This window comes from Micromonospora sp. WMMC250 (assembly GCF_027460215.1).
GTDB classification, from domain to species: Bacteria; Actinomycetota; Actinomycetes; order Mycobacteriales; family Micromonosporaceae; genus Micromonospora; species Micromonospora taraxaci.
In genome coordinates this window covers 3,723,462-3,835,510 of sequence record NZ_JAPZBJ010000002.1, presented here as the reverse complement: position 1 = coordinate 3,835,510, position 112,049 = coordinate 3,723,462, and the positions used below count along the sequence as shown (strand labels likewise).

Sequence of the window (112,049 nt, the reverse complement as noted above, 5' to 3'; positions counted from 1 at the left end):
TACCGACCACGCCGACGCTCAGGGCCCGGCGGTCCCGCTTCGCCGCGAGGACCCGGTCGACCGCGTCGTCCAGGGAGTCGGCGACCTCGTCGAGGTAGCGGTCGTGCACCCGGCGGTCGAGCCGGGTGCGGTCCACGTCCACGATCAGGCAGACGCCGTCGTTCATGGTGACCGCGAGGGGCTGCGCGCCGCCCATCCCGCCACAGCCGGCGGTCAACGTCAACGTGCCGGCGAGGGTGCCGGCGAACCTCTTGGCGGCCACCGCGGCAAACGTCTCGTAGGTGCCCTGGAGGATGCCCTGCGTGCCGATGTAGATCCACGAACCGGCGGTCATCTGCCCGTACATGGTCAGGCCGAGCTGCTCCAGGCGGCGGAACTCCGGCCAGGTCGCCCAGTCGCCGACCAGGTTGGAGTTGGCCAGCAGCACCCGGGGCGCCCACTCGTGGGTGCGCATCACCCCGACCGGGCGGCCCGACTGCACCAGCATCGTCTCGTCCTCGCGCAGGTCGGTGAGCGTGCGGACCAACGCGTGGTACGACGGCCAGTCCCGTGCCGCCTTCCCGGTGCCGCCGTAGACCACCAGGTCGTCGGGGCGTTCCGCCACCTCGGGATCGAGGTTGTTCATCAACATCCGCAGGGCGGCCTCCTGCTGCCACCCGCGGGTGGTGAGCTGGCTGCCTCGTGCGGCACGGATGGGCTTGGTCATCTCTGGCTCTCCTCCGGTCATCCGAGGAACAACTGTCGGCGGGCCGCGGAGGCTTCGAACGCCTCCAGTCGGCGCTGGGTGTCGGCCGGCGCGGCGTCGCAGATCGCCTGCAACAGCACCATGGCCAGGGTCATCGGTGCGGTGTGCAGGTCGAACACGAGCTGCGCGCCGACCGCGGCGGGCAGCACCACGTGGGCATGCTCGGTGGCCGGGCTGACCGGTGAGTCGGTGATCGCCACCACCGTCAGCCCGGCGGCGCGCGCGTCGCGCAGCGCGTCCAGGGTCTCCCGGGGATAGCGGGGGAGGACGAAGGCGAGCACTGCGGACGCTCCGGCCTCGGCCGCCTGCTCCAGCCGATCGGTGAGCAGGCTGCCGCCGTCGTCGAGCACCCGTACGTCCGGGTGCACCTTGGCGGCGAAGTAGGCGAAGTACGCGGCCAGCGGCGCGGCGGCGCGCAGACCGAGCACCGGCAGCGGGCGGCTCTCGGCGAGCAGCCGCCCGGTCTCGGCGATCCGGTCCCGGTCGGCGAGCTGACCGGCCAGCCGGTCGAGGTTGCCGATCTCCGCGCGTACCGCCTGCTGGAGTTCGTTGCCGGCGTCCGCCGACCCGCCCGTCGTGCCGGCGGTGAGGTCGCGCAGCCGGCGGCGCAGCGCCGGATAACCGTCGTGCCCGAGCGCGACGGCGAACCGGGTGACCGACGGCTGACTGACACCGGCGAGGTCGGCGACCTCGGCGGCGGACAGGTACGCCACGGCGGGTGCGTGCTGCACGAGGCAGTGCGCGATGCGGCGCTGGGTGGGCGTCAGCCGTACGCCGTCGAACAGCCTTAGCAGCTCGGTGCCCTCTGCACCACCTTCATTCACAGCTAGACTCTATGCATAGAAACTTTCACAGACAAGGCGGCTGCGAAGTCGCCGTTCGCTGGTGAGGGCGGTCTTTTGCCCAGCTGATGCGCCCCGCATTTGGCCATGGACCCCGCACCACGTTCGTTGATGGCACGGCTTTGCGTGAGGACCTCAGGCGCAGTCTGCGCTCATCAATTGGCTGGTGCCCGCTGTGCGATACTGCCGGTCCGCCGCGGGGGATCATCGGAGGCAGTGTCGTGACAAGCGTGGAACAGGGCCAGCACCGGGCGACCATCCACCACACATCGGTTCTGGAGTCGCCTGCCGAACTCGGCTCCTCGCAGCGACCTCCGCGGAGCGGCTGGCGGAGCGGGCTGACCTGGCAACGGTGGTTAGCGGACAACGTCTTTCCTAGCACTGTCACATCGGCGCCGATTGGCCGCAGGACCGTTTTCGGATACCTCGCGGCCTTCCTGCTCGCGGTGACCTACCTGTTGGTGATTCCGCAGGGCCGAACTCACCTGACCCATGTCTGGGCAGAGGACGGTCGGATATTCCTCGGCGGCGCGGCGACCAAGAATTTTCCGCTGGTGGTCATCGAGCCGTACGCCGGCTACCTGCACGTGCTTCCTAGACTCTTCGCCGACTTGGCCGTCCAGCTGCCGATCGGCTGGTGGGCTGCGGGGGTGGCGATTGCGGCAGCGGCGGTACGTGCGGCGGTTGCCCTGCTGGTCTTCACCGCGGCCGCCGGGCACCTTCCGTCCCGCAAACTGCGAGCGGTGCTGGCCGCTGCGATCATCCTGCTGCCGTCCGGCAATAGCGAGGCCCTGAACAACCTTGCCAATCTCCACTGGTTCGTCATTTTCGGCGCCTTCTGGGCTCTGCTCTGGCGGCCGGCAACGCGCTGGCAGAATTGCCTGAGTGCCGCTGCGCTCCTGCTCGCTGTGACGACGAGCCCCCTGGGGATGCTGCTTGTTCCGTTGGCCGGCGCACGACTTGCCCTGCCTCGGCGACGTGATCGAGTGCCGGCGCTCGCCTTCATTGTCGGCTTGGCGATGCAGATCGTGCCGCTGCTGTCGTCGACCTCGACGCGAGAGCGTGACCCGTTCGACGTAACGCAGGGACTTGCCGCTGCCGCAGCCCGCGTACCACTGGTGATGTTCACCGGGTCAGAGTTGGCCGCAGGCCTGTATCCAGATGCACTGGAGCTGAACTCGCGCTTCTATGCCTGGCCGGCGGTGCTCGCCGCTGTCGTCGCTCTGGCTGTCGCCGGTTATGGACTCCGCTACGGCACGCCGGCTCGGCGGTTCCTGGGGATCGCGAGCTTGTGCCTAGCCGCCGCGTTTATCGGCGTGCAGCTCTACATGAACTGGTCCGATCTGCTTCGCATCGACCAGCCCTACGCCGTCATCCTCGGTCAGCGGTACAGCGCAGCGCCATCGCTGTTCCTGTTCACGGCAGTTCTCGTGGGCCTGGCACGGGCTCCAAGACCGCAGTTGCGGCATGTGCTGACTGTCGTACGCGTCGGGGTGGCAGCGATAATTCTGTGCGGCATTGTCTATCAATGGAGTTCTACACTTGGCTTGGTTCGACTCGAGGGTCCAACATGGCAGCAGAATCTCTGGGTTGCCGAGCAGGAGTGTGCTACTGGCAAGACGGAGACCCCTATCGATACCATTCCCTCTCCCTGGCAGCTGGACCTTCCCTGCGAGTACCTGACTCGGGGAAGGTAGAGCAGGGCCGCATCGACAAGATCCAGTAAGTCCCACGGGTAGGTGGCGATAGGTTCGAGCAGACCAGACCTCCCGCGGACATGTCGGTCGGCTGACCGGCGGGACGCCGACTTGGCGCCAGCTCTGTAGGATCCGCACGGCGGTTGAGCAGAGGAGTGGAATGCAGCCGGAAAGCCCCTACAGGTACACGCATTTGTTGGGCGCGTGCCAGGTTGGTAAGGCCTGGGCGGCAGTGGACGGGCAAGGTCAGTTCGCCACAGTGGCCGTGTTGGACGGTGTCGCCGCTTCCGACCAGCGGTGGCGTGAGGCCTTCGGCGCCGCGGTGGGAGCGTTGGCGCAGGCCAGCGGCGGTCACCAGTACACGGCCGCCGGCCTGTCGGCCGCTCACCCCTGGGTGGCCTACGGTGCCGAGCAGGGGAACGCGCCGCAGCGGCTTTTTCAAAGCCTCGGAGTGGACTACCAGCCGGTTCCGGACCTGCCGGTTTCCGGGCCGCCCATGTCGGTGCCGCCTGCGTCAGAGCTGCCGGTGTCCGGCGTGCCGGGGCAGGTCAGTGGCCCGCCAAAGGCGGTTTCCGGGGTGCCCGAGTTGGTGGGCCACATGCCGCAGCTACCGTGGGCGATGCACACGGCGCCGGTCTCCGGGCAGCCTGGGTCAGTGCCGGCGCAGCCGGTCTCGGCCGCGCCGTCCTCACCCGCGTCCGGAACGCCATCGACCCAGCCGGTCTCCGCTGCCCCGCAGTCACCGTCCTACGCCACCAGTGCCGCACAGGTCACCCCATTCGATCCGTTCCCCACATCCGGGGGCCGACGGATCGCGCCGGTGGCTCCGAAGCCGAAGCGGCCCAACTGGTTGCTGATCACGGGTGCGCTGGTGTTGGCCCTGGTCGCCGGGACCGCTGGTTTCTTCGTGGGTCGCAGTGGCGACGACGGTTCGGCGCCGTCGGCCGAAGCCAGCCTGTCGCCCTATGAGGCGACTCTGTTATCCATCAACAAGACCAAGTTCGAGGGCGAGTTGGCACCGTTGGCCGAGCCCTGGCTGGCGCGGGTTGGCGGCTGCGCGACCTACGGCGAGTTGGGCGCCCCGGCGGTGATGGCCGACGAGAAGCAGCACGTCTACTGCCAATTTTCCGGCGCATTCCTGCACTTTGTGCTCTATCCGGGCAAGACTGAGAAGGACGCGCAGCGGGCGTACCGCTTGCAGCTCAACCTTGCTTCCGGCACGTTGGCGCCGGGGGTGCGGCAAGCGACCCGTACGAGTGGCAACAAGACCGGGGCCCAGGGCAGCTACGTCGAGTACGCATTCAACCTGCAGGATGGTCGGACGATGTGTGGCCTCTGGTGGGACCGGGACGACACCAACGGTGTCACCTACATCGAGACGCTCTGCAAGGACGGCATCGCGGGCAACTGGGACGCATTGCGGGATCTGTGGCGTCGCGGTAGCTGAGCAAGAAGCATGTCCCGTCGACTACGCGGCAGCTGAACCACGAGTGTCTTCACTGCACTTTCACACATTGTCATCGCTCGCTGATGACCACGACCGGCTCGATGCCGCCGGTCGCCTGTTCGACGCGGAAGTCAGCGAGCACCGACCGCCATGCTTCGGCCTCCTCGAGGCTGATGAATGATCGAATCAGCCAGATGCGTGCGCCACCGCGCTGTGCGGCCAACTTGAGTGCTTGATCAACGCCGAGCCGGATGCCCTCAGCATCCGTCCCGGGGGTTATGACGACGTCCGACCGAGAGGGCATCTCGACCCACCAGCCGACGGTGTTGCCGTACGGCTCGACCAGTTTGATCGCGTCACGCTTCGAGTAGAACGCGAAGCCGTACCACGCCGCATCGTTCAGGATGACAACGTCGTTGCGTGAGCGGTTTTCGTTCACGAATTCTGTCGCCGATCGCACATCCATCATGGTGATCGGGCTGCGCTCCAAACCCGGCTCATCTCCATCAAAGCGGTACCAGGCGGCGTTGTGGATGGTGAACGTGACGAGGAGGACCGCGCAGACCATCGCTGTCACGACGGTGGGCCGAGTGCGGTGCAGCATGCGGCTGACGAGCCCGGCCACCAGATTCGCCGTGCCGACAAGGCCGACGCCCGCCACCGCCGCCGCCGCGACGAGCAGGAAGTGTGAGGTGCGTGCATCCAGGAGTGGATAAACGTCCGCCACTCCCAGCACCAGTACCGTTACCGGCAGCAGTATCACCGCGACAGCGGTGGCAGGACGACCTGACTTCATGAGGGTGGCGGCGCCCGCGACGACAAGACCTGCAACAACCAGTACGGGAACGCCGAGGAGGGGCGTCAAGTCGTGGGCCCGCTCCGCGAGGTAACCGGCGAGCTCGTGTGGCTGTGGGAAGTAGGCTGTCCAGAAATCCCGCATCTCGTCAGATCGGGCCCGCGCCGAGAATACGGCGTAGATGGCTCCCGCCAGCGAGGCTGCGGCGAACCCGGCCACGATCACCTGAGGGAGTCGCGCCCACTGGCGCCGAATCATCGCGGCCACCAGCAATCCGCCGAACACGCCAGGAGAAACGATGGCGGTGACGTGGCTGAGCAGCATTCCAACGCCGACCGCGGCCACGACCACCCACAGCCGTCTGGGTGACCATTTCTGCTCAACCCACGCGGTCAGTGCCAGCATGGCCACCGCAACGGCGGCATCAGCGGAGTACTGCTTGAGATCGTGGCGGACCTGTTGGGCCGGGAGGAGCAGGACCACGGCTCCAGAGACCATGCCCGCCACGATCCCCAGTCGACGGGTCTTCCACTGCGGCAGACGACCGAGCGCGTATGCCACACCGACCGAGAGGCAGTGAAACGCGAGCGGAACCACCCGAAGGTAATCGGAGTCCGGGACCAACCGCAGAAGGAAGCTCCACCCAATCGGAGTTGACGACGTCGCCACCGGCAGCTCCGCGAGAGGCATCCGTACCGAGAGCGCCACCCATGCCTCGTCGAGCCAGTACGGCGCAGTGAGCATCGTTTTGATGTCGTGCACGACCGGGACGGCGGCTAGCAGGACGGCGACGGCGATCCAGTCCGTGCGCCGCAGACGGCGGCCCACAGAAGCCGGCAGCACGGCGTGATTGCTCACGTTCGTATGCGTGAGCTGTGCAACCACGCTGCTTCCATTCTCAGAGTACGAACCATTGGAGAATCATCAGTGGACCCCGAGGGCGGCGACCTGTCCACTGACAGGGTCTCAGGAACTCCGCCGCCTCCCGGTGCTGCCGGCACATCGGGTTTGCTTGCGTCGACGACTGCCCGAGCTACCTGGCCACCGTCGAGCTGGACGGCGAGGGCTTCGGTTCGCCCGGAACCCTCTGCGTTGGCACCGACGAGCCGATCAGGCGTGCCGCCTGCCGGTTGCGCCGCGAGGCGAGCGGCAGCCCGACGAGGAACTCGGGAAACATGCCGAAGAAGGTTCGGGCGCTCTGCAGTTCCAGCGTGTGCGCCCGAGACCACTGGAACGAATTCGTCGCGCGTGCCCAGTGGTGCGTCCACCGGACGTCGCCGGTCAGGGCGACAGGCATGCCCTGCCGCCACGCCCGCAGCCCGAGCTCGTGGTCCTCGTAGTAGAGGAAGAACTGCTCGTTCCACCCGCCCATCGCGAGGAAGTCGGCGGTGCGGGCGGCGACTGCGGCACCCATGGCCCAGGCGACGTAGACCGTCTCGCCGGGCTTGGCCATCACCCGGTAGGTCGCATGCATCCGGGACAGGGGCCAGATCTTCCGGTTGCCCAGCTTGGCGGTGGCGTAGGGGAATCCCCGGCCGTTGGGCTGGGGAGTCCCGTCGGTGCCGATCAGCTGAGGAGCCACCAGGCCGCCGTGGGTGTCGAGGTGCTGCTTGAGCACGCTCATACCGTCCGGGTCGATCTCCAGGTCGGGATTGGCGAACACGACGTATTCACCTGCGGCCTGGCGCACCCCGACGTTGTTGGCCTTGGAGAAACCCACGTTCTCCGGTAGCCGGATGACCCGGGCACCCAACTCCTCGGCCACGACGACCGAGTCGTCGGACGAGGCGTTGTCGACGACGATCCACTCGTAGGGTTTGGCCCCTCGCCAGCACCGGCGGAGCGTGTCCGCCGAGTTGTAGGTGACCGTTATGACAGTCCACTGGTGTGCTGGCATCATGCTCTCCGAGTTGTCAGGTAGCTGTAGAGGGCCGCGAAGCCGAACCGCTCGCCGTTCCATTGCCGCCTGGCGGTCGCGCTCTCCATCAGTCCTCGCGCGATGCCGCGAAGGAACGGCCGGAGCAGGCCTTGACGGATGCGCCGGGCGGCGAGCGCGAGGTGCGCCAGGGCCAGTACCGGCATCGCGATGAGCATCAGCGGCCAGGTGAATACCCGGGCCGCAACCAGGAGCCGGTTTCGGGCCAGCAGGAAGGCTCGGAAGCCTTGGAGCTTGTTGTCACCTTCGACGCTGTGCCCACCCGCGTGCGGGAGGACGACGTCGAGTGCGCGAGTCCGCCTACCTGATGCGTAGAGCCGGTAGGCCAGATCGGCGTCCTCGCCCCAGGCGAAGAGGTGTTCGTAGAAGCCGCCGAACTGATGGAACAGTTCGGTCGGGAAGACAGCTGCGCCACCCGACGGGCCCAACGGTCCCCGCGTCACGGTGGCTGTCCGGTCGATGAAGAGCGAGATCGGATTGACGTCGATGCCGACGTACTCGCCGCCGTGCATGGCCAGACCGACCGCGATCGGCGTGCCAGGGTCCTCCGCGATGGCGGCGCACACCCGTGCGAGTGCGTCGTCGGGCAGCCACACGTCAGGGTTGAGCAGCAGGACGTGGCTCGTCCTCGCGGCGGCCACGGCGCGGTTGCAGCCTGCCGCGAAACCGGGATTCGACGAGTCGGGAAGGTACTCGTACCGCCCGTCGTCAAGCCAACCGGCGATGACCTTCTCGCAGCCGTCCTCGGGCCAGTTGTCCGCGAAGATGAACCGCACCGGGAGCCCTTCGGCGCTGCGAACCCAGGTGGGCAGCGTCTGGGTCAACATGTCGTTCGAACGGTAGAGAACGGTGACGACTGTCAGCGCTTCATCCACTCCGGGATCCACCTCATCGGTTTGCTGAGTAGGTACAGGGCAACAAGGCCAGGAGCGAGGGCCAGCCAGAACGGTTGGACCACCGGATAGAGCTCGTAGACGCCGAAGGTCGCGAAGTAGATGACGAACGCCCGGGTCAGGTGATGCGCTGGGCTCCAGGCGGACGCGAGCCGACGGTCGATGACGCCCACGCTGAGGCCCAGAAGACCGAGGAAGATCACGGCGCCGATCGGCCCGTAGTCCAGCAGGGGTATGGCGACGAACGTCGCGGTGTTCATGTAGAACGGCTTGCTCAGACCGGCGGTGATGGCGTACAGGTCCGCCGGCCCGAACAGCCGCTCTCCCACCGAGCCGGTGAAGGTGATGGTGTACCGCCCCCAGGTGGGCGGATGCTGCTCGCGCACTTCCCACAGCCGCCCGAACGTCTCGACGGAGCTGCTGAGCGACAGGTCCAGCGACCCGACGCTGGCGTAGAGCGGGCTGGCGCCGTACTGCGCCCGGAACTGGTCCTCGAACTGCCCCGTGCCGGCGAGCGTCCGTTGGCCGCCGAGGAAGACTGCCGCGCCTACCGCGACCGCTCCGATCACGAGCACCACGAGCGACACCCGCAGCCGGTTCTTCGGGCTGATGGTCGCCGAACGGCGCACCGAGAGCGCAGCTACCAGCGGTGGCACGATACCCAGCAGAACGGAGTTCTTGCTCGCGCCCAGAGCCGCGCCGAAGGCGAAGATGACGACGAAGACGACGTACGCCCACCGTCCCTCCGCCTTGCCGGTGAGCGCCCGGAGCAGCGAGACCGCCAGCCCGATCCCCCAGAACTCCGAGAACAGCCCGGTGATCAGGTTGGATCGAAGTCTGACCGCCTCCCGTGCGGCGTCCGGGTTGTCGGCGAACAGCGGCGGCACGTCACCACGGAACTTCAACGCCGCGCCGATGACGGCGAGCAGGAGCAGGAAGAGCACGAAGACCCGGAGTCGGCTCTCGGCGGGCCAACGCAGTTCGGCACGTTCGGATTCGAGGCCGGTACGGCCCGCAGCCGGGCGCGTCGTCACGGCCGGCATGACGACCGTCTTCGCGGTCGGCGTCGACTCGACCGTCTTCGCGGTCGGCGTCGGCTCGACCGTCTCCGCGGTCGGCGTCGGCTCCTCGGAACGACCCCTGGCTGCTGCGAGTCGACGGCCGAGATACCAGGCGCCGAGGAAGCAGGCGGCGTAGAAGCCCAGAACCGGCACAGCGGCGGGGCCGGCCGGGGAGTCGTACGGCCCGGGAATGGTGAGGACGGCGAGGAAGACGAAACCCCAGGCGGCCGTGCAGATGGCGAGCCACATGTGATGACGGAAGAGGAGGGCCGCCATCGCGAGGAATGCTGCCGCGACACCGAACTCGACGTCCCACAGGAAGACCGCCGCGACGGCGACGACCGCTACCACCCACGGCACGAGCGCCCGGAAGCGGTTGGGTGTGACGGTGCTGGTCGTGGGGGTCACAGGAGGGACCTGTACAAGCTCTGCCATCGCTCCACACACCTGTCGAAGGCGTACTCCTGGGCGTACCACTCGGCCACGCGCTGCGCCTCGTCGGCCGCGCGGCGACCGACGGCCTGCTGAATGGCGCCGGCGAGCGCGGCGGGCACGAGGTCCGCCTGGAAGGCCAGCGTCCCCGTCGCGTGCCGGGTGACCTCGGCGAGGCCGCCGGCCCCGGTGTGCACCACGGGTACGCCGAGGGACAGCGCCTCCAGCGCGCTGAGCCCGAAGGACTCGACCCGGGACGGCACCACGAGGCAGTCGATCTCCTGGAGGAAGTCCGCAGCCGTGACCCGGCCGACGAGTTCGAGGTTCGGCCGGGGGGCGATCGCCACAGTGCCGGCACCGGCGACCTTGAAGTCCAACTCCGGGAGGAGACCGGCGATGTCGGACAGGAGGTCGACGCCTTTCTCCTTCTCCAGTCGGCCGAGATAGCCGACCACCGGCCGGCGACCCGGCTCCGGTGTGTGTGCGGGCTTCGGGCTGGGCCAGGTGGCGGGTAGCGGGTTCGGGATCAGGTGGATGTTCTTGACCCCGCCACGGTCGCGCAGCTCGGCAGCCTCGAACTCGGACACCGCGACCGTCGCGTGTGGACGGGCGCGACGCATGGCCAGGTCCAGCGTGATGTTGGACTGGATGAGCGCCTTCTGCTGGAACGACCCGGCGGTGTCCCGGTACTGCCAGAGGCTGTTGTGCAGGGTGACGACGAGGGGGGTGCGCCTGCGCTCCATGCTCAGCGCGGCGCGGCAGTGCATCGCCGCGGACAGCAGGTGGGCGCAGACCACGTCCGGCTGCACCTCGTTGACGAGGCGGCGGATCTCCCGGGCGTAGGCGAGGTCGACCCGACTGGTCGCGCTGAGCCCGATCCACGGCACCCCGGCCGCACGCAGCGCGTAGCCCACCTCGTCGTCGGACGTCGCGGCGATGACCTCGACGCCGGTACGGGCGTGCGCCGGGATGATCTCCGTCAGGATGCGTTCCGCACCGCCGAGCTGCCGCCTGCCGGAGCCGCCCGTCGTGCAGACGAACAACACCTTCATCAGGGACGCAGCCCTTCGACGGCACCGCGTGCGATGGCGCGGCGAACCGGGTTCCCGCCCACCGCCGCGCGCAGCAGGACGCCACCCACGTACGCCGTCGTGGCGATGCGGCCACGCCGCCCGCCCATGGTCCGGCTCGCCCGGATGAACTCCCGGGTGCGACGCTCCGAAATCTCCTCCTCGGACCAACGCCGCTTCGCTGTCGCGTCGTCCTCGTGCATGATCACGGCCTCCGGCACGTACGCCAGTCGCAGGCCCTGCTGTCGCACGGCCCAGCAGAGGCGCATGTCCTCGGAGTAAAAGAACGAGGTCTCGTCGACTCCGCCGATGGCGTCGAAGGTGCTGCGGCGCATGGCGACGAAGGGCCCGGTCAGCCAGTCCGCCTTCTCCGGCGGCGCGACGATCCGCAGGTTCGGCAGCACCATGCTCAGCCCGGTGGCGTGGGCGAAACCGACACCCAGGCCCAGGAACCGTCCGCCCTCGGTCTGCGACACACCGTCCGGCGTCACCACCCCCGGGAAGGCCGCGCCCACCTCCGGGTCCTCCAGGGCGGTCAGCAGTCGGGCCACGGCATCGGCGTGCACGACGATGTCGTTGTTGGAGAGGATCACGTTTGCCCGGCTCGTGTGCCGCACACCGAGGTTCATGCCCCGCGCGTACCCGAGGTTCGAGCCGGACTGGACGTACCGGACCCCCTGCTGGGCGCAGAACTCGCTCAACGACTCCTGGATGGGCAGGGAGCTGCCGTTGTCGACGACAACGATCTCTGCCTCCGCCGGCAGCGACAGGACACAGGCGCGGGTGCGCTCAAAGTCCTCCCAGGCGAGGACAACAATCGAGACATCCATGTCATACCGTCCCATGATTCGGCGACTGCGCTCGTCGCAGGCTTGCTCGGGAAGCGAAAGCGTGCACGGCGTAGGCGAGTGTCGAGGCGATGGCGGCCCCGACCACACCCGCCCACGGGATGATCGCAAAGTAGGCCGGAATCGCGAACGCCAGGGTGATCATGGCGACCACGGTCGTCGCCCGCTCACCCCGCCTCTTGAGCAGCAGTGCGCTCCAGCTCTTGCCGGCAGCGGTCGCCAGCGAGCCGGGCAGGAGGACGAGGCCGAGGATCCAGGCGTGCCGGTACTCGGGCTGGAGGTAACCCAGCACGCCGAGCCCGAGGACCGCGGCCAGGGCGACCGGTAGAGCCGCGGTGACCACGGCCCTGGTCGGGTCGGGCCCGTCGGTGCCGTCCCGGCTGGCCAGGATCCGCTGCGCCCGAACGACGGCGCCGGCCTGCGCGAACTCCAGGGCGGCGACCGCCAGGGCGTACACGCCGAGAGGACCGGCCCCGACGAACCGGGCCACCAGGATCTGGTTGAACCGGAGCGTCATCATCTGGGCGAAGATCCCGAGGTGGAGATTACCCACGGCGGCCAGGTCGGCGCGGTAGTCCAGCGTGGTCGCCTCCGCCCGGGGCGCCCGCCCGATCCGGCGCAGCATGCCCAGCACCAGGCCGCAGACGGCTAGCGCGCTGACCCACTGGACGACGAGCCACACCATGCTCCACAGGCCGCCGTCGAGGTAGCCGGCGAAGTACAGGGCGACGTAACCACCGACCAGGACCGCCCCGCTCGCCGCGCGCAGCGAGTAGACGGCCATGAAGCTCTTCTGGCGTAGCGCGATCGACGAGACCGTGTTGAAGATCGTCAGGCCCGCCGCGGACCCCACCCCGACCAGGTAACTGCCGATCCCGGCCACCGCCGTGAGAACGGCCGCGGCGACGACGGAGAGCAGCACCGAGGCCGCCAGCATCGCGAGGACCCAGGGACGGCCCCGGGAGAAGACCCAGCCACCCGGACGGGACAGGAGGAACGTGTCCAGGGACAGACCACCGACGGCCGCGCCCAGAGTCGCGCTCACCATGTTCGCCGAGAGTTCACCGCGCTCCGCGGGAGGCAGAGCCACCGACAGGACCGCCGCCAGGCCGGTCAGGCCGAGCGCGCCCATGTAGAGGCGCTCGGGGGCGATGAGCCGCCGCAGCAGCCCCACGATGCGGGGTTTCGGGGGTGGGTTGGTGCCTGGACCCGGCGATGGCCGAGCAGCATTGACCAGCGACACGCTGTTCTCGCCCCCGTTTTTTCGACACACTGCAGTACGACGAGTCACACGCCGCTGGCACTTTCTACCCGAACGAGATGACGCCTGCAATCGCCCGGGCGGCTCTAACCGAGGGTGCCAAAACATCTGCCGTTCTTGACGAACGGCCGGCGTAGACTTCCCGACCCGTGAGGATCCTCGTCACCGGCGGAGCCGGATTCATCGGGTCGGAGTACGTTCGCCTGTTGCTGGGCAAGCCCCTCGGCAGTGCCGACGGCGTGCCGCCACTGGAGCCGACGGTCGTGACCGTGCTCGACAAACTGACCTACTCGGGCAACCTGGCCAACCTCGACCCCGTCCGCGACGACCCGCGACTGCGGTTCGTGCAAGGCGACATCTGCGACCCCACCGTGGTCGACGAGGTCGTCGCCGACCACGACGTGATCGTGCACTTCGCCGCCGAATCACACGTCGACCGCTCCATCGCCGGCGCCGCGCCGTTCGTCACCACCAACGTGCTGGGCACCCAGACACTGCTCGACGCCGCCCTGCGCCACCACACCAGCCGGTTCGTGCACGTCTCCACCGACGAGGTCTACGGCTCCATCGACGAGGGCTCCTGGACCGAAACCTGGCCGCTGGCCCCGAACTCGCCGTACTCGGCGTCGAAGGCCGGCTCCGACCTGCTCGCCCTGGCCTACCACCGCACCCACGGCATGGACGTCGTCGTCACCCGCTGCTCCAACAACTACGGCCCGTACCAGTACCCCGAGAAGGTCATCCCGCTGTTCGTCAGCAACCTCCTCGACGGCGCCACCGTCCCCCTCTACGGCGACGGCGGCAACATCCGCGACTGGCTACACGTGCACGACCACTGCCGCGGCATCGCCCTGGTCCAGCAGAAAGGCCGCCCCGGCGAGGTCTACAACATCGGCGGCGGCACCGAACTGACCAACAAGGAACTCACCGGCCTGCTCCTGGACGCCTGCGGCGCCGGCTGGGACCGCGTCGTCCCCGTCACCGACCGCAAGGGCCACGACCGCCGCTACTCCCTCGACATCACCAAAATCCACGAGGAACTCGGCTACACCCCCAGCATCACCCTCGACCAGGGCCTCGCCGACACCGTCGCCTGGTACCGCGACAACCGCGCCTGGTGGGAGCCGTTGAAGGCGGCACCCACCGCATGATCTGACAGCGCCGGGGGTGGTGCCGACGGGTTACGAACCGTCGGTGCCACCCCCGGACTGTCTCGGTCTGCTCAGCGACCGCCGGCGCGGAAGACCTCCGAGACCGTGCGGAGCACCACCTTGACGTCCAACCACAGCGACCAGTTCTCGATGTAGTAGTTGTCGAACCGGGCCCGGTCGGAGATCGGAGTGTCGCCGCGCAGGCCGCTGACCTGCGCGAGCCCGGTTAGCCCGACAGGAACCCGGTGACGTGACGCGTAGTTCGGGTATTCGGCCGAGAACTTCTCCACGAAGTACGGCCGCTCCGGCCGTGGCCCGACGACGCTCATGTCACCGCGCAGGATGTTCCACAGCTGGGGCAGCTCGTCCAGCGACGTCCGGCGCATGAACCGGCCGATCGGGCCGACCCGCCGGTCGTTCGCGATGGACCAGTTGGTCTGGGACTCCTGCTCGTTCACGGGACGCATCGAACGGAACTTGATGACCTTGAACGGCTTGCCGTACCGGCCGATCCGCTCCTGGTAGAAGAAGATGCCGCGGCCACCGTCGATGAACGTGGCGATGGTGCAGAGCAGCAGCACGGGGCTCAACAGGATGAGAGCGATCGCCGCGAACAGGATGTCGGACGCCCGCTTGATGGCCCAGCGCGGACCGGACAGCGTGATGTCGCCGATCTTGACGATCGGGAACGCACCGATGTGGTCGGGGTAGCCGCTGTGCGAGCGCGAGCCCCACAGGCGGGGCACGGCCCAGAGGTCACAGCGCGAGCTGCGAGGCTGGAGCAGGGTCTCCATCAGGGTCAACTCGTGGCAGTCCGGGTCGGCGATGATCAGGACCTCGCACTCCGACAGCCGGACCAGGTGTTCGAGGTCGGTCAACGTCCCGCTCAACTGGAGCACCCCGTTGTCCTGGCGTGACGGAGCGTCGACACAACCCACGAACCGCAGGCCGTATTGCGGGTAGCGGCGCAGCAACCGGGCGAGTTCGATACCGATCGGCCCGCCGCCGACGATGATCGCGTTGTGTTCCGCCCACCGACGCTTACGGGACAGGACGGTGAACGCCCTGCTGGCCGCCCGCCCGAGGACCACCAGCAACGCCGACAGCGCGACGCCCCGCATGAATCCACCCACGTACGCCACCGAGGCGTGCCGCTCGGCCGCGATGATGGCCACCACCGAGGCGGCGGCCAGCAGTCGCCCACTGAGACTCGGCAACTCGTCGAGAATGCTCACGTGCCGACGCGGCCGGTAGAGACCGCCGACGGCGAAGAGGAACACCGTCAGCACGGCGTTCGCGATGGTCCCGCGCCAGTAGCTCTGACTCAGCAGCAGCGGAGCGAGCAGCGCCACGACGTCCACCGGAGCGACCATCATCCACGCCCGCAGCCACCGCGTCCGCGACGACGTGCGGGACCTGGCGTACGGCAGGACAGCGGTGGTGCCGAGGCCGGGCACCTCTCGCTCGGCCTCTGGTTCTCGGGCCTGCGGAACGGGTGGGGCGCCACCACCGTAGAGGCGAGCCCCGTCACCCGGCATGTCGAGTTGTCCGCCGCCGTACGGGGGCGTGGACGGATGGCTGGTCGCCGACTGGCCTGACACTTGTGGACCTCCCCGTGAAAGCCCTCGGTCACGTGTCCCGACCAGAAGGGCGACCGAACTCTACGATCGGCCGAGGCGCGCCACCATGGCCGGCAAGACAGATCCCGCTCCTACTTTGCGGCGGACAGGATCTCCGGAACGTTGTCGTTGCGGACCGCTTCGAAGACCTGGGCGGCCTTCTCCTTGTCGACCAGGACCACGCTCTCGCTGCCCATCTGGCCGGTCCCCTTGGTGGGGCAGGTGAGGAAGGTCAGGTTGCCGCTGCGCAGGTCGCGCATCTCGGACGCGAGGTCGAGCAGGTTGAGCTTGTTGTCCACGGCGACCGCGTCGGCCGTGGCCTTGACGAACGAGTTGAGTTTGGCCGGGTTGGCCAGGGTGCCGCCGGATGCCGCCTTGTCCAGGATCGCCTTGATGACCTGCTGCTGGTGCCGGATCCGGGCGAAGTCGCCGTCGGCGAAGGCGTGACGTTCGCGGGCGTAGTCGAGCGCGGCCGCCCCGTCCATCTTCTGCTTGCCGGCGTTGAACGTCCGGCTGCCGTTCAGCGCGTAGAGGGTGGTGAATCCCTTCTCCACCTCGATGTTGATGCCGCCCAGCGCGTCCACGATCTCCTTGAAGCCACCGAAGTCGACGATCGTCACGTGGTCGATGCGCACACCGGTGAACTTCTCCACCGTCTGCACCATCAACGGAACGCCACCCCACGCGAACGACGCGTTGATCTTCGCGTCGCGACCGCCCCGGCCGGTGGACGACTTCGGCACACTGACCCAGCTGTCCCGGGGGATCGAGATGAGCTGCGCGCTGGAGCGGTCCTTCGGGAGGTGGGCCAGGATGATCGTGTCGGTGCGGGAGCCGGACTCGCTCTCCGGGTCGCGGGAGTCGCTGCCCAGGATCATGATGTTCATCGCGCCCTTGGCCTCGGCCTGCACCTGCGGCCGGTCGGCCTCCGGTACGCCGTCGAAGGCGTCGACACGTTCGATGCCGGAGTTGATGGATCGGAAGTACAGCCCTCCGCCGATCATGCCGATGCCGCCGAGCATCGCGATCACCACGAACGTGATCAGGGCGACCTTCTGCCAACGCGGGCGCTTCTTGCGCGCCTTCCTGGTCGGTTCCGATGGCTCCTGCGCCGCGATGAACTGGGTTTCGGGTTCCGCGTACTCCTGGCGATACTGCATGCCGCGATGCTACTGATTGCGGGTTACGCTCACGTGCCCCCGCCTGGGCCGTACGGTTTCACATCCTGACCAAAAAAACTTTTCGCTCAGACATTCGCCCGAAGCTGGTATGAAGCAGCGGTGGACGCTACGCAGCTGCGCCGAGCCATCGCCCGTACCCCACTCGCACCCGTCGCCGCGTTCCCCAAGCGGCTCGCCCGGGTCGCCCGCCATGACGCCAAGGTGCTGCGCATCTCGGCCCAGTGGCTGGTCACCTCCCGGGAGCATCACAACTACACGTACGAACTGACGAAACTGAGCCGTCACCACCTGGCCTGGTTCGTCAGCGTGGTCTGCGACCGCCCGGTCCAGCAGGTCCGGGGCTGGCTCGACGAGATCGAGTCCGACCAGGCGCTGCGCCACCACATCGAACAGACCACGGCCGGCGCGGCCCGCCGCGGTCTCGCCGACAAGAAGGTCCACTACGCCCGTCGCGTCGGCTGGTACGCGATCGTCCGGGCCACCCGCCCCGCGCACATCGTGGAGACCGGCGTCGACAAGGGGTTGGGCACCTGCGTCCTGGCCTCCGCGCTGCTGCGCAACGCACAGGAGGGGCACCCGGGTCGGGTCACCTCGCTGGACATCAACCCCGAGGCCGGCTACCTCGCCGCCAGCGAGCCCTGGTCGGAGGTCGTCGACCTGGTGATCGGCGACTCGATTGCCTCGATCGGCGCACTGGACCGCCCGGTCGACCTGTTCCTGCACGACAGCGACCACAGCCGCGCCCACGAGAAGCGCGAGTTCGACGCCGTGGAGCCGAAGCTCGCCCCCGGTGCGCTCCTGCTCACCGACAACGTCACCAGCACCAACGTGCTCGCCGAGCACGCCGAGCGCACCGGCCGCCGGTTCCTCGCCTACCGGGAGAGCCCCGCCAACCACTGGTATCCGGGCGACGGCATCGGCGTGGCATGGTGACCGGGTGCGGCTGACAGCGATCCACACGTACCCCGTCAAGGGTTGTCACCGGCTCGACCACGACGGCGCGTTCGTGCAGCCGTGGGGCCTGGCCGGCGACCGGCGGTGGATGGTCGTGGACGCCGACGGCGTCGGCGTCACCCAACGCGACACCACAAGGCTGGTCGGCCTGCGCGCCGCAGTGCGGGCCGGCGGTCTGACGCTGCGCGCCGACGGGCAGCCCGACCTCGACGTGCCCGAACCGGCCGGCGGTGAACCGGTTCCGGTGCGGACCTTCCGCAGCCGCACGTTCCCGGTCCCGGCCCTGCCGGCCGGCCCGGTGGCCGACGACTGGCTCGGCGCGCTGCTCGGCCGACCGGTCCGGCTGGTCTGGCTGGCCCAACCGACCCGCCACCTGGCCGCCGGGACCCGCGAACACGACACCGGAGACCAGGTCACCTTCGCCGACGCCTACCCGCTGCTGCTGACGAACACCGCTTCTCTCGACGCCCTGAACGACTGGCTGACCGAGGCGGCCCAGGAGCCCGTGCCGATGACCCGGTTCCGGCCCAACCTGGTGGTGGACGGGGCTCCGGCCTGGGCCGAGGACGACTGGGTGGGGCGGTCGCTGCGCATCGGCGACCTGCGCTTTCGTGCCGCCGGGCCGTGCGACAGGTGCGTGGTGACCACTACCGACCAGGAAACCGGGGTACGCACGAAGGAGCCGCTGCGCACACTCGGACGACACCGCAACGTCAAGCAGAAGCTCCTCTTCGGACTCAACCTGGTGCCTGTCGACACTGGACAGCTGACAGTGGGAGACGCCGTCGTCATCGCACCCTGACCGAACCCGCTATCGAAACGCGCCGATCACCGTCCGTCGATGCTGTCTTAGCTTTGGCTTAGCCGGCTTGTCCCTCCGCGCCCGGGTCCGGCAGCATCGCCGTCGTGACGGACGTCAGCGCGGTCGACATCGACATCGACCTGGATCACGCTCCCCGGGAGCAGCAGACGTCGTCGTCCCGCCCGATGCCCTGGCTGGTCGCCACCGGCGTCACAGTCGTCGCGGCGGCACTCGGACTCACCCTGACCCTGCGGTCCGGGGCCGCCCCGGCCTGCGCCGCCGGCCCGGCGCTCATCGCCGCGCCACCCACCGGCACCGCCACCCACAACGGCAAGGCGACCTTCTACGACTCGAAGGGCGCCGGCGGCAACTGCTCGAACCCGGCGGCCCCCGCCAATCGGCTCTACGTGGCCCTCGGCCCGACCGAATACGCCGCCGGCGCCGCCTGCGGCGGATTCCTCGACGTGACCGGCCCGAAGGGCACCGTCCGCGTGCTGATCATGGATCAGTGTCCGGAGTGCGCGCCGGGGCACCTCGACCTGTCCCGCGAGGCGTTCGCCCGGATCGCCGACCCCGTCCAGGGACTCGTCCCGGTCACCTACCGCGCGGTGGTCAACCCGCCACTGCCCGGACCGCTCACCTTCCGGATGAAGGAAGGCTCGTCGCAGTGGTGGTTCGCCGTCCGCGTGGGAAACCACGGCAACCCGTTGCGGTCCGTCGAGGTCCGGCAGGGTGACAGCGGCGCGTGGCGGTCGGCCGCCCGGCAGGACTACAACTACTGGCTGATCGCCTCCGGTGCCGGGCCCGGTCCGTTCACGATCCGCGTCAGCGACGTGTACGGCAACCGGGTCACCGTCGGCGGCATCCGGATGGCACCGGGTCAGGTGCAGAACAGCACGGTCCGGATGTACGGGCGCGGCGCCGTCGCGGCCACGCCGCGCGCATCCGCGTCGCCCCGCCCACCCGGCAAGCGGTCCACCGTCACGCCGACACCGGCCCGCCAGCCGGTCGAGGTGGCGAAGGCGAGCGCCTCGGCCACCGGTACGCCGACCGCCCAGCCCGCTGCGGCGAACGCCCGCTGGTGCGGCTGACCGAACCCGACGCCCGCGCGCCGCGTGGGCGCGGCCAAGATCCGCGCAACTTCCCTGATGTTGCTGCTTCCGGACGGCGGGAGACAGCAACATCCCTGATGTTGCGCGGATCTTGGTGACGGGCGCGGCGCGGCGCGGGCGGCGCGGGCGGGCGGCCGCGCCTGGCGGTTGCCGGTGCCCCGGGTGCTACTGCGGTTGCGGCGCCAGGTCCAGCCACATCAGGATCTCGTCCCGGTCGTCGTCGGGTGCCACCCGCAACGCGCCCGGCAGGCGGCCGATCTCCCGGTAGCCGAGACGATCGTAGAACTTGTCCAACCCCAGCCCGTCGCGCACCGTGACGTGCAACGCCTCGTGGCCGAACTCCCGGCCCAACCGGGCCGCCTCCGTCATCAGCGCCGAGCCGTAGCCGGTGCCCTGGGTGTCCGGGTGGACCATCACCCGCTTCAGGACACACCAGTGCGCCTTGAGCGGGAAGCGGTTGTCACCGAAGACCAGCATCGCCACGAGTCGGTCGCCCGAATACGCCACCAGCAGCCGGTCCGGCCCGTCGGCGATTCCGGCGAAGGTCGGATCGGCGAGGACGCGGACGTCAGCCGTCGTGACCGGCGGCACGAAGCCGACAGCGCCGCCGGCGTTGCTGACGTCCGCCCAGAGGTCGACGATCTCGGCGCGCAGTCGTGAGGTCAGGTCGGGGTCGAGGACGAAGCGCAAACTCACGCCCGCCATCCTGACCCGACGACCAGGCCCGCGACCCACGACAGTGACGCGCCCGACAGTTGTCGCCTGTCGGGCTGCGCCACTGTGCCGGGCCAGTATCGAGGTAGGGCCGACGGGATTCGAACCCGCACTGGTGCGGACCTAAACCGCATGCCTCCTGCCGTTGGGCTACGGCCCCTTGCCGCTGAACTCCACCAGCGTCCACGGCCACTCCTGCCGAGGCAGTCGCCTGCCTATCGGGAAGCCGCTCGGAGTGGCCGCATCAGGATCGTAGACCACATCCGGTTCGATGCGAGCAGGCCGCCGTTGACCAGCGAAGGTCGCGGTCTGGCTGTGACAGTTTGGGCAAAGCACCCGGAGGTTCGGTGGCCGGTTGTCGAGGAAGTCCCCGTTGATGTGATCGACGTGCAGGACGAGGGCCGCACCTCGCCACGTCGGCCCTGTTCCGCATCCTTCGCACTCGTCGGGCACGCCGAGGGTGCTCAGCGCCCACTTCAACCGAAAGCCGGGTGTCCGACGCGAGCCGTCCGGCAGCACGACCAGTAGCTGAGCGGCTGTGGTGCGCCGTTTGCCCCGCAGTCCTTTGGTGTGGGCACTGCCAGTGAAATGCGAGGTGTCGATGCCGAACCTTTTGAGTTGTCGGCTGATGTGTGCGTGGGAACCACCGCTGACGCGCACACCGAGCAGGCGCATCACCTCGGTGACGTTGCGCGCGGCGGCGGCAGCGGCGGCGAGCGCCTCAGGCGTGTATTTGTAGCGAACCACTAACCGAAAATAATGGTCGGATGTGACAACTCAGTCCAGGCCGAGGTCGCGGCGGAGCTTGGCGACGTGACCGGTGGCCTTGACGTTGTAGAGCGCGCGCTCGATCTTGCCGTCGGCGTCGATCACGAACGTGGAGCGGATCACGCCGGTGACGGTCTTGCCGTACGACTGCTTCTCTCCGTACGCGCCGTAGGCGGTCAGCACCGACCGGTCCTGGTCCGACACGAGCGGGAAGGTGATCGCGTCGCGCTCGCGGAACTTCGCCAGCTTCTCCGGCTTGTCCGGGGAGATGCCGACGACCTCGTAGCCGGCGGCCTGGAGCGAGGCGAGCGAGTCACGGAAGTCGCAGGCCTGCTTGGTGCAGCCGGGGGTCATCGCGGCCGGGTAGGCGTACAGGACGACCTTGCGGCCTCGCAGGTCGGCGAGGGAGAGCTGGTCGCCGGTGTCGGTGGCGAGGGTGAACTCGGGTGCGGGGTCGCCGGGGGAGAGGCGGTCGGGCGCTGTCATTTCCCGACCATACCGCCGAGGTGGGACGTGTTGCCGCCGCCGGTGCGCCTGAGCTGCGCGTCCGTCACCTGCCGTAAAGGTGATCATCACCTCGCGTTGTTGCCAGACTATGGCAACAGCGAGGCCTGGGAAATAGGCTGACCCACGCCGGCCCGCTCGGGCTTGCTGACGCGTGGGGAGGTCGCGTGGAGACACTGGCGATGCACATCTCGAACGGGATCATCGACGGTCCCGTCGCAGCGATCTTCGCTGCGCTCGCACTGGCCGGGCTGACCGCCTGCGTTCTGCGCGGCCGGCGTGACCTGGACGACCGGCTGGCCCCGATGGCCGGCCTCGTGGCGGCATTCATCTTCGCCGTCCAGATGCTCAACTTCCCGATCTTCACGGCCGGCGTGAGTGGCCACCTGCTCGGTGGCGCGCTCGCCGCCATGCTCGTCGGCCCGTGGGTCGGCGCGCTCTGCGTGTCAGTGGTGCTGATCGTGCAGGCGCTGGTCTTCGGTGACGGCGGCGTGGCGATGCTCGGTCTCAACATCACCAACATGGCGCTGCTCGGCACCGCTGCGGCGTACCTGCTGATCGCCCTGCTCCTGCGGGTGTTGCCCCGGACCCGCGTCGGTCTGGCGGTGACCGCGTTCGTCGCCGCGATGCTCAGCGTGGTGGTCGCCTCCCAGGGCTTCGTCGTGCAGTACTGGTTGGGCGGCACCACCGACCTGGGCGGCAACCTGGCCGGCCTGGCCGGCACGATGGCCGGAACCCACCTGCTCATCGGCATCGGCGAGGGCCTGATCACCGCGACCACGGTGCTCACCGTCGCGAAGGTGCGACCCGACCTGGTGTACGCGCTGCGCTCCCTGCGTACCCCCGTCACCCCCGCCGTCCCGGTCTCCGGAGGTGTCCGATGAAGAACCGTTCCTGGGCCTTCCTGGCCGGCGGCCTGCTGGTCGCCCTGCTGCTCGCCGGTGTGGTCAGCAACTACGCCTCGTCCCACCCGGACGGGTTGGACTCCTCGCTGCTCAAGGGCTGCACCGTCGACGCCGACGACACCATCGTCGGCGGCAGCTGCCCGGCCCAGCAGGCGAAGGACCACGAGCTGGGGGACAGCCCGCTCGCCGACTACGGGGTGCGCGGCATCGAGAACAGCTTCGTCTCCACCGGCCTGTCCGGGGTGCTCGGTGTGCTGGTCACCTTCGCGGTCGGCGTCGGCGGCTTCTGGCTGCTGCGTCGCCGGGGCGGCACGCCGACCGACCCGGACGAGACGACGACCGCCGGGGGCGAGCCCACGACCTCCGACGACGACACCCGACGCCGCGCCGACGCGGCCAGCTGAACGAAGGAGTACGCGGAGATGGGTGCCGGTCACGGGCATGTGCTGTACCGCGAGTCCGGCTCGCCGGTGCACCGGCTCCCGCCCGAGGTCAAGATCGCGGCGATGGTGGTCTTCACCATCGCCGTGGTGGCCACCCCACGCGAGGCGTTCTGGGCCTTCGGCGCGTACGCGGTGCTCGTGGCGGTCGTGGCGGCGCTGGCCCGGGTCGGGCCGCGGTGGTTGCTCAGCCGCGCGCTGATCGAGGTGCCGTTCGTGCTTTTCGCCATCGCGCTGCCGTTCCTCGGCAGCGGTGACCGGGTCGAGGTGCTGGGTCTGCGGCTGTCCGAGGACGGGCTGCACGGGGCGTGGAACATCCTGGCCAAGGGCACCCTGGGCGTGCTCGCCTCACTGCTGCTCGCGGCGACCACCACCACCCGGGACCTGATCGTGGGACTCGACCGGCTGCACTGCCCGCAGGTCCTCACCCAGATCGCCACGTTCATGCTGCGCTACCTGGACGTGCTGGTCGGCGAGGCGCGGCGGATGCGGGTGGCCCGGATGTCCCGGGGTGACGACCCGCGTTTCATCTGGCAGTTGCGCGGCTTCGCCGCCGGGATCGGGGCGTTGTTCCTGCGCGCCTTCGAGCGCGGCGAGCGGGTCTATCTGGCGATGCTGTCCCGGGGTTACAACGGGCGGATGCCTGTCGTGTGGCAGGGCGAGGGCGCGGCGAGCGTCGGCCAGTGGCTGGTGGCGGCGACAGTGCCGGTGCTGGCGGCCTCCATCGCCGCCACCGCCGTCGTGCTGTCATGATCGGTGTCGTGCAGACCGCTGTCTCGCTGGACGTTCGTGGCGTCCGGTACGCGTACCCGGACGGGCACGTCGCCCTGCACGGGGTGGACCTGACCGTGCCGCGCGGGGATCGAGTGGCGCTGCTCGGGCCCAACGGTGCCGGCAAGACCACGTTGGTGCTGCACCTCAACGGCATCCTCGCTCCGGCCGAGGGCAGCGTGAGCGTCGGCGGGCTGACCGTCACGCCGGATCGGGCCACACTGGCCGAGGTGCGTCGCCGGGTGGGCATCGTCTTCCAGGACCCGGACGACCAGTTGTTCCTGCCCACCGTGGCGGAGGACGTGGCGTTCGGTCCGGCGAACCTGGGCCTGCGCGGGGCGGAGTTGACCGCCCGGGTCGACGAGGCGCTCGCCGCCGTGGGGATGGGCGAGCACCGGGACCGGTCGCCGCAGCACCTCTCGTTCGGGCAGCGCCGCCGGGTGGCGGTGGCCACCGTGCTCGCCATGCACCCGGAGATCCTGGTGCTCGACGAACCGTCCTCGAACCTGGACCCGGCGGCCCGTCGTGAGCTGGCCGAGATCCTGCGCGACCTGCCGGTAACCCTGTTGATGGTCACGCACGACCTGCCGTACGCGGCGGAGCTGTGCGAACGGTCGGTGATCCTCGACGGCGGTCGGATCGTCGCCGACGCACCGACCCTGGACCTGCTGACCGACCCGGCCCTGCTGGCCCGTCACCGCCTCGAACTTCCCTACGGCTTCACCCCGCGGCCGTAGCGCCCCGACCGGGAGCGCCCCGACCGGGAGCGCCCCGATCAGTAGCGCCCCGATCGGCAGCGCCCCGATCGGCAGCGCCCCGATCGGCAGCGCCCCGATCAGTAGCACCCCGATCGCCGGCGTCCTCGACGCGCGGCGTACGGGCGGCGGCCCGCGAGGCGGCGTGCAGGCGCAGGACACCGGCGGCTGTCGCTCCGGCACCGGTGATCAGCACCGTCGCCACCATGACGCGGGCGATCTCGGGCGACCACGGCACCGGCGCGATGGACCGGGCGAACACGGCGGCGTTCGACGCACCGGCGAAGAGCGCCAGGCAGGCCCCGGCCAGCGCCACCGGGAAGTCGGCGGCCGTGCGGCGGGCCAACGCGTACCACCCGGCGGCGATCGCGCCGAGCCCGGTGAGCAGCGACCAGATCTGCCCGGACAGCAGCCCGAGCACCACCCCGCCGACACCCTGGGCGCCGGCGTCCAACTCCCGTCCCACCGGGTACACCACGGCGACCGCGCCGCCGACGACCAGCAGCGCACCCAGCGCGGACAGCGCTCGACCGCCGGTCGCCGAGGCGGCGGCGACCAGCCCGAGCGCCCCCACCGCGAGGAGGCCCACGATGGTCACCGTCCACCAGGTGTAGGCGTCCGGCGGCGGCACCCAGTCGAGCGTGCCGCCGATCACCACTGGGTCCGCGCCGTCGCGCAGCGGGACCGTCCAGTCCCGCACCCGGTGTTCCCGGTCGGGCGCGGCGCGTACCGCCGCCGGGGGGCCCGACTCCTGCCACAGCGCCCGTTGGTCGTGCCAGCGCACTGTGGGCCCGTCGGCGACCCGCCGCCAGGACGGCGGTGCGGCCGGGTCGGCCTCCGCCGGCAGTGCGGTGTCTCCGGCCAGGGTGCGGTTCAGGTAGGTGGCGGGGGAGCGGCTGTTCTCGAACACCCCGTCCGGGCCGACCCGCAGGTACGGCTCGCCGGAGTAGCCGATCACCTCGACGGCGCGGCCGGTGCGGTTGGTCAGCTCGAGTCGGGCGCCCGCCTCGACGACGCGTACCTCCAGCCCGGGCCGCGCCGGCGCGACCCCGGTGGTCGTGGTCCGGTAGTCGGTGCCGTCCGGGGCGTCCGCGCCGTGTGCGGCGGCCGGCGCCGCCGTGAGCACCGTGGCCGCGCCGGCCGCGGCGACGACCACCGCGGCGCGGGTCAGCAGGGTACGAATCACTTGCCGGCCGCCGCCACGGCAGCGCTGAGGCCCTGCGGGCTGCGGTCTTCGAGCGGCTGGCCGTTGACCAGGATGGTCGGCGTGCTGGTGACGTTGCTCCGGCTGGCCTCGTCGGTGACGTGCTCGGTCCACGTCCGGTACGTGCCGTCCTTGACGCAGCCGGCGAACGAGCCCCGGTCGAGTCCCACCCCGACGCCGATGTCGATCAGCTCGTCGTTGTCGAGACCGGCGCTGCCCTCCGGCGGCTGCTTGGCGAAGAGCGCCGACGCGTACTCCCGGAACTTGCCGCCGGCCGCCGCGCAGCCGGAGGCGGCCGAGGAGCGGCTGGAGTATTCGGTGGTGGAGAACCGGTTGAGGTACGCCACCGGGTGGTAGACGACAGTGGCCTTGTTCTCGGACGCCAACTGGGTGAGCGTCGCGCCGCTGGTCTGCTCGAACTGGTTGCAGGCCGGGCAGAGGAAGTCCTCGTAGACGTCGACGGTGACCGGGCCGCCGCCGGTGACGATGCCGGTGCCGTCGGCGTTCGCACCGGGCGGGGTGGTGAAGGTGTCCGAGCGCTGGCTGGACCAGATGGCCCATCCGGCGACTCCGGCGATGACCAGGACGACGACGGCGGCGGCGGAGACCCAGATCGTGCGCCGACGGCGCCGCTCGCGGGCGAGCTGCTCGCGGACCACCCGGGCGGCGTCCCGCTGCCCCTTGCGACTACTCATCCTCGTCCTCCACAACGGGCTCGCCGGCCAACCACCCGTCCACCGACACCGGCGTACGCGGCCAGATCAGCAGAAATCCGGCCAATACCAAGAATCCCAGGTCCCGGAGGATCTCCGGGAGATAACTGGGGGCCTGTCCCTCGGCCAACTGCCCGCCGCTGCCGAAGCAGCCGCAGTCGATGGCCAGCCCGCGCGCCCAGGCCGAGGCGATCCCCGCGATGAAGACCACCAGCAGCGCGGCGGAAACCCCGGCGACGAGCCGGGTGGCCAGCCCCACCAGCAGCAGCACGCCCAGCGCCAGTTCGACGAAGGGCAGGGCCGCGCCGATGACCGTCGCCACGTCGTACGGCATCACCTGGTACGCGTTGACAGCCCGCCCGGACGCGGCCAGGTCACCGACCTTCGACGCGCCGGCGACGAGCCAGACGGCGGCGAGGCCGAGCCGGGCCGCAGTGGCGAGCCAGGGCCGGAGCGCAGGCCAACGGCCGGGAGGTGCAGTCACGCTCATTTGTCGTTCCGTCTCCGCCGGAAGTTCCGGGATCAGCCGGCCAGGGCGTCGCCGACCGCCTCGACCAGCTCGTCACGGGCCCGGGCCACCCGGGACCGGATGGTGCCCACCGGCACCCCCTCGACGGCTGCCGCCTCGGCGTACGACAGGCCGAGCAGTTGGGTGAGCACGAACGCGGAGCGTCGCTCGGCGCTGAGTCGGCGGACCAGGTCGGTGGCGCCGAGCTGCCCGGACGGGTCCGGGTGCGGGCGGTCGGTGTGCGCGTTCGCCGTGAGGCGCTCGTCGAGCCGACGGCGACGGATCACCGCGCGCAGGTGGTCGGCGCAGGCCCGACGCGCGATGCCGAGCAGCCAGGTGCGGGCACTGGAGCGGCCCTCGAACGCGGGCAGTGCCCGGAAAGCGCGCAGGTACGTCTCCTGGGTCAGGTCGTCGGCGGTGTCCGGGCCGATCAGGGCGGCAGCGAAACGCCAGACCTCGGCCTGGGTCAGCCGGACGAACGCGGCCTGGGCGGTCGGATCGCCGTGTCGCGCGGTCAACGCCCACTCGGTGGCCTGGTCCCGGGCGACGTCGTCGGCCGGCTGGGCCGGCTCGGCCGGACCGGCGGAACCGGTGTCACGCGGGACAGGGATCACGACAAACCAGGTTACGCGGCGTCCGGCGGGGCGTCACGGTCCTTCGGCTCGTGGATGGTCTGCGCCACGTCGGGAACTTTTCCCCTCCGCGGGCCGACTACCTCCTCATGACACGCGATCCCTCACGCGCGGCGCTGGCGGCTGAGCAGAGTTGAGCCCTTTGCCCGACTCGGGTCGCCGAGATCCACACCTTTCGGCGACCATGGCTGGCATGACTGTCGCCCCCCGCCGCTGGCTCGCCCGGCTGGCTGTCGCCGCCGGCCTGCTGGTCACCGTCGGCGCTCTGCTGATCGCGCCGGCCACCTCCGCGAGCGCCCACGCGGTGCTGCAGAGCAGCAGCCCGGCTGCCTCCTCGGTAGTGCCGAGCGGGCCGTCCGAGGTGGTCCTCACCTTCAGCGAGTCGGTCCGGAAGGTGCCCGGCAAGATCAGGATCATCGCTCCGGACGGCTCCCGCGCCGACCGGGGTGAGCCGGCCTTCGACAACACCGTCGTGACGATCCCGGTGTCCCCGGATGCCGGCCGTGGCACCTATCTGGTCAGCTTCCGGGTGATCTCCGCCGACAGCCACCCGGTGTCCGGCGCGTTCACCTACTCGGTGGGTGCGTCGTCGACGCCTCCGGCCGACTCCGGCGGGGACGACAGCCGCGCCGACCCGGTGGTGAGCAACGCCGTGAAGGTGGCCCGGTTCCTCGGCTACGCGGGCCTGGTGCTGCTGGTCGGGCCGGTGCTGGTGCTCGCCGCGCTGTGGCCGCAGCGGCTGTCCCGGCGCGGACCGACCCGGCTGGCCTGGACCGGCCTCGGCCTGGTGACCGTCGCCACCCTCGCCGACCTGTGGTTGCAGGTGCCGTACACGGGCGGCGGCGGTCTCTTCGAGGTGTCCGGCGAGGGGTTCGGCACCGTCTTCGGCAGCCCGTTCGGTGCCGCCCACCTGGTCCGGCTCGGTCTGCTGGCGGCCTCTGTCTTCCTACTCCGGCCACTGCTGGCCCGGCCGGCCGGGCGCACCGACACGATCATCCTGGCGGTGCTCGGCGTCGCCGCGCTGCTGACCTGGCCGCTGGCCGGGCACCCGGCGGCCTCCCCGGCGCCGGCGGTCTCCGTCGTGGTCGACGCGGTCCACCTCGGCAGCATGGCGGTCTGGCTGGGCGGCCTGCTCATGCTCGCCGTGTTCCTGCTGCGTCAGGCCGACGAGCGGGAGTTGAGCGCGATCCTGCCGATCTGGTCCCGCTGGGCGGCGCTCGCCGTCTCGGCCCTGCTGCTCGGCGGCACCGTCCAGGCGCTGATCGAGGTGGCCACCCCGCAGGCGCTGGTCAGCACCACCTATGGCCAGCTGCTACTGGCCAAGATCGCTCTGTTCGCTGTGGTGATCGGCGTGGCCGCGTACTCCCGGCAGCTGGTGCGCAGCCGGGTCGCGGCGCAGCGCCCCGTCCCGGTCCGCCGGGCGGTCTGGGTGGAGTTGGCGGTCACGGCGGTGGTGTTGGGCCTGTCCGCGACGCTGGTGCAGACGCCGCCCGCCCGGACCGCCTCCGCCGAGTCGTCCGAGGTCTCGGCCGGCCTGTTCAGCACCTCACTGACCAGCACGCTCTACACGATGCAGGTCGAGCTGAGCCCGGCCGAGCGGGGCAACAACTCGATCCACCTGTACGCGTACAGCAAGGACAACCTGCCGCTGCCGGTCAAGGAGTGGCGGGCGACAGTGGCGCTGCCCTCGGCCGGGATCGAGCCGATCGAGGTCCCGTTGCTGCCGTTGACCGACAACCACGCCTACGGCGACATCAGCCTGCCGGCCGCCGGCGAGTGGCAACTGAAGATCACCGCCCGTACGACCGACATCGACCAGGCAACGGTGACCGCCACCGTGCCCATCCGTTAGAGAGGTCCGCGTAACCCATGACCCGATTCCGGCGTACCGCAACCGCCGCTGCCGCCCTGGCGATCACCGCCGCCGCCACCGCTGTGCTGGGCTTCGCCGGACCGGCGTCCGCTCACGTCACAGTGAACCCGAAGGAGGCGACCCAGGGCGGCTACGCGCGGGTGGCGTTCCGGGTGCCCAACGAGAGCGACACGGCCTCGACCAACAAGCTGGAGGTGGTGCTGCCGGAGAACGCCCCGGTCGGCTCGGTGTCGACGATGCCGGTGCCCGGCTGGACGGTGGCCACCGAGAAGCGCAAGGTGGACCCGCCGATCGAGGTGCACGGCAGCCAGCTCACCGAGGCGGTCTCCAAGATCACCTGGACGGCCACCGGCGACGCGGCGGTGAAGCCGGGGCAGTTCCAGGAGTTCCCCGTCTCGATGGGGCCGCTGCCGAAGGTCGACACGATGGTCTTCAAGGTCCTGCAGACCTACTCGGACGGCAACATCTCGCGGTGGATCGACGACCCGGCGCCGGGCGGCGAGGAGCCGGAGAACCCCGCGCCGGTGCTCACTCTGGCCGCCGCCGCGCCGGAGGGTGCGGCCACGCCGACCGCTGCTGCCGTCGCGGCCCCCGACGACGACGATGACGACGAGGGCAACGGCCTCGCTGTCGGCCTCGGCGTGGCGGGCCTCGTCGCCGGCCTGGCCGGCCTGGTGCTGGGCGGTCTGGCGTTCACGCGGACCCGCCGGGAGCCGGTCGCCAAGGCCTGACCCCGCCGCATCCGCTGGCCCGCCCGGACACCACCGGGCGGGCCGGCGCGTTTTCGGGACCTTGGTTGCTGTGCCCCGACGGGCGGGTGGCCCTCCGCGCTGCCGACGCGGGGGGCCACCTTCACCGGGGGAGCGGTGCTACCCGAGCGACGCTTGAGGTAGATGAGGCCAGATTAGCGCTGCTCGTGGCTAGTGGACAGACTTGTCCATTTGGCGCGATTTTTCGCGGCGTGTCCCCATGGCCTGCACCGAGCGGACCGGGAGGGCCGCCAACAGCAGCAGGCTGAGCAGCACGTAGCTGTTCTGGAGGACGAAGTCCATCGGATCATGGGTGCGTACCGGGGCCACCCCCCATTTCTGGAACGTCACCACGCCGTAGACGATCACGGCGGTGGTGCCCACCGCGACGGCCGACAACCACCAACGCCGACGCGCCTCGTCCGGTCGGTCGGCACTCAACGCCGCGTCCGCGAGCAGCACCACCGCCGGCACGAACCAGTAGATGTGGTGGGTCCAGGTGATCGGGCTCGCCAGCGAACCGACCAGCCCGGTCAGCGTCAGCCCCGTCAACGCGTCACCGGCCCGGGCGGCGCGGGTGGCCCGCCAGAGCCCGTAGACGGCGACCACGGCGACCACCAGCAGCCAGAGCAGCCGGTCCGGCTTCTCCGGTGCGGTGAACCGGCTGAGTAGGCCGAAGAGCGACTGGTTGCCGACGTAGTCGGTGCGTCCCACCCGCTCGGTGTCCCACAGCTCCTGCGTCCAGAACCGCCACGAGTCACTGGGGGCTATCGCCGCCGCGAGCAGCGTCGCCGCCGCCGCGGTCGCGCTCGCCACCGCCGCGGCCCGCCACCGTCGGGTGGCCAGCAGGTAGACGATGAAGATGCCGGGGAAGAGCTTCAACGCGGTCGCCAGCCCCACGCCCACCCCGGCCCACCGTCGGGCCTGCGGCACGGCGAACAGGAGGTCGGCCAGGATCAGCACGACCAACAGCATGTTGATCTGGCCGAAGGTGATCGTCTCGCGCGTGCTCTCCACGGCCAGCACCAAGAGCACGGCGGCGGTCACCGTGAACGTGCGCGGCAGGCCGTGCCGGGCGATGACCGGCATCACCAACCAGCGGGTGGTGAGCACCACGGCCAGCACGGTGAGCACCGTGAAGATCGTCACGGTGGCACCCAGCTTCAGCAGGCCGAACGGCCACAGCAGCAGCGCGCTGAACGGCGGGTAGGTGAAGTACAGCTCGCCCTGCACCCGGTCCGGCTGGACGTAGTCGTAGAGCGGGTGGCCGACCCGCCACCAGTCCATGGCCGACATGTAGATCTTGAGATCGAAGAAGTTGTGGACGAGGCCGGGCAGGTAGAGCGCCGGCAGCACGGCGAGGAGGGCGACCACAGCGACCAGGCGACGGACCAGACGGCCGCCGGGATCGTCGTCCGTGACGGCGGGCGGTGCGACGGGTTCTGCTGGCACCCCGAAACCCTAGCGGGCCGGTCCGCCGAGAGCGCGCAGCCGCGGGGCGTGGGCTGCGCGTAGGCTGTGCCGGTGGCTGATCTCCTTGTCTGGATCGACTGTGAGATGACCGGGTTGGACCTCGGCAGGGACAAACTGATCGAGGTTGCGGCACTGGTCACCGATCCCGACCTCAACGTGCTGGGTGACGGTGTCGACGTGGTGATCCACGCCGACGAGGCGGCGTTGGAGGCGATGCCGGAGATCGTCCAGACGATGCACGCCAAATCCGGCCTGACCGACGAGGTCCGCCGGTCGGTGGTGACCCTCGCCGAGGCCGAGGACCGGGTGATGGAGTACGTCACCAGCTTCGTGAAGGATCCGCGCACCGCGCCGCTGTGCGGCAACTCGATCGCCACCGACCGGGGCTTCATCGCCCGGGACATGCCCCGCCTCGACGCGCACCTGCACTACCGCATGATCGACGTCTCGTCGATCAAGGAACTCTGCCGTCGTTGGTATCCGCGTGTGTACTTCGGCCAGCCGCAGAAGGGGCTCGCCCACCGGGCGCTGGCCGACATCCGGGAGAGCATCCGGGAGTTGGAGTACTACCGGCGGACGCTCTTCGTCCCGCTCCCCGGTCCGGACGTGGAGACCGCCAAGGCGATCGCCGCCGAGCTCTGACCCCCGCTCGCGTCGAGCGGGGAACCCGCTGGACGTGCCCGGCTTCGGTGCCGCTATCATTGGTGCGCACCCCGCCCGGGGCGATCGACCGGGCGACGGCGGCGTGGTGGCTGTAGCTCAGTTGGCAGAGCACCGGGTTGTGGTCCCGGTTGTCGTGGGTTCAATTCCCATCAGTCACCCGGCTAGTGGATCTTCTCCACCGCAGCTCAGGCCCCCTCTTCGGAGGGGGCCTGAGTCGTCTTAGGGGACTGGTAGGGGAACTCAGTTCGGCGAGTTTCCCTCGTCGCGGCGCGTGACCCCGTCCGCGTATCCCTCGACGTATCCCTCGACCCGGGCCGCGGTGGTCGGGTCGGTGTCCGCCGAGAGACGCTGGCGCTGGTTGGCGACCTGAAGTCCGCCGACCGTATCCGCATCGATCTGACGGGTGAAGCCGATCGTGTCGCCCTGGGCGGAGCGGGAGGCGTAGGTCTGGCCGTTGGAGCGGTGGACTGCCACGCGGCGGGGGGGTCGGCTGTCGCACTGCTCGGCGAGCATCTGCTCCACTCTGGCGAGCCGGTCGGCCAGCTCCTGGCGCTGGGCGTCGCTGGAGCGCACCACCCAGCCGCACCCGCCGACGGCGAACAGGCCGGTGAGGAGCGGGTACGTGCCGAACGGAAAGTTCACCGGCGTCAGGTGGTCAACGAGGAAGAGAGCGGTGGCGAAGACGATCGCGGCGACAGCGAGGATGAGGTAGCCGTACTCGGTGTGGCGTCGCGGAGGGTCTGCGGTTTGGGGTCCCCACGTGTGTTCCATCGCGGGAGTCTCGCGGATGGGACGAGGGCGCAGAACCGGGATGCGCCCGGACTTGCAGATAGCGAAACATCAGTGACGCTCGCGTTACGTACTGGTCACTTCCGACGATTCAAGTCTCCTGGCCGTTGCCTCACTCTGGACGGAAGGCCACCTCGAACCGGTCCGCCGGGTATAGATCATGTAGGCCGTCCGGGTGTATCACGATCAATACGGGAACCCCCTCCGGCACCTCATGTCGCATCCGTTCCTCCGGGGTCGGCTGCCTGGCGGCCACCCGGTCGGCGGCGTCGACCAGCACCACCTCAACGGCGGGTCGCTCCCGGACCCGAATCCCGACCCCGTGGCTCAGCTCAACGAGGCCCTCGGAGCGCAGCGCGGCCATGGCAGCCTGCACCGTCGCCTTGCCCACCCCGTACTCGTACCGCAGTCGCGGCGCCGGCGGCAGCAGCGACCCAGGGGTCCACTCGCCAGCAGCGATCCGCCTCCGCAGCAGCTCAGCGAGCTGGCGGTGCGCAGGAACACCCGAGTGCGGGTCGATCACGCCCCGGACCGTAGGGAACTGGTACCGACAGGTTGGGTGGTCAGGTGGACCGGTCCACCGGTCCACCTACTGGGGCGGTGTTGCCGCCACAAAACTGCCCTTGCCCTGATGTGTCTCGATCCAGCCGCGTTCGTCGAGGATGCGCAGCGCGTACCGGATCGGTGTCGCCGACGCGTCGTACTGCGCGCACAGCTCAGCGATCGACGGCAGCTTGTCGCCCGGCTTCAGCGTGCCGGACCGGATCGACGCGGACACGTCGTCGATCACCTGTTCGTAGACAGGTCGTCTGGGCATGGCGGGGCCACCTCTCGTCAGCCCCTTGAGCCTGGCACCAGACATGACACTCTGTGCACACAGTGTTGACTGTGCATACACAGCACTCTAGGTTCGGCCGTGTCGGGCCTCTCGTCAGCAGCGGAGCGCCCGCGCCGGGCGGGGTGATCCCCCGTGACGCCCCGCCCGGCCCCCACACCTCCACTGCTGGGAGGCCTGACGATGAGCGACCCATTCCGGCACACCTGGCCTCACGGGCGCTGCCCCGACGGTGACAGCGTCAGGGCGCAGGAGCCGCTCCCCGACCCGCTGCCGCCGCGCGACTTGCGCCGTGCTCGTCTCGCCGCCGCCCTGGTCGCGGTCATGGTCCTGGTGGGCATCGTGATCGGGGCGCTGCGGTGAGGCCCGACCCCGGCGCGGTGGTGCTGGTCGGCCCCGAGTGCAGCGTGCAGTTCAGTGGCAGTCGTGCGGTGCGGGTACAGGTCGTCAGCGTCGATGAGCGGACGAACTACCCGGGGTGGATCTGGTTGACCGGGTATGTGCTCGGGCCGAGGGGACAGGCGGTCGACAAGCGGGAGTTGTACGTCCAGGCGGCTGGGTTGAAGGTGCTCCAGCTCCCTGCGGTCACGGTGGCCGCACCGGGCCGCCGGGCCAGGGTGCCGGCCCCGAACTGACCGAACGACGAAGCCCCCGACCGGGTGGGTCGGGGGCTTTCCTGCGTTTGGGGCTACTGCTCGCCGACCTTGCGTTTCCGGATGAACTCCGCCACCGCCGTCGGCGTGACGTACCGGTAGCCGCTCTCCGCCTTGTACCAGTCTTTGCCCTGCTCACCAAACTTCCCGGCGTCGATGCGGCGCCGGATCGTGTCGATGCTGTCCGGGTAGCCGGCGGCCTGGATCAGGTTTGTCGCCTGTTGCGCACTGAGCCACTCGGAAGCCACGCCCACCCTCTCCGTCGGTCCTCGCAACTGTGGCGAGTCTCCCGATGATCGCAGACGCGGCGGTGCCAGCGCAGTACCGGTAGGTGGCGACATGCCCAGAGGGTAGCAACAGTGGCAACTATCGCAACTCTGTGACATCCTGATCGACATGAACCTCCCCGACTGGGCCGCCTGGATCCCCGACGCACTCGACGTCGCGCAGCAGAACGCGCAGCACGTCGCCGTCGGGGCCGGCATCATCGGCGCACTCATCGGCGCACGAACCATCCGCCGATTCACGAAGGACCGCGAGCACGACGAGGTTGCGACCAACCTGGGCGTGCTGCTCTTCCTGGTCGTCACCACGGAGGGCATGTGGGAGGTCGTCCGCAACAAGCTCGGCGTGCCCGTGCCCCTGGCTGTCGCGATGTTCGCCGCGTACGACGTGGTGATCTACGCGCAGCGAGCCTCAGCGCTCAAGGCGCTCGCGAAGGACAAGAACGCCCGAATCGGCCTCTACCTGGCGATCATCTGGGGCATGTCGATCGCCGCGTCGATCACTGTGAGCTTCGCCAGCGGCAACGCCGCCGTGTGGTTCCTGCGGTTCTTCTCCCCGCTCGTCGGTGCCGCCCTCGCCACCCAGAAGATCCTCGCCAAGCGGGGCGACGGGGCGAAGCGGCAGGAGTCCAACTGGATCTGGACGCCGGACCGCCTGCTGGTGAAGTGGGGGTGGAAGAAGCCCGGGGCGGTCGACGACCTCAGCGAGGTGTTCGCCCAGCGGCGCATCGCCGCCCTGGTCGACGCCGGCCTGTCGCTGTACGCCGAGCAGGAAGCCGCGAAGCTCCACGCGGGCGAACCGGCCAAGGCATCGCGGTGGCGCCGGCGTGAGGACCCCCTGGTCGCCGCCCGACGCCGGGTCCAGCAGTTGACGAAAGCCGCCACCCCGGAAGACGTGGCGGCGGCCCGCAAGCAGCTACGGCTCACCCTCAACATCGAGCAGGAGCTGTTCCGCCCGGACGAAGACCTGGACGAGCGCGGACGGCAGACCCTCGACGACGTTCGGCTCATCATGCGCGACGCCACCGAGCGGGTCCGCATGGTCCAACCGCCGGCCGCCCTGGTGGACCAGATCCGGTCCAACGGCCTGGTCCAGATGCGGCCCGAGGTCGCGGACCAGATCTGGACCAGGGCAGTGGACCAGCACTGGTCCAGCGGACGGACCAACGGCACGGACCTGTCGCGGACCAAACCCGGCGCGGTGGACCAGCCCCGGACCAGCGGGTCCGTACCGGCGGCCCGAGCCACCACGGAGCGGCGGAGCACCGCCCGCGTGGACCGAGCCAGGCCGGTCAGCCCGGCTGCCGGCGGAGAGGTTCCGCCGAAGGTGCGGGAGATGGCTAAGGCGCTGGCGAAGAAGTTCCGGGGCGAGATTCCGGCCCGCGCCGAGGTCATGCGCGTCATGGGCTGGACGTCGGCGGACTACACCGGCAAGGCCATCAACCTGGTCCGCGCCGAGCGGACCACGACCACCACGAAGGAGAGCTGAGATGCCGCAGAACGAGTCCGTGATCCCGTCGACGACCGAGACGCTGCGGGCGCAGCGCAGGGAGCAGCAGAACAAGGCGAACGGCGTCGAGACCCCGATCTCCCGCCGCTCCGCCCGCCTGATCGCCGAGCAGCAGAACCGGCGCTGACCCACCCACAAGCGCGGCGCCCGGTCCCACCTCCTACAGCCGGGCCGGGCGCCGCCTCCAGCGAAGGAGATGCCCATCATGACAACCGTCCCCCTGGACCAGGACATCGACCTGGACCTCGACGACCCGCAGCCCGAGACGGTCTACGAGGTCAACCGGTGGAGGTGGCTCTTCAACGGCGCGCTTCCTGCGCTGCTCCTGCCCACGTTCGCCGTCGCCTGGGCCGACCTCGCCGGCCAGCGGGAGTACATCCCGGGCAGCGTCCTCGCGTTTGTCGCCATCGCCTGCATTGCCGCGTTCGCGCTGGCCATGGAGTACCGGGCGGACCACCGGTGAAGACGCCGAAGCAGCGGGCCGCCGCGCTCAACGTGCGCGGCAACGTCGCCCTTGTCGCCGCCATCGCCCTCGGCGGGTTCCTCGCCGCCGATCGTGCAGCCCGGGGGCCGTGGTTGCCGATGCACACCTGGCTCGCTGCGGCTCTCGGAACCGCCGCAGCGACCGCGCTCGCCTGCCACCTGCTGGCCTGGCTGAAGGTCTCACCCGGAGGTGACTCACCCCAGGTGAGTCACCTCCCGGCCGAGGTTTCTCTCACCCCCGCTGAGGTGCAGAAATGACGACCGAACCCCAGGTGACTCACCCCCCGGTGACTCACCCCGAGCCCGAGCCCACAGACCAGGCGGTGAAGCCCGCCAAAGAGGCACCGAAGCGACCCGCCCGGCCCCCGCTGCGGGTGCCGCCGCCGAAGGTGCTCGCCGCCGCCGCTCTGGTGGTGGTCGCGATGGAGCTGTTGGTGTGGCAGGTCGGCGGCGTGTTCTTGGGCGGAGTCATCCACGGTTCGCTCGTCTTCCTCGCAGGGCTCGCCCTGCTGATCTGGTCGCGGTGGCGCAACCGGCGGGACGCCCGGGTGCTGCGCGCTGCCGCCGGGGCGCTGCGCGGCAGACCCGGTGCGGTTGCCGGCCTGGGTGCGGGCAGCGGGGGGCGGATCTCTCGCCTGTTCGGTCGCAAGGGCCGCACCGGGTCCGGGACGGGTGGAGCGGGGAGGGCCAGTGGCTTGGGCCGGCGAGGTCTCCTGAGCCGGCTCACCGGTGGGCGACTCAACAGCAGGCGGCGCACCGGGGCGAGCCGGTCCGGCTCCGGCCCGGGGCGGACAGGTGGTCTGCTGGGTCGGTTGCGCCGCTCGGCGTCGACGGGACGCCGGGGCGGCACCGGCACCGGCCGGGCCGGGGTGCGCGGCGGAGGAATCCTCGGCCGCCTCGGACGGAGCGCCCGGAAGGCCAGCCCCGGCCGCGCCGCATCCGCCGGTTCAGTCGGGCGGCGCACCGGACTCCGGTCGGCCCTTGGCCGGATCGGTAGCAGTCGAAGGGCGACCGCTCCCCGGGCTGGCGCGAAGCGGAAGAGCACCGCAGCGGTCGCCCGGCAGCATGCCCGGAAGGGCGCCGGTGCCGTGGCCGCCTTCCTGCGAGGCGTGCGTGAGGGGGCCAACGGCAAGCCGCAGCCGAAGAAGCCTGCCCAGCATGCCAAGGCCGACCCTGCCACGCAGGCCAAGACCGAACCGGCCACGGCGACCACCACCGCCGAGAAGCCCCAGCCGCCCGCAACGGAGCAGCTGGTCAAGGAAGCAGTCGAGAGGGCAGCCGACGCCACGCCGGCGCCGGTGTCCTCCCGCCGAACGAGAGGAACAGCCGTGGGAAGCATGCGCGACATCCTGGCCGCCGCCGAGGACCTGGCAGCCCAGATGAAGGCGTACGACGAGGAGGACATGCACGTCTTCGTGCGGGAGTTGCCGCAGCTCGGAGAGGCACTGTCCGCCATCGAGGGTGGCATCAAGATGATGGCCAGCCGTGCGGAGTCGGAGTGGCCCCTGGCCGCTCCCGTCGTCGAGGCGCTCGGCAGCGTCGCCGGTGACGTGAAGGCCGCCGCGAGCACGGTGGGCGAGGCCAAGACGACCGTGCACCGGGAGAACGAGACCGACATCGAGCGCGGCGAGGCCCCCCGTTCGGGCGAGCGTCGCTGGAACGTCTGAGCGGGTAGGGGAGGTAGGGGCAGTGAACGGTCAGAGGTCAGGGGAGAACATCGCCAGCGCGGTCATCGCCACCGTCGGCCCGCTCGTCGGCGCCGGACTGTGTACGGCGTGGGACGTGCCGGCGGCGGTACCCGCGATCCTGGCCGGCGCTGCCGTCGCCGGGGTGGCGGTCCGGGACTACCGGGCTGGGCTGCCGTGGTCGGAGCGGGCTTTCCGGCTCGCTGCCGGCCTGGCCGCCGGAGCCTGGACCACGTGGTCGACGGTGACCGGACCGTGGAACCTCGCCAACCTCGTGGCCGGGGCGGGAGTTGCGCTGTTCGGCGTGGCCACCGCCCCGGCCTTCGTCGGCGACGACGCACCCGCGGCCGGTCAGCAGTCGGCCACGGAACCCGGTCGGGCGACCGTGCCGACCGGCAGGCGGGCGGTGTGGAAGCAGCGCATCGAGCGCTTGGCCCGCGTTCAGCCGGTCACCATCACCGGTGACGACGACTGGCCGCTCGGCACTGGCTTCACGCTGTACGTCACGTTCGCCCCCGAGTCGGGTGACGGGTGGACGCAGATCGACGACGTCAAGCATCGGCTTGCGCAGGCGGCCAGCCTGCCCCGGGGCTGCACGATCGGCGTGGCCGAGGGTGACATCCAGGGCACCGCCGTGGTTCGGATCCCCACCGTGTACGCCCTCGCCGAAGACGTGCCGGCCCCCGAGGACTACTCGCCGCTGTCCATCTGGTCGGACCTGACGATCGGCGTGAACGAGGACAAGACCCCCGCTGTCGTCAACCTGCGTCAGGCGTCCGGCCTGATCGCCTCGCGGCGCGGCGGCGGTAAGACGAACCTGCTCAAGGTGCTCATCGAGAACCTGCTCCGCTGCCGCGACAACCTCACCTGGATCGCCGACCTCAACGGCGGCGGCCTGGCCGTGCCGTTCATGCTCCCGTACGTAGACGGCGAGATCAAAGCACCGCCGATCGACTGGGTGGCTGACACCCCGGAGAAGGTCATGGTGATGGCCGAAGTGGCAGCGGCCATCGCTCGGGACCGAAAGGCCCGGTACGCCGCCCTGACGGCCCGGGCTGGCGGCGATCTGCTGCCGGTCACCGCCGACCTGCCGCAGATCACCATCGTGGTCGACGAGTCCGCCGAGCTGGACGGTGACCCGGACGCCAAGCGGGCCATGCAGGCGCTGCTGACCGTGCAGCGGATCGGCCGTGCCGAGGCCGTGAACGTCATCTTCTCCGCCCTGCGCCCCACCCAGGACACCATTCCCGTGCCGGTCCGGAAGCAGACCGCGCTGAAGTTGGCGGGGCCGATGGACGACGACACCGACCTGGGCTACATGATGGCTGGCGCGAAGGTCCGATCCGCTGACCTCGTGCACCCGGGCACCTTCTACCTGCGACGCGGCGACGTCGGGACGCCGGTGCGGCAGATCAAGGTGTACCGGACCACCCCGGCGCGGATCGCCGCCGTGGTTAGGGCAACGGACTCCACCCGCCCCGCTCTGGACCGGGCGGGCCAGCAGATCGGCGGCGAGGCATACGCGCAACGGCTGGAGTCACTGCGCCCGTGGCTGGACCGCATGGCGGGCAAGGACCCCGCTCCGGTGGCGGCCGTACCGGCGCGGCATTCGACGGCCAGGGCCTCGACCGGCCCGACGGCTGAATCGTCGTCCGCCCCAGACGACCGGGACGCCCGTCGGGCGGCCGCGCGTGATGGCCTCCGCCGGTTCGCCGCCCGGCAGGAGGTGTCGCAGATGCCGAAGGACCAGCTCGACGACGTGTTCGGGTCGCTGGTTGCCGACCTCCGCCCCTCCACCGAGCAAGACGGGGAGGGCTGGCGGCCGGAACTGCTGATCGAGGTCGCCCGGGAGGCCCCGGAGGGCATCGGGCCGACGGAGATGCAGCGCAAGCTCGCCGATCGGGGCGTCACGGTGTCCATGAAGACGGTCAATAAGTGGGTGGCGAAGTACGCCGACCCCGACGACGGCCGGCTCCGGAAACTCGACGGCGGCAAGTACACCGCCTGAACAGCAAGAAGCGGCCCCCACCGTGCTGGTGGGGGCCGCTCTGCGTCTGCGGTCAGTAGGTGTCGTCGCCGTCGTGTACGCGGGCGCGGGCGGTCGCGGCGAGCGTCGAGGACTGGGCCAGCTCATCGGCAGCCCGGGACGCCACGGCGAGGATCTCCTCGCGGGTGGCGCCACGCCCGACGGCGACCTCGACGGCGGTGGCGAGCTTGCGCAGGCCTTCGGTGTGGTCGGCCTTGGACCGCTCGACCCGGGTCGGGTCGGCGAGCGCCTGGTCGACGTCGCGCTGCTTGGCGGGCGGGGTCGTCTGGGTCATCACGGATCCACTGTCGCACATGTCCGCTGGTGAGTCAGTCCCCGAACACGCAGAAGCGCCCCCCGACCCGGCCGGAGCCGAGCGGGGGGCGCTTCGCCTGTCGCTATGTATGCGACATCAGGACACGGGTCAGCTCCGGCGCAGGTCCGGCCGGGGCGTGTGCTTCGCGAGATACCCCGACACGAGCGTGATCGCCGCCGGGACCATCGGGGCAACGAACACCTCGATGACGTCCGGCAGGCCCGCGATCAGGTTGGTGCTGGTGATCCCGTTCAGGATGGCCAGTAGCGCCAGGGAGCCGAGGTACGTGAAGATGGTTGCCACCTTCACCTTGGTCTCGACCGGCGCGGCCGGTGTCGGGGAGCTGTACTGCGACACGGTGAAGCCTCCTAGGGTGTGGGTCGTGGTGCGTGGTGGATACGCCCAGCAGCCGGACGGCTCACGGGCATGGCAGGAGTGGAAGCCGGATCAGTGCCCGGCCGGTCATAAGCGGCTGGGTGCGGCGACGTGGGCGTGCCCGGAGTGCACCTGGCCGACCAGGGCGTGGCCGTGCCTGGAGGGGGACTGCCGGGAGGTGGTGTGGGATCCCGACCACGTCCACGGGGAGTAGCTACCGGCTGGGGCAGCCGAAGTCGCTGCGCAACTGCCGGATCTGCTCCGCCATGTCCCGACCCACCGGCGTCTGCGGTGGGGTGCTGGAGTACACGTCATCCAGCGTCGACACGATCCCGCACCACTTCTGCTCCGACTCGGCGGCGGCGCGGTTCGAGTAGACCATCGACGCCGCAGCGGCCATGAACGCGAAGACCAGGGCCACGATGAGCGTCTGCCACGCGCGGAACGTCACGGCTGATCACCCGCCCCGGACGGCGCGGGCGACGGCGATGATGATGGTGGCTGCGGTGAGTCCGGCGCCGGAGAGGGCGATGGACCCGACGTTGTACCGGTAGCGCCACTGCTGCGCAGCGAGAGCAGCCCCACGCCGGCTGGGATCCCCAGCACCGCCACGAACGTCCCCAGCAGCGCCGCGCTGGCCTGGCCGGGTGGGACGAGGACCGTCTGGTGCACGATCCCGCCCAGGCCCACGAGAATGCATCCGATGTCCAGCGCTACCCGGATTCCCCGTTCGGTCTTCGTCACCACGCACAGTCCCTAACCTTCCCGCCACCCCCGTCGCGGAACCCGATGTGGTCACCCCTGCTGGCCGGTGCTGGCCGGCAGGAGGTCGCGGAGCTTGATCAGCACCTGTTCGGCGGTCAGCTCCCCGGACTGGCCGGCGCGCACCAGCTCGGCCAGGGCGGCGTCGCGCTCCGACTCGGCCGCGGCGACCTCGTTGATGCGGGCGAGGATCGCCTTGGTGTCGAGGCCCTGGGTCGCGGCGAGGACGGCGGCGAGGGTGGCGTCGGTGCGCTTCTGCCACGCCTCGTCGCGGATGCGCCACTTCACCGGCTCGACGGACGGGTCACCGACCCCCCACGCCTCGATGATGCCGCTGGCCTTCACGGACATGTCGTCCCCCTTCGTCACGACCGGCTTGGCCACGGCGGGCCAGCTCGCGGTGTTCTCGTCGTCTGCGGCCAAGCCGCTGATGTGCACGTGGTCGCGGTGCTGGTCGCTGCCGGTGTACTTCGTCTTCTTCCACCCGTTGGACCGCGACCAGATGTAGCCGTTCCAGATGATGTAGAACAGCCGGGCACGCGCCCTCGGGTCGGCCACCAGGCGGGCGACCAGGGCGTCGGCGTCCGCCTTCGTGAACGCCTTGCCCAGCATGATGTCGATCGCCCGGTGCTCGGGCCGGCCGTCCGGGTCGGACTGGGCGGCCTTGCTGCCCGTGGTGTCGTCCTCGTTGTGGTCCGACGCCCGCGACTGGTGGGCCTTGTCGCCGATGCCGTAGACGACCACACCCGGCCACTGGCGGCGGACGTCGTTGGTCAGGGCCTGCATGTTCGCTGCGCGGGCCATTGGTCAGCTCCTCAGGACTCGATCAGCCAGGCGGTGAAGTAGGAGCCGGCCAGGAGGTTCAGGGCACCGCCCGAGGTCTGGTGGGCGAACAACTGCAACGCGTCACCGGCCGTCGCGACGTGACTGCCGGACACCGTGATGTGGGTGTTGTCGCCCGACACAGCCGGCCTGGAGTTGATCGTCGGATAGCTGCTCGTGCTGTTCACATCGACCAGCAGCCGGCGCAGGCCCGTGCCGTTGGACGCGAACGCGCCGAACGCCGCGAACCCCCACAGACCCGCGACCGACAGGCTGATGGTCGAAGACGTGGCGGAGAACATGCTCGCGTTGTCCCAGTCCTCCGCGTCGAACGGCACCACAGTGATGGACCCGGACGTCAGCGACAGGGACGTCGAGCGCCGGGCGCGCACGCTGCGTGTGTTGAGCCTCGCGGGGGTCAGGTAATCGCCGGTCTGGATGGCCATCGGGGTCCTCTCCTACAGCGCCGCGACTGCGGGCTGCCACACGTCGACTTCGGTGCCCGCAGGCCACGACCGCTGCACGCCGTTCGCCCCACGGGCGGAGATCGTGGCCCGCTGCGGGGTGCGGAACGTGACGCTGTCGAACGCCAGCGCCATTCCCGCCTGGCTGTTCGCCGCATCCCGGAACGCGGCCAACGCGAAGCTGTCGCCGGTCCCGGTCGGCGCGTTGGTGACCGACGACGACCATGCCGGCTCAGAGTTGGCAGCCGGCCACAAGGTGTGGCGCACCGTTGGGCCGAACGCCTGGATGTGCAGCAGGAACGGGCTGCCGGCACCGTAGGGAAGCACGTTGCCGACTGCGGCGAGCACCGTCGACTGCGTTTGAAGCAGTAGGTCGATCTGCCCGGTGATGTGGTACCGGATGACGGACTCGACGTAGCCGGCGCCGACTCGATAGCGCACCATCTGCTGGTAGAAGCCGCCCACCGCGACCGCGTCAGCGCGCAGCCGCACCACCACGTCCAGGTCCCCGCCGATGTCCGGCACGGTCGCGGCGAACGTCGTGCCGGTCGCGTTGACACCGATCAGGCCCTCGCCGCCCCCGACGGCGAACTGGCCTGGCGACGGCGCGTACACGTAGGCGGGGCCGACGTCCGGTGAACCCCATCCGCCCGACACGGTCCGGGTGAACGTCTCGGTGAGCACCGGGGCGATGGCGGACACCGTGACCTGCTCGCCGCCGATCCGGACCGGCAGCGGGAAGTTCCCCGGGTTCTGCGTCCACGGCCCGTTCTCCGGCGTCGCCGTGATAACCGCCGCCGTGTCGCCCGCACCGAGTGCGACACCCAGCGCCGAGCCATCCCCGGCCGCCCGCTGCGGCCCGTCAGCGGTGGCCACATCCCATGGAGACGCCGGCTCCACGTTCAGGCTGACCCGCCAGTACCGGCGCCCGCGGTAGGTTTCGGTCGCCCCGACCACCACCTGGTCCACCACCCCAGGAACGTTCTGCGCGGGTGGGTTGGTGACCTGGATGCGGGAGCCGGGTCGACAGGCGCACCACGCCGCAGCCAACTCCCGGTGCGCGGCCACGTTCACGCTCACCGACTGGTATCGGGGTTCCTGAGCAGTGGACAGGTGCAGTCGCCACTCGCCCTGATCCGGCAGCAGGCTGTCGCCGAGCAGGTTCAGCCGGACGGAAGCTTCGATCTCGCCTTGCAGCTCGACGGACTGCGGATCGACAGCCGTGTACGAGGAGCCGTTGATGCGCTCAACCGTCCACCGGTTGCGCAACGCCTGGTCGTCATCGACCGGGGCGAACGGCATCCCGAGCTGCCCGGCCGCGTTGTCGATGGTCAGCTCGACGGGGGCGTTGTACCGCGAGGCGCGGGGCAGGTAGCCGAGGCCGAAGCCGGATTCGTAGAGGAGCCCGCCGTCGACCGCCTCGCACTCCTGTCGAAGGTCCGCCGGTTTCGCGGTTGGCTGGACGCCCATCCGCTGCACGGAGTCAGCGGGGACGGCCGGCATCTCCAGGGGGATTCCGTCCTCGGCGCACAGTCGGACGAGACGGTCGGTGGCCGTCTCGCCGAGCCACGAACGGCGGGCCTCTCGCACGAACGCCCCGTACGCGTCGGTGGCACCGAGGATCGCCACGGGGATCGGCGCGGCAGCCCACACCGCGACGTGCCCGGCTGGCATCGCCGAGGTCGAGGTCACTCCGGTGGCGTTGACGGCCACCGAGGTGACACCGCCGAGCGTGCCGCCGAACGTCGTGGTGAGGTTCACCGAGTTGGACGTTTGGAGGCGCACCGTAACCGTTCCGCCGGACACCGACGCGGACGCGGAGTAGTGGTGGAACGTCGGCGCCGCGCTGGGATGGTCGATCAGCAGGGTCGACGACCCGCCCGCGGTGATGCCGACCAGTTGGGTGCGGGAGGTGGTGGTGACCTTGACCTGCCAGCGGGTGTACGTGCCGCCAGCGGTCGTCCACTCCAGCAGCACCACATCGCCGGAGAGCGTGGAGAGGGTGTCGACCAGGATCGCGGTGTGCACCGTCCACGGCCCACCGGCGGTGGCCGCCGTTGCTTCCCCCGACAGTCTCGCGGCCAACTTCCCGCCAGCGGCGAGGTCGGCGAGGGCGGTGGTGCCGAACACGGTGGTCGACGTGGCGAAGGTGTAGTTCTCGACGGCTTTGAACTCGACGGTGCCGGACGCGACCAGTGGCGGTTGCCCGGCGGTCGCGGCCCCCGCCTGGTCGGACAGTTCGCCGTCCTCGCCTGGCCAGTACGCGACCGGCTGGGTTCCCTCAATCGCGCGGCGCATCGGCGACCGCTCTGGCGGGTTGCCGCGCCCGAGCCGGCCGAGCACGCCCACGGCCTCGATTGGGGCGAGCGCCATGAACGGGGTGCCCCCGGGCCAGGTGAGCGGCCACTTTCGGATGAACCCGGAGAACCGGTTGCGCCAGCCGACGCCGTCGCCCAGGTCGACGTCGTAGGAGATGGGCGTCCACCGCCGGACGTTCGGCCAGTACGGGGATCGGGCGTCGTAGGCGGTGAAGCGGCCGTCGGTGTTCTTGAGCGTCAGGGTGAGGGTGGACTCCTCTGCCTGGCCGGCTCCAGTCGAGCGGCCCCAGCCGATCCTGACGTCGTCGGGGGTGTGCCACCAGGTGGTGACGTCCGTCCACGCCCAGGTATTCGGGTCGGCTGCGATGCTGGCACCGAAGGCAATGCGGATCCGGACGGTCAGGCTGTCGCCGGTCGGGTATGACACCGGGGCTACCTCCCGTCGATGAGGGCGACAACGCCGCCGTTGGTGACTCGCGCCTTGTCGCGCAGGACCATGACCAGGTCGCTGCCGCGTACGCGCAGCTCGCCGATGACGCTCAGTTCGCCGTGGATGGCTCCGCCGCCGCTGGCTGTGTCGCCGGGGCCGAGGGGTTGCACGCTCGCGCCTTGCGGGAGGTAGACCGCCTCCTTGCCCCGCTCGGCGATGTACGCCATGCCGGCCTCACGGGCGGTGCCGCCGCCGGCCAGGTACGGCAGGTCAGGGGTGGACAGGGTTGCGCCGCCCCAGGTCTGACCGGCGACCGTCACGGACGGAAGCCGGAACCCGAGGCTGTTCCACTTTCCGATGATCCAGTTGAGGGCGGATCGGAAGGCGGTCTTCATGCTGTCCCACATGCCCGACACCTTGACGGCGAGTCGCCCCTTGAGGCCGCCAACCCAGTTCACGAAGGCGGTGCCACGGCTGACGATCCAGTTGAAGGCCGCCGCTGCGCCTTGGCCGATCGCGCTGTAGACGGTCTTCATGGTTGACCACCACCGCAGCGCCGCGCCTACCACCAACTCGATCATGAACTGCCAGTACGACAGGATCCCGTCGACCGCCCCGGTTACCCCGGCGACGATGCCGCCCCAGACCATGATCCAGAAGTCGCGGAATGCGGCGGACTTCATCCACAGGATGGTGATGCCGGCGACGATGGCCAGGACCGCGAGGACGAACAGGCCCAACGGGTTGAGCATCATGACCACGTTCAACGCGGTCTGGACAACCGTCCAGATCTTCGTCGCCGCGACGATCAGCATGATCACCCCGGCGAGGGTGCCCAGGATGATCGCCAAGGGCTCGACGACGTCCCGGTTCTCACCCAGCCACTTCGCCATCCCCTCCAGGTACGGGATGGCCTTCGCGACCTGCTCAACCAAGGCCGCCTGAGCGGACCGCTTGAACGCCTCCAGCTTCTGGGAGGCGGAATCCTCCAGTGCGTCACCCACCCGGTCGGCGGCACCGGCCACATTGCCCAACCGGTCAGCGGCCGTGTCGGTGTCCAGCGCCAGCAGAGCGGCACCCATGTCCTCAGCCTTCGTGCCGAACAGCGCCACGGCCGCGGCGTCCCGGGCAACCGGGTCTTCCATCGCCCGCAGCCGGTCCAGGACGATGTCGAGGCCCTTCTGCGCGCCCTCACCACCGGAGGCGATCTGCCTGGTCATGTCCTTGGCGTTGAGGCCGAGGGCCTTGAAGCCGTCCGCCGAGGTGGTGCTGCCGTCGATCGCCCGGATCGAGAATTCCTTGATCGCATCGGCGACGGTATCGACGTCCCGGGCGCCGGCCTTCAGTCCCTGGATGAGCAGGCCGGTGGATTCCTTGCCGTCGAGGCCAAGCTTGGCGAACTGCACGCTGTACTCGGAGTACGTGTCGAGGAGGTCACCGGCCTGGTCGCCGGTCTCCTGGAACGCCCTGGTCAGGATGTCCATGGCCTCCGCGCCGTCCTTCGCGAGGCCGTTGCGGATCATCTGACCAGCAGCACGAGCGCCAGCGGTGACGTCCACGTCGAAGGTCTGCGCGAGCGCCTGAACCTTGACGGTCAACGCCTCGATCACCTCGTCGCTGTCGTCCTCACTGACCAGCCCCGAGTTGAGGACTGCACGGAGGGTGTCGCCGATCTGCTGCGCCGACTCACCGAAGCCGCGGGCGTACACCCGCCCGGCGATGGCACCCATCTGCTCGGCGTACTCAGCGTTCCCCCCGAGCTGGGCCTGGAGTTTGGTCTGCGCCGCGTCCAACTCCATCGCCCCGGCCAGCCCAGCGGCGAGCGCGAGAGCCGCCGCGGCACCAATGCCCATGGCCAGCGGTTCCAGTTTGTTGCCGAAGCGCTTGAACTTGCCTTCGGCCTGGTCGAGGCCCTGCTCCATTGGCCGGTCGTCGAGCCGGAGGACCGTCGACAGTTCACCGAGCTTGAGCGGCATCCGGTCACCTCCTGGGTTCGTCGGGGGCGAGCGCCCGGCCGATGCGGGTGTCCGCGCGGAGCAGACCGACGATGCGCACGCGCAGCCACCGCCACGGCCTCGCTGCCATGAGCGCCCGGTCGCCGATGTCGACGCCCCGGTCTTGGAGGTCGGCCTCGATCAGGTCCCAGCGGGTCAGGAGGTCGTCCCACCCGATCGAGAGCCCCTGCCCCGGTTGCCTCTCCGGCGGGAGTTCGTACCACTCGTAGAGCCCGGTGACGGGGTCTTGTTCGCCCCGCCCGTACTGCTCGATGCCCCGCCCCGGCGAGCTGCCCGGTTCGGGGCTGGCGCTTCCGGGCGGCCGGCCGACGCCCAGTACATCTCGGCGACCTCGTCACCGGCGGCAAGCCAGGCGATGACGGTCATTCCGGCGTGCTGGATCCACCGGCCGGACACACCGTCGGCGAGCATCTGCTGGTAGGTGTCGCCCAGGACGGCCACGTGCAGCGGTGTGCCCTCGGTGACCCCCGGTGGTGGGGGGATGCGGTTGACGCCGTCCAGGGCCCGTTGGGCGGCTGCCAGGTCGCCGTCCCGGCCGACGCGGGTCGCCTGGGCGACGGCGACACCAGACGCCCAGACGCGCTGGCAGTAGAGGCCCAGGAGGGCCGGCACGTCCTCAACCCGGTACTCGCGCCCTCCGATGGGGAGTACGAGCGCCGGGTCGAAGACGGCATCGATCTGACCGAGCTGAAGAGCCATCAGGATCAGACGTACGTGTAGTTGTCGGCGGTGGTGTTCGCGCTGGTCCCGTTGGGGGTGGTGACCAGCACGTCGTGCACACCGGCGGTCTTCGCCGGTGTCACCGCACTGATGACGCTGGGCGAGATGACCCGGAACGACGTCGCAGCGGTGCCGCCGAACGTGACAGCGGTCGCCCCGGTGAAGTTGATGCCGGTGATCGTGACCAGGGTGCCGCCGGCGGCAGGGCCGGTGTTCGGAGCCACGGCGGTGACGGCCGGATCTGCCAGCGGGTCGGAGATCAGCGGGTTGGCGATCTCGACTCGCGCGCCGCGACCGGTCAGGGTCACCTTCGCGGCGTCGAGGTCCGTGTTCCCGGAGTTGGCGCGTTCCCAGGTGACGATCGCGGTGCCCTGGTATGCCTCGGGCTTGCCCTGCTTGTCGTACCAACGCACCTCGACGCGGGAGCTGTCGCCGAACTTATCGCTGGCCAGGCGCATCTTCTCGACGGCTGCGTTGAAGAGCCCCGCCTCCTCCTTGAGCAGGATGGTCGCCTCGACCTGCCAGCCCTGCGCGGTCTTCTCCGAGCTGTTCCAGCCGTCGGTCTCGTAGTCCGAGTCATCCTGGAGGGTCGGGTTGATCGTCGGCTTGAAGTCGGTCAGGCCGGTGACGGTCGTCCAGATGGGCGAGCCGGTGGTGCCGGTGTTGACCTGGAGCCGGAACCGGCGGGCCAGGGCGGTGGAATCTGCCACGGTGCTCTCCTTGCGATCAGTACGGGCGGTGCACCGTGGGGCGCTCCGCGTCCAGGTAGTAGTTCTCGCTGCGTTCCCAACGGCCGTTGCCGTCCTGGCCGAGGGACGTATAGGACTGCCGGTACGCCTGACTGACCCCGACGCCGCCGAGGGTGAGCGGGCCGGCGGAGTCGAGTAGGTCGAAGATGGCGTCGGCCAGGTCGTCGACGTCGCGGGGGTCTTTTCCGGCCCGGAGGCGAATCTGGACGCCCTGGACCGTGCTGGCGTTTCCGTGGCCGCCGCCGACGACGTACGCGGCGAGCGTGATGAGCCGGTCGGGGCTCGGCGGGACGGCGCGGATGACGATCGCCGTTTCGGTGGGCTGGTAGCTGCCGGTTGGCCGCCACGTGCCGATGCTCGCCGCAGCCAGGTGCTCGGCGAGGCCGGTCAGGAGTCGGGAGGTCCAGCCGTCACCGGTGGCCACGTCAGCCGTCCAGCTCGTCGCGCAGCGGCCCGGCGGCGAGGGCCAGCATCGTGTCGGCCTCGGTGTTCATCGGCTCCTCCAGGTACTTCGCCTGCCGCCCGTCGTCGTGCCGCCAGGTCATCTCTTCGTGCTGCCGGACGGCGTACGGCCGGTCGAAGCTGACCGCGACCGCGCCAGCGTTGGCGTCCTTGGACACCTCTCCGGACCGTTCCAGGTCGCCCTCCTCGTGCGGGGCGAGGCCACTGGATACCTGAAGTAGGTGCTCGGCGGCCAGCTCAATGCCGTCCATCCCGGCGCCGCGCAGCTTCGCCAGGATCTCCGGGCCGTTCCACTCCAACTCCAGCGCCACGGCTCACTCCAAGGAGAGTTCGATGTGCTCCGGGAGACCCAAGCCGTGATCGTCGAGGACCGACGTGGCCAGCACCCGGGCAGTACGGCCAGCCCACGGGAGGGTGACCAGCGACCCGGGCGGGGCGACCGTGTCCGGCGGGACCAGCACCGTGGTGGAACTAACCGCCTCGGACCCTTCAGCGTCCTGGGTTTGCACCGTGACGCGGCGGTTGGTGTCGTCGACGACGCACGGGGCCACGTCGACGGGGTCCGCGTGCACGTCGCCGTACCCGGCCGACCCGGTCAACGCGGCCACCTGGACCGTCTTCGGCTCCGGCACGTACAGCTCGATGAACTCTTCCCAGGTCACCGATCACCTGCTCTGCGGGCTGTGGCCGGTCAGCCCGGCGGCCTGGAGGACCGTCCACGCCTGCTCCCACAGGGAGCCGATCCGGACCGGGGCGTCGTCGCTGCTGGACGCCTGGACGCTGATCCGGCCGAGGCTGAACCCGCCGCGCCGGACACCGCCGAGGCCGGTCACGTTCCCGGTGCCGAGGTTCGCCGCGACCTGCTCCAGGGTGGCCAGACGCAGGGCTTCGACGACGGCCGGGTCGGTGGCGTCGTAGACGGCGGTGAGGAGCGCCCGGTCGACGTCCCTGGACGCGCGGATGAGGAGCTGCTCGGCGTTGACCGGGGTCCGGCCGAGGTGCTCATCGAGGTCAAGCAGGGTGGCGTACGACCCGGCGAGCGGGTCGCTGCCCTCGTAGGGGCCGGCGGGGGACGTCATCGGGGTCCTCCTCAAATTCCGGCGAGGGCCTGTTCGGCGCCGCCCGCGATCCGGCGGAACCGGTAGACCGCCCCACCCCGCAGCACCACGCCAGGGGTGATGGGCTCGGCGGTGGCCGGCGACCCGATCCGACTGGCGTAGATCTTGTTCACGCGCAACCCACCGGACGGGGAACGATCCTGGACGTACATGTGCCCGGGTGCGCTGCGCGCCCAGTAGTTGGTGGACTCGCCCGGGTAGAGCAGCTCCAGCGACATGGCGTACCGGTCAGCGGAGGTCCACAGCGCGCCGATCCACGCGCGCGCTGGGCCCTTCTGCGTGTCGTCCGCGCTGGTGCTCGTCACCGGCCCGCGCAGACCGGACGACGTGTACCGGTCGTAGTGCGGGTCGAGGGGCAGCATGGCCGCGTACCCGGACACGAGCTGCGCGGTGATCAGGCTCGTGACCGTTGTGTCCGTGGTCATGCCCTCGCCGTCAAGGGTGTAGACGATCGTCGCATCGCCGATCTTGGTTGCGCCCGCGTTGACGTGAGGGTGCCGCAGCTCGGTCGTCTGCGTGATCACCATGCGCGACCCGGGAGGCACCGTCACCACACCGCCGACCGGGATGGTCGTCGGCGCTCCGTCCAGTGCGAACGTCAGCGAGAGTTGGATCTCGTGGCCGTGCAAGCGGCCGACGAAATCCCCGGTCGGGTGGCCTGGAGGCACCCACCAGTAGACGGCCTCCAGTGCGCTCTGCTGGGTGAGCACCCGCGACGTGGTGAGGATCAGCGCCCCCGGGGTCGCCGGGGTCACCAGACCCGGCTGCGAGGCGGCGAACCCCGTCACGTAGGTGCGGTTCGCCGAGCCCGCGACGATCGGCGCGTACCCGGTCGCGGTCACCGTCACGGTGTGAACACCCGAGGCCAGGCCCGTGGCGAGCAGTTTCGACTCGGAGTAGTTGGACCCGTTGAGGTAGCAGTTCAGCACGCGATCGGTGGGTTGGAGGGTGCCGCCGTTCGTCGTCAGGATCGACGCCGCGTAGGTGCCGGCGTCCACGACCTGCTGCGCGGTCGGCAGCAGCGTGGCTCTCGTAGGGTCACCGTCAACGGCCACCTTCGCGAGGCCGCCGTTGGTCAGCAATACCACCACGATGCCCACGTCGGTGGTGCCGGACGGGGACGTCCACGTGACCGTGGACCCGGCGGTGGATGACCAGCGGTGCGACGGCCACAGCGTCACCTGCGCGGACGACACCTGAGTGCTGGCCGCCGGGGAGACCGTGCACGTGTTGGGTCCACCGACCGCGACGATGTTGGTGTCGAGGTCCACGCCGCCCGCGCCCGCGCCCGCGATCGTCATCCGCCGGCCCACCGACGCGGAGGTCAGCTTGCCGTCAACCAGGGCCAGGCTTGTGGTGCTGATGCTGCCGGTGGTCGACCGCGACCCGTAACCTGCCGTGGGACTCACGAACGACGTGATCCACGAGCCGGTGTACGGGCCCACCTGGTCCTCGTCGGTCGTCGCCATGGCCACGCCGATCCGCGAGTACACGAGCTGCGGCGTCGGGTACCCACCGGGCATCCCCGCCGGGATCGAAAAATCCCAGTCCAGATACTCGCCGGCACCCAGGTCGCGCACGAAGTGCCACACATCGGCTGCGGTCCGTGTGACGTACCAGGCGCGGCCCGGGTCGCGCAGCACCTCCCGCAACCGCTGGCCGCGCTCCGGCCCACGGCGGGCCCTCACGACGTGTATCCCGCCACGTACGCGCCACGCCACACCGAGGCGGCCCCGTCGTAGCGGAACGTCAGCTCGTCGACGGCCCCCGCGATGGTCTGGAGGGTGGGCGGGGAGTCCCCCGGCCACTTCACGCTGACTGGCCACGTCACCAACCGCGAAGCGGTGTTCTGTTTGAGCTGGAGCGTAAACGTCCTTCCGGCCACACCAGCCGGGAACGTCAAGACGCACGTCGCCGCAGTCAGGGTCACCACGTACAGGGCGGCGTCCCGCTGATCGGGCAACGTCAACGCGGCACCCGCCGAGGCCACGGTCACCGGCGACGACGCGGGCATGGCCGACTCGAAGTCGGCCAGGGCGGCGGTGAGATCGGCTACCTCGGACAGCCCCTCGTCGACCTGGGCCTTGATCGCCTCCAGGACGCTCACCGGGTCAGGAAGCAGCTTGATCACCGGGCCACCCAGGATCCGCGTGTACACGGCAGGGTTGGGCTCGTCGGGGAATTGGAAGCGGGGGCACTCCAATGTGTCGCTGACCAGCACCTGCGGGATAGCTCCGCCGGCCGCCAGGGACTCGCCGGCCAGGCCCAGCACGTCGGCGGGCAGGCTGCACTGGTCGTCCTTGTACAGCCGCACAGGTGTGCCCGTGGGGACAACCCAGCCTGCCTTGCTGCTGTCTCCGGTGTAGTGGAAGATCCGCTGGGCCTGGGCTGGGCCGATGAGACGTGCCACGGTTGTTCTCCTCGTCGAGGTGGTGGTGGGGCCCAGCCGGTGTGGGGTTCGGCTGGGCCCCGGTCTCACTCGGCCTTCGGGCCGTACTCCGCGCGCAGGTCGTCGCGCTTCATCGCCCGAACGGACTCCTCGTCCAGCTCCGGGTGGGTCGCGATGACCCAGTCCGCCCACGCCTCCTGCGAGGCGTTCCCGGCGGGCGGCTCGGGCCGGTCGTCGGCGGACTGCTGCTCGGGAGCCGGCTGTCCGACGGCCTCGCCCAGCTCGGCCGTCACCTCCGGCACCGAACGGCGCTCCAGGAACACCTGCTCGGCGGCGGTCGTCTCCCGACGCTGCTGCTCGGCCGTGTCCGTGATGACGACCTGGCCACCGTCCTCGGTCTGCTCCAGGCGGCCGACCGGACCGGGCACGATCGGCCCCGGACCGGCCACGGCGTGGATGCCGGGCGCAACGACCTCGGGGCCGTGCGGGTTGGCCTGGCCGGCGTTCGTCGGCGGCAGGAAGTCGCCCTCACGGGGGTCCACGGCCGCGTCCCGCAGGCGGGTCCCCGACACCTCCTCGCCCACCTCGCGGGGGTCCGGAACCTCGGACGCCTCCAGCGGGTTCAGGACCTCCCCGGACACCTCGTAGCCGGCGCCCTGGCAGTACTGGATCACCGCCCGGTCGTTGGTCTCCGCAACGCCGTCCTTGAAGACCACGTCACCGATCCGGCCGTCGTACTCCTTGTTCGGAGCCTCGATCCGGGCCACGGGTCAGCCGACCTTGACGTTGCGCAGGACCGCCGCGGACTTGGTCCGCTTGACGACCACCGCCGCCGGGCCCAGCTCCGCCTCGCCGGTCTTCACCGCACCGGCCGTGGAGAAGTCGGGCATCCAGTTCTGGACCAGCGGGCCGCCGGCCATGCTGACGCCGTGGACGCCGTCGAGGCCGAACCGGACGGCGTACAGGTCCGCCAGGTTGGTGATGTTTCCGCCGCCGCCAGCGCCGTCGGCGTCGCGGGTGGCCAGGGCGAGCACGTCGGTGGACGAGCCGTCCTTCGTGCCCGGGTCGATCAGCGGGATGCCGTTGTACGTGTCCACCGGCTCGCCGATGCTGTTTCGCTCGACGGAGTACTGCCCGCCGAAGCTGGCCAGCGTCTTGAAGAGGGCGCGGGCCTTGCGCGGCAGGTAGATCGCGTCGGGGCGGCCGTCGAGGAGGCCCAGCCAGGCGTCGATGTGGGCGATCTGCGCGAACGCCAGCGCCTGCGTGTTGACGGCCGTCCAGTCCAGGTAGCCCACGGAGACGCCGTTCGATAGCGGCAGGTACTCGGTGGCGGTGCCGGTCAGGAGCTTGCTGAGGCCGTCGAACCCGTTGGCGTCGACCGCGGTGTCGCCGTTGAAGAACGCGTCGTTGAACTTCGCCGAGGACGCCTTCAGCAGCTCCCGCATCTGGAACGCGGTCTCTGCCGCCTGGGCGACCCGGTTCAGCACCCGGTCCACCTGGAACGACCCGCCGAGGGGCTTCAGGTCGACCGAGTAACGCTGCTTCGTCGCCTCGGTCGGCGTGTACTCGCTGTTGATGGCACGGAACGCGGCACCACGCTGGGTGATCTGCCGGGTGTACGAGTACGTCAGGGTCGCACCGTTACCGGCGCCCGAGACCACGTCGTCGAAGGTGATGCGGTTCATCACGTCCGAGGACTTCTGGAACTCGTCGATGATCGCGACGTCGACGTCGTCCGTCGCGTTGAGCTTCGCCTGGGCGAGGGTTACGGGCATGGTCTACTCCGGGTTCAGCCGCCGAGCTTGGCGGCGATGGCTTCTTCGAGTGATGGCGACTTCGTGGCCTTCCGGCCGCCTGCCCCGTTGTGGTCCGCGCCCTGCTTGCCGGCCCCTTGGGCGACGGTGGCGGACAGCTTCGGGTTGGCCTTGACCGCAGCCTTGATGGCGGCGGTGACCTTGTCGGCGAAGTCGGCGGCTTCGGGGTCCAGCTCGGCGACCGAGCTGAGGAATCCGCGGCTGTCGAGGACGGCGTCGGGGTCGGCGCCGCTCTTCGCGGCGGACTTGTAGACGGCCAGCTCGACTGCGGTGTCGCGGGCTCGGGCGACGGCCTTGTCCCGCTCGGCGGCGGCTGCCTTGAGCTGCTCGGCGGGGTCGGTCTTGCCGTCCGGGGTGAGACCGGCGGCCTTGAGGACCGCTGCGAGGCGGTCGTCGGCGGCCTTCTTGGCCTCCTTGGCCTTCCTCTCGCCCTCGCGGGCAGCCGCCAGGGCGCGCTCGTGGCGCTCCTTGTCGACGTCGCCCTCGTAGTTGGGCTTCTTGCTGCTGTCGTCGTCCTGGCCGGCGTCGCCGGCCTGGTCACCGTCAGCGGCCCCGCCGTCTCCGCCGGGGTCGCCTTCGCCGGAGCCGCCCGCGACCACGCGGATCGGTCGGCCGTCACGCCGGTAGCCCAGGATCTTTCCGGGGACGGTGCGCTGGCCGGTGAGCGGGTTGACGAAGCCGAGGTCGGCGATCGGCAGGGTGTTCGGGTCCACGGAGGTGCCTCCTTGAGGCGGTCGTGTCGTGTTGGTGACCGTCGGCCCTTGCCGGCGGCCGGTACCGTGCCCGCGTCACCTACAGGAGGTACGCATGAAGGCACGGACGGTTGGTGTGGTCGCGTTCGCCGTGATGGCGCTCGCGCTCGTGGGGGCGGCGGTCGGTGTGATGGCCGCTGGTGGAGGCGACCAGGAGCCGGCGAGCAAGCCCCGGGCGGCGGGTGCTCAGCAGGTCGTGGACGCCATCGGAGCGAAGTGGCCGCTACCCAATCCGCGCGACACCACCTCGGGCTGCAAGGCCAAGGAGGGCGACAGCGCGAAGGGCTGCGAGTCGCGGGTCACCACCGACGCGGTGACGGTCGTCGCGTTCGCCGACGAGGGCACCGCCGCACGGTGGGCGACCGAGCTGGGCAAGGCGGGTGATACCCGCCAGGCTGGCCGGTACGTGCTGTCGTGGACGGCCCGCGAGCAGGACATGACCAGCGATGAGGCCAGGGCGGACATGGTCGCCATCGCCAAGGGCCTCTAACCGGACGCGCTTCCGGCCCCGATCTGCTCCCTGTAGGTCAGGCGTTTCAGCTCGGGGTTCGCGGCCAGGTGCTGGCGCATCGCGGCCTGCCACTGCCGGACCTTCCCGGCGGCGTACGCCTTGTCCACGTCGTCGAGGGCGCCGATCTCGCGTTCTTTCCAGTGGCGGATCTGCCGCTCGATGGCCCGTTGCCGGTCCTTGGCCTCGTAGCCCTTGGGGTTGGCGAGCTGCCCGGCGGGGCGTTTCGTCGCCCCGGGGATGTACGCGCGGAGGGCGTGGGTGCAGTTGGGGTGTTGCAACCCGTCGGCCCTGGCTTCGTCGACCGTGCCGGCAATGTCCACCGTCACCGTGCCGGCACCGACCCGGCTGGGCATCTCCACCCGGCCCCGGCGGGCGCCGGAGATGGAGAGCACCTTGCCCTCCCACGGCCGACACCGCTCGCACTCGCGCGGGGAGTTGGACACCAGGACCAGGTCCAGGCCGAGGGTCTGGAGACGGTCGGTCTGACCCTGGACGGCGGCGCGTTGGGTGACGGTTCGGACGGCCATCTCCACGTAGGAGGACAGCCGCCACACCCGCCCCCGGGAGTCGGTGAACGAGCTGAGGCCCTGGTCGATGAACCGGCGGTAGGCGTACTGGCTGGCCTGCCGGCGCGTCTGCCCACCGGCCACCGACACGGCGGTCGCCTGCTGGATGACCGTCCGGTACACGTCGAGGACGTGACGCAGCACGTTGGAGTGCCGTTCGCCGACGTCAGCGACCAGGGCGGCAGCGAGGTTCTCCACCACCCCGGCGCGGGTGACCACCTCGGCGACCAGCCCGGCCGCCCGGACCGCGTCCGGGTCACGCGGCAGGAGCTGCGCCGGCACACCGGTGGTCGCCGCAGCCTGCCCCGACCGGTACGCCTTCGCCAGGGCCTCGCGGATCTGCTCCGACCCGTCGGCCTCCACCACCTGGAGCACCTGCTCGACGGTGCGCCGCAGGGTGGCCAGCGCGCCGAGGCGCTCCACGGCCCACGTCGGAGCGTCGATGCCGGCGAGCAGGTGCCGGGTTACCTCCCGCAGGATGGCCTCCTCAGCGGCCCGGTAGAGGCCGACGGTGGCGCGGGTGATGGCCTCGATCTGGTCTCCGGTGAGCGCCACGGGCTACTCCTGCTCCGGTGGCCCGTCGCCTGCGGGCGGATCGTTGCCAGCGAGCGCGCCCAACGCGCCGCCCACTTCGACCACCGGCGGGGCGTCGCCCTTGATCCGCTCCACCTCGGCCTTGACCTGCGGTTCATCCCAGTCAGGGTGGACCATCCGGACCATCGTCTCGGTCGACACGGCCCCAGCGGCGGAGAGCAGTTGCAGCGTGCGGGCGGTCGTCTCCGGGGCCTCGCTGACGGAGTCTCCGAACTCCACGTTCGGCCGCGCCGGCTCCGGGCGGTCGCCCTTCAGGTCGACGCGGCGGGCGTACTCCAGTTCCAGAAGCAGCTCGATGGCGTCGGCGAGGGCGGGAGCCCAGGTGCCGATCCGGTTGCCCCGGGTGGTGAACGACTGCCGCTCCCGGGCTTGGACCTCGGTGGCGGTGACCGCAACGTCGCCCTCTTCGCCGAGTGTCTGCGAGGATAGGCCGGCGTGCCGAAGCGCGGTTTCCACGATGGCGTCGGCTGTCGCCTTGTGCTCCAGGTGGCGGATCGCGAACTGCGAGGCCGTGATGCCCTGCCCGGACTGCCCGGGGAGCGCGTTCAGGGCGGTGAACACCTCCTGGTCGGCGTCCCATATCGCCCCCTTGCCGGGGCCGAGAGACTGGAGCATGTACTCCGGGACCAGGATCCGGGAGCGCGCCAGGCGAAGGTCCCGCATCCAGGACGTCCACACGTCGTCGAGGGCGTCGAACCACTGCTCGTTGCCGTCGAAGTCGCTGCGGCCGAGGTACTTCAGGCCGGGCGTCGCACGCCAGAGGCGTTGCGGTCCGGCGTTCGGCACCCGCACCACGTCCAGGCGGGTCAGCCCGGTGACCTGGGCGCTGTTGGCGTCGACCAGGTCCGCGAGGTAGGCGGACGCGTTGTGCTCGGTGAGCGGTACTGGGCGGCCGAGCTTGTCGCGGGTGCCCTCGTGCAGCGCGTACACGATCCGCCCGGCGCCGTTGACGACCTCGTGGTGCTCCAGGAGGCGTAGGTGCTGGTCGCCGTCTTCGTGCACGGTGGACCAGAACGTGACCTCGGTGAGCTTGCCCCAGCGGATGGTGGGGATCGCCCCGTCGGCGTGCACGGCGGCCAGGAATGCCCGGTCGGGGTGGACGTCGAGGTCGATGACGGGGCGCAGGTAGACGTCACCGAGGGCGGAGCCGGCTTCGGCGGCGTGCAGCAGCAGGGTCGCGAGGCCGTCCTCGACCAACTGCTCCAGGCGCTCCATCACCGCGGCGTTCTCGTGGTCGAGCGTGGGCGGCTCGCTGAAGAGGAGGTTCGCCGAGGTCGCCGCGAGGTCAGCGGGCAGGGGCACGTGCAACCGCCCGTCGCGCTGCCCGATTGGCGACGGGGCACCCCACAGCCAGCGGGACACGAGCCCGTATAGGCCGCCCGCACGCTGCCCGGGGCGGGTCTTGGGGCGGTCGCCGATCCGGTTGGCGTAGACGTTGCGGAGCCGGTCGGCGTCGCCTGCGTACCAGGCGTCCCAGTCGCGGTACGAGTCGTAGGCGGGCTGGACTGCGGGCGGCGGCCAGGCGCCGTCGGTGGGGATCGGCACCTTGCCCTCCTCGGACTGATCAGGCGTCTACAGGCCGTACCGTCGCCAGGGTCCGACGGCCCGCGCGTGCACGGGCGTCGCGTCCGGGCTCCAGTAGCAGATCGGGCGATGCCCGTCGCGCCACGTCCAGCCGACCGCTAGGTAGCCCAGTTGGGCTGTGCGGCCGAGGCTGATGTCGATCTGGGTCCGCTTGTGCCAGCGGTACAGGCGGAAGATGCGGTTCTTCACAATGCTCCGTTCAGGCGGCGCGGCGCAGCAGCGGTCGCCACAGCACCTCAGGGGTCTTGATCGCGTACCGTGCAGCGTCGATCGAGTGATCATCGGCCTTGATCGGGGCGTCTTCGCCACGCTCGGCGGCTTTGTCGTCCCACGAGTAGCCAGGGATCTCATCGATCAGCCCCCGGCACGAGGCGTGGACGCGGAGCTGGTCGTTGCCGAGCAGCGACGACACGAGCCGGATGCCGTCCAGGACGGCGTTGTCGGCCAGGGCCGGCGTCATCCCGTCCTCGTGCAACTGGAGTCGCAGGGACGCGGCGGCGGGGTCGACGACGGTCCACTCCGGCCGCAGCCCGGTCAGGCCGGTGGTGCCAGGCACCTCCAGGCCACCCAGCCAGGCACGTAGCTCCCGGGAGAGGCCGGAGTCGGTGAGTTGGCGGCGGGCGACCGCGGGGTCGTGTCGCCACTCGTGGGTGAGGTACAGGCGGCCGTCGTCTCCGGCGCCGAGGATGAGCGCGGCGGTGGCGTTGCGGGTGCCGTAGTCGATGCCCAGGCTGATCCAGCGGACGATCGGCGGAAGGTCGGCGACGACGTGGCGGTCCTCATCGAACATGTCGAAGACGGCGCCCTCGGCCTGGACCCAGCGGCCTTCGATGAACCGCTTGTACCAGAGGCCCACGTATTCGCGGGCGAGGTCGGCGACGTACTGCGGGTCCAGGTGTGGGTTGTCCCGCAGCGTGGAGTGCCAGGTCCGAAGGTTCAGCTCGCCGGCCCGGAGCAGGTACTTCTTGCGCAGCCAGTGGTTGGGCGCGTCCGGGTTGGTGGTTCCGAAGAGCTGCGCGGAGGGCACCGACAGCCGGGCCAAGATCTGGGTGAAGAACGCTTCGGGGACGGTGGTCAGCTCGTCGCCGTACGCCAGGCACAGCGTCATGCCGCGCACCTTGGGTTCGGCCTTGGAGTCGTTCGCGCCCAGGACGTCGACCTCACGGCCGAGGATCGTGCCCATCGGTGCGCCCGGGTTGTACTTGACCAGGCGGGCGAGGGGTCCGAACAGGGCCGGGTCGGTGAGCACCGAGAAGACGTTCCGGTTGACGGACTCGCGGGTCTTGCCGAAGAGGAGCACCCGGCCGGAGGTGGGTGCGTTGGCGATGGCGATGAGCAGCCGCAGCAGCGACGCGACGGTCTTCCCGGATCGGACGCTGCCCTGCCAGATGTTGAGGCGGGCGGTGGACTCGACCAGCGACCGGAGGTGGATCGGGGCGAGCGTGCGGCCGACGGTGGCCAGGTCAACTGCTGGCATCGGTCTCGGCTCGGTTGAGTTGGTCGTAGGCGGCTCCGAGGCCGGCGGCGAGCGCGCCGAGCATGCTCTTCGCGGCGTCGATGCCGGGGTCGGCGTCGTATTCGTCGAGGCGGACGGCCTTGTCGACGGCGATGCCCGTGGCTTGCATGATCTTCAGCTTGTCGGCGAAGGTCGGTTGGTCGAGGGTGACCTCGTTGTAGGTGTTGTCCTTGCCGCCGAAGTTGAACGCCTTGGCTTCCTCCCAGAGCTGCTTGCGGAGCCGTTCGGCGTCGTCGAGCAGGGCAACGGAGAGGCGGGCGCGTTTCGCGCGGGCGTCGTCCTTGCGGGCCTCAGTGGCGGCCCGGGTGCCGGACCGGTCGAAGGTGAGGCCCAGCTCCCCGGCGATCTCGCTGACGGTCTTCCCGGATCGGCGGATGCGTCGGGCGATCTCGTTGCGGGAGAGGTTCTGGGCGTGCAGCTCGCGGACCTGGTCGTGGTCGGCTTGGGTGACGGGGCGGCCTCGGGGCATGGTTCACCTCTTCCCGGGGCCTTGCCCGGTCAGGGGGTTGGGTGGGGTTGGGACGGTTGGGGGTGTGCGGGCAGGCCAGCGCCGCACCGGCCTGCCCGCGTTCCCCGCCCGCGTCCCCGTCCCTGGACGCGCAACAGCCCGGCACCATCTCGTGGTCTGCCGGGCTGCTGTGGGCATAGGCCACCTATCGGGGCCGTGAACAAATCATGCGGTCAGGCCGACGCAAGGTCAAGTCGGCGGGGTCGTCCGCGTGTCGAGCGTCGCTTCCGGGCCTCGATGGTGGCTGCTTCGTCGAGGGGTGAGCGGCCTTCGATGGTGGTGAGGCCGTCGCGTTCGCGGTAGCGGCGGATCATGGCGGGGGTGATGTCGGGGCCGAGGGCTGCGGCGAGTTCCCGGTCGGTGCCCCAGTAGCGGCCGGCGGCGTAGATCACGCGGGCCGCCACTCGTCGCGGTAGCCGGGCCGGTCGGCGTACGGCAGGGCAAGCAGCTTGACGACCTCGTCGAGGGCAAGCAGTGCCTCGGGCGGGAGGGCGTTGTCCTGGCTGTCTTTCCAACGATCGAGGATGCGCCGCTTGGCGTCCACCTCGGCCAGCACCCGGGCCGGGTCGTGACGGGCGATGTGGTCGAGCAATCCCCGGGTGATGAGCTGACCGGCGTTGTGGACTAGCACCCAGCCGTTGTAGGTGCGCAGCGCGCCGCCGCCGTCGTTAACCCACTGGCCATCCCACGGGGCGCTGCGATCCTCCACAGCGCGCGCCACCCGCTCGTCGTCGTCGAGCTGGGCGCGCAACCAGGTCACCAGATCGTCCACGGCTCGATTCTCCCTCATCAGTACCTTCCTAGGCTGATTCCCTGCCCTGCGCACCATAACCGTCACTCTGGGCTCGGCACGGCGGTCAGGTAGCGGCGCAGTGACGACTTCGGAATCTGGGTCTTCTTGACGATCTCGCCCAGACTGTCGCCCTGCTTACGCAGCAGTCGGGCGTGCTCGATCTGCGCGGGGGTGTGTGCCATGGGGCGGCCAATGTTGCGGCCCTGGGCCTGGGCGACGGCGCGGGCGTGGGCGGCGCGTTCGGCAGTGAAGACGCGTTCCATCTCGGCGATGAGGGCCAGCAGGAGGAACGCGATGCGGCCCATGCCGGTGGCGTTGGTGTCGATGGGCATGGGGTCGGCCAGGGAGCGGACGCCGACGCCTCGGTCGTTGAGGTCGTGCACGAGATTGAGCACTTCGCGCAGGTTCCGGCCGAGTCGGTCGAGGGTGTAGACGACGATCGTGTCACCGGCCCTCACGTAGGCGAGCAGCTTCTTGAGGCCGTCGCGGTCGACGGTCGCGCCGGTGCGCTTGTCGACGTAGATCCGGTCGGTGGGGATGCCGGCTTTCTCCAGGGCGTCGATCTGCCGGTCGAGGTGCTGCTTGGTGGTGGACACCCGGGCGTAGCCGAGTTCCATGCCCGCGTGCGGTTCAGTCACCGTGTCTCAATCCTATTCTGTGATGTCGTTGTGGCACCCCTATTGTGGTCCCACTTGTGGCACGGTCCTAGGGCGACACTCCGTCACCAGCGCCCGGGTGGACCACAGTGTTGGAAGTGGCACACCCGTATCTGGGAGTTATCGGGTGCTTGGCTCGTCAGGCAGTTCGATGCGGGCGGTAACGATCAGCCGCGCACCCTCGGGTAGGTCGCTGGCGATCGCCTTGAAGCCGGGGCCGCTGGCCAGCCCGCTGCCAGAGGACGCGCCCTCGGCACGCCAGGAGAGGCCCGGCAGCGGGCCGTGGCCGTGGCCGACCTTCACGGCGGTGAGAACGGTGGTGCGCTCCGCGTTGGTCGCCGACAGCACCTCGTCTTCGTTGGTGTGGCGGTAGCAGCGCCAGGGGTGGTCCTTGCGCCGCCGGTCGGACTCCTGGCGATCCCGCTGCGAGTCGTACTCGAAGTGGGCCCTCTCGCCGCAGCCGGGTTTCGCGCAGCGAACGGTGGCGGTTACGGGTCGGCGTGGCATCTCGATCTCTCCTTGATCATTCCGTGTGGGTTGGTGCGGCCCCCGCGACCGCGCCGATGACGTCCGCCCGCCACCAGATGTGGGCGACCCCCTCGACGGCCCCGGGCATCCCGCACCCGCAACCGGTGCCGGTGCACAGGCGGCGGGTGGCACACACGACGGTCCAGGCGTGCTCGGGTCCGTCGGCCTGGACGACGAGCTGCCGCTCCTCGCAGTGCGGGCACGGGACGCTGCCGAGCGGGTGCCGGACGGGCGTCCACCCGAGCGGCAGCCCGCCGAGCCAGTCGAGTTCGCCGGTCAGGTGGAGGTGGATCAGGCGGGCGTTGGCGGGTCGCAGGTTCGGGATGCCGGCGATGATGCGGGGCAGCGCCGGGCGGTGCGGGTCGGGTGCGCGCATCTCCTGAGCGATCCACGCCAGACGGCTCTCAGAGCGCCGTAGAACTTCCGCCCAGGTGGTTTCCCTCGCCGGGGTGCGGTCGAGCACGAGCGTGGCGCTGACGGGGTCCGCGTGCCCGCCCACGACGCGGCGGGTGCCGTAGCGCGGGGACGAGATCGGGCCTGCGGCGGTGAGGGCTTCGCCGCGTTGGCGACGCTCGGCGCGGACGCGGGCGGCGAGGGCCCCGCGTGCCGCCCCGAGGCTCAGGGCGGCGGCGGTGGCGTGCAGGTGGTGCGGCGTCACGAGGCTCCCTCAGGCGGTACGGGTGTCGATGGTGAGCTGACCGGCGGCCTCGATCCGGGCTCGCCGGGTCGCGGCGGCCGTCTCGCGGTGGTGGTCGCGGTCGTAGTGCAGGTGGCAGCCCTGGCACATGGGCCGGAGGTTCGCCGGGTCGCAGTTCTCCGGCGTGTGGTCGAGGTGGGCGGTGGTGAGGACGACCTTCGAGCCGGTGCCGTACGCGGGCTGGCCGTGCTGGTTGGGGCAGCGGCCGTTGTGGGTGCCTCGGCCGCATTCGCCTTCGCAGGTGCACCGCCAGCCGGCGGCCTCCTTCATGGCGAGGGAGATCGCCGGCCAGTCGGCCGGGTAGCGGGCGAGGTTTTCGGGCCGGATGGGCACCGGTCAGCCCTCCTGTCCGGTGAGTGCCTGGACGGCGGCGACCGCAGCGACAGCGGCCACCCGGTCGAGGAACGTGCCGTGCGCCAGCGGGAACGCGAGGCCGGCCCGGTCGCGGATGGCGTGCTCCACCCGGTCCCGCAACGCCTGCTCGTCCTCGACGGACGGCCGGCGGCTGTCGCGGTCGCCGAACCAGGCGAGCTGCTTCACCGCCACCTCGGTCAGCAGGTCCCGCTCCTCCTGCGGCAGCGACTCCCACACCAGGTCACCGGTCAGTCGGCCGTGGCGGGTCTTCTGGGTGGTGTTGTGCCAGAGGCGAGCGACCTCTTCGGCGTCCGGTGCCGCCTGACGACCCTGCGCGCGAGGCGACACAGAACCGGGGGGCTCCTCCGCTTCGGGCTGCCGCTTGGTGCGAAGGTCGGCGCACCATCCGCAGGAGGCGTCGGAGTGGCTTCCGCCGCTGCCGTTGAGCACGGCGGCGAGCTGCGGGCATTCCCCGTCAACGGGCGTCACCTCGGGCGCGGTGTCGTACCGGGCGAGTGCCCGTTCGATCTGCTCGACGGCGTCGCGCACCACGGCGATGACTTCACCGGCGGCACCGAGTTCGGCGGCGTGGAGGTTGATCACGCCTTCGCGGAATCGTGCGACCTGCTCGGTGGAGTCGAGGTCGGCGCGGAGCTGGTTCCGGGCGGTGGCGATCGTCTTCGCATCGTCACGGGCGGCGTCCCGGTCGCGTTCGGCGATCCGCAGCTTTCCGAGAGCGGCTGTCAGTTCGGCTTCCAGTTCGGCGATGGCCCGGTCTTTGCTGCGGTCGTCGGCGTCCTGGCCGTCGGTGTGGCCGCAGCCGGTGCGGACGGGGATGCGGTCGGCGAACGGGGCATCGGTGCGGGCGTCGCGCATGCGGTCCTCCTGGGACGGGATGGGGCGGCCGAACCCGGCGACGAAGAGCACGTCGACGAGGCGGAGCCACGGGTCGCGGTTGGTGACGGTGTCCTGCTCGTTGACGGCGTCTTCGTGGAGCTGGCGGAGTTCGTCGGCGGCGAAGGTGGCGCGGAGGCCGAGGATGGCGGCGGGGTCGATCCGGTTCGTGGTGGTCATGGCTCTCCTCAGGCGGGGATGTTGGCGGCGGGCAGGTGGACGGTGGTGATGGGCCGGTGGAGTGCGGGCTCGTCGCGGAACGGCCGGGACGGCACGGTGCGCAGCGGCTCGACGCGCCGGGCCGGCCGGGTACGGCGTCGGGCGGGGCGCTGGCGCGGGGTGACCTGCTCGGCCATGGTCTGGCCGTACTGCTCGGCGCTCTCCCGGCAGACCTTCATCACGAGCCAGTGGTCGGTGCCGTTGCCCTCGTCGGAGGGCGGCAGCGAGGCGACGAGGTACTGCTCGCCGGGCCGGATGGGGTTCTCACACGGGTAGGCGTCGCAGCCGTGGTGGATGCGTGCGGTGCGGACGGTGCGGATCTCGGCCATGGCGGCGTGCTCCTCAGGCGGTCTGGTCATCGGCGGCGGGGATCGGCCAGCCACCCGGAGGCGGCGGACCCTGGTAGTGCGGGTTCGGCACGGCGTCGCGCTGCCGGAGGCGCTCCTCACGCACCCACTCGGCCCGGCGCAGCACCGACGGATCGGACGGGCCCAGCCGGTCGCGGAGGGTGGCGAGCATGTCGGCGACGTCGGCGGACCGGTCCCGGACGGTCACCGCGTCAGCGGCGGTGGCCTCCAGCGCCAGGCGCTCGGCTTCCTCGCGGGCGACCCGGTGCCGTTCGCGGGCAAGGTCGGAGGCGATGCGGCGCACGTGCACGGGCATCAACCGCTGCTCGCTGCTGGCGTAGTGGCGGGTGACCGCGGCGAGGGCGTCTGCGGCGTCCAGGTCGTGGAGGGCTTCGTGCCAGGCGAGGATGTCGGCCTGGCCGACGGTGCGCTGGTCGAACGCGGCGGCCTTGGCGAGGACGTTCGCGATGTCGGTGGCGTTCATGACCCGAGTGCCTTCCGGTCGAGTTGGGCTTGCACGGCAGCGCCCGCGGCGAGGGCGGCGGCGACGCGTTGGTCGGTGGTGGAGGGCCGTCCGTTGGTCTGGCTGGCGCGCATGACGCTGTTGCCGGCGGCGGGGAGGGTGACCACGTTGCTCGGTGGCCGGTTGGCGATTTCGTCGACGAGGGACGGGAGGGCTCCGGGGCCGAGCTTGCGGGGGCGCAGTTGGCCGAGTCCTTCGCGGATGTGGTCGGGGTGGAACTGGTCGGCGAGGAGCTCGTGCACGTGTTGGGCGAGCTTCGTGGCGACGGTGCGGGAGACGCCGTTGGGTGAGTTCTCCCGGTACTCGGTCATGATCTGCTCGACCATCGATGGCGGTCCATCGGAGTCCGGCGGTTCCGCGTCGCGCGCGCTGGGACCTAGAGGGGCGTACGGACCGCCAGTGGAGTTCCTTTCCCTGTTCCCTGTTCCCTGTTCCCTGTTCCTTTCCTCCCGTGAGTCCTCACTGAGGTGTGCGTGAGGGTGCGGTGAGGAGCCTCGGGAGGGACGGCCGGAAACGCTCTGACCAGGGGTTTCGTCGGCCGGTGGGGGCGCGTTCTCCCTGTTCGGAGGGGGTTCGGGGGTGGTTGGCGGTGCCGGGAGCTTGCTCTTCGTCGGACGGTTGATCCGCTGGTGCTCACCCCATCCCCGCACCGCCAGGTATGAGCGCTCCCCGACCCTGTAGCGAAGGATCAGTGAGGACTCACTGAGCCGCTTGAGGTCGAGTTCGACGTCGGTGGAGAGCCGGTCGTCGAGGGGCCAGACGGCGGCCTTGATGAGCCGGGGGTCGTCGACGCAGCGCCCTTGGTCGTCGACGTGCGTCCACAAGCCGATGAACGTCAGCCGCGCCTCGACCGGGAGGCTGGCCACGGTGAGCGAGGTGAAGAACTCGGGCTTGATGGTGCGGATCCGGGCCACGTCGTGCCTTCCTGATCTATGTGGTGGTGCTGAACGTGTGCGGTTCGGTGGCCGGGAGTCAGGCGGCGTTCGCCTGGCCGGCGGTTTTGGGTTGGGCCTTGGCGCGTTGGTGCTGCTTGCGGATCCGCCAGTCGTCCCGCTCCGCCTTGCCACACGGCGTGCACGGGTCCTCCCCGCGTTCCCGGTGCCGCTTCGCCGCGGCGGGTGTGCCGCACGGCTGCGGGCCGGGTGCCGGACGGGGTGCGACCGTCCACGCGGTCAGGTGCGCCCACGGCCGGTCATCCGGGACGGCGGCGGCCAGGACGAAGAGCAGGTCGAGGCGGGCCCGGTCGTCGGGCAGGGTGGCGAGCAGCCAGCGGAGGTTGGCGTTGGGGTCGTCGTCGCGGACCCTGACGGCCAGTTCGGCGGCGACCTCGGCGAGGCGGTCGGCGTAGTCGTCGATGCTCACTGGTCGTCTCCGATCCGGCGTAGGTGTTCGGCTTGGGCGTCGGCGGTGTCGGGCGGCGTGTGCACCCGGTTCGCCTTCGGCAGCGGGCAGTGCAGGCACGGCCTCACGCCCTGGTGGTCCGGGTACGCGGCCCGATCCGGCTCGTACAGGTGGGTGGCGATCGGCTTCTTCACTGGGCACCGCCCACGGGCAGGTGACGCCAGACGCCACGGCGCACGATCAGCGAGACGTGGGACTGGTCGATCCCGTAGTCGGCGCTTGCCGTAGCCGCGTGCGTTCCTGGCGGCGGTCCAGATCCAGCAATCCCCGGTCTTGTCGACCTTGGTCCAGAAACGGTCTTCGAGAGAGGCGCGAGGCATGATCGATCCCTTCACCGCCGCACGGTGCGACGGGTTTGAGAGATCTGTCCTCGCTGCCTCCAAGGTGGTTGAGCGCCTGGTCGCGATTCTGCCGTACGTCTGGTTAGCCACGGGTCACCTCGCGGAGGGCGACGGTGAGGCGGTGGATCTCCTCACGCAGCACGGGCACGTCCTCGGCGAGCGCCGCCTCGAGGAACCGGCAGGTCGTCTGGTCGCCGCGTTCACGGGCGTCGAGCAGGTCCGTCCACCGGTCGGCGACGGCGTCCAGGTCGAGGGTGTGCGCGGGCGGCCCGGCCGGGGCCGGCATGGTGCCGGCCCCGGGGAACAGCTCCACCACGTTGCTGACGGGCGCGCTCACAGGGCACCACCGATCAGCTCGGCCGGCTCCAGGTGCCCGGCCGTCTCCCCCGCCAGCAGCGCCATGCCCTCCGGCGTCAGGTCACCGACCGGTCGGCGCGGGTGACGCGGCCCGGGGCACTCGCACGTCACCGACCGGCAGCCGTGGCAGCGGCGGCCGAGGCACGACGGGCACAGCAGCGGCCGGGTACGGCGCACCTGGGCGACCTGGGCGCGGATCTCCGCCCGGTTGAGCTTGACCGCCGGCGGCTTGAGGTCGAGGCCGCAGCCCTGGCACACCTCGGCTCCGACCTCGCGGACGACTCGGCCACCGCAGACGGTGCAGTCCGGCAACGGCGTGCTCACGATGCGACACCCCCGTCCGGGGTGCTCTGCGCGATGTACGACTCCAGCCGCTCACACACGTCCCGGACCTCGTCGTCGGTCAGGTTGTTGGTGCTGGCCACCTCCCGGCCGGTGACCTCGCTGACGTAGTGCAGCCGGTCGTCCCGGTCGGTGATCTCGGCCTGGCCGAAGAGGGCGAACATCTTGCGTCGCTGCGGGTCGTTGCCGGGGTTCTTCGGCTCCGGCGGGAACAGGGCCGCCTTGTGGGCCTTCCACTGGGCGCGGAAGTGCTCCAGCTCGGCGGGGGTGATCCGCCCGGCCTTGGCGGCTTCTCCGGCGGCGTTCCACACCCGACGCAGCCCGGTCTCGTCGGTGGCCTGCTCCAGGTCGGCGAGGAGTCCAGTGGCGGCGGCGGACAGCGCGGACAGCGCGGCCGGCGGATCCGAGACCGGGCGGTCGGCCGCGGGCGGTCCGGATACCGGGCGGTCGCCGCCGAGCTGACCGACCGAGTCGTCCTCTGTCGACAGCGGCACCAGATCCCGCACGTGCGCGGTCTCCGGGTCGCACCTCAGGATGTCGAAGACGACCTTCTCCAGGGTCAGGCCCGGGACCGGCCGTGGCCGGTCGACACCCGGCCGGACCCCGGCGTGCACCGACCGGGCGCCGACGACCAGCGGCGGGTGATCCCGGGAGACGCGGATCCAGACTGTGGCGTCGAAGGCGAGGTTCTTCTGGCCCTCGACCTTGTACTCCTTGCTGCCCTCGACCGGACGACCACTGGAGTCGAGCGCGGCGACCTCCTTGCCCCGGGCGGTGATCACGACGATCCCGGGGAAGGTCATCAGGTGGGTCATCAGCCGGCGGTGCTTGCTGTTGATCTCGTTCCAGAGGTCCATCGAGATCTGCGGCTCGGCGTCCGGCGCGACCTGCTTGCCGCGCTTCGCCAGCCGGGCGCGGGCCTTGGCGTCGGCGATGCCCTTGAGGAGGTCCCACTCCAGGGTTCCGGAGTCGATGCCCAGGACCACCGGGGGCTGCTTGGCCTCGGCGACGCGGGCAGCCTCGGCCTTGGCCGCTTCGACCTGGCCCAGAATGTCGGCGAACGTGCCGTCGTGGTCGATGACCTCGTAGCGGGCTCCGGGGATCGCGCCGTACTCGTCGGCGGCCCCTTCTCCGAGGTCGATCCAGTACGTCTGGCCGACCTTGGGTGACGCGGACAGTTCGGCGATCATCCAGGACTTTCCGGCCTTCTCCCCGCCCTCGATGAGGATGAGGGGCCACGGCACCCGGCCGGTCGGCGGGCGGGTCTTCAGGGCGGTCATGCTGCTGCCTTCTTCTTCATGGCGCGGCGCTCGCGCTCGGACAGGCCACCGGCGATGCCGAACCGCTCATCGGTTTCGAGGGCCCACTTCAGGCACTCGGCCTGGACCTCGCACCGCCGGCAGATGCGCTTGGCCTCCCGGTTGGACTCGCCCTTCTCCGGGAAGAAGGCGGCCGGGTCGGACTGGGCGCACAGTGCGCGGTCCTGCCATGGCCCTTTGTCGCCGACCAAGTTCTCTGCCCTCAAGGTTTCGTCGTGGATGATCCGCAGGGGTTGGCGTTTCATGCCGTCACCTGGCCGGGGGTCTGGTCGTCGATGCCCGCCCCGTCGGTGACCCACTGCTGGATCTCGCCGTCCGAGGCGACCCCGGTCGGCTGGGTCCACGCCCCGGTGGGTGTGATGTCGCGGGGTGCCCAGATGCCGGTGTCCTGGTCGACGTCGGCGTGGACCTGCTCGCGGGTGCGGGTGGCCAACTGTTGGGCGGCGGGGGTGAGGAGGTAGCTGGCGGGTACGGGTCGGCGGGTGGGGTCGACGCGGCGTCGGCCGCCGGGCTTGGGTGGGGCGAGGTGCAGCAGGTGGGCGAGGTGGGCGGTGAGCCATTGCCGGGTGGTGATGCGCCGGGCGGTGGGTGTGGCCGCCCAGGCGTGGACGTCGCCGTCGCGCAGGTCGATGCTCATCGGGGTGTCACCTCGCGGCCGAACGCGTCGACCTCCCGCAGCACCCGGCACGACGGGGCCTTCGCCTTCGGGGTTCCCCCGCCGGTGATGGGCCGCAGCGTCGCGACGTCAACCTCGACGGCCAGCCAGCGGGTCGCGCTGTAGCAGTACTGGGCGGCCTGGTGCGGGGTGGGGCTGAAGTGGAGGCCACCGCCGCAGTCGTCGGTGTCGGCCCAGTCGTCGCAGGTGACCGTCTCCCCGACCGTGTATACGGTGGGCTTGCCGTACTCGCGCCCGGCGGTGAGGTCGGCTTCGAGTGCCTTGTAGAGGACGACGGTGCCGTCGGTGATGGTGAGGCCGTTGTGGTCGCACCAGGCGGCGGGTGTGGTCAGGTCGAGCTGGGTGACGTCGATGATGACGCCGCCGGTGACGGTGCCCTGTCCGGAGTGCAGGTGGACGGCGACGTGGCTGCCGGCGGTTACCGTGGCGCGGTAGTGGGCGTGCACGCTGCTGGTGCCGGACGCCCGGACGGTGGCCGAGCCGTACGCCTCGACGGTGGCCGAGCCGTACGCCCGGACGGTGGCCGAGCCGGACGCCCGGACGGTGGCCGAGCCGGACGCCCGGACGGTGGCCGAGTCGGACGCCCGGACGGTGGCCGAGCCGTACGCCTCGACGGTGGCCGAGCCGTACGCCTCGACGGTGGCCGAGTCGGACGCCCGGACGGTGGCCGAGTCGGACGCCTCGACGGTGGCCGAGCCGTACGCCTCGACGGTGGCCGAGTCGGACGCCCGGACGGTGGCCGAGTCGGACGCCTCGACGGTGGCCGAGCCGTACGCCTCGACGGTGGCCGAGTCGGACGCCCGGACGGTGGCCGAGTCGTACGCCTCGACGGTGGCCGAGTCGGACGCCCGGACGGTGTTGCGGCCCGTGTCGCGCAGACGCAGCCACACGCCCCGCTCGGACTTGATGTGCACGCAGGACGGCGCGGCGGCGGCGAGGGCGGCGTCCAGTTCGGTCTGGTTGGTGACGTCGATGCAGTTCACAGCGGGTTCTCCCGGTCGTCAGTGGGTAGGGCGTCGAGGTAGGCGGTGATCTCCTCGACGAGCCCGGAGTCGATGTCGTCGGTGGTGGCACCGAGGCGGGCGGACAGGCGCATCACCTGCATGCGGTAGCCGGCGGCCTCTTTGGTGCGGGTGGTCAGTTCGGCGGACAGGGCGCGGCGGTCGTGTTCGGCGGACGCCCAGCAGCCGGCGCAGGCGATGGCGACGATCACGGCCATCACGGCGACGAGCGCGCTCATGCGTGCCTCCGGGTCGTGAACAGGGTGTGGACGCGTGCCCGCTCGGCGTTCCGGTGCAGCCACGCCTGCGCGTCCTGCCGGGACGGCCCCACCCGGTGGGCGGCGGCCTGCCAGGCGGCTTCGCGGCGCAGGCGGGCGAGGTAGCGGCGGTGCACGAACCAGGCGCCGGCGGTGAGGGCCAGGGCGTGGGTGACGGCGAGGATCAGCGCGATCAGCATGGGACACCGCCCAGGGCCGGGTCGGTCAGCGGCAGCAGACCGGGCAGGTGCGGCAGCAGGCCGTCCGGCGACGGGTACTCGCCGAGGGCCACCCCCCGCCAGTACTCGCACGCCCCGTCGTGGCGCTCGCCGGGCAGGTGACCGCACAGCGGGTCCTCGACGACGATCGGCGCGGCGGCGGCCGGGAAGGTGGTGCGGGGGCCGCCCGGGTACGGCACCGGGAACGGGGCGCTGGGCGTCAGCTGCGTCATCGCGCACCGGCCTTGCAGCCGTCGGCGCACTCGTAGGCGCGTCCGGCACCGGTCAGCGGGTTACCCGGGCACAGGATCAGCCCCGACGTCGCCCCGCAGGTGCGGCAGCGGCGGTCCGGCCGAGCCTCGACCGCGGCCGCGAACGCGGCGTCGCTGAGGCCCATCTGGTACGAGGCCGAGAAGCGCGACGGCAGCACCCCGATCGCGGCGAGCATGTCGCCGACCTGGCGAGCGTCGTCGAACCCCGCCCCGCTCAGGACCGTTCCGCCGCTGTGGCCGTGGTAGTACAGCGCCCCCTCGTGGTAGCCGACCCGGGACGTGCCCAGGTCCCAGGTGTGCTCACGGGAGGCCATCGGCTGACCGAGCCCGTTGCCCACGCTGTAGATGGCGTGCACCGCGCCAGCCTTGCGGGCGTAGGTGATGAGGTCGCGGATAGCGGCGACCTGCGTCGGGTCGGCGAGCACCTTGCTCGTCGTGCTCTGCGGTACGGTTCGGTCTTGCATCTGGACTCCTAGCTGATAGGTGGGTGTCCGGTTGTGGGAGCCCTCGCCGGTCGGACGGCGGGGGCTTCGTTGTCAGGGGTGCTGGGTCGCTGCCATGAGCAGGCCCACCGCCAAGGCGCTGTGGAACGCGGCCCGGGTCAGCTGCGCCAGGACGGCGACGAGCAGGCGGCGGGTCACGCGGCATTCCTCGCGAGCGGCCCGTTCAGGGCGGGCTGCGGCTGGAACATGCCGTCGATCTGGGCGACGTCCTCGGCGGTGAACCGCACGAGCTTGCCGCCGGGCGCCCGAGTGAACGGGATCTCGCGTGCCTTCACGCGGACCCGCACCCACTCCTTGGACACCCCGTAGCGGTCGGCGAGCTGCTGCTGGTCGAGGTACAGCGGCCCGGTGCTCATGCCGCAGCCTTCAGCAGGGTTCGGCGCTGACGAGGGCCTGTGAGCTTCAGCGAGGCGCAGATGCGGGCGTAGACCGGCGGCGATACCCGACGGCGGTTCCCGCGCTCGATCTGCGACAGGTACTGAGTGCTGATCTCGCAGGTGGAGGCGAACTCCGACAGCGTGACCCCGGCCATCTGGCGCAGCTCTCGGAGCTTCGCGCCGTCGATCTCGACCCCCGCGGGTCGGGGTGCGACGGCCATTGGCCTTGGTTCGATCATGCGACAGACGGTAGCAGAGTTCAGCAGAGTTCAGCAACAAAGACGGCTGAACACGGCGGACATTAGCCGAACGTCTACCCGGTGGGGTCCGGGCGGGTATCTTCAGCAGGATTCCGCTGGCACAATGCCCGTCATGGATGAGGCTGGCCAGCGCGAGCGCCTGGCGAAGATGATTGGCGTCCGCCGCCTGGAGCTGGGCGTGAGCGCCGCAGCCGCCGCCCGCACCGCCGGCATCGACCGCAACACCTGGTCAGCCGCCGAAAAGGGCGAGAAGAACACTCAGCCGCACAACTTCGCCGGCATCGAACGCGCCCTACGGTGGCGGCCCGGCAGCATCGCAGCCATCCTCACCGGCGGGGAGCCGACCCCCGCCGACGCTGAACCTGTCGATGAGGAACTCGAACTCGTACGCACCGACCCGCGGCTGCCCGAGGACATGAAAGAGCGGATCATCGCCCACATCCGGGAGCGGCGGCAGCGCGACAGAGCCGCCTCACTGGAGGACACTCGACGGGTGATCGAAATGTTCAAACGGAGCTGAGCCCCGGGTGTGGATCGAGAAGAACGGCCCCACCTTCCGGATCCGAGACATCGTCGACGGCAAGAAGGTCACCCTGGAGAAGGGGTGGCCCAACAAGACCTCGGCGAAGAAGCGCCTCACGACCCTCACCGCGGACCGACTCCGCGGTGACTTCATCGACCCGCGCGCCGGGAAACTCACGGTCGCCGAGTGGGCCGGCATCTGGTGGGCCGGTCACGCGACCGGCCTCAAGCCGACGTCCGTGCAGTCCGAGGGTTCGCGACTGCGGATGCACATAGTCCCGCTGCTCGGCAGCCTGGCCCTGGACGAGGTCGACAACGTCGCCATCCAGGCGTGGGTGACCAAGCTCCTCTGCGGGCTACCGGACCTCGATCGGCCCGGGAAGTGGGTCCGCCGGCCGCTGTCGGCGAAGACCGTCCGGTCGTGCCACGGAGTACTGCACAGCATGATGAAGGCGGCCGTTCAGGCCAGGAAGATCCGTACCAACCCGTGCGGGGACACGAAGCTGCCCGAGCTGGTCCCCCGGGAGATGCGCTTCCTCACCGAGCCGGAAGCCGGCCGGCTGCACGCAGCGGTGCCCGAGCATTGGCGGCCGTTGGTGCTGCTGCTGGTCTCCACCGGCCTGCGGTGGGGCGAGGCGGTGGGACTGCAGCTCAAGAACCTCGACATCCTCGGCGGAAAGCTGACCGTCGTTCGGGCGATGCACGAGATGTCCGACGGGTCGCTGATTTTCGGCACGCCGAAAACCGCCCGCGGGCGGCGGACGGTGACGTTCACTCCGAAGGTCGCTGCCGCGCTGGCGCCGCTGGTCGTCGACAAGGACCGAGACGCCCTGGTCTTCCACACGCCCACCGGCCTTCCGGTGCGGGCCCGGAACTTCCGCCGGGGCTGGCTGCGGTGGACGGCCGAGGCCGGGTTGAGCGGTCTTCGGATCCACGACCTGCGGCATAGCCAGGTGGCTTTCCTGATCGCGGCGAACGTGCCGCTGTCGGCGATCTCTCAGCGGCTCGGGCACAGCTCGATCGCGGTCACGGACGGGATCTACGGGCACCTGCTGCCGCAGGTCGACGCGGGTATCCTCAAGGCGGTCGCGGACGCCCTGGAGCACGTTGACCCCGACGCCTTGGCGGCGGAGATGGCCGACGAGGAAGCCGGCGAGGTTCCGTTGGAGCCGGCGGAGGCCGACGAGGGTGTAGGGGACTGATAGGGGAATCGCGATCCCCGGAGATACCCGCAAATACCCGATGACACCCTGTCCGTGCAGCTCAGAGCATGCGGCGATGCGTTGACCAGGGGGTCTGGGCGGGTTCAATTCCCATCAGTCACCCCACGAGAAGGCCCCCTCTTCGGAGGGGGCCTTCGTCGTTGTCGGGCCTGCTGGCTGGCGGACGGGCCTGCTGCCGGCAGGCCCGTGATCGACTCCGGTTTCTTGGAACCGGGGCATCCAATCGAGCGGGATGCCCCGGTTTCAAGAAACGCGAGTGGATCCAACTCAGGCGGTCGGCGTTGCTGACGGGGTCGCGCCGTCCGGGGTCGTCGGGGTGGTGTCCGGGTCGGCCGGAGGCTCGTACGGCAGGGCGCTGCCCTTGACGTACTCGTCCCAGCTCATGTTCCAGTCGGTCCAGCCGTTGCCGTTCTGCAGCTTGCGCTCGGTGCCCTTGACCGTGATCGGGTCACCGATCTGGGTGTTCTTGAACAGCCAGTCGCCGTTGGCCATGGACACGTTGACGCAGCCGTGTGAGACGTTCGTGGTGCCCTGCTGGCCCTCCGACCAGGGTGCCGCGTGGATGAACTCCCCGCCCCACGTGAGGCGTTGCGCGAAGTCAATCTTGGTGCGGTAGCCCTCCTCCGGGCCCAGCTCCTCGAACGTGTCGAAGACCGTCTTGCGCAGCTTCTCGATCACGACCATCGTGCCGCTGGACGACGGGGTGCTCTTCTTGCCGAGGCTGACCGGGATGGTCTTGATCACTGAGCCGTTGCGGGTGACGGTCATCCGCTTGGTCTTGTTGTCCACCGTCATGACCACCGCCGGGCCGATCTTGATGTCCACGTTCAGGTCGGCGCGCCCGTACCAACCGTCACCCATCGGCAGACCGCCGGCCTGCACCCGGTAGGAGACCTTGCTGTCGGTCTTCCAGAACTCCTTGGGGCGGTACCGGACCTCGGTGGGGCTGACCCAGTGCCAGATGCCCTCCTGCGCGGGTGTCGACGTCACCGTCATGCGGCGCTGCACGTCGTCCCGGTAGTCCTCCGGGATGCCCCGGCTGAACTTCACGATCAACGGCATGCCGACCCCGACGACCTGGTTGTCACCGAGGAAGCTGGTCACCCGTACCTGGTTGCCCGGCTTGGCCATCGTGGTGAAGGTGCTGGTCGCGGTCGCCGGACGACCGTCGTCGCCGGTGGCGGTCACGGTCGCCGTGTAGGCGGTGCCGTACTCCAGCGCCCCGGCCGGCAGCCACGACTTGCCGTCCGCGGCGAGGGTGCCCTCGACCGCCTTGCCGGCCGCGTCCTTGAGTTCGACGGTGGTTTCCTGGGCGTCCTTCGTGGTGAAGGTGATGCCGGTGGAGGCCGGCACGTCCTTGGCGTCGGCAGCCGGCTCGCTGATGGTCGCCGCCGCCTTCGGCGCCGGGGTCTCACCGCCGCCGTGCCACGAGGATGGCTTGCCGCCGTCGCCGTCGGTGCACGCGGACGTGAAGGCCAGCGCCACGGCGAGGAGCCCCGCCGCGAAGACGCGGCGCCGCCCACCGCCCCTGATCAGCCGATCCTGGCTAGCTCGCATGATTCCCTCACAGTCGTGGTCGCTGCCCCATCGTCTCCTAATGACGCGCCAGAGCCGGCCCCGGTTGCCGAGGGTGAACCGAAACACGCCGTCCATGGTGCCGGATTTTTGCTACTATCCGGCGTTTCGTGAGCGGGATTCGTCTCCGTACCGGGACTGAGGGGTCGCTGCGGCGCCGTCGCGGGCGCGGGACTGCAAGAGTACGCGCCGGCCCGGCCATCGGCCGGACCGGCGCATAGACGTACGGCAACTCAGATCGCCGGACCGGCCCCACCACTGGGTACGGGTAGCGCGCTGCCCTTGACGAACGCCGACCAGCTCAGGCTCCACGCCGTCCAGCCGTTGCCGGCGGCGATCTTGCGCTCGGTGCCCTTGATGGTGATCGGGTCACCGATCCGGGTCTTCTCGAACAGCCACTTGGCGTTGACCATCGACACGTTCACGCAGCCGTGCGAGACGTTCTGCCGTCCCTGCACGTGCTCCGACCAGGGCGCGGCGTGGATGTACTCGCCACCCCAGGTGAGCCGTTGGGCGAACTGGATGTCGGTGACGTAGCGGTTGGCCGGGTCCGGGTCGTCCCGGGTGTCGAAGACCGTGGCCTCCTTCTTCTCCATCACGACCATGGTGCCGCTGGACGACGGGGTGCTCTTCTTGCCCAGGCTCACCGGGATGGTGCGGACGACAGCGCCGTTCTCGTACACCGTCATCTTCTTGTTGGCGTTGTCGACCTTCATCTCGAACGACCGGCCGATCTTCGCGGTGGCCTTGCGGTCCATGTCCCCGTACTTGCCGTTGCTCAGCGGCATCCCCGCGATGGCGATCCGCACGCTGATGGTCGTGCCCGGCTTCCAGTACTCCGGTGCCCGGTAGTAGGCCTGCGTGCCGTTGTCGACCCAGTGCCACGCTCCCGGCTGCGGCGGGTCGGTGCGGACGAACATCCGCTTCTGCACCGCCGCCCGGTCCTTCTTCGGGATGCCCGGGTGGAACTCGGTGACCACCGGCATGGCCACCCCGTAGCTCTTGTCGTCGAAGAGGTACAGGCCCGAGCCGATCGTCGACTTCGGCTTCGCCATCGTGGTGAAGCTGCTGGTGCCCTGACTGCTCGTGCCGTCGGCCCCGCTCGCCGTCAGCGTGGCGGTATAGCGGGTGCCCCACTTCAGCGGAGCGGACGGCACCCAGGCGGAACCGTCGGTGCGCAGCTTGCCCTCCACCGTGCCCCCACCGTCCGCGGTCAGGGTGACAGCGGACACCTTCCCGCCGTCCGGGAGTTTCGCGCTGATCTCCGTGCTCACCGGCCGGTTCTTCGTGCCGTCGGCCGGGCTCAGGGTGAGCGTCGGCCCGCTCGGTGTGCTCGGCGTGTTCGGGTCCGGACTCGCCGACGAGCCCGGCGCGGCGCCCGGGTCGGCCGCCGACGTCCCGCCGACGAATGCCGGCTTCTTCTGCTCGTCACCACACCCGGTCAGTGCCAGCGACGCAGCCAGAGTCAGAGCGCCCACCACCGCTCCGGCTCGCGTGAACCGTGCCATGCCCACCTCTGTTCTCGCGTACCTGGCGGACATCGTGCCGCATCGACGCCGCAACCCACGCCCCCGGCTTCGGCCGGTGTGGCAGTTTGGGGCATTTTGTCGGCAAAGCTCGACCGAAGGGCGGAGCCGGGTAACCGAATTGGAGCCCGGCTTGGAGGGGTGCTAATGTTCTCTCCGTTGCCGACGAGCGCCGCTAGCTCAACTGGCAGAGCAGCGGACTCTTAATCCGCGGGTTCGGGGTTCGAGTCCCTGGCGGCGCACCAACGATCAAGGCTCTGACCGGTGGTTTCCACCTGGTCGGAGCCTTTTTCGTGTACGGACCGTGGTTCGGCCTGGTTGGGGCCCAGCCTCGCTGGGACCGGTCCCCGACAGAGCGTGCGAAGATCGGCCGCCGCGCCCCTACAGTCCGCACCATGAGGTGGACGGTGCGACTCGCGGCCACAATTCCCGTACTGCTGACCGCCCTGGCCGCCGGCGCGGTGAGCGCCGTCGCGGCGCCCGCCGACGGCGGCCTCGGTCTGGCCCTGCGGCCCGGCCAGGCCGACTACCGGGCCGGCGACCAGGTCCGCCTCGACCTCACTGTCACGAACACCACAGGTGCGGCGTGCGCGCTGCCGACCAGCGCCGTCGGCACCGTCCAGGTGACCGGGGTACGCCTCGACGGGCGCGACCTCACGCCGACGCTGGCCCGCAGCTTCCACGACGACGGCATCGGTGCCGCAGCCACCGCAGGCCTCGCCACTGTGGAACCGGGTGCGACCACCACGGTGAGCCTGACCGGCGTACGCCTGCACGACGGTGACACCCCCGACGCGGTGCTGCTCCGCTCGGTGGCAGCAACCCCGGACGGCGGTGGCCTGGACACGTTGTGGCCGGTCGGCGCGCCCGGCCGGTACGAGGTGACCGCCGGCTACCTGCCTCTTGCGGTGACCGGCGCGGCCGGCCTCTGCGCGGGCGGGACCACGCTGCGGACGACGACCTTCACCGTCGGTGACGGCGGGACCGGCCCGCGCTGGCTGTGGCTCGCCGGCGCGGCGGTGCTGCTGGTGCTGCTCGCCGTCGCGCTGGTGGTGGTCCTGAGGCGCAGACGCCGCCGGCCGACCGCCGCCGCGCTGGCACTGCTGCTGGTGGCCGTCGGCGCGCTGGTCGTCGGTGGGCCCCGACCGGCCCGGGCCGACTACGCGGTGGACCCGACCGGTGGCGTACCGGTCAGCGGCGTCGACTTCCAGGGCGCTGTCGACGCCTGCCTCAAGGGGTTCGCCGAGCCCGGCGGGGACCCGTCCGGCCTGCTCCCGCGCCTGCGGGACAAGAAGTCTCCCCGGGTGCGGATCATTCCGACCACCGGCGGCTCGGGCGCGTTCGAGACCCCGGACAGCCCGGACGGGAAAGGCTCCTCGACCGTCACCTGGAATCCCACCTCCGTCGAACCGTACGGCGACGGTGTGGCCCGGGACCCCTGCGCCGCGCTCTACCACGAGCTGAACCACGCCGACGACATCTCGCAGAACAAGATTCCGCAGGGCGACTGTGGAAGCACCGAGATCCGTACCGCCGAGGTGAAGGCGACACTCGCGGAGAACCGGTATCGGGCGGCGAAGGGCCTGCCACCGCGCACCGAGTACGACGGGAAGACGCTGCCGAAGAACCTCGACGAGTGCAAGAAACCGGCGAAGAAGAAGCCCCCGCAGAAGGGTCCGGTGAAGCTCTGCGAGGAGGGTGCCACCTGCGGCGGCAGCAACGGCGACCCGCACCTGGTCACGTTCGACCGGGTCGCCTACGACTTCCAGGCCGTGGGCGAGTTCACGCTGGTCACCGCCACCGGCAACGACCCGCTGGAGGTGCAGGTCCGGCAGGCGCCGATGGCCGGGACCCGGACCGCCTCGGTCAACTCGGCGGTCGCGTTCCGGGTCGGCGCCCACCGGGTGGCGCTCACGCTCACCGACGGCGGCACCCGGGTTCACGTCGACGGCGCGCCGGTGGCCACGCCGCCGGAACGCACCGACCTGCCCGGCGGCGGCACCCTCACCCGCCGCCCCTCCGACACCGGACCCGCCGACGGGTACGACGTGACGTGGGCGGACGGCTCCGCGGCGGCGGTGGACCAGATCGGCCACTACGGCTACCGGGTGCTCGTCAAGCTCGCCGACACCCGGGCGGGGAAGGTCCGCGGCCTGCTCGGTGACTTCGACGGCGACCCGGCCGACGACATCGCACCCTCCAACGGGACCGCGCTCACCCAACCGGTGCCGTTCACGCAGCTCTACCCCGCGTACGCGGACAGTTGGCGGATCACCCCCGACCGTTCGCTGCTGCACTACGACGACGGGCAGGACACCGGCACGTTCACCGACCGCGCCTTCCCCGAACGGGAGGTCACCGTCGGCGACCTCGACCCGGCCCGCCGTGCCACGGCCGAGCAGATCTGCCGGTGGGCCGGCATCACCGCCCCCGCCCAGCTCGCCGAGTGCGTCTTCGACGTCGCGGTCAGCGGCCGCCCCGAGTTCGCGGTGGCCGGCGCCACCACCGAGCGGGTCGCCCCGCCCGCCGCCACGTCGATCACGGCCGTACCCGTCGCGTCCGCCAGCCTGACCCCCGGCGGGGCGCCACTGACGTTCCCCGGCCGGGCCGGTGACGCCGTCTTCGTCGACGCCACCGCGCCCGGGATCGCCAACCGCTGCTCGCCGTACGCGCTCACCGACCCGACGGGCCAGTACATCGGGGGCGGCTGCGCGATCAACGGTGTCGGGTACATCGACCGCGTCGACCTCACCACCACCGGCACGTACACCGTGCGGGTCACCACCGCCCCCGGCGACACCGGACGAGCGGCCGTCCGGGTGTACGTGGCCCGGGACGTCGACGGCACGCTGCAACCGAACGGCCCGGAGGTCACCGCGTCGGTGGACCATCCCGGCTCGCGGGCCCGGTACCGGTTCACCGGGCAGCAGGGTGAGCGCGTCTTCGTCGAGGTGCCCACGAGCACGCTTCCCAACCAGTGCTCACCGCTCGAACTGCGCGACGCCGAGGACCGGCTGCTGAGCAGCGGCTGCGTGATCAACGGCGTCGGCGAGATCGACGGCACGCTGCTGCCCGCCGACGGGACGTACACAGTGGTGGTCGACCCGACCGGACGCACCACCGGCGCGGCCACACTGCGGCTGCTCAGCAGCCGCGACAAGGCGGCGACGATCACCGTCGGCGGTCCGCCGGTCGTCGCCACCGTCGACCGAGCAGGCGCGGTCACCACCTACCGGTTCACCGCCAGCGCCGGTACGTCGGTGAGTCTGACCGCGACCGCCTCCGACCTGCCCGACCAGTGCGGTGTGGTGGAGCTACGCGCCCCCGACGGCAGCCCCATCACCAGCGGCTGCGTGATCAACGGGGCTGGCGACATCGAGCCGACGGTGCTGCCGACCTCCGGCACGTACACGGTGGTGGTGGACCCGTCCGGGGTCGCGACCGGGCAGGTCACGCTGACGCTGAAGTGAGGCGGCCCCTGCCGGTTCGGGGCGGTGTGCCTGACGTGCTACCGTCTCGTCCCGTTGCCGGCGAGCGCCGCTAGCTCAACTGGCAGAGCAGCGGACTCTTAATCCGCGGGTTCGGGGTTCGAGTCCCTGGCGGCGCACCAACGAGAAAGCCCTGAACTGGTGGTTCACACTGGGTTGGGGCCTTTTTCGCGTACGTCGATGGTGGGTGGTCGCTCGGCGGGTGCTCGGGAGCCGTTGGACGGGGGTTGTTCCGGCGGGACGCAACGGGTGCCCCGGGACGCCGGTCGGCGGCGGCCGGTGGGGATGGCCGGGTGGCCGGGTTGCGGCCGTCGGTGGATCGCCTATCGCTGGCGGTGGTTACTGGGGCTGGCCGCAGTGGTTCCCCTTACGAGTGCGGCCGATGTGCCTGCGCTCTGCGAACCGATACCTTCGCACTGCTGTTTGTCGCCCGTCCGGGAGCTGATAGGGGCAAGTTGTGCGTGAGATCTTGCGCAGGTCCGTGCGGGCCATCCTTTTGGATGAAGAGGGCCGTCTGGTGCTAATTAAGCGAGTCAAGCCCGGCCAGGCGCCGTACTGGACGACACCGGGGGGGTGGCCTGGAGTCGACGGACGTCTCCCTGGAGGCCGCACTCCGCCGCGAGTTGCACGAGGAGTTCGGCGCTGAGGCGGATCATTTCGCCCAGGTGTTCCTGTTCACCGCTCCCGCCGGTGAGGGCGTGTCCGTGCAGCACTTCTTCGCCTGTCGGCTGCTTCAGCTGCAGGAGGACGCCCGCACCGGGCCCGAGTTCGCTGATCCCTTGCGTGGCAACTACCAGCTCGACCGGGTGACCATCGACAAGCTGTTCGCCGTGGATCTCAAGCCGGATGCGCTAAAGGAGTTCATCGCTGCCAACGAGGAGGCGCTGCTCTCGCTGTAGGGCAAGCTGGCCACAGCATCGCTGGGCCGAGTTTGAAGTCCCGAGCTGCGCGAAAGGTTCCTTGCGGGCTTCTGGCACCGTCCAGGGTGGCGGCCACGGCACCGATGAAGACGCGGTGCGACACGACTACCAGCGCGGCCCTCCCGACCGGACGCGCATCCGGTCGCTGAGTTTGACGGCCAGTCGAGGTAGCCAGGGCGGGTGAGGGTGACCCTGACCAGGTCGCGGGAGAGGCGGTGGTCCCACACCCGGCTGGGCCCGATGACCTCGGCAGCCAGGAGTGTGTCGTCGATGCGGTTAACAGGGCAAGGGCTCGTAGCGGCTTCGATGATCGGATGGTCGCCGGCGCCAACAGGACTATCTGCCCCTGCCGGGCGCCGAATGGATCTTCCGCGGTGGGTGGATTGAACTGGTCCGGGGCCGGAATGGTCCCGATCCGCGTCGTCTCAGTGGTCCCTGTGCCGGGTCGCCTGGGCGAGGACGGGAATGGCTCGCAACTGCTCGGGCCGGAGTTTGCCGGCCAGGATGCCAGCTGGCCGCGGCCGGGTGGGCGTGAAGGCGAGAGCTTCGGTTGGGGTGATCGCGAGGTCGACGGCGAAGTCGTGCTCGTCGTACGGCAGGGCGTCGTCGATGAGTTGGAGGTCGTGCACGGTGGTGGCGATGGTGGTGTTCTCGGTGATGAGGCCGGCGTCGGTGAGGAGGGCCAGTTCGAGGTCGGAATATCCGGCTCCCTTGCCGATGCGTACACCGTCGTGTCGGCTGATGGCGACGCTTCCGCAGACGACGAGGTCTACCGGACGCATCTCCTGCGGCTCGACCAGGGGAGCGACGTCGGCGGCGCCGGTGCTGGTGGCGGCGATGTCGAAGGGGACGGTGAGGGTCTCGGGGTCGAGCAGATAGAAGGGTTTGGCGGTGGCTAGTTTCGGCACCGCCATGTAGACGAGCTTGCCTTCGTGTAGTGCCCGTAGGCGGACGGGTAGCTGGGCGCGGTCAGGGTTGCACTTGATGACGCGGGCGTTCTTCCACTGGTCGTGCTCGGCCAGGCGGGCCGCAGCTTGTTTTTTACCGGCGAAGTCGGGGATGTGGCCGTGGACGCCTGGCGGGGCGGCGTTGTCACGCTCGAGGAGATCCCAGACGTGCTGGCGGACGGCGTGCTTGGCATGGTCGAGGTCACGGGGGTTGGTCACGCCGCGTCTCCTATTTGGTCATGAGGTTGAGAAGCCGGTCGTTGACGTCCTGGACGGCCGGTTCGGCGCGCCACGGAGTCAGCTGCCGGGCGGCGGTGAAGGCCAGGTTGAGGCCACCGCCTGCGCGGGTCGACTCGATCACATCGATTGCCTCGTGCAGGTACGAGGTGGCGGCCTCGATGTCCCGGCGGAGGATGCTGGCCAGGGCAAGGTTTCCAAGGATCACCGCCGTGGATTTCCGCTGAGTCTCGCTGAGCTTCTGGGCGGTCTGCAACGCGGTGATGGCCTTGTCGGGCTTGTTCAAGAACAGCCAGCAGGATCCTTCGAGACGTGCGTACTGACTGGGAGCGAAAAGGACACCGGCGGGATCACCTCTGTCGGCTGTGCTGAGGTGCGTCTCGGCCATGCTCAGCGCGTCGGAACACGCACGGTCCTGGCCGAGAATCGCGTGTGCCTCGGCGCGGTGCAGATGGGCGAGACCGGTGATGACGTGGCTGTCTCCGCGGCTGACCTGTGCGGCTCTGCTGGTGAGCGCGAGGCCGGTGACGGGCTGCTTAGTTCCGTAGAGGGCGAGGAAGCTTTGCCGTAGCAGCGCGTTGCCTTCGGTGATGACGTCTCGCGTTTCGCGGGCGGCGGTGATCGCCTGGTCGAAGTACGCCTCGCTGGCGGCGTGGTCACGGCGTTGGGAGGCATCCCAGACGAGCTGACCCATCAGGGTCGCGGACTCGCCGACGGCGACCGACAGCTCCCGTCGAACTGCCCCACTGTTGGCGTGCTCGCGGAGGATGAGCATCTGGCCGTGTAGCTGTCCCGCGTCGGCGAGCAGCAGCGTCGAGGGCGTGTGGTCGTAGCGCTCGTCGAGGTGCTGGATGCGTTCGCGCAGGTAGGCCACGGTGACCAGGTCGACGCGCTGGGGATGGCGCAGGACGTATGCGAGCCGTTCGTTCGGTGGTGACGGCGCCTGGCCTACATCGGCCAGCAGAGCGGCCAGTTCCTCGACCGACACTCTCAGTGTCGCGGCCAGACGGGGGCGGTGCCAGGGCTGCGGGTCCGTCTCCGCCCGCTCCCACCGGACGACGGTCGATCGATCGACGCCGAGCTTCTCGGCCAAGCGTTCCTGGCTCAGCCCGATGGCCTTCCGGCGCTGAGCGAGCCGGTGCCGCTTGCCAGCCACGTGCCGCTCCTTCCGCAGCCGATGCTCTCGAATCCATTCATCCAGCTCAGCGGCCACAGCGCAACGGGGATGCGCCGGTTCTGCGCCATTGCCGCGCTGGAGGCCTACCCCGATCCACGGTTGCGTAGGGGCATGGCCCGGGACGGGTGCCGGCCGACGGCACAGCGGTACGGCAAGGCCGCCGCCCTCACTGCCCGCCCGTCCCGGTGCCCTCGAAGCCCCGACAGCGATGTGGAGAGAACACGATGACCGTGGTGACTGTCCCGGCGGTAGGTCCATCATGACCGTATATGTCTCCCGGTTCGCCACCACAGGTGAACTGGCTCCCAGGACGGCGGCGGTCCGCTCGGACGCGGTCGATCTGCCGCTGCTGACGCACGTGTGGCGGCTCGTGTTCGAGCAGCAGGCACGGAATCGCGACAGCTGATGACCGGCACCGGAGCAGGTGTGCCGGAGGGGGGCCGGCCGCTCCCGTCGGAGCATCCGCCGCTTCGTCCGCTCTGGCTGTGCCGGCGCTGCGGGCAGCCCTGGCCCTGCGGACGGGCGCGGATCGCTTTGGTGGCCGAGTACCGCGACAACCGGGTCGGCCTCTTCCTCTACCTGGCCGGCCTGCTGCACGAGGCCATCGACGACCTGCATCGACTCAACCCGAGCACCACCCGTGGGGTCACGGACCTGTTCGACCGGTTCCTCGGCTGGCCCGGCCGGCGCCATCCCAGAGCGGGCTCTGCCGTCCCGCGCTGATTGACCGCTACCGGCCTTGATCGCAAATTCCTCTCACCGCCGTGCGGGCCTGGACTCTGCCGGACGTCGAGATCGTCTTCGACCGCGTCGTGGACGCGGGTGACTTCGTCGAGTTCGAGTTCAAAGGCGACGCCGTGGACGTGAGTGACGCCATCCAACGCCTGGACGCGTTCATCGTCGCCCTCGGCATCGAGCTCGGCGAGGGGTACCCGCACATGCTTCTCGGCCGCGACCGCTGATCGCTTACCGCTCAGCAACGTCTGGTGGCGTCGGTGCCGTGCCGGTAGGTTCAACCCTCCTGAGAGCTCTCGTGGCCAGGTGGAGGGATCCGGCAGCGTGTCGCAGGTCGAGAAGATCACTACGGAGCTACGTACGCTGGCCGCCGGGGTCGAACGTGCGCAGGGTCTGGCTGCCGCTGCTGATCAGCAGGCGCAGGAGATCGCGCTGCGCGCGGCGGGTGCTGGGTTCGCTGCCGTCGCTGCCGGTATGGCGCGGGTGCGCGGAGCCATCGCCACCGTCCGGGGTGGACTGGGTGGTCTGACCGGGGCTGTCGGTGATGCCACGAAGGTGGCCGCTGGTGTCCCGGAGCAGGCCAGTCCGGGGGAGACCATCAGTGGGCTGACTCCGGTGCAGAGTGCGGTCGACGGCATCCGTGACCAGACGGCCGCCACTGTCACCCAGGTCGCTGAGGCGCAGCAGCTCGTCGTCGGGGTCTTGCAGGGTGGGCAGCCTGGGCCGCTGCTGCAGGCTCTGGAGGGCGTCAAACAGGTGCTCGTCCTGCTGGTTCAGCGCACCGCCACGACCCGCCAGGCCGTTGATGCGGCGATCGCCGAGGCACGACAGTTGGGAAACTGAGCGGGGCTGGCGGTGCCGTACCGACCAGCCCTGCCTCGGTTCCCACACCGTCCCCCGGCAGGGGCGTGACGACGGCGTGGACGCGCAAACCGACCGGAGAGCGGGGCGGTTCGCCGACCGGTCGGCGTACCCGGATCCCTCCGAAGGAGGACGAACGCGTGCGGCGCTCCCTGGAACTGGAGAACCAGTGCGCCGATACCGTCGCTGCAAAGGGGTACCGGCTCCACCAGAACCCGACCCGGCAGGAGGTCGCTGATGCCCGGCTCGGTACCGGTGATTCCGGGAAACCGGGCAAGGATCCCGACTACCTGATCGAGGGACACGTCTTCGACTGTTACTCCCCGATGCCGGCGAAGAGCGTGCGAGGCGTGTGGAGCGGGGTATCCGACAAGATCACCAGCGAGCAGACTCAACGGGTGGTGGTGAACCTGCACGACTGGCGTGGCGACCTCGGGGCGTTGCAGAGGCAGTTCGACGACTGGCCGATTGCGGGGTTGAAGGAACTGGTGGCGGTGACGCGTAGCGGGGCGATAATCCAGATCCTACGACGAGACTGAAGGGCTATCCATGGCGACCGAGTACCGCTTGACGCTGGCCGGCGACGTTCCGCTCGATGTGCTGGCCGGTGTCGTCGCTCCGGACGGTGTTGAGGAGTCGGCGGTAGATGGCAGGCCCCGGGTGTTGAGTGCGGACCTCAGCGATCGGTGTGGTTACACGGTGAGCATCCACGCCGGATCCCGCGGCTACTTCGAGGCCGAGGATGGTGACGGCTCGATGTGGGAGTGGGAACCGGAGCGGTACGTCACCATCGGCTTCCGGCTGGTTAAGAGCGAATCCTCCGATCGGGCGACGCGGGAGATGCTGGCGTCCGTGGCTCGAGTGCTGGGCGAGCGGTCGGAGGACGCCGCGCTGATCCTCGACGCCGACTGGCTGCTACTGACCCGCTTCTCGGGAGCGCTGCGCAGGCACGCGCCGAGTTGGTGGAGCGTGCACGGCGGGGAAGATCCGCCAGCTTCCTGACCTCACCCGGCTGACCGTCGCCGCCCTCAGCCTCACCGTTCATAGAAAGTGAATCCGAGGAGGGATTGTGCTCGCTGGACCCACTGGCAGCCCGGACACGATCCTCGTCTGTATCCGGGGCAACTCCGGTTCGGGCAAGAGCAGCATCGGCCGGGAGCTACGACGCCGACACGGCCGGGGCTGCGCCCTGGTCGAGCAGGACTACCTGCGCCGCGTCCTGCTGCGTGAACGGGACCTGCCCGGCGGCATCGCGCCTGCGCTGATCGCGCAGACCGTTCGGTTCGCGCTGGACCACGGCTACCACGTAGTGCTGGACGGCATCATGCACACCAGCCGCTACCGCAGCATGCTGACCGCCCTGCGGGACGACCACCGAGGGCGGTCGCTGTTCTGCTATCTCGACGTGTCCCTGCCCGAGACCCTGCGCCGGCATCTCACCCGCCCGCAGGCCAGCGAGTTCACCATCGACCAGATGAGCGGCTGGTACGCCCCTCACGACGTCCTGGGCTGGCCGGGCGAGCTCGTCCTACCCGAGAGCACCCCACTGGACGAGGCGGTCGATGCCATTGCGGCTGCCGCCGGGCTACCCCAGACCGGACGCGACGATGATCTGCTACCGAACGCCCCGTCCCCGTAGAACAGCTAGCTTCGCGTCGGGTGGTCGGTTGTTCGGCGAACCGTAGGACGCGCTGGTGTCTCGTGATGCGGCCCCGGGCCTGTGCCCGTCCGGCCGCTGACCCACGCGGAGCTGGCGTCCGCGTGGGTCAGCGGTCCGGACCGGACCCCTACTGGAACTGGGTGAAGAAGTTCCAGGCCAGGGCCGGGACCCAGGTCCGGGGTCCGCTGTCACCGCCGGCACCGTCCTGGGGAGCGGCGATGTGGCCGCCGTCGAAGGCTGCCCACGCCACCGGATACCCTGCCCGGCAGCCGGAGTACGTGGTGACGATGTGCGTCAGGCTGCCGGCCGCCGGTTCGCGGGGGCTCTGGGCGGTGCAGCCGTTGTTGCGGACGAACCGGTCCCGCATCGCCCGTGCGCTGGCCGGGTTGTCACCGATGCCGTGGACGCCCAGGTACGCGACGGGCTGTGTGCCGCCGCTGCATCCGCTCAGCTCGCGCGGTGCGGACTGGACCACGACCGCCCGGAAGACGTCCGGCCGGGCGCAGGCGAGGGCGTAGCTCATCGCGCCCCCGTAGCTGAACCCGATGGAGAACCGCTGTCGCGTGTTGACGCAGAGCGTCGACTCGATGCGGTTGCGGACATTGTCGATGAAGGTGACGTCCTCGCCGCCGGCGTTGGCCCAGCCGTTGTCGATGCCCTGCGGGGCGACGAAGATCGTGCTGTTGTTCGCCAGCCGCTGGAGTCCGTAGTAGGACCAGGTGTTGCGGTCCACGGTCTGGCCGGTGTCCACGTCGACCGCGGTGCCGCCCCACCAGTGCAGGCCGAAGACCAGACGGTACGGGGTGTTCTGCTGGTAGTTGGCCGGGATGCGCAGGATGAAGCTGCGGTTGCGGCCGTTGCTGCTGATGGTGTGCGTACCGCTGGTGATGCCCGGCGCCTTTCCGCAGCCGGAGGTGCCGCCGCCCGGCGGGGGCGGCGTGGTCGGCCCCGGGGTGGGGTTGGTTCCGCCGTCGACGCGGATGAACTGCCACTGCTGGTTGGTGCCGTTCCAGTCGTCGTACTGCACGATGTTGCCACCGTCGGCGGTCGAGGCGCCCTGCACCTCCAGCACCTTGTTGCTGTTCCGGTTGATCAACCGGACGTGACCGCCGTCGGAGTCGGCGAGCCGGAACTGCTGGTTGGTGCCGTTGAGGTCGGCCCACTGCACGATGGGCGCACCGTTGGCGGTGGAGAAGTTGTTGACGTCCAGCACCTTGCCCGACAGTCGTGACTTCACCCGGTAGTAGCCGCCACCGGAGTCCACGAACTGCCACTGCTGCTGGTTGCCGTTGTTCCGCGACCACTGGGTGATCCGCGCACCGTCGTTGGTGGCCAGGTTGTAGACGTCCAACGCCTTACCGCTGTTGCGGTTGACCAGCACGTACCAGGCGTTCGTGTCCACCGTCGCCGCCGCGGCTGGCGACGGGGCCACGACGGCCAGTCCGCCGGCGGCGAGGACCGCCGCGACCGCGGTGGCCAGCACCGCGGGCCGGCGACGTCCGGGTGGAGAGGCGTGCCTGTCCTCTTCCGTGACCTTCATGGATCTCACTCCTTCAGCTTGAGGTGTCAGGCCCGCGACCACTGCATGCTGGTCGCGGAGCCGCAGGTCCGCTGCTCCAGGGCGGCGCCGGCGGTGGTCGAGCTGCCGACCACGTTCAGGCACTTGTTGCTGTTGAGGTTGACCAGGTGGTAGTAGCCGTCGCCGGTCGATCGCCAGGTGAAGACCTGGTTGAGGCCGTCGTGGCAGGTGTACTGGATGACAGACGCCCCGTCGGCGGTGGAGAAGTTGTTGATGTCGACGCACTTGCCGCTGTTGACGCTCTGCAGGCGGACGTTGCCGTTGCCGGCGTCGAGGAAGCGCCACTGTTGCCAGGTGTTGCCGTTGCTGGTCCACTGGCCGATCACGGCCAGGTTTTCGAGGTTCGGTGACTGGACATCGACGACCTGCCCGCTGTTGCGGTTGATGATCCGATACACCGACGGTGCGGTGCCGCCGCCGGTGAACTGCCACCAGTCGACGTTGAACAGGGAACCGGAGCCGCCGGTGAACCGCAGGTAGAGGTCACGGGTGCCGGTCGCCCCGCTGGTGGTGCAGGAGGTGTCGACCCAGTTCTGCCAGCCGCCGGTGCCCGAGACCCGGCAGGTGCCGACCACCGGACCGGTCGCGTTGTCGAGGCGTACCTCGATGGTGCCACCGGCGGCGGCCGAGGCCACCCGGGCGGTGAAGGTGGCCGCACCGGTCCCGAACGCGACGCCCTTGACCTTGATCCAGTCGCCGTTCTCGATCGATGCGACGTTCATGCTGCCGCTACTGGCGCGTTCGGTCTCGATGCCGGAACCCCAGGCGATCGTCTCGGCCTCCTGCCGGACGTAGGGGTTGAGGGTGCCGACCTGCGGGACGCCGGCGGTGGTCATGTTCATCGACGGGATGGTGCCGTCGGCCCGGTAGGTGAACTTCTCCACCGCCACCGAGCGGGTGAATCCGCCACCGCCGGGTAGGGCGCCGTTGTGATAGAAGAAGTACGACCCACCCGCGAAGTCGATGATGCCGGGATGGTTGGTGAAGCTGGCGCCCTGCCGGGGCATGACAGTGCCGCGGTAGGTCCACGGGCCGGTGGGGCCGGGGGCGGTGGAGTAGGCGATGAATTCGCCGCAGCACTCGGCGGCCCAGATCATGTAGTAGGTGCCGTTGCGCTTGTAGACCCAGGGACCCTCTTCGTAGAGGGTGGGTCGGCTGGGGTTGCCGGTGCGGGTGCCGAAGCCGGCGGTGGTCAACGGGATCTGGGTCAGACCGCCGGAGTACGAGATCATGTCGCTGTTCAGCCGCACGTACCACAGGTTGGGGTTACCCCAGTAGAGGTACGCCTGGCCGTTGTCGTCGATGAAGGCGTGCGGGTCGATCTCAGCGTTCTCCAGCAGTGGCCGGCCCAGGGCGTCGCGGAACGGACCGGTGGGGCTGCTGGACACGCCGACGCCGATGGCCATCCGGCCGGTGGCGCGGTTCTTCACCGGCACGTACCAGTAGAACTGGCCGTTGCGTGCGACGACGTGCCCGGCCCAGGCGTCCGCACTGGCCCAACTGAACGTGGCCAGGTTCATCGGCACGCCGTGGTCGGTCCAGTTCACCATGTCGGCGGAGGAGAAGACCCGCCACTCCCGCATGGTGAAGTACGTCGAACCATCCTCGTCGCGTCCGGTGTAGACGTACACCCGGCCGTTGTGCACCAGAGGGGCCGGGTCGGCGGTGTAGACGTGTTGCACGATCGGGTTGTCGGCCTTGGCGGTCGTGCCCGGTAGTACCGCCGTGACGGCGGCACAGACGCCCAGCAGCAGGGCGATCAGGGCACTGGTGGTGCGGCGACTCGCGAGGGACCTGCCCATGTTGTTGTCCTCACCTCTCAGGAATGCGGGCGGCTACGAGGTGACGCGGAAGGTGGCGTCCTGGCGGTCGGTGGCGCCGGATCCCGCGCTCAGCGGGTCGATGCGCAGCACGTTGCCGGCGTGCCGCAGGTAGTAGGTGGGGAAGTTGTACGAGCGGAACGACGACCAGGAACTGTCGGCCAGGCCGGCGGTGCGGTAGAAGGTGGCGTCGGCGCGGAAGGTGGCGCTGCCGTCGTTGGCGGCGAGCCGCCCGACGTAGCCGCTGTGCCGGAGGTAGTTGCCGGGGCGGTTCACCGATTCGAACGAGACCGCGGCGGAGTCGGCGAGGCCGGGAACCATCCGCCAGAGCTGGTCCTGGTGCGGGTCGAACGGGTACGGGTCGAGCCGGATGGCGCCGTTGCTGTGCCGGACGAAGTAGTCGGGCAGGTTGGACGACTTCAACCGGACCCAGTTCGGCAGACCCCACCGGTTGACGGCGTTGTTGTACTCGACGTCGGTGATGCCGACGATCGAGCCGTGCTTGGAGTTCAACGGCGGGGTGTAGTCGCGCTGGTTGGCGACCGACCACGAGTTGCCGCCGACGGTGCTGGTGGACCAGAGGTACATGTCGTTGTTGATCGGGCCGAACGAGTCACCCCAGAGCCACCAGGCGCCGCCGTCGTTGCGCGGGACCAGGTGTGCTCCCTCGATGGCGGTGCCCTGCCGCAGCCCACTGGTGTAGGTGGTGAAACTGTTCGGCGCTCCAGTGCTGGAGCGGGCACCGTACAGGTTTCCGTTGGCGAGGTTCTTGTAGAACATGTACGTCACACCGCCGCTGACCCGGATGTCGGCGTCGAGCACCGGGAAGCCGGGGCTGAAGTAGGTCTGCGGGGCGCTCACCGTACGGAAGTCGCTGGTGTAGTTGATCAGGAACAGGTCTGTGGTGGTGTTGGCGGAGTAGACGATGCCGTACTGGCCGCGTGCGGCGTCCCAGAAGACCGTCGGGGCCCAGGTGTGCACATTGCTGTAGGTGTGCATCCGGAGCAGCCGGTATCCGGTGAAGCTGGTCAGATCCGTCGAGTCCCACACGTGCAGGTACTGGCTGTTGCGGCCGAAGTTGAGCCCGCGCAGGTCGGTGGCGATGACGACGAAGGTGCCGTCCTGCTTGCGGTGGATGTACGGATCGCGCAGGCCGAGGTCGCCGGCGGTCGGCGTGACGACCGGGTTGTTCTGGTTCAGCGGGCTCCAGTTGAGGCCGTCTCGGCTGACCGCGAGGTGCAGGCCGTAATCGGACCCCGACTGATTGGGCGTTTCGGTGAAGTAGACGTTGAGGTAAGCCGTATTGGGCGCGGCGAGGGCGGATCCCGGGCTGACCGCCAAACCGGTCGTGGTGAGCGCGCCGGTGGCGAGCGCGCCCAGGGTGAACTGCCGTCGGGTTAAGGGCATGGTGGTGGCCTTTCTCGCGTCGATAGTGCTGGTGACAGAGGAATGGCAGGGGTGATCGCGCACAGAGGCCTTCAGGTGGCCATCCGTACGGATCAATGTGAGCGCTAACATACTCTGGCCGTAACACGCCTGCAAGACGTTGGTAAATGGTCAGACGTACGATGAAAAGGTGGCCTAAGCGAGTTGTGGCAGGTGATCGGCCGTTTCGACTCGCATCCAAGGGCGACAATGTACGGCGGAAGTTGTATCGAAAAGAATTCGAGCTTTACCGGAAATTCTGCGGTAACTACGGGCCTCCGGTTGCCGCCCCGCCTTTCACGAGGATCGAATTCGTCCTACCGGAGACCACCACCCTGGTCGACGCCGTCGAGGCCATGGCGGCTGCGGCTGGGCTACCTCAGACCGGACGCGACGACGACCTCCTACCGAACGTTCCGTTCCCGTAGAGCAGCTCAGCCGGCTACCTGTGCCGTTCCGGCGCACAGTTCCCCAACATCGCGCGCGGCTTGCCCCCGGGCGACCGGGGCCGGCTGTCGACGGGTCCGGGGCGCCAGGAACGGAGCTGTTCGTGCTGGCTTGCGCGCGTAGGCTGCGAGCAGCGACGAAGGGAGCTGCTCCCGTGATCCCGACCCTCATCCTGTTCGGCCTGCTGTTCGGCCGCTGGTGGCGGCCGTCGCTGATCGCCGCCGCGCTGGGCTGGCCGATCCTGCTGGTCGCTGGCGGCTCGACGGGCGTCGGGCCGGCGCTGCTCGGCGCGTCGGCGCTCGCCGTGGCGAACACCGCCGTCGGCGTGCTGGCGCACCAGGGAATCCGGCGGGCGGTCCGGATGACATCGTCCTGACTGCCGTCACTGCGAGGCGCGCTCGGCGAGCTGCTGCACGTTCAGCAGTTGCCAGCGGGTCATCACCAGACAGCCGAGCGCCGCTAGCCCAACTGGGCTGTTGATCCGGAGGTTCGGGTTCGGCTCCCTGGCGGCGCACCGACGGGCGTCGCTGTCGGTTCGACGCCGGTCGGCAGGGTGTTCGTAGACTCTGGGGGTGCAGAGCAGTCAAGGGCGAGCCCTGGCCGGCGTGTTGGACGCGGCCGAGGCGGCGTCGCCGGTCGAGGCGGTCGAGGCGGTCACCCGAGAGGTCGGTGTGGCGCTCGGCGCGTTGGCCGTCTCGTTCCTGATCGCCGACTTCGGTGGCCGGGCGCTGGTGCGGTTGGCGCATGTGCCGATCGACGACGCGGGCGGGAGCCGCCAGCACGGTGAGGAGGTCGCCACCGTGCTGCCGTTCGACGGCAGCGTGGCCGAGCAGGCGCTGCGTACCCAGACGGTGCAGGTCGTCGCGGGCGCTGACGGCTGGGTGGTGTTGGCGCCGGTGACGGAGCGTGGTGAGGCTATCGGCCTGTTGGAGATGGTCTTACCGGAGGAGCCGACCGCGCAGGCTCTGGGGGAGATCACGCGCACGGCGCACGCGTTGGCGTTCGTGGTGATCGCGAACCGGCGACACACCGACCTGTTCGAGTGGGGCCAACGAACGACCCCGTTCACGCTCTCCGCGGAGATCCAGCGCCGGCTGCTGCCCGGCGCGTTCACGTGTGAGGCCAGTGCGTTCACGTTGTCCGGTTGGCTGGAGCCGGCTGCCAGCATCGGCGGGGACACGTTCGACTACAGCCTGGCGCGTGATGTGCTGCACTTCAGCGTCACCGACGCGATGGGCCACGGGGTGGCGAGCGCCCTCACGGCGACTCTAGGTGTGGGAAGCCTCCGCAACACCCGCCGACGCGGCGCTGACCTGGTCGAACAGGCCGATGCCGCGAACGCCGCGGTGGCCGAGCACGCCGGCGTGCGCGGTAGTTACGTCACTGCGGTCCTCGGCCGCCTCGACCTGCGCACCGGGGTGTGCGCGATGCTCAACGCCGGTCACGTACCGCCACTGCTGGTGCGCCGCGGGGAGTCCCAGCCGTTGCGGCTGCCGGGTAATTTCCCGCTGGGGATGTTCAGTGAGGCCGAGTTCCTCCACGAGGAGATCACCCTGCAACCCGGTGATCGCCTGGTCGTGGTCACCGACGGCATGTTGGAACGCAACTCCGCCAACCTGGACCTGCCCGTCGTGTTGGGCTCGATCAGCGGCCTGCACCCCCGCGAGGCCGTGCGGGCGTTGGGCGATGCGGTGCTGGAGGTGGGTGGTCCGACTCTCGCCGACGACGCGACCCTCTTGATCATCGATTGGTACGGCGGGCACGGGGCGGACCGGCGAAGCAGCGCGGGTGCCGACCTCGAGCGGGCCAGCGTGGCCCTGCCCGAGTGACTACTGCCCTCGGGTGACGCCACCGGAGGTGGCGATGTCGGTCTCTGCCGTGTGTACGTCGTCGTAGATGTCGATGACCCGGTCCACCGACGTGATGCTCAGGACGCGGCGTACCCCGGGCTGCACCGCGGCCAGGCTCAGCCGCCCGTCGACCTCGCCCAGCGACTTGAACATCACCACCAGCGTGCCCAACGCGCTCGAGTCGATGAACCGCACCCCGGCCATGTCGACCACCACCTGCCGGTCGCCGGAATCGATGAGCTGCTGCAGGTTGTCGCGCAGCTGCCCGGCGGTGGCCATGTCGAGCTCACCGCGCGCCTCGACCACTGTGCAACCGCGGCCCGGTCGAGCCGACAACAGCAGATCCATACCAGCCTCCCAGCGCGAGGGTCCGCAATCCACCCTATGCGCTCGACGGGCGACGGGCAGACGGGGCGGGCGGCACGTTACGGCAGATCAATCCCGGGTGCGGCGTCATCGTGCGGTGAGTCACGCTGCCGAGGGCGGTCCACCTGACAGCGGTGCCGGCCCCCGAAGGCACCGGCACCGCTGCGACTCAATTGGCGTGGGTCAGTCGCGTGGTGATGCGCAGCCCGGTGAGGGTGTCGTTCAGCCACGGCACCCGCTCGCGGTGCAGACCTGCGGTCATCTGGTCCGCCCAGACCTCGTACCGCTGGGTCAGCGCCGTCGCACGGGACCGCGCGCTGGTGACCAGGCAGTCGCCAAGTGGGTCACCGGGCAGGTTGGACGAGTCGACAGCGGGCTCGCAGGGCAGCTTGAGGCTGACCTGGTCGCGCAGCGGTCGGCTGGGGTCCAGCGAGCACGGTGCGGGCCCGCACGCCGTGTAGTTCCCGCTGGCCTTCGCGTACGCATTGCCGATCTTGGCGTCGGTCGGCATGTTCACCGGGATCTGGTACTGCCCGAACAGGTTCGCCGACAGCACGTCGTCCGCGTCGAGGGCGTTGGGGAGACCCAACCTGGTGTACGCCTGGAGCAGCCGCGCCGCCGTGTTCATCTTCTTCAGCGCGGCGGGCACCGGCCCACCGACCTGCGTGCTCAGGTCCCGGACCCGGTCGTACATCGACTTCTGTCGCGCTTGGAGGAAACCGCGCAGTGTCGGCGTCAGCGAGGTGTCCAGCGCCGTGTTGGGTACGGCCGTCGCGGACACCGCGAAGGTGGACCGCCCGGACGGCCACTTCTGGGTCAGCGCCTGTTCCGGGCTGGTCTCGCTGTCACAGTTGAAGAACTCGCAGTCGACCTGGTAGACCTGCTCGTCGGGCCAGGTGAAGTCGGCCGTCCGCGAGTTCTGCCAGGGCAGCGTCGAGTTCAGCCGGAACCGGCTGTGGATCTGCAACCGCAGCTTGCCGTAGTGCCGGATGACCCCGGTGCCGTAGCCCGTCGTGCGGGTGTAGACCCAGCTCGGCGTGTAGCAGTGGCCCACCTCGGGCAACTCCCGTACGCCGGCCGGCGGCTCGTCGTGCCGTGGCGTGTACGCGTACTGGAGCGTCCGTACGACGTTCGACATCAGGTCGTAGCGGACGTTGCTGGGTCGGTCGATCTGCCGGGTGCCGTCGCACGACGGCACCGTCGCCTCGTCGGCCTTCGCCGGTGCCGGGGCGAGCTGCTTGTCCGTGTCCCAGAACAGGTCGTAGGTCTTGGGTGTCCTGACCTGCACGCCGTTGGCGTCAGGCTCCCAGCGGACCTGGACCTCGTTGGTCCGGAACGTCCGCAGCGCGGCCGACAGCTCGTTGGTAGCGCCGACGTACTCGTCGATCAGCCCGGTGATGAGGCTGTTGGCGTCGCCGTCGACCGGTCGGCCGAAGCTGGCCGCGAGGTCGGCGATGCGGGTGCCCTCCGCCTCGATCTGTGCCGCGCGGCTGGCGCTGACCTGGGCGGCGTACGTCGGGTTCTGGAGCATCAGCATGGCGTACGCCTGTGCGCCGAGGTTCCAGACCGTCGGGTTGCCGACCGGCGTCGCCGGTTCGACCATCGACGGGTCACGCCCGCTGGCCACCCGAGCCAGGTAGTTGATCGACCGGGCCTCGCCGAAGCTGTTCAGGACTGTGGTCGGGTCGAGCGCGGGGTTGTCCGCGTCGGTCTTCGGCACCACGAAGGCGGCACCGCTGGCCAGCTGCGTGGCGGTCAGGTGGAACTCGTTCTCCGGGCCGACGAACTCGTTGTACGTGGGGATCGGTTGCCCGAAGTTCTCCTGGTAGCCGATGTACTTGTTGATGTCGGCGCGGGCGTCGTGCAGGGTGGAGTCGCCGATCGCGGCCAGGACGGTGGCGGCGATGTCCTCCAGTCGCAGGCCGAGCTGGGCGACCTGCTGCTGGACGAGGGTGAGCTGCGCGGTGTTGCCGGCGATGGCCGCGTTCAGCTTGTCGAACTGGGCCATCATGTTCGCGTACACCGTGTTGATCTGCGCCTCGACCCGCGCGAAGCTGGCCCGCATCTCGTCGCCGAGGGCGCGGACCTCGTCGCGCAGTGCCTTGACCTGGGCGAGGATCTGCGCGTCCAGCGACGGCGCGCTACCGCCGAAGAGCCCGACGATCGACATCACGGCACCGAAGATGTTGCCGGTCATCGCCAACGTCGCGGTGTTGAAGACCGAGCCCGCCAGACCGCGCCCGGTGATCGCCGCCGCATACTTCGAGATGGCGCTGATCGTGGTGAGGACCGCCTCGCCGATCACCTTGGCCTTCTTGCCGGCGTCGGGGTCGGCGAACCCGATGAGTGTGGACACCATGCCCAGCCCGGCCTTGACGTCGGAGATGGTCTGCTGCCGTGCCTTGTCGCGGTCCTCGGCGGCCTTCTTTGCCGCCGCCGTGCACTCGGCGCTGGGTGGCCCCTCTGGTGGGCACTTGCTGGTGTTCGCGCCGATCTCGAGACGGATCTCCACGCTCAGGCCGAGCAGCTCCGCGTGCAGGGAGGCGAGCTTCTGCTTGGCCGCCGCGACGTACGCCGCCGAGTCGCCCTGGAGGGCGAGGATCGCCCCGAGATTCACGGGGGCCAGCCCGGGATCCTGCGTGAGCTGCTCGTAGGTGTGTGTCACGTCGACCCCGAAGGGCGCACCGAGTACGGCGTTCCACGCGCTGGCGACCGGCGCGTTGGCGCTCGCCGCCTGGCGGACCGCGGACCACACGGCGGCGAGAGCGTCGTCACGGCCGCGCAACCACTGCGCGGTACGCAGTGCGCCGGAGGCGAGTTCCTCGCGGGTGTCCCACGGTTCGACCGTCCTGCCGATGACCGCCCCGACCAGGCCGGTGATCTCGGGTGAGGTCCGGGTGTCGCCGCCGGGGGTGCCGAGCAGGATGTCGACGGACCTGAGCAGCAGGTCCTGCTCGGGTACCAGGTGGTCGTAGGCGGTCAGGGAGTTGTCGAGCGCCTGCTTGCGCGCCGCCAGGTGGGTCTGCGCCTGTTCGGTGGTGGCGTTCGGATGCAGCCGGTGCCACTGGACGAATTCGGCCGACAGCACGACGGCCTTGATCCGGTCGGCGCCCTGGATGTGGATCTCGGCAACCTGGCCGAAGGCACGGTCGGTGAGCGCTGCCTGTGGGATGGGAACGGGGACGGGATCGGCCGACGCGGGTTCGCCGAACAGCGCGCTTGCCGCGGTGACGGCGATCATCACCACCACGGCGGTCCCGCGCCTCGTACGCGTGGAACGTCTGATTGTCATGCCGCGAACGTATTGAGCAGCCTGAAAGGGCGCTGAAACCGCGCTGATCCGCGCCGTGCCGCCGAACATGGCGTCCGGCGGCACGGCAGGTCACCGATGTCGTGTCGGCTATCGGCGGGTCCACTGCTGGTTGGTCTGACCGGTGCAGGTCCAGAGGACGAGCTTGGTGCCGTTGGCGGTGCCCTGGTTCACGGGGTCCAGGCAGAGACCGGACTGCACTCCGGTGATGGTGCCGTTCGCGTTGACGTTCCACTGCTGGTTGGTGCCGCCGTGGCAGTCGTAGATGGTGACCAGGGTCCCCGGGGAGGTGCCGTAGCCGGCGGCGTCGAGGCACTTGTTGCCGTACACCGTCAGGGTCTTGGCGCTCGTGTAGGTCCACTGTTGGTTGGTGCCGCCGTGGCAGTCCCACAGTTGCAGCTGGAGGCCGTTGGTGGTGGACGCCCCGGGGACGTCGACGCACCTGCCGGACCGGGTGCCCACGATGGCGGTGGTCTGCCCGCCGCCGCTGCCCGGGTTGCCGATGCTGCCGGGCACCGACTGCAGGGCGCTGTACCAGCGGGCGGCCATCTTGTCGTAGCCACCGGCGGTGGGGTGTACGCCGTCGATCAGGTCGGAGGTGGTGAGGGCGCTATGCATGTCGACCAGGTGCACCCGCTTGCCGGCGTTCACCTTGCTCTGCACGATGCCCGGGATCGCCGCGTTGAAGGTGCGGACGGCGGCTCCCTGGTTGCTGTTGGAGATCGGGATGAGCTGTGCCACGAACACCTCGGCGGTGGGCGCGGTGGTGGTGATGCGGTCGATCAGCGTGGAGAGCCGGTTCGGCGCGCTGCTCACGTTGTAGTTCTGCAGGATGTCGTTGGTGCCGATGTGCAGCAGGACGGTCTGCGGCCGTTGGGTGTTGAGCCAGTTGACGATGTTCGCGTCGATCTGGTCGATGCGCCAGCCGGGATGCCCCTGGTGGTCGTGGTCACCCAGGCTCGCCGGCCCGTTGAACTGCGACCCGACGAAGTCCACCGTGTACCGGCCGCTGACCAGCCGCTGCCAGAGCCCGATGCGGTATCCGCCGGGCACCTGGGTGCCCTCGGTGATGGAGTCGCCGAGCGGCATCACCCGTACCCCGCCGTTCGACTCCGCGCTGGCCGGACCGGTCGGGGTCAGCGCACCGGCGACCACGACGCCGAGCGCGGCGAGTGTCGCGAGCCATCTTGCCCTCGTTCGCATAGATCTCTCCTGCCTCAGCACTGGGACGAGTGTGAGCGTTAACAACGAAGATTGTAGATACCCGGATGGGCCTGGTCTAGCACGTTGCGCATCACCACGCTCTTGCTCGGCCCTGGCTCGGCCTTGTTCATCAATAGATGCCCACCTATAGTTGCGCGAATCGCGCACCTTCCTGACCGTGGTGCCGCGGTGGGGTCGTCGAAGCGCTTCGATGATTCGTCGTTCAGGCCCGTCAGCCGGGTGTCGAGCCTGGCCAAGCCGGTCTTGGCGCTGAATCGCGCCTGTCGTACGACATGAGGAGAACCGCATGCGGAAGTGGCGCCTTCGGCGTGGAATCACCGCGCTCGCGCTCGCCCTGCTGGCCCTGCCCGCCGTTCCCGGTACCGCGCTCGCCGAACCGAGCTACCCGTTCCGAGATCCCCACCTACCGGTGGACGCCCGGGTCGACGACCTGCTCGGCCGGCTCACCCTGGACGAGAAGATCTCCTGGCTGCACCAGTACCAACCGGCCGTACCCCGACTGGGCATCGGCCTGTTCAAGACCGGCACCGAGGCCCTGCACGGGGTCGCCTGGTCGACCGACATCGACAACAACGGCGCGGTGGTGAAGGCCCGCGGCACGGTCTTCCCGCAGCCGGTGGGCATGGCGAGCACCTGGAACACCGACCTGGTCCGGCGGGTGGGTTCCGCCGTCGGCGACGAGGCGCGCGGCTACCACGCGCAGAACCCCCGGGTGTGGGGGCTCAACCTCTGGGCGCCGGTGGTCAACCTGCTGCGCGACCCCCGGTGGGGCCGCAACGAGGAGGGCTACTCGGAGGATCCGCTGCTCACCGGCGCGATCTCCACCGCGTACGGCTCGGGCATGACCGGCGGCGACCCGGACCACCTGAAGAGCGCCCCGACCCTGAAGCACTACCTGGCCTACAACAACGAGGTCCGGCGGGACGTCACCTCGTCCAACGTGCCACCGAGGGTGCTCAACGAGTACGACCGCGCCGCCTTCAAGCCGGCCATCGCCGCCGACGCGGCGACCGGGATGATGGCCGCGTACAACCTGGTCAACGGACGTCCCGCGACCGTCGACCCGGACCTGGACACGGTGGTACGCGGCTGGACCGACCAGTCCCTCATGCACGTCACGGACGCCTGGGCGCCGAACAACCTCGTCAACTCCCAGAAGTACTACAGCACCCAGGCAGAGGCCAACGCGGCGATCATCAAGGCCGGCCTCAGCAGCTTCATCACCGACGACACCAACGCCCAGCCGACCGTCACCGCCGTCAAAGGGGCGTTGGCGAGCGGCCTGATCACCGAACGGGACATCGACGCCCGGATCCGGGACATCCTGAACATCCGGTTCCGACTGGGCGAGTTCGATCCGGGCGGTGGCCGGTACGGGGGCATCACCCCGGACGTCATCAACAGCCCGCAACACCAGCGCCTCGCCCGGCAGGCCGCCGGTGAGGCCATGGTGCTGCTGAAGAACTCCCGGCAGGCGCTGCCGCTGGACCCGGCCCGGACCCGCAAGGTCGCCGTGCTCGGTCCGCTGGCCGACACCCTCTACTCCGACTGGTACGGCGGTGACCTGCCGTACCAGGTGACGGCGCTCGACGGCATCCGCGAACGGCTGGGCGCCGCGGCCAACGTCGACGGGCTCGACGGTGCGGACCGGATCGCGTTGAAGGACCCGGCGACCGGCCGGTACGTCACTGCCACCGGCACCACCGACGCCGACCCGGTCGCCGCCACCGGCGAGACGGCTTCACTCGCCGCCCAGTTCGACGTGGTCGACTGGGGCCAGGACGTGGTGACGTTGCGCAACGCCGCCAACGGCCGCTACCTCGGCTACAACTGGGGACCGTTCGTCACCCGCGACGAGCAGCCGAACGGCTGGTACGTGCAGCAGCAGTTCAAGCTGGAGCCGCAGGCCGACGGCACTGTGGTGCTGCGCTACGTCGGCTACGAGACCAAGGAGAGCTGGTTCGCCGCCGAGAGGTACGTGACGGTCGGCGACGACGGCGCGCTCAAGCTCGGCGCGTCCACGCCCGAGGCCGCGACCCACTTCAGTCGTGAGCTGGTCAGCAGTGGCATCGACCGGGCCGTGGCGGCGGCCCGGGCGGCCGACACCGCCGTGCTGGTGGTCGGCAGCAACCCGTTCATCAACGGGCGCGAGGCGCACGACCGGTCCTCCACGGCTCTGAGCGCCGGTCAGGAGGCGCTGGTCAAGGCCGTGACCACTGCCAACCCGCGGACGGTGCTGGTGCTCCAGACCAGTTACCCGGTCAGCACCAACTGGGAGCAGGAGAACGTGCCCGCCGTGGTGTGGACCACCCACGCGGGCGCCGAGACCGGGCACGCCATCGCCGACGTCCTCTTCGGCGACCGCAACCCGTCCGGCCGGCTCACCCAGACCTGGTACCGCTCCGATCGGCAACTGCCTCCGGACCTGCTGGAGTACGACATCATCACGTCCGGGCAGACGTACCTCTACAGCAACGCGAAGCCGCTCTACCCGTTCGGCCACGGGCTGTCGTACACCCGCTTCCGGTACGGCTCGGCCCGCGTCGGTGCCGGGTCGGTGGCGGCCGACGGCACCGTGCGGGTCAGCGTGGACGTGACGAACGTCGGCGCTCGGGCGGGCTCCGAGGTGGTGCAGCTCTACACCCATCAGCGCACCTCCCGGGACAGGACCCCGATCCGGCAGCTCAAGGCGTTCGAGAGGGTGGAGCTCAGGCCCGGGCAGACCCGGACCGTGACGCTGCGGGTGCCCGCCGCCGACCTGGCGCACTGGGACGTCACCCGCAGTCGGTGGGTGGTGGAGTCGTCCACCTACGACCTGATGGTCGGGGCGTCCGCCGGCGACATCCGGGCCCGGGCCGCGGTGCGTGTGCGCGGGGAGACGATCCCGGCGCGTGACCTGTCCCGGACGACCCGGGCGGAGAACTTCGACAGGTACGCGGGGGTCCGGCTGGTCGACGAGACGAAGGTCAGGGGTACGGCCGTCGGCGCCACCGAGGCGGGTCAATGGATCTCCTTCGCGGGTTCCGCCCTGCGCCCGGACGCGCGCACCTTCACCGCGACGGTCGCGAAGGCCGGCACCGGTGCCGGTGCGATCCAGGTCCGGCTGGGCTCGCCGACCGGACGGCTGCTGGGCACGGCCACGGTGCCGAGCACCGGTGACGACTACCGGTACGTGAGCATCAGCGCCGAGGTGGCCCGGGCGGCCGGCGACCACGACGTGTACCTGGTGTTCGACTCCGCGCTGCGACTGTCGGACTTCTCGATCAGGTGACCGGAGGTCCGGGGGTCGGGGCGGATGGCACGCCCCGACCCCCGACCTGTCGGTGTGGATTCATCTGATGATCAATCAGTGGCGTCATGCGATGAAGGGTGATCCGCCCGAAAAGATCGCATTAACACATAGATGTACTGCGATTCATGGTTGCATTCATCACACGTGTGACCTACGCTTCGGGAAGATTTCGTAGCGATGAACAAGAGAGTGCGGTCGGGTGACAAGCCCCACCGGTCCTTAGTGGTGTCGCTGTTTCCGTACTCGTCGCTCGATACGCACGGGGCCCCCTGTCGACGGCAAATGAGAGGAACCGTACGTGAGGTCAAACGTGTCCACCGCTCGAACGTCGTTGCTGGCCGTGGCGGCCCTCGTTGCCGCCACGCTGCCGGCCGTGCTGAGCGACCAAACACCGGCCGCGGCCGCGGTACAGGCCACCTACTACGTCGCCCCCGACGGCAACGACGCGAACGCGGGCACCCTCCAGTCCCCGTTCCGGACCCTGCAACGCGCGCGGGACGTCGTCCGTACGGTGAATACGAACATGACCGGCGACATCAACGTGTTCCTGCGTGGTGGAAGTTATCCGATCAGCAGCACTGTCGAGTTCGGCCAGAGCGATTCCGGCACCAACGGCTACCGGGTCATCTACGGCGCGTACGCCAACGAGAAGCCGATCCTCGACGGCGGCGTCCAGGTGACCGGTTGGACCCAGCACAGCGGCAACATCTGGAAGGCGCCGCTGGACCGCGCCAACAAGCTGCGGGCGCTCTACGTCAACGACAAGCGCGCTGTGATGGCGACGAAGACGGTCAGCTCGGGCGGGTGCTTCGGGACGTACACCATCACGGCCGGCCAGGCCGCGTGGGCCTGGGAGTCGGGGTCGCAGTGCGACGGCGCCCGCTACAACACGAACGACTTCCCCGCCATCGCGCGCAACCAGGACGACATCGAGATCGAGACGGGCACGACCTGGACCACCGCCATCGTGGGCGTCCGTCAGGTGACCACCGACGGCGGGAGCCGGGTGGCCCTGTTCCAGCAGCCGGGCGCGGCCATCGCCCAGGGCGCCTTCAACGGCAACGCGCAGGTGGGCGGCACCCACAAGCTCATGAACGCGTACGAGTTCCTGGACGCGCCCGGTGAGTTCTACTACGACAAGGGCGCGAAGACGGTCTACTACTACAAGGCCAGCGCCGAGAACATGTCCACCGCGACGGTCTACGCGCCGAACAACGTGACCACCGTGCTGCGGGTCGCGGGCACCTCGACGACCAGCCACGTCCGCAACATCACGTTCTCCGGTCTCACGGTGCGGCACTCGGACTGGAACCTGTTCAACGTCGCCGGTTCGTCCTACAAGCAGGCGCAGCAGGGCAACCTCGGCGCGCAGGCGTACGCCAAGGGCAACTTCCACGTCTACCACTACCGCAACGTGGACGTCAGCCCCGGCATCATCCAGATCCAGAACGCCGACGGCCTCCTGTTGCAACGCAACCGGATCGAGCACACCGGCGCCGACGGGATCAGCATGGTCAACGACGTGCAGGGCACCCAGTTGATCGGTAACGCCACCAACGACATCGCCGGGTCGGCCATCAACGTCGGTCATCCCCAGCACGTCTACATCGGCGACGGCACGTCGACCAACCGGGAGAAGTACCTCCCGCAGGTCGAGGGGTTGCCGAAGAACATCGACATCAAGAACAACTACCTCTACGACAGCGCCGTTCTGTTCAACGGGCACAGCCCCATCTCGGCGTACTTCGTCGACACCCTGACGATCCAGCGCAACCGGATCGAGAAGGCACCGTGGTCGGGCATCACCATGGGGTGGGGATGGTGGAACTTCGACGGGTCATCGGGCTCGATCCAGCCGAACCGACCCACCACGACGGCGCGGAACAACACCATCAGCCACAACCACATCATCGACACGGTGCAGCGTCTCAGTGACACGGCACCCATCTACACGCTGGGCAGCCAGCCGGGGACGACGATCACCAACAACTATCTCCAGGGCGTCCCCTCCGGACACAAGTACGGCCTGCACCCGGACGAGGGGTCGGCGTTCATCACCTTCCGGGACAACGTCCTGAGCATCGACAAGAACGTCACCTGGATGATCAATTCCGACGACTTCGGGCGGAAGCACGACCTGAGCATCACGCAGATCTACGGCCCGATCAACAAGGTCTCGAACAAGAACCTGCCGAACAGCACCGTCGCGGACATCCTCGTCTCCTCCGACTATGTCTGGCCGGCGGCGGCCTACAGCATCGCGGCGAACTCCGGTCTCGAGGACGCCTACCGGGACATCGTCCCGGCGAGCACCTTCTCCTCGCCGAACTACGTGCTGCCGGCCAGCACGTTCGTCACCAGCGCCACGGCGTCGATCCCGATCCGGAGCACCGGCGACGCCACCAGGTCGGTCTGGCTGGCTCCGTCCGGCACGACCACCTTCACCGCCGGGGCGACGATGACCAGGGCGGCCGGCAACGCCACCACCATCGCCGTGCCGGCGACCCAGGGTGAGTACCGGCTGTACGTCGTCGACGCCCAGGGCAACCGGTCGGCGGAGTCGACGTGGATCGTCCGCCAGCAGCAGGGCGGCGGCAGCGGTACGGGGCAGGGGCAGCTCGTGGGCGGCCAGTCCGGCCGCTGCGTCGAGGTGCCCAACTCGTCGACCACCAACGGCACCCAGACGCAGCTCTACGACTGCGGCAGCGGCACCAACCAGCGGTGGACCCACACCAGCAGCAGGCAACTGACCGTGTACGGCAACAAGTGCCTGGACGCCTCCGGGAACGGCACTGCCAACGGCACCCAGGTCATCATCTGGGACTGCCACGGCGGCACCAACCAGCAGTGGAACGTCAACACCAACGGCACCGTGACGAACGTCCAGTCGGGGCTCTGCCTCGACGCCAACGGCGCCGCCACCGCCAACGGCACGAAGATCATCCTTTGGGCCTGCAACGGTGGCCCGAACCAGCAGTGGACGCTGCGTAGCTGACCCGCCCGAAACCCCGGGGCCAGGCCGACACGGGCCTGGCCCCGGCTATTTCTGGTAGCCGTAGTTGTCGCACGTCCGGCGCTGGAGGACACAGTTCTTGGTGCGCTTGTTCATGGTGTTGACGTCCCACATCACGAACGCGTCCCCGTGCATCGACGAGGCGCTCTTCCCCTCCTTGTCGGAGGAGAGGTAGTAGCCCGCCGGGGTGCCCTTCACCGGGTACTGGATGTCGAAGGTGATCGCCGGGATCCGCACCGGGTGGCTGCTCGGGCAGCCGTTGCCGCTGCCGTACGCCACATGGTCCTTGTGGTTGGGGCTGTCCAGGTGCTTGCCGTCCCAGCAGTCGGGGAACTGCATCATGAAGTGCAGGGTCGCGTCCCCGCCGCAGATGGGCCAGTTGCCGTTGGTGCTGCGCGCGATGCCGTCGAGGTCCCCGGGGCCGTAGAAGGCGCAGTAGAACTGGCCGGTCGCGCCGCGCGGCGTGGGCTTCTTCTTCTTGGCGTCACCGGAGATCATGCGCAGGCCGTTGGGCATGGGCATCTGACCCGTCGAGTTCTTCGCCAGCGACCGGTAGTAGACCCGGAAACCACTGGTCTCGACCGGCTTGCCGGTCGCGTTGTCGTAGAGCGTGGGCACCCAGTAGGCGGAGTGGTCCTGCACCGGCTTGCAGGAGGTGGCGGTGAACTTCGTCAGGTCCCCGGCGACGGTGTCGGCGTCGACGGCCTTGTTCCCGACGAAGGAGTGCATGTGGGAGGCGCCCGGGAGGCCGGGGGCGACGATCGGGTCGTCCGGAAGCCGGTGGCTGTACTGGCAGTCCGCCCGGAACTCCGGGAGATTGCCGACGCCGGCCGGGACGGGGTCGACCTTCAACGCCTGGTACGCGTCGGCCTGGGCCTTCCAGGCGGCCCGATCGACCGGTATCCAGCCGGTGGTGGGGACCTTCGGGGTGGCCGCCCTCGACGGTGTCGTGGACGCCGACGGGGTCGCGGAAGCAGCCGGTGTCGCGGAGGTCGACGCCGCCGCCCCGGGTGACGCGGCCTGCCCGGCCGAGGACGACGGGTATTCGAGGGCGTTGGCCGCGTTCGACGGCTCGGGCGTCACGCCGCCACCGCCCAGGTAGACGCCGGCGGCAGCGATGACCAGCGCGACCGCCGCGCCCGCGGCCATGGCCAACCTGTTGCGGGCGAACCAACTCGGCGGGCGGTGACGGGACGGCGGTTGGCTCGCGTCCGGTTCGGGCAACGAGGCGTACGACACGGGTCACTCCCAACGAGCGGACGACGGCGCTGACCCGGACGGCCACGGCCGCCGTATGGTAGGCGCTTCCCGATCACACCCGACAGCTTCTTAAAGCTTCTTTAAAGGATGTTGGTCGTTCCGCTCGCGGAGGTGGGGCACCGACCGCGAAGTCCGTCGATCGGTGCCCCACCCGGCGTCGTTACTTGGCGGCGCTCAGGGCGACCAGCGCCTGGGCGGTGCGGAAGTAGGGGCTACGACCGAGGTCGCCGACGGTGGTGATGTTGAACGCCTCCTTGAGCAGCTTGGCGTCTCCGGCGCTGACGCCGGTGAGGGCGCTCACGGGGGAGTCGACCAGCTCGGCGAGGGTCTTGTCCTGGTAGGCCTTGACGACGAGCTTGCTGAAATCGGCGGTGACGCTCATGCGATCTCCTACGAGCAGCAGGTGGGACATCCCACCCGGAAGCGGATCTAGCGGATGAATTAGATCATCAGCCGCGAGCACCGTCCACAGGGGACGGTCGGGCTTCGGGCGCCGTGTCCGCGTCCTTCGGCAGCCGGTGCTCCAGGTCGGTGATGATCGCGCGTAGCTGTGCCAACTGCTCGTGCACTGACGGCTCGCCGGGCCCCTCGCCGACCTCTGGCCGGAGCGCGCGCGACGCCGCGGCGCGTTCTTCCTGATGGGCCTCGTCCAGGGCGTTGAGCACCACCCCGACCAGGAGGTTCGTCAGCAGGTAGCAGGCGGCGATCATGTATGAGACGTAGTACAGCACCGCCCACTGCGTGACCTCCCGGCCAGCCTGGAGGGTGTCGGTGATGCCGTCCAACGACAGCAGCAGGAACAGCGTGAGCATCGCCTGCCCCACAGTGCCGTACCGCTCGGGAATCGCCACCCCGAACAGCATCCACCCGAGCATCGCGTACCCGTACAGCACGAGAACGGTGACCAGAAGGAAGCTGCCCAGCCCGGGAAGACTGCGCCGGATACCGACGAGGATCACGCGCAGGCTCGGGAAGAGGCGGAACGCGCGGACGATGCGGGCCAGGCGCAGCAGTCTCAGCAGCGTGATGTTCTCGCGTACGCCCGGCATCAGTGGCGCCGCGATGATGAGCAGGTCGAAGACGTTCCACGGGTCCCGGAAGAAGTCGGCGGGGCGGCGCAGGTGCGCCCCGAACCGCGCCAACAGCTCGCCCATGAAGTACGCCAGGCACGCGTACTCGATGGATTGCAGCGGTGCCCCGGCCCGGCCGTACGTCTCCAGGCCCAGTGCCAGAGCGTTGATGGTGATCACGACGAAGCTGGCCAGGCTGAACCAGGGCGCGGTCACCAGCTCCTGGCACGTGTCGGCCAGGCGGTGTGTCCGACCGGGTGGTGCGCTCGTCATTCTTCCTCTTGGCCCGTTGGGGTGACGGTGGCGGCGGCCACCGTGGTCGATGGCCGCCGTGCGACGTGGTGTCGCCCCGGGGTCACGCCTCCGGGGTGGCCTCGTCCTGCTGCTCCCCGCTCGGCGACTCCTCGACCTCGTCCACTGCCTGCCGGGACGCCGGCACGGTCCAGGAGAACTCGATCTCGACGGACAGTTCCGTCTCGCTCTCCTGTTCGATCTCCAGCTCGCAGCGCACGGTATCCGCCACGGACACGGAGCCCGCCGCGCCGTAGAAGATCCGCCCATCGGACTCCAACTGGCTCGCCAGCTGACGCAACCAGGCGGCCAGATCCGAACGTGACACCGTGCGGGTGTCCTCGTAGATATCCATGGCGGCCATGCTCGCATTCCACAAAGGACCGACGCGGTAAGGGCTTCGGCCGCGCGCGGGTCGGGCGCATGGTATGGATCTTGTGGGGTAGGCGAAAAACTCGTCCGGGGAGGTGCTGTCGCGCCGGTCGCGGGTACTGGTGAGAGATGACGTCGACCTGGAAGCCCCACGAGAAGCACGGCGGCCTGACGGACAAGGACAAGCGCGAGCTGCCGGAGAGCGTCTTCGCGTTCCCGGACAAGCGTAAGGAACCGATGACCGACGCCGGCCACGTCCGGAACGCCATCGCCCGGTTCGACCAGGTGCAGGGCGTCACCGACAAGGAGCGTGACCAGGCCTTCCAGAACATCCTCGCCGCCGCCGCGCACTACGACGTCGAGGTGGCGGAGACGAACTGGCGTCAACTCGGCAAGCTACCGCACACCCCGAATCCGGCCCACTGAGGCGAGCGACGCTGTTCCGCGTCGCTGCCGGGATAGATCCGGCACCGCCGGGTAGACCCGGCGATGCCCGCAGAGCAGGAGTCGTCCGGCGATCCAGCCCCGTCCCCGACCGGTCAAGCACTGGTCGGCCTGCGTGAGCGGGCGGGGTACGCCGTACGCTCCCGCGCCTGGCGGCTGCGCCTCAACGGGCTGCTCGCCGTGCAGGCCGGCGTCGCGGCGTCACTCGCCTGGTTCGTGGGTTACCAGTTCCTGGACAATCCCGCCCCGGTCTTCGCGCCCACCACCGCTGTGGGCATCGTGGCGGCCTCGATGGGGTCACGCCTGCGGCGCACCATCGAACTGCTGGTCGGGGTGGTCCTCGGGCTTGCCGTGGGTGACACGCTCATGCCGTTGTTCGGCATCGGGGCCTGGCAGACCGGTGTGGTCGTCGTGCTGGCGATCATCGTCGCCCTGCTGCTCAAGGGCGGCGGTTCACTGCTGACCCAGGCGGGCGCCACCGCGGTGCTCATCGCCACCCTCGAACCGCCCGTCCGTGACCTGTCCCTTCCGCGCTTCGTCGACGCCGCAATCGGTGGGTTGATCGGGCTGGCGGTCGGTCTGCTGCTGGTGCCCATCCACCCGCAGCGCACGGTGCGGCGGCTGGCGGAACCCGTCATCGACCCGGCCATCACCGCTCTGCACGACCTGGCCGCGGCGCTCCGCGGCCGCGATCTCGCCGCGACCGAGCGGGGTCTGGGTGCGTTGCGGGACATCTCCCCTCGGCTGACCGCGTTGAACGAAGGGCTCGACGCAGCCCAGGAGGTGGTACGCCTCGCGCCACTTCGGTGGCGGGAACGCCCATCGCTGGCCTTCTACACCGAAGCCGTCCGCCACATGGAGCGCAGCCTGCACAGCTGTCGGTCCATCGCGAGGCGGCTCACCAGGGCCCTCCGGGACGACGAGCCGATACCCGAGGAGTTTCCCGAGGCTCTCGACCTGCTGGCCGACAGCGTGCAGACCCTCAGATGCATGATCCGCACGCGGGATGACCCATCGGAGGCGCGGGGGCAGATCCTGACTGCCGTCGAGTTGATCGGGAATGCGCAGGGGGAGGCCGCGCCCGATCCCACCCGCCCGCACACGCACCGGTTGGGCTATTCCGGAATGATCGCTGCCGGCGAGTTCCGTACCGCGGCGAACGACCTGCTCATCGCCAGCGGGCTCGACGCCGACAGGGCGGCGGCCCTGGTGCGGCGGACAGCGGATCCGGAGGAATGGAAATGACCCGCCTCAGGTCGCCGTGAGCGCGGCGAGGACGTCGAGGTAGTGCGGGTTCCGCATGACGCCCAGCACGTTGCCGAACGGGTCGACCACCGACGCGGTGACGAACCCCCCGTCGCCGTGCGGGGTGATCGGCTGGTACTCCGTGGCGCCCAGCGCCAGCAGTCGGTCGACGGTGGCCTCCAGGTCGTCGACGTGCCAGTGCATGACCACACCGCCGGGCCCGGTCGCGGATGCCCCGGCAGGCGCGTACCGGCGGTCGATGATGC

The 112,049-nt window shown here is 69.9% G+C and carries 123 protein-coding genes, 4 tRNA genes and 1 pseudogene (2 of these 128 cut by a window edge); 42 read left to right on the top strand and 86 right to left on the bottom strand.

Going from position 1 to position 112,049, the window contains the following annotated elements; genetic code table 11:
• Together hutU and O3438_RS17010 are read right to left on the bottom strand one after the other, a co-directional pair.
• Positions 1-706: the 5' end (the start) of a urocanate hydratase gene (gene hutU, locus O3438_RS17015; RefSeq protein ID WP_269680885.1), read on the bottom strand. The gene continues 953 nt to the left of window position 1, outside the view; 706 of the gene's 1,659 nt are visible here — the first part of the coding sequence; the start codon lies at positions 704-706; its stop codon lies off the left edge, out of view.
• Positions 707-723: 17 nt separating this feature from the next.
• Positions 724-1,569: a MurR/RpiR family transcriptional regulator gene (locus O3438_RS17010; RefSeq protein WP_269680884.1), complete on the bottom strand. Its 846-nt coding sequence runs from the start codon at positions 1,567-1,569 to the stop codon at positions 724-726.
• A gap of 248 nt (positions 1,570-1,817) precedes the next feature.
• Here O3438_RS17010 and O3438_RS17005 point away from each other — a divergent pair, with 248 nt between their 5' ends.
• Together O3438_RS17005 and O3438_RS17000 are read left to right on the top strand one after the other, a co-directional pair.
• Positions 1,818-3,284: a hypothetical protein gene (locus tag O3438_RS17005; RefSeq protein WP_269680883.1), complete on the top strand. Its 1,467-nt coding sequence runs from the start codon at positions 1,818-1,820 to the stop codon at positions 3,282-3,284.
• Between the two features lie 265 nt (positions 3,285-3,549).
• The gene (locus tag O3438_RS17000) at positions 3,550-4,731 is read left to right on the top strand and encodes a hypothetical protein (protein WP_269683667.1); all 1,182 of its coding nucleotides are present in this window, start codon (positions 3,550-3,552) and stop codon (positions 4,729-4,731) included.
• A 70-nt stretch (positions 4,732-4,801) separates the two neighbouring features.
• Here the strand turns inward: O3438_RS17000 and O3438_RS16995 are convergent, their stop codons facing one another.
• The 7 genes from O3438_RS16995 to O3438_RS16965 all read right to left on the bottom strand — a co-directional run bounded on the left by O3438_RS16995 (position 4,802) and on the right by O3438_RS16965 (position 12,941).
• Positions 4,802-6,412 carry a hypothetical protein gene (locus tag O3438_RS16995; protein WP_269680882.1) on the bottom strand — a complete coding sequence of 537 codons (1,611 nt, stop codon included), beginning with the start codon at positions 6,410-6,412 and terminating at the stop codon, positions 4,802-4,804.
• Positions 6,413-6,560: 148 nt separating this feature from the next.
• Positions 6,561-7,424: a glycosyltransferase family 2 protein gene (locus O3438_RS16990; protein WP_269680881.1), complete on the bottom strand. Its 864-nt coding sequence runs from the start codon at positions 7,422-7,424 to the stop codon at positions 6,561-6,563.
• Positions 7,424-8,338 (bottom strand): glycosyltransferase family 2 protein, encoded by a 915-nt coding sequence (locus O3438_RS16985; protein ID WP_269680880.1) that lies wholly within the window; start codon positions 8,336-8,338, stop codon positions 7,424-7,426. Before O3438_RS16985 ends, O3438_RS16990 begins: the two co-directional genes overlap by 1 nt.
• On the bottom strand, positions 8,323-9,825 hold the full coding sequence (locus O3438_RS16980) for an O-antigen polymerase (protein ID WP_269680879.1): 1,503 nt from the start codon (positions 9,823-9,825) through the stop codon (positions 8,323-8,325). Before O3438_RS16980 ends, O3438_RS16985 begins: the two co-directional genes overlap by 16 nt.
• Positions 9,822-10,901: a glycosyltransferase family 4 protein gene (locus tag O3438_RS16975; protein WP_269680878.1), complete on the bottom strand. Its 1,080-nt coding sequence runs from the start codon at positions 10,899-10,901 to the stop codon at positions 9,822-9,824. The genes O3438_RS16980 and O3438_RS16975 overlap by 4 nt, the downstream gene beginning before the upstream one ends.
• Entirely contained in the window at positions 10,901-11,749 is an 849-nt protein-coding gene (locus tag O3438_RS16970; RefSeq protein ID WP_269680877.1) for a glycosyltransferase, read from the bottom strand. The genes O3438_RS16975 and O3438_RS16970 overlap by 1 nt, the downstream gene beginning before the upstream one ends.
• Before the next feature lies 1 nt (position 11,750).
• Positions 11,751-12,941 (bottom strand): hypothetical protein, encoded by a 1,191-nt coding sequence (locus O3438_RS16965; RefSeq protein ID WP_269680876.1) that lies wholly within the window; start codon positions 12,939-12,941, stop codon positions 11,751-11,753.
• A 236-nt stretch (positions 12,942-13,177) separates the two neighbouring features.
• On the opposite strand from O3438_RS16965, the gene rfbB reads away from it, so the two are divergent.
• Complete coding sequence (gene rfbB, locus O3438_RS16960) at positions 13,178-14,179, top strand: dTDP-glucose 4,6-dehydratase (RefSeq protein ID WP_269680875.1); 1,002 nt, start codon at positions 13,178-13,180, stop codon at positions 14,177-14,179.
• A 71-nt stretch (positions 14,180-14,250) separates the two neighbouring features.
• Here rfbB and O3438_RS16955 read toward each other — a convergent pair whose 3' ends face one another.
• A complete protein-coding gene (locus tag O3438_RS16955; RefSeq protein ID WP_269680874.1) occupies positions 14,251-15,780 on the bottom strand; it encodes a sugar transferase in 1,530 nt (509 codons plus the stop codon).
• Positions 15,781-15,890: 110 nt separating this feature from the next.
• The gene (locus O3438_RS16950) at positions 15,891-16,958 is read right to left on the bottom strand and encodes an LCP family protein (RefSeq protein WP_442929613.1); all 1,068 of its coding nucleotides are present in this window, start codon (positions 16,956-16,958) and stop codon (positions 15,891-15,893) included.
• Between the two features lie 120 nt (positions 16,959-17,078).
• Here O3438_RS16950 and O3438_RS16945 point away from each other — a divergent pair, with 120 nt between their 5' ends.
• From O3438_RS16945 to O3438_RS16935, 3 genes are all read left to right on the top strand, one after another.
• Complete coding sequence (locus O3438_RS16945; RefSeq protein ID WP_269680873.1) at positions 17,079-17,912, top strand: class I SAM-dependent methyltransferase; 834 nt, start codon at positions 17,079-17,081, stop codon at positions 17,910-17,912.
• A gap of 4 nt (positions 17,913-17,916) precedes the next feature.
• Complete coding sequence (locus O3438_RS16940) at positions 17,917-18,735, top strand: MOSC domain-containing protein (RefSeq protein ID WP_269680872.1); 819 nt, start codon at positions 17,917-17,919, stop codon at positions 18,733-18,735.
• A gap of 104 nt (positions 18,736-18,839) precedes the next feature.
• Positions 18,840-19,826, top strand: coding sequence for an expansin EXLX1 family cellulose-binding protein (locus O3438_RS16935; RefSeq protein WP_269680871.1), 987 nt, complete (start codon positions 18,840-18,842; stop codon positions 19,824-19,826).
• 186 nt (positions 19,827-20,012) lie between these two features.
• Here O3438_RS16935 and O3438_RS16930 read toward each other — a convergent pair whose 3' ends face one another.
• From O3438_RS16930 to bcp, 4 genes are all read right to left on the bottom strand, one after another.
• The gene (locus O3438_RS16930) at positions 20,013-20,552 is read right to left on the bottom strand and encodes a GNAT family N-acetyltransferase (protein WP_442929612.1); all 540 of its coding nucleotides are present in this window, start codon (positions 20,550-20,552) and stop codon (positions 20,013-20,015) included.
• A 95-nt stretch (positions 20,553-20,647) separates the two neighbouring features.
• A tRNA-Leu gene (locus tag O3438_RS16925) sits at positions 20,648-20,721 on the bottom strand.
• Complete coding sequence (locus tag O3438_RS16920) at positions 20,712-21,308, bottom strand: HNH endonuclease signature motif containing protein (protein WP_269680869.1); 597 nt, start codon at positions 21,306-21,308, stop codon at positions 20,712-20,714. The genes O3438_RS16925 and O3438_RS16920 overlap by 10 nt, the downstream gene beginning before the upstream one ends.
• Before the next feature lie 30 nt (positions 21,309-21,338).
• Positions 21,339-21,815 carry a thioredoxin-dependent thiol peroxidase gene (gene bcp, locus O3438_RS16915; RefSeq protein ID WP_269680868.1) on the bottom strand — a complete coding sequence of 159 codons (477 nt, stop codon included), beginning with the start codon at positions 21,813-21,815 and terminating at the stop codon, positions 21,339-21,341.
• 185 nt (positions 21,816-22,000) lie between these two features.
• Here bcp and O3438_RS16910 point away from each other — a divergent pair, with 185 nt between their 5' ends.
• From O3438_RS16910 to O3438_RS16895, 4 genes are read left to right on the top strand one after another with little or no spacing between them, the layout of a single operon-like run.
• On the top strand, positions 22,001-22,717 hold the full coding sequence (locus tag O3438_RS16910; protein WP_269680867.1) for an energy-coupling factor ABC transporter permease: 717 nt from the start codon (positions 22,001-22,003) through the stop codon (positions 22,715-22,717).
• Positions 22,714-23,142 carry a PDGLE domain-containing protein gene (locus O3438_RS16905; protein ID WP_269680866.1) on the top strand — a complete coding sequence of 143 codons (429 nt, stop codon included), beginning with the start codon at positions 22,714-22,716 and terminating at the stop codon, positions 23,140-23,142. Before O3438_RS16910 ends, O3438_RS16905 begins: the two co-directional genes overlap by 4 nt.
• A gap of 18 nt (positions 23,143-23,160) precedes the next feature.
• A complete protein-coding gene (gene cbiQ, locus O3438_RS16900) occupies positions 23,161-23,931 on the top strand; it encodes a cobalt ECF transporter T component CbiQ (RefSeq protein WP_269680865.1) in 771 nt (256 codons plus the stop codon).
• Entirely contained in the window at positions 23,928-24,686 is a 759-nt protein-coding gene (locus tag O3438_RS16895) for an energy-coupling factor ABC transporter ATP-binding protein (protein ID WP_088986081.1), read from the top strand. Before cbiQ ends, O3438_RS16895 begins: the two co-directional genes overlap by 4 nt.
• On the opposite strand, the gene O3438_RS16890 is transcribed toward O3438_RS16895, so the two are convergent.
• Genes O3438_RS16890 through O3438_RS16875 form a run of 4 tightly spaced genes read right to left on the bottom strand, consistent with a single transcriptional unit; the run spans position 24,670 to position 27,743 of the window.
• Entirely contained in the window at positions 24,670-25,890 is a 1,221-nt protein-coding gene (locus tag O3438_RS16890) for a hypothetical protein (protein ID WP_269680864.1), read from the bottom strand. The two genes, O3438_RS16895 and O3438_RS16890, sit on opposite strands and share 17 nt — an antisense overlap.
• Positions 25,887-26,603 carry a DsbA family protein gene (locus tag O3438_RS16885; protein ID WP_269680863.1) on the bottom strand — a complete coding sequence of 239 codons (717 nt, stop codon included), beginning with the start codon at positions 26,601-26,603 and terminating at the stop codon, positions 25,887-25,889. Before O3438_RS16885 ends, O3438_RS16890 begins: the two co-directional genes overlap by 4 nt.
• Positions 26,596-27,111 carry a MauE/DoxX family redox-associated membrane protein gene (locus O3438_RS16880; RefSeq protein WP_269680862.1) on the bottom strand — a complete coding sequence of 172 codons (516 nt, stop codon included), beginning with the start codon at positions 27,109-27,111 and terminating at the stop codon, positions 26,596-26,598. Before O3438_RS16880 ends, O3438_RS16885 begins: the two co-directional genes overlap by 8 nt.
• A 32-nt stretch (positions 27,112-27,143) precedes the next feature.
• On the bottom strand, positions 27,144-27,743 hold the full coding sequence (locus O3438_RS16875) for a sigma-70 family RNA polymerase sigma factor (protein WP_269680861.1): 600 nt from the start codon (positions 27,741-27,743) through the stop codon (positions 27,144-27,146).
• A gap of 202 nt (positions 27,744-27,945) precedes the next feature.
• On the opposite strand from O3438_RS16875, the gene O3438_RS16870 reads away from it, so the two are divergent.
• Entirely contained in the window at positions 27,946-29,613 is a 1,668-nt protein-coding gene (locus tag O3438_RS16870; protein ID WP_269680860.1) for a copper resistance CopC/CopD family protein, read from the top strand.
• Between the two features lie 17 nt (positions 29,614-29,630).
• Positions 29,631-30,365 carry a YcnI family copper-binding membrane protein gene (locus tag O3438_RS16865; protein WP_145785236.1) on the top strand — a complete coding sequence of 245 codons (735 nt, stop codon included), beginning with the start codon at positions 29,631-29,633 and terminating at the stop codon, positions 30,363-30,365.
• Between the two features lie 189 nt (positions 30,366-30,554).
• On the opposite strand, the gene O3438_RS16860 is transcribed toward O3438_RS16865, so the two are convergent.
• A complete protein-coding gene (locus O3438_RS16860; protein ID WP_269680859.1) occupies positions 30,555-31,835 on the bottom strand; it encodes a glycosyltransferase 87 family protein in 1,281 nt (426 codons plus the stop codon).
• 66 nt (positions 31,836-31,901) lie between these two features.
• Between O3438_RS16860 and orn the strand changes: the two genes are divergently transcribed.
• Both orn and O3438_RS16850 read left to right on the top strand, forming a co-directional pair.
• Positions 31,902-32,498: an oligoribonuclease gene (gene orn / locus O3438_RS16855; RefSeq protein ID WP_269680858.1), complete on the top strand. Its 597-nt coding sequence runs from the start codon at positions 31,902-31,904 to the stop codon at positions 32,496-32,498.
• A gap of 106 nt (positions 32,499-32,604) precedes the next feature.
• Positions 32,605-32,677 (top strand) — tRNA-His (locus O3438_RS16850).
• Positions 32,678-32,759: 82 nt separating this feature from the next.
• Here the strand turns inward: O3438_RS16850 and O3438_RS16845 are convergent.
• The 3 genes from O3438_RS16845 to O3438_RS16835 all read right to left on the bottom strand — a co-directional run bounded on the left by O3438_RS16845 (position 32,760) and on the right by O3438_RS16835 (position 34,125).
• A complete protein-coding gene (locus tag O3438_RS16845; protein ID WP_269680857.1) occupies positions 32,760-33,290 on the bottom strand; it encodes a hypothetical protein in 531 nt (176 codons plus the stop codon).
• 130 nt (positions 33,291-33,420) lie between these two features.
• Entirely contained in the window at positions 33,421-33,831 is a 411-nt protein-coding gene (locus tag O3438_RS16840; protein ID WP_269680856.1) for a GntR family transcriptional regulator, read from the bottom strand.
• A 66-nt stretch (positions 33,832-33,897) separates the two neighbouring features.
• Positions 33,898-34,125 carry a winged helix-turn-helix domain-containing protein gene (locus O3438_RS16835; RefSeq protein ID WP_269680855.1) on the bottom strand — a complete coding sequence of 76 codons (228 nt, stop codon included), beginning with the start codon at positions 34,123-34,125 and terminating at the stop codon, positions 33,898-33,900.
• A 201-nt stretch (positions 34,126-34,326) separates the two neighbouring features.
• Between O3438_RS16835 and O3438_RS16830 the strand changes: the two genes are divergently transcribed.
• Complete coding sequence (locus O3438_RS16830) at positions 34,327-34,506, top strand: hypothetical protein (protein ID WP_269680854.1); 180 nt, start codon at positions 34,327-34,329, stop codon at positions 34,504-34,506.
• Positions 34,503-34,778 carry a hypothetical protein gene (locus O3438_RS16825; protein ID WP_269680853.1) on the top strand — a complete coding sequence of 92 codons (276 nt, stop codon included), beginning with the start codon at positions 34,503-34,505 and terminating at the stop codon, positions 34,776-34,778. Before O3438_RS16830 ends, O3438_RS16825 begins: the two co-directional genes overlap by 4 nt.
• Before the next feature lie 53 nt (positions 34,779-34,831).
• Here the strand turns inward: O3438_RS16825 and O3438_RS16820 are convergent, their stop codons facing one another.
• Complete coding sequence (locus O3438_RS16820) at positions 34,832-35,044, bottom strand: hypothetical protein (RefSeq protein WP_269680852.1); 213 nt, start codon at positions 35,042-35,044, stop codon at positions 34,832-34,834.
• 148 nt (positions 35,045-35,192) lie between these two features.
• Here O3438_RS16820 and O3438_RS16815 point away from each other — a divergent pair, with 148 nt between their 5' ends.
• The 6 genes from O3438_RS16815 (at position 35,193) to O3438_RS16790 (ending at position 40,766) form a co-directional block, all read left to right on the top strand.
• Positions 35,193-36,569, top strand: coding sequence for a hypothetical protein (locus O3438_RS16815; protein ID WP_269680851.1), 1,377 nt, complete (start codon positions 35,193-35,195; stop codon positions 36,567-36,569).
• A 1-nt stretch (position 36,570) separates the two neighbouring features.
• Positions 36,571-36,717, top strand: a complete 147-nt coding sequence (locus O3438_RS16810; RefSeq protein ID WP_269680850.1) for a hypothetical protein — start codon at positions 36,571-36,573, stop codon at positions 36,715-36,717.
• A 78-nt stretch (positions 36,718-36,795) separates the two neighbouring features.
• Positions 36,796-37,053, top strand: coding sequence for a hypothetical protein (locus tag O3438_RS16805; RefSeq protein ID WP_269680849.1), 258 nt, complete (start codon positions 36,796-36,798; stop codon positions 37,051-37,053).
• On the top strand, positions 37,050-37,331 hold the full coding sequence (locus tag O3438_RS16800) for a hypothetical protein (RefSeq protein ID WP_269680848.1): 282 nt from the start codon (positions 37,050-37,052) through the stop codon (positions 37,329-37,331). The genes O3438_RS16805 and O3438_RS16800 overlap by 4 nt, the downstream gene beginning before the upstream one ends.
• The gene (locus O3438_RS16795) at positions 37,328-38,740 is read left to right on the top strand and encodes a hypothetical protein (protein ID WP_269680847.1); all 1,413 of its coding nucleotides are present in this window, start codon (positions 37,328-37,330) and stop codon (positions 38,738-38,740) included. Before O3438_RS16800 ends, O3438_RS16795 begins: the two co-directional genes overlap by 4 nt.
• Positions 38,741-38,762: 22 nt before the next feature.
• Entirely contained in the window at positions 38,763-40,766 is a 2,004-nt protein-coding gene (locus tag O3438_RS16790) for a hypothetical protein (protein ID WP_269680846.1), read from the top strand.
• Positions 40,767-40,818: 52 nt separating this feature from the next.
• Here O3438_RS16790 and O3438_RS16785 read toward each other — a convergent pair whose 3' ends face one another.
• The 18 genes from O3438_RS16785 to O3438_RS16695 form a co-directional block, all read right to left on the bottom strand.
• A complete protein-coding gene (locus tag O3438_RS16785; RefSeq protein WP_269680845.1) occupies positions 40,819-41,079 on the bottom strand; it encodes a hypothetical protein in 261 nt (86 codons plus the stop codon).
• A gap of 129 nt (positions 41,080-41,208) precedes the next feature.
• A complete protein-coding gene (locus O3438_RS16780; RefSeq protein ID WP_269680844.1) occupies positions 41,209-41,457 on the bottom strand; it encodes a hypothetical protein in 249 nt (82 codons plus the stop codon).
• Positions 41,458-41,689: 232 nt separating this feature from the next.
• Positions 41,690-41,926, bottom strand: a complete 237-nt coding sequence (locus O3438_RS16775) for a hypothetical protein (RefSeq protein ID WP_269680843.1) — start codon at positions 41,924-41,926, stop codon at positions 41,690-41,692.
• Between the two features lie 344 nt (positions 41,927-42,270).
• Positions 42,271-43,041 (bottom strand): hypothetical protein, encoded by a 771-nt coding sequence (locus O3438_RS16770; RefSeq protein ID WP_269680842.1) that lies wholly within the window; start codon positions 43,039-43,041, stop codon positions 42,271-42,273.
• A gap of 11 nt (positions 43,042-43,052) precedes the next feature.
• A complete protein-coding gene (locus O3438_RS16765) occupies positions 43,053-43,505 on the bottom strand; it encodes a hypothetical protein (protein ID WP_269680841.1) in 453 nt (150 codons plus the stop codon).
• A 12-nt stretch (positions 43,506-43,517) separates the two neighbouring features.
• Complete coding sequence (locus O3438_RS16760) at positions 43,518-46,268, bottom strand: hypothetical protein (RefSeq protein WP_269680840.1); 2,751 nt, start codon at positions 46,266-46,268, stop codon at positions 43,518-43,520.
• 5 nt (positions 46,269-46,273) lie between these two features.
• On the bottom strand, positions 46,274-48,247 hold the full coding sequence (locus tag O3438_RS16755) for a phage tail tape measure protein (protein ID WP_269680839.1): 1,974 nt from the start codon (positions 48,245-48,247) through the stop codon (positions 46,274-46,276).
• Between the two features lie 174 nt (positions 48,248-48,421).
• Positions 48,422-48,985 carry a DUF7426 family protein gene (locus O3438_RS16745; RefSeq protein ID WP_269680838.1) on the bottom strand — a complete coding sequence of 188 codons (564 nt, stop codon included), beginning with the start codon at positions 48,983-48,985 and terminating at the stop codon, positions 48,422-48,424.
• 5 nt (positions 48,986-48,990) lie between these two features.
• Positions 48,991-49,716 (bottom strand): phage tail tube protein, encoded by a 726-nt coding sequence (locus tag O3438_RS16740; protein WP_269680837.1) that lies wholly within the window; start codon positions 49,714-49,716, stop codon positions 48,991-48,993.
• Between the two features lie 16 nt (positions 49,717-49,732).
• A complete protein-coding gene (locus O3438_RS16735; protein WP_269680836.1) occupies positions 49,733-50,179 on the bottom strand; it encodes a minor capsid protein in 447 nt (148 codons plus the stop codon).
• A 1-nt stretch (position 50,180) separates the two neighbouring features.
• Positions 50,181-50,468: a hypothetical protein gene (locus O3438_RS16730; RefSeq protein WP_269683664.1), complete on the bottom strand. Its 288-nt coding sequence runs from the start codon at positions 50,466-50,468 to the stop codon at positions 50,181-50,183.
• A 63-nt stretch (positions 50,469-50,531) separates the two neighbouring features.
• Positions 50,532-50,879, bottom strand: a complete 348-nt coding sequence (locus O3438_RS16725; protein ID WP_269680835.1) for a hypothetical protein — start codon at positions 50,877-50,879, stop codon at positions 50,532-50,534.
• Between the two features lie 3 nt (positions 50,880-50,882).
• The gene (locus O3438_RS16720) at positions 50,883-51,296 is read right to left on the bottom strand and encodes a hypothetical protein (protein ID WP_269680834.1); all 414 of its coding nucleotides are present in this window, start codon (positions 51,294-51,296) and stop codon (positions 50,883-50,885) included.
• A gap of 11 nt (positions 51,297-51,307) precedes the next feature.
• Positions 51,308-53,023 carry a hypothetical protein gene (locus O3438_RS16715; RefSeq protein ID WP_269680833.1) on the bottom strand — a complete coding sequence of 572 codons (1,716 nt, stop codon included), beginning with the start codon at positions 53,021-53,023 and terminating at the stop codon, positions 51,308-51,310.
• Positions 53,020-53,745, bottom strand: a complete 726-nt coding sequence (locus tag O3438_RS16710; RefSeq protein WP_269680832.1) for a hypothetical protein — start codon at positions 53,743-53,745, stop codon at positions 53,020-53,022. Before O3438_RS16710 ends, O3438_RS16715 begins: the two co-directional genes overlap by 4 nt.
• A gap of 65 nt (positions 53,746-53,810) precedes the next feature.
• Positions 53,811-54,491, bottom strand: coding sequence for a hypothetical protein (locus O3438_RS16705; RefSeq protein WP_269680831.1), 681 nt, complete (start codon positions 54,489-54,491; stop codon positions 53,811-53,813).
• Between the two features lie 3 nt (positions 54,492-54,494).
• Positions 54,495-55,499 carry a major capsid protein gene (locus O3438_RS16700; protein WP_269680830.1) on the bottom strand — a complete coding sequence of 335 codons (1,005 nt, stop codon included), beginning with the start codon at positions 55,497-55,499 and terminating at the stop codon, positions 54,495-54,497.
• 14 nt (positions 55,500-55,513) lie between these two features.
• Positions 55,514-56,251, bottom strand: coding sequence for a hypothetical protein (locus O3438_RS16695; protein ID WP_269680829.1), 738 nt, complete (start codon positions 56,249-56,251; stop codon positions 55,514-55,516).
• A 94-nt stretch (positions 56,252-56,345) separates the two neighbouring features.
• Between O3438_RS16695 and O3438_RS16690 the strand changes: the two genes are divergently transcribed.
• A complete protein-coding gene (locus O3438_RS16690; protein WP_269680828.1) occupies positions 56,346-56,780 on the top strand; it encodes a hypothetical protein in 435 nt (144 codons plus the stop codon).
• Here the strand turns inward: O3438_RS16690 and O3438_RS16685 are convergent.
• The 29 genes from O3438_RS16685 to O3438_RS16545 all read right to left on the bottom strand — a co-directional run bounded on the left by O3438_RS16685 (position 56,777) and on the right by O3438_RS16545 (position 73,883).
• The gene (locus O3438_RS16685; protein ID WP_269680827.1) at positions 56,777-57,922 is read right to left on the bottom strand and encodes a phage minor capsid protein; all 1,146 of its coding nucleotides are present in this window, start codon (positions 57,920-57,922) and stop codon (positions 56,777-56,779) included. The two genes, O3438_RS16690 and O3438_RS16685, sit on opposite strands and share 4 nt — an antisense overlap.
• A gap of 3 nt (positions 57,923-57,925) precedes the next feature.
• Entirely contained in the window at positions 57,926-59,506 is a 1,581-nt protein-coding gene (locus O3438_RS16680) for a phage capsid protein (RefSeq protein ID WP_269680826.1), read from the bottom strand.
• A gap of 27 nt (positions 59,507-59,533) precedes the next feature.
• Entirely contained in the window at positions 59,534-59,734 is a 201-nt protein-coding gene (locus tag O3438_RS16675; protein ID WP_269680825.1) for a hypothetical protein, read from the bottom strand.
• Positions 59,735-59,744: 10 nt separating this feature from the next.
• On the bottom strand, positions 59,745-61,022 hold the full coding sequence (locus tag O3438_RS16670; protein ID WP_269680824.1) for a PBSX family phage terminase large subunit: 1,278 nt from the start codon (positions 61,020-61,022) through the stop codon (positions 59,745-59,747).
• Positions 61,009-61,530 (bottom strand): helix-turn-helix domain-containing protein, encoded by a 522-nt coding sequence (locus tag O3438_RS16665; RefSeq protein ID WP_269680823.1) that lies wholly within the window; start codon positions 61,528-61,530, stop codon positions 61,009-61,011. Before O3438_RS16665 ends, O3438_RS16670 begins: the two co-directional genes overlap by 14 nt.
• 212 nt (positions 61,531-61,742) lie before the next feature.
• Complete coding sequence (locus tag O3438_RS16660) at positions 61,743-61,961, bottom strand: hypothetical protein (RefSeq protein WP_269680822.1); 219 nt, start codon at positions 61,959-61,961, stop codon at positions 61,743-61,745.
• On the bottom strand, positions 61,958-62,359 hold the full coding sequence (locus tag O3438_RS16655) for a DUF6221 family protein (protein ID WP_269680821.1): 402 nt from the start codon (positions 62,357-62,359) through the stop codon (positions 61,958-61,960). The genes O3438_RS16660 and O3438_RS16655 overlap by 4 nt, the downstream gene beginning before the upstream one ends.
• Positions 62,360-62,403: 44 nt before the next feature.
• Positions 62,404-63,000, bottom strand: a complete 597-nt coding sequence (locus O3438_RS16650; protein WP_269680820.1) for a recombinase family protein — start codon at positions 62,998-63,000, stop codon at positions 62,404-62,406.
• A 138-nt stretch (positions 63,001-63,138) separates the two neighbouring features.
• The gene (locus tag O3438_RS16645; protein ID WP_269680819.1) at positions 63,139-63,525 is read right to left on the bottom strand and encodes a hypothetical protein; all 387 of its coding nucleotides are present in this window, start codon (positions 63,523-63,525) and stop codon (positions 63,139-63,141) included.
• Positions 63,526-63,541: 16 nt separating this feature from the next.
• A complete protein-coding gene (locus tag O3438_RS16640; protein WP_269680818.1) occupies positions 63,542-64,204 on the bottom strand; it encodes a hypothetical protein in 663 nt (220 codons plus the stop codon).
• A gap of 9 nt (positions 64,205-64,213) precedes the next feature.
• On the bottom strand, positions 64,214-64,576 hold the full coding sequence (locus tag O3438_RS16635; RefSeq protein WP_269680817.1) for a hypothetical protein: 363 nt from the start codon (positions 64,574-64,576) through the stop codon (positions 64,214-64,216).
• A 3-nt stretch (positions 64,577-64,579) separates the two neighbouring features.
• On the bottom strand, positions 64,580-65,671 hold the full coding sequence (locus O3438_RS16630; RefSeq protein ID WP_269680816.1) for a hypothetical protein: 1,092 nt from the start codon (positions 65,669-65,671) through the stop codon (positions 64,580-64,582).
• Positions 65,672-65,679: 8 nt separating this feature from the next.
• Positions 65,680-66,069 (bottom strand): hypothetical protein, encoded by a 390-nt coding sequence (locus tag O3438_RS16625; protein WP_269680815.1) that lies wholly within the window; start codon positions 66,067-66,069, stop codon positions 65,680-65,682.
• A complete protein-coding gene (locus O3438_RS16620) occupies positions 66,053-66,541 on the bottom strand; it encodes a hypothetical protein (protein WP_269680814.1) in 489 nt (162 codons plus the stop codon). Before O3438_RS16620 ends, O3438_RS16625 begins: the two co-directional genes overlap by 17 nt.
• The gene (locus tag O3438_RS16615; RefSeq protein WP_269680813.1) at positions 66,538-66,906 is read right to left on the bottom strand and encodes a hypothetical protein; all 369 of its coding nucleotides are present in this window, start codon (positions 66,904-66,906) and stop codon (positions 66,538-66,540) included. The genes O3438_RS16620 and O3438_RS16615 overlap by 4 nt, the downstream gene beginning before the upstream one ends.
• A 646-nt stretch (positions 66,907-67,552) precedes the next feature.
• Complete coding sequence (locus tag O3438_RS16610; protein WP_269680812.1) at positions 67,553-67,942, bottom strand: hypothetical protein; 390 nt, start codon at positions 67,940-67,942, stop codon at positions 67,553-67,555.
• Positions 67,939-68,115 (bottom strand): hypothetical protein, encoded by a 177-nt coding sequence (locus O3438_RS16605; protein WP_269680811.1) that lies wholly within the window; start codon positions 68,113-68,115, stop codon positions 67,939-67,941. Before O3438_RS16605 ends, O3438_RS16610 begins: the two co-directional genes overlap by 4 nt.
• 289 nt (positions 68,116-68,404) lie before the next feature.
• Positions 68,405-68,659: a hypothetical protein gene (locus tag O3438_RS16600; protein WP_269680810.1), complete on the bottom strand. Its 255-nt coding sequence runs from the start codon at positions 68,657-68,659 to the stop codon at positions 68,405-68,407.
• Positions 68,656-69,003 (bottom strand): hypothetical protein, encoded by a 348-nt coding sequence (locus O3438_RS16595; protein ID WP_269680809.1) that lies wholly within the window; start codon positions 69,001-69,003, stop codon positions 68,656-68,658. The genes O3438_RS16600 and O3438_RS16595 overlap by 4 nt, the downstream gene beginning before the upstream one ends.
• A complete protein-coding gene (locus tag O3438_RS16590) occupies positions 69,000-70,301 on the bottom strand; it encodes a hypothetical protein (protein WP_269680808.1) in 1,302 nt (433 codons plus the stop codon). The genes O3438_RS16595 and O3438_RS16590 overlap by 4 nt, the downstream gene beginning before the upstream one ends.
• On the bottom strand, positions 70,298-70,585 hold the full coding sequence (locus O3438_RS16585; RefSeq protein ID WP_269680807.1) for a WhiB family transcriptional regulator: 288 nt from the start codon (positions 70,583-70,585) through the stop codon (positions 70,298-70,300). The genes O3438_RS16590 and O3438_RS16585 overlap by 4 nt, the downstream gene beginning before the upstream one ends.
• The gene (locus O3438_RS16580) at positions 70,582-70,977 is read right to left on the bottom strand and encodes a hypothetical protein (protein WP_269680806.1); all 396 of its coding nucleotides are present in this window, start codon (positions 70,975-70,977) and stop codon (positions 70,582-70,584) included. Before O3438_RS16580 ends, O3438_RS16585 begins: the two co-directional genes overlap by 4 nt.
• On the bottom strand, positions 70,974-71,999 hold the full coding sequence (locus O3438_RS16575) for a DUF7666 domain-containing protein (RefSeq protein WP_269680805.1): 1,026 nt from the start codon (positions 71,997-71,999) through the stop codon (positions 70,974-70,976). The genes O3438_RS16580 and O3438_RS16575 overlap by 4 nt, the downstream gene beginning before the upstream one ends.
• On the bottom strand, positions 71,996-72,256 hold the full coding sequence (locus tag O3438_RS16570; RefSeq protein ID WP_269680804.1) for a hypothetical protein: 261 nt from the start codon (positions 72,254-72,256) through the stop codon (positions 71,996-71,998). Before O3438_RS16570 ends, O3438_RS16575 begins: the two co-directional genes overlap by 4 nt.
• On the bottom strand, positions 72,253-72,474 hold the full coding sequence (locus O3438_RS16565; protein WP_269680803.1) for a hypothetical protein: 222 nt from the start codon (positions 72,472-72,474) through the stop codon (positions 72,253-72,255). Before O3438_RS16565 ends, O3438_RS16570 begins: the two co-directional genes overlap by 4 nt.
• The gene (locus O3438_RS16560; protein ID WP_269680802.1) at positions 72,468-72,725 is read right to left on the bottom strand and encodes a hypothetical protein; all 258 of its coding nucleotides are present in this window, start codon (positions 72,723-72,725) and stop codon (positions 72,468-72,470) included. Before O3438_RS16560 ends, O3438_RS16565 begins: the two co-directional genes overlap by 7 nt.
• A complete protein-coding gene (locus tag O3438_RS16555) occupies positions 72,722-73,228 on the bottom strand; it encodes a hypothetical protein (protein WP_269680801.1) in 507 nt (168 codons plus the stop codon). The genes O3438_RS16560 and O3438_RS16555 overlap by 4 nt, the downstream gene beginning before the upstream one ends.
• Before the next feature lie 173 nt (positions 73,229-73,401).
• Complete coding sequence (locus tag O3438_RS16550; protein WP_269680800.1) at positions 73,402-73,623, bottom strand: helix-turn-helix transcriptional regulator; 222 nt, start codon at positions 73,621-73,623, stop codon at positions 73,402-73,404.
• The gene (locus O3438_RS16545) at positions 73,620-73,883 is read right to left on the bottom strand and encodes a helix-turn-helix domain-containing protein (RefSeq protein WP_269680799.1); all 264 of its coding nucleotides are present in this window, start codon (positions 73,881-73,883) and stop codon (positions 73,620-73,622) included. The genes O3438_RS16550 and O3438_RS16545 overlap by 4 nt, the downstream gene beginning before the upstream one ends.
• A gap of 133 nt (positions 73,884-74,016) precedes the next feature.
• Here O3438_RS16545 and O3438_RS16540 point away from each other — a divergent pair, with 133 nt between their 5' ends.
• Positions 74,017-74,424, top strand: a complete 408-nt coding sequence (locus O3438_RS16540; RefSeq protein WP_269680798.1) for a hypothetical protein — start codon at positions 74,017-74,019, stop codon at positions 74,422-74,424.
• Positions 74,425-74,431: 7 nt separating this feature from the next.
• Complete coding sequence (locus O3438_RS16535) at positions 74,432-75,628, top strand: tyrosine-type recombinase/integrase (RefSeq protein ID WP_269680797.1); 1,197 nt, start codon at positions 74,432-74,434, stop codon at positions 75,626-75,628.
• Positions 75,629-75,916: 288 nt separating this feature from the next.
• Here the strand turns inward: O3438_RS16535 and O3438_RS16530 are convergent, their stop codons facing one another.
• Positions 75,917-77,206, bottom strand: a complete 1,290-nt coding sequence (locus tag O3438_RS16530) for a L,D-transpeptidase (protein WP_269683663.1) — start codon at positions 77,204-77,206, stop codon at positions 75,917-75,919.
• A gap of 251 nt (positions 77,207-77,457) precedes the next feature.
• Positions 77,458-78,732, bottom strand: coding sequence for a L,D-transpeptidase (locus tag O3438_RS16525; RefSeq protein ID WP_269680796.1), 1,275 nt, complete (start codon positions 78,730-78,732; stop codon positions 77,458-77,460).
• A gap of 187 nt (positions 78,733-78,919) precedes the next feature.
• On the opposite strand from O3438_RS16525, the gene O3438_RS16520 reads away from it, so the two are divergent.
• The 4 genes and pseudogenes from O3438_RS16520 (at position 78,920) to O3438_RS16505 (ending at position 83,137) form a co-directional block, all read left to right on the top strand.
• Positions 78,920-78,995, top strand: a tRNA-Lys gene (locus O3438_RS16520).
• Positions 78,996-79,145: 150 nt separating this feature from the next.
• The gene (locus tag O3438_RS16515; protein WP_269680795.1) at positions 79,146-82,220 is read left to right on the top strand and encodes a VWD domain-containing protein; all 3,075 of its coding nucleotides are present in this window, start codon (positions 79,146-79,148) and stop codon (positions 82,218-82,220) included.
• A gap of 64 nt (positions 82,221-82,284) precedes the next feature.
• Positions 82,285-82,360, top strand: a tRNA-Lys gene (locus O3438_RS16510).
• Positions 82,361-82,695: 335 nt separating this feature from the next.
• Positions 82,696-83,137, top strand: a pseudogene (locus O3438_RS16505) (NUDIX domain-containing protein).
• Positions 83,138-83,583: 446 nt separating this feature from the next.
• Here the strand turns inward: O3438_RS16505 and O3438_RS16500 are convergent.
• Positions 83,584-84,324, bottom strand: coding sequence for a 5-formyltetrahydrofolate cyclo-ligase (locus tag O3438_RS16500; protein ID WP_269680794.1), 741 nt, complete (start codon positions 84,322-84,324; stop codon positions 83,584-83,586).
• Positions 84,325-84,334: 10 nt separating this feature from the next.
• Positions 84,335-85,498, bottom strand: coding sequence for a helix-turn-helix transcriptional regulator (locus O3438_RS16495; RefSeq protein WP_269680793.1), 1,164 nt, complete (start codon positions 85,496-85,498; stop codon positions 84,335-84,337).
• 280 nt (positions 85,499-85,778) lie between these two features.
• Here O3438_RS16495 and amcA point away from each other — a divergent pair, with 280 nt between their 5' ends.
• The 7 genes from amcA (at position 85,779) to O3438_RS16460 (ending at position 88,754) form a co-directional block, all read left to right on the top strand.
• The gene (amcA, locus tag O3438_RS16490; protein ID WP_269680792.1) at positions 85,779-85,925 is read left to right on the top strand and encodes a multiple cyclophane-containing RiPP AmcA; all 147 of its coding nucleotides are present in this window, start codon (positions 85,779-85,781) and stop codon (positions 85,923-85,925) included.
• Positions 85,925-86,242, top strand: a complete 318-nt coding sequence (locus tag O3438_RS16485; protein ID WP_269680791.1) for a hypothetical protein — start codon at positions 85,925-85,927, stop codon at positions 86,240-86,242. The genes amcA and O3438_RS16485 overlap by 1 nt, the downstream gene beginning before the upstream one ends.
• Before the next feature lie 41 nt (positions 86,243-86,283).
• Entirely contained in the window at positions 86,284-86,481 is a 198-nt protein-coding gene (locus O3438_RS16480) for a hypothetical protein (RefSeq protein WP_269680790.1), read from the top strand.
• 97 nt (positions 86,482-86,578) lie between these two features.
• The gene (locus O3438_RS16475; protein WP_269680789.1) at positions 86,579-87,097 is read left to right on the top strand and encodes a DUF6244 family protein; all 519 of its coding nucleotides are present in this window, start codon (positions 86,579-86,581) and stop codon (positions 87,095-87,097) included.
• A 158-nt stretch (positions 87,098-87,255) separates the two neighbouring features.
• On the top strand, positions 87,256-87,654 hold the full coding sequence (locus O3438_RS16470) for a hypothetical protein (RefSeq protein ID WP_269680788.1): 399 nt from the start codon (positions 87,256-87,258) through the stop codon (positions 87,652-87,654).
• A 10-nt stretch (positions 87,655-87,664) separates the two neighbouring features.
• Complete coding sequence (locus tag O3438_RS16465) at positions 87,665-88,117, top strand: SitI3 family protein (protein ID WP_269680787.1); 453 nt, start codon at positions 87,665-87,667, stop codon at positions 88,115-88,117.
• A gap of 67 nt (positions 88,118-88,184) precedes the next feature.
• A complete protein-coding gene (locus O3438_RS16460; RefSeq protein WP_269680786.1) occupies positions 88,185-88,754 on the top strand; it encodes a kinase in 570 nt (189 codons plus the stop codon).
• Positions 88,755-88,902: 148 nt separating this feature from the next.
• Here the strand turns inward: O3438_RS16460 and O3438_RS16455 are convergent, their stop codons facing one another.
• From O3438_RS16455 to O3438_RS16445, 3 genes are read right to left on the bottom strand one after another with little or no spacing between them, the layout of a single operon-like run.
• Positions 88,903-90,315 (bottom strand): RICIN domain-containing protein, encoded by a 1,413-nt coding sequence (locus O3438_RS16455; protein ID WP_269680785.1) that lies wholly within the window; start codon positions 90,313-90,315, stop codon positions 88,903-88,905.
• A gap of 26 nt (positions 90,316-90,341) precedes the next feature.
• Positions 90,342-92,156, bottom strand: coding sequence for a family 43 glycosylhydrolase (locus tag O3438_RS16450; protein WP_269680784.1), 1,815 nt, complete (start codon positions 92,154-92,156; stop codon positions 90,342-90,344).
• 33 nt (positions 92,157-92,189) lie between these two features.
• On the bottom strand, positions 92,190-93,581 hold the full coding sequence (locus O3438_RS16445) for a glycoside hydrolase family 43 protein (RefSeq protein ID WP_269680783.1): 1,392 nt from the start codon (positions 93,579-93,581) through the stop codon (positions 92,190-92,192).
• A gap of 619 nt (positions 93,582-94,200) precedes the next feature.
• Between O3438_RS16445 and O3438_RS16440 the strand changes: the two genes are divergently transcribed.
• Together O3438_RS16440 and O3438_RS16435 are read left to right on the top strand one after the other, a co-directional pair.
• A complete protein-coding gene (locus O3438_RS16440) occupies positions 94,201-94,422 on the top strand; it encodes a hypothetical protein (RefSeq protein ID WP_269680782.1) in 222 nt (73 codons plus the stop codon).
• Between the two features lie 196 nt (positions 94,423-94,618).
• Positions 94,619-95,875 carry a PP2C family protein-serine/threonine phosphatase gene (locus O3438_RS16435; RefSeq protein WP_269680781.1) on the top strand — a complete coding sequence of 419 codons (1,257 nt, stop codon included), beginning with the start codon at positions 94,619-94,621 and terminating at the stop codon, positions 95,873-95,875.
• On the opposite strand, the gene O3438_RS16430 is transcribed toward O3438_RS16435, so the two are convergent.
• The 3 genes from O3438_RS16430 to O3438_RS16420 all read right to left on the bottom strand — a co-directional run bounded on the left by O3438_RS16430 (position 95,876) and on the right by O3438_RS16420 (position 100,775).
• Entirely contained in the window at positions 95,876-96,244 is a 369-nt protein-coding gene (locus O3438_RS16430; protein ID WP_269680780.1) for an STAS domain-containing protein, read from the bottom strand.
• A gap of 187 nt (positions 96,245-96,431) precedes the next feature.
• Positions 96,432-99,554: a hypothetical protein gene (locus O3438_RS16425; RefSeq protein WP_269680779.1), complete on the bottom strand. Its 3,123-nt coding sequence runs from the start codon at positions 99,552-99,554 to the stop codon at positions 96,432-96,434.
• Between the two features lie 108 nt (positions 99,555-99,662).
• Entirely contained in the window at positions 99,663-100,775 is a 1,113-nt protein-coding gene (locus O3438_RS16420; protein ID WP_269680778.1) for a ricin-type beta-trefoil lectin domain protein, read from the bottom strand.
• Positions 100,776-101,082: 307 nt separating this feature from the next.
• On the opposite strand from O3438_RS16420, the gene O3438_RS16415 reads away from it, so the two are divergent.
• Together O3438_RS16415 and O3438_RS16410 are read left to right on the top strand one after the other, a co-directional pair.
• Entirely contained in the window at positions 101,083-104,067 is a 2,985-nt protein-coding gene (locus O3438_RS16415) for a glycoside hydrolase family 3 protein (protein WP_269680777.1), read from the top strand.
• 319 nt (positions 104,068-104,386) lie between these two features.
• Positions 104,387-107,083 carry an RICIN domain-containing protein gene (locus tag O3438_RS16410; RefSeq protein WP_269680776.1) on the top strand — a complete coding sequence of 899 codons (2,697 nt, stop codon included), beginning with the start codon at positions 104,387-104,389 and terminating at the stop codon, positions 107,081-107,083.
• Positions 107,084-107,128: 45 nt separating this feature from the next.
• Here the strand turns inward: O3438_RS16410 and O3438_RS16405 are convergent, their stop codons facing one another.
• From O3438_RS16405 to O3438_RS16390, 4 genes are all read right to left on the bottom strand, one after another.
• Positions 107,129-108,340, bottom strand: coding sequence for a DUF1996 domain-containing protein (locus O3438_RS16405; RefSeq protein WP_269680775.1), 1,212 nt, complete (start codon positions 108,338-108,340; stop codon positions 107,129-107,131).
• 181 nt (positions 108,341-108,521) lie between these two features.
• A complete protein-coding gene (locus O3438_RS16400) occupies positions 108,522-108,743 on the bottom strand; it encodes a hypothetical protein (protein WP_145785213.1) in 222 nt (73 codons plus the stop codon).
• A 67-nt stretch (positions 108,744-108,810) separates the two neighbouring features.
• Entirely contained in the window at positions 108,811-109,704 is an 894-nt protein-coding gene (locus tag O3438_RS16395; RefSeq protein WP_269680774.1) for an ion transporter, read from the bottom strand.
• A gap of 82 nt (positions 109,705-109,786) precedes the next feature.
• Positions 109,787-110,086 carry an amphi-Trp domain-containing protein gene (locus tag O3438_RS16390; protein ID WP_269680773.1) on the bottom strand — a complete coding sequence of 100 codons (300 nt, stop codon included), beginning with the start codon at positions 110,084-110,086 and terminating at the stop codon, positions 109,787-109,789.
• 137 nt (positions 110,087-110,223) lie between these two features.
• Here O3438_RS16390 and O3438_RS16385 point away from each other — a divergent pair, with 137 nt between their 5' ends.
• Positions 110,224-110,520, top strand: coding sequence for a DUF6582 domain-containing protein (locus O3438_RS16385; RefSeq protein WP_145785210.1), 297 nt, complete (start codon positions 110,224-110,226; stop codon positions 110,518-110,520).
• A gap of 63 nt (positions 110,521-110,583) precedes the next feature.
• A complete protein-coding gene (locus tag O3438_RS16380; RefSeq protein WP_269680772.1) occupies positions 110,584-111,783 on the top strand; it encodes an FUSC family protein in 1,200 nt (399 codons plus the stop codon).
• A gap of 6 nt (positions 111,784-111,789) precedes the next feature.
• On the opposite strand, the gene O3438_RS16375 is transcribed toward O3438_RS16380, so the two are convergent.
• Positions 111,790-112,049, bottom strand: the 3' portion of a protein-coding gene (locus tag O3438_RS16375; protein WP_269680771.1) for a VOC family protein. 169 nt of this gene lie beyond the right edge of the window; only the last 260 of its 429 coding nucleotides appear in the window; its start codon lies beyond the right edge, outside the window; its stop codon occupies positions 111,790-111,792.

Excerpts from the sequence above, each read along its gene's own strand:
- O3438_RS16415 (WP_269680777.1), top strand. The coding sequence starts at position 101,083 with ATGCGGAAGTGGCGCCTTCGGCGTGGAATCACCGCGCTCGCGCTCGCC.
- O3438_RS16880 (WP_269680862.1), bottom strand. The coding sequence starts at position 27,111 with ATGAGCGTGACTGCACCTCCCGGCCGTTGGCCTGCGCTCCGGCCCTGG.
- O3438_RS16845 (WP_269680857.1), bottom strand. The coding sequence starts at position 33,290 with ATGGAACACACGTGGGGACCCCAAACCGCAGACCCTCCGCGACGCCAC.
- O3438_RS16590 (WP_269680808.1), bottom strand. The coding sequence starts at position 70,301 with ATGACCGCCCTGAAGACCCGCCCGCCGACCGGCCGGGTGCCGTGGCCC.
- O3438_RS16990 (WP_269680881.1), bottom strand. The coding sequence starts at position 7,424 with ATGCCAGCACACCAGTGGACTGTCATAACGGTCACCTACAACTCGGCG.
- O3438_RS16625 (WP_269680815.1), bottom strand. The coding sequence starts at position 66,069 with ATGACCAGACCGCCTGAGGAGCACGCCGCCATGGCCGAGATCCGCACC.
- O3438_RS16865 (WP_145785236.1), top strand. The coding sequence starts at position 29,631 with ATGACCCGATTCCGGCGTACCGCAACCGCCGCTGCCGCCCTGGCGATC.
- O3438_RS16970 (WP_269680877.1), bottom strand. The coding sequence starts at position 11,749 with ATGGATGTCTCGATTGTTGTCCTCGCCTGGGAGGACTTTGAGCGCACC.
- O3438_RS16770 (WP_269680842.1), bottom strand. The coding sequence starts at position 43,041 with ATGGCCCGCGCAGCGAACATGCAGGCCCTGACCAACGACGTCCGCCGC.
- O3438_RS16665 (WP_269680823.1), bottom strand. The coding sequence starts at position 61,530 with ATGCCCCGAGGCCGCCCCGTCACCCAAGCCGACCACGACCAGGTCCGC.
- O3438_RS16570 (WP_269680804.1), bottom strand. The coding sequence starts at position 72,256 with ATGAGCGCGCTCGTCGCCGTGATGGCCGTGATCGTCGCCATCGCCTGC.
- O3438_RS16655 (WP_269680821.1), bottom strand. The coding sequence starts at position 62,359 with ATGAGGGAGAATCGAGCCGTGGACGATCTGGTGACCTGGTTGCGCGCC.
- O3438_RS16815 (WP_269680851.1), top strand. The coding sequence starts at position 35,193 with ATGAACCTCCCCGACTGGGCCGCCTGGATCCCCGACGCACTCGACGTC.
- O3438_RS16390 (WP_269680773.1), bottom strand. The coding sequence starts at position 110,086 with ATGGCCGCCATGGATATCTACGAGGACACCCGCACGGTGTCACGTTCG.
- O3438_RS16450 (WP_269680784.1), bottom strand. The coding sequence starts at position 92,156 with ATGGGCAGGTCCCTCGCGAGTCGCCGCACCACCAGTGCCCTGATCGCC.
- O3438_RS16795 (WP_269680847.1), top strand. The coding sequence starts at position 37,328 with ATGACGACCGAACCCCAGGTGACTCACCCCCCGGTGACTCACCCCGAG.
- O3438_RS16745 (WP_269680838.1), bottom strand. The coding sequence starts at position 48,985 with ATGGCTCTTCAGCTCGGTCAGATCGATGCCGTCTTCGACCCGGCGCTC.
- O3438_RS16485 (WP_269680791.1), top strand. The coding sequence starts at position 85,925 with ATGACCGGCACCGGAGCAGGTGTGCCGGAGGGGGGCCGGCCGCTCCCG.
- O3438_RS16905 (WP_269680866.1), top strand. The coding sequence starts at position 22,714 with ATGAAGAACCGTTCCTGGGCCTTCCTGGCCGGCGGCCTGCTGGTCGCC.
- O3438_RS16870 (WP_269680860.1), top strand. The coding sequence starts at position 27,946 with ATGGCTGGCATGACTGTCGCCCCCCGCCGCTGGCTCGCCCGGCTGGCT.
- O3438_RS16630 (WP_269680816.1), bottom strand. The coding sequence starts at position 65,671 with ATGACCACCACGAACCGGATCGACCCCGCCGCCATCCTCGGCCTCCGC.
- amcA (WP_269680792.1), top strand. The coding sequence starts at position 85,779 with ATGACCGTATATGTCTCCCGGTTCGCCACCACAGGTGAACTGGCTCCC.
- O3438_RS16615 (WP_269680813.1), bottom strand. The coding sequence starts at position 66,906 with ATGGTCGAGCAGATCATGACCGAGTACCGGGAGAACTCACCCAACGGC.
- O3438_RS16400 (WP_145785213.1), bottom strand. The coding sequence starts at position 108,743 with ATGAGCGTCACCGCCGATTTCAGCAAGCTCGTCGTCAAGGCCTACCAG.
- O3438_RS16580 (WP_269680806.1), bottom strand. The coding sequence starts at position 70,977 with ATGAGCATCGACCTGCGCGACGGCGACGTCCACGCCTGGGCGGCCACA.
- O3438_RS16530 (WP_269683663.1), bottom strand. The coding sequence starts at position 77,206 with ATGCGAGCTAGCCAGGATCGGCTGATCAGGGGCGGTGGGCGGCGCCGC.
- O3438_RS16765 (WP_269680841.1), bottom strand. The coding sequence starts at position 43,505 with ATGGCCATCCAGACCGGCGATTACCTGACCCCCGCGAGGCTCAACACA.
- O3438_RS16560 (WP_269680802.1), bottom strand. The coding sequence starts at position 72,725 with ATGACGCAGCTGACGCCCAGCGCCCCGTTCCCGGTGCCGTACCCGGGC.
- O3438_RS16425 (WP_269680779.1), bottom strand. The coding sequence starts at position 99,554 with ATGACAATCAGACGTTCCACGCGTACGAGGCGCGGGACCGCCGTGGTG.
- O3438_RS16755 (WP_269680839.1), bottom strand. The coding sequence starts at position 48,247 with ATGCCGCTCAAGCTCGGTGAACTGTCGACGGTCCTCCGGCTCGACGAC.
- O3438_RS16950 (WP_442929613.1), bottom strand. The coding sequence starts at position 16,958 with ATGCAGTATCGCCAGGAGTACGCGGAACCCGAAACCCAGTTCATCGCG.
- cbiQ (WP_269680865.1), top strand. The coding sequence starts at position 23,161 with ATGGGTGCCGGTCACGGGCATGTGCTGTACCGCGAGTCCGGCTCGCCG.
- O3438_RS16810 (WP_269680850.1), top strand. The coding sequence starts at position 36,571 with ATGCCGCAGAACGAGTCCGTGATCCCGTCGACGACCGAGACGCTGCGG.
- O3438_RS16395 (WP_269680774.1), bottom strand. The coding sequence starts at position 109,704 with ATGACGAGCGCACCACCCGGTCGGACACACCGCCTGGCCGACACGTGC.
- O3438_RS16830 (WP_269680854.1), top strand. The coding sequence starts at position 34,327 with ATGAGCGACCCATTCCGGCACACCTGGCCTCACGGGCGCTGCCCCGAC.
- O3438_RS16885 (WP_269680863.1), bottom strand. The coding sequence starts at position 26,603 with ATGAGTAGTCGCAAGGGGCAGCGGGACGCCGCCCGGGTGGTCCGCGAG.
- O3438_RS16515 (WP_269680795.1), top strand. The coding sequence starts at position 79,146 with ATGAGGTGGACGGTGCGACTCGCGGCCACAATTCCCGTACTGCTGACC.
- O3438_RS16525 (WP_269680796.1), bottom strand. The coding sequence starts at position 78,732 with ATGGCACGGTTCACGCGAGCCGGAGCGGTGGTGGGCGCTCTGACTCTG.
- O3438_RS16930 (WP_442929612.1), bottom strand. The coding sequence starts at position 20,552 with ATGGCGGGCGTGAGTTTGCGCTTCGTCCTCGACCCCGACCTGACCTCA.
- O3438_RS16975 (WP_269680878.1), bottom strand. The coding sequence starts at position 10,901 with ATGAAGGTGTTGTTCGTCTGCACGACGGGCGGCTCCGGCAGGCGGCAG.
- O3438_RS16420 (WP_269680778.1), bottom strand. The coding sequence starts at position 100,775 with ATGCGAACGAGGGCAAGATGGCTCGCGACACTCGCCGCGCTCGGCGTC.
- O3438_RS16445 (WP_269680783.1), bottom strand. The coding sequence starts at position 93,581 with ATGCCCTTAACCCGACGGCAGTTCACCCTGGGCGCGCTCGCCACCGGC.
- O3438_RS16720 (WP_269680834.1), bottom strand. The coding sequence starts at position 51,296 with ATGACGTCCCCCGCCGGCCCCTACGAGGGCAGCGACCCGCTCGCCGGG.
- O3438_RS16690 (WP_269680828.1), top strand. The coding sequence starts at position 56,346 with ATGAAGGCACGGACGGTTGGTGTGGTCGCGTTCGCCGTGATGGCGCTC.
- O3438_RS16465 (WP_269680787.1), top strand. The coding sequence starts at position 87,665 with ATGGCGACCGAGTACCGCTTGACGCTGGCCGGCGACGTTCCGCTCGAT.
- O3438_RS16380 (WP_269680772.1), top strand. The coding sequence starts at position 110,584 with ATGCCCGCAGAGCAGGAGTCGTCCGGCGATCCAGCCCCGTCCCCGACC.
- O3438_RS16670 (WP_269680824.1), bottom strand. The coding sequence starts at position 61,022 with ATGCCAGCAGTTGACCTGGCCACCGTCGGCCGCACGCTCGCCCCGATC.
- O3438_RS16385 (WP_145785210.1), top strand. The coding sequence starts at position 110,224 with ATGACGTCGACCTGGAAGCCCCACGAGAAGCACGGCGGCCTGACGGAC.
- O3438_RS16895 (WP_088986081.1), top strand. The coding sequence starts at position 23,928 with ATGATCGGTGTCGTGCAGACCGCTGTCTCGCTGGACGTTCGTGGCGTC.
- bcp (WP_269680868.1), bottom strand. The coding sequence starts at position 21,815 with ATGACAGCGCCCGACCGCCTCTCCCCCGGCGACCCCGCACCCGAGTTC.
- O3438_RS16550 (WP_269680800.1), bottom strand. The coding sequence starts at position 73,623 with ATGAGCACCGGGCCGCTGTACCTCGACCAGCAGCAGCTCGCCGACCGC.
- O3438_RS16785 (WP_269680845.1), bottom strand. The coding sequence starts at position 41,079 with ATGACCCAGACGACCCCGCCCGCCAAGCAGCGCGACGTCGACCAGGCG.
- O3438_RS16565 (WP_269680803.1), bottom strand. The coding sequence starts at position 72,474 with ATGCTGATCGCGCTGATCCTCGCCGTCACCCACGCCCTGGCCCTCACC.
- O3438_RS16585 (WP_269680807.1), bottom strand. The coding sequence starts at position 70,585 with ATGAAACGCCAACCCCTGCGGATCATCCACGACGAAACCTTGAGGGCA.
- O3438_RS16545 (WP_269680799.1), bottom strand. The coding sequence starts at position 73,883 with ATGATCGAACCAAGGCCAATGGCCGTCGCACCCCGACCCGCGGGGGTC.
- O3438_RS16805 (WP_269680849.1), top strand. The coding sequence starts at position 36,796 with ATGACAACCGTCCCCCTGGACCAGGACATCGACCTGGACCTCGACGAC.
- O3438_RS16620 (WP_269680814.1), bottom strand. The coding sequence starts at position 66,541 with ATGAACGCCACCGACATCGCGAACGTCCTCGCCAAGGCCGCCGCGTTC.
- O3438_RS16430 (WP_269680780.1), bottom strand. The coding sequence starts at position 96,244 with ATGGATCTGCTGTTGTCGGCTCGACCGGGCCGCGGTTGCACAGTGGTC.
- O3438_RS16645 (WP_269680819.1), bottom strand. The coding sequence starts at position 63,525 with ATGCCACGCCGACCCGTAACCGCCACCGTTCGCTGCGCGAAACCCGGC.
- O3438_RS16835 (WP_269680855.1), bottom strand. The coding sequence starts at position 34,125 with ATGCCCAGACGACCTGTCTACGAACAGGTGATCGACGACGTGTCCGCG.
- O3438_RS16555 (WP_269680801.1), bottom strand. The coding sequence starts at position 73,228 with ATGCAAGACCGAACCGTACCGCAGAGCACGACGAGCAAGGTGCTCGCC.
- O3438_RS16455 (WP_269680785.1), bottom strand. The coding sequence starts at position 90,315 with ATGAAGGTCACGGAAGAGGACAGGCACGCCTCTCCACCCGGACGTCGC.
- O3438_RS16540 (WP_269680798.1), top strand. The coding sequence starts at position 74,017 with ATGGATGAGGCTGGCCAGCGCGAGCGCCTGGCGAAGATGATTGGCGTC.
- O3438_RS16700 (WP_269680830.1), bottom strand. The coding sequence starts at position 55,499 with ATGCCCGTAACCCTCGCCCAGGCGAAGCTCAACGCGACGGACGACGTC.
- O3438_RS16730 (WP_269683664.1), bottom strand. The coding sequence starts at position 50,468 with ATGGACGGCATTGAGCTGGCCGCCGAGCACCTACTTCAGGTATCCAGT.